This is a genomic window from Streptomyces sp. NPDC048606, assembly GCF_040650855.1.
GTDB lineage: Bacteria > Actinomycetota > Actinomycetes > Streptomycetales > Streptomycetaceae > Streptomyces.
In genome coordinates, this window is the sequence record NZ_JBEZIB010000039.1 from 1 (window position 1) to 88,653 (window position 88,653).

The 88,653-nt window shown below is 74.5% G+C and carries 77 protein-coding genes, 1 other RNA gene and 1 pseudogene; 34 read left to right on the top strand and 45 right to left on the bottom strand.

Features of this window, described 5'->3' with window-relative positions:
- Positions 1-385: 385 nt before the first annotated feature.
- From AB0D01_RS32525 to AB0D01_RS32550, 6 genes are all read right to left on the bottom strand, one after another.
- Positions 386-1,288 (bottom strand): ECF transporter S component, encoded by a 903-nt coding sequence (locus tag AB0D01_RS32525; protein ID WP_363061612.1) that lies wholly within the window; start codon positions 1,286-1,288, stop codon positions 386-388.
- Positions 1,285-3,399: an ATP-binding cassette domain-containing protein gene (locus tag AB0D01_RS32530; RefSeq protein ID WP_363061614.1), complete on the bottom strand. Its 2,115-nt coding sequence runs from the start codon at positions 3,397-3,399 to the stop codon at positions 1,285-1,287. The genes AB0D01_RS32525 and AB0D01_RS32530 overlap by 4 nt, the downstream gene beginning before the upstream one ends.
- The gene (locus tag AB0D01_RS32535) at positions 3,396-4,514 is read right to left on the bottom strand and encodes an energy-coupling factor transporter transmembrane protein EcfT (RefSeq protein ID WP_363061616.1); all 1,119 of its coding nucleotides are present in this window, start codon (positions 4,512-4,514) and stop codon (positions 3,396-3,398) included. The genes AB0D01_RS32530 and AB0D01_RS32535 overlap by 4 nt, the downstream gene beginning before the upstream one ends.
- Before the next feature lie 164 nt (positions 4,515-4,678).
- On the bottom strand, positions 4,679-5,362 hold the full coding sequence (locus tag AB0D01_RS32540; RefSeq protein ID WP_363061750.1) for an SCO2322 family protein: 684 nt from the start codon (positions 5,360-5,362) through the stop codon (positions 4,679-4,681).
- Between the two features lie 80 nt (positions 5,363-5,442).
- Positions 5,443-6,690, bottom strand: coding sequence for a prenyltransferase/squalene oxidase repeat-containing protein (locus AB0D01_RS32545; protein ID WP_363061618.1), 1,248 nt, complete (start codon positions 6,688-6,690; stop codon positions 5,443-5,445).
- A 480-nt stretch (positions 6,691-7,170) separates the two neighbouring features.
- Positions 7,171-8,346, bottom strand: a complete 1,176-nt coding sequence (locus tag AB0D01_RS32550; RefSeq protein ID WP_363061620.1) for an MBL fold metallo-hydrolase — start codon at positions 8,344-8,346, stop codon at positions 7,171-7,173.
- Positions 8,347-8,532: 186 nt separating this feature from the next.
- Between AB0D01_RS32550 and AB0D01_RS32555 the strand changes: the two genes are divergently transcribed.
- The 3 genes from AB0D01_RS32555 to AB0D01_RS32565 all read left to right on the top strand — a co-directional run bounded on the left by AB0D01_RS32555 (position 8,533) and on the right by AB0D01_RS32565 (position 10,831).
- Positions 8,533-9,984 carry an aldehyde dehydrogenase gene (locus AB0D01_RS32555; RefSeq protein ID WP_363061622.1) on the top strand — a complete coding sequence of 484 codons (1,452 nt, stop codon included), beginning with the start codon at positions 8,533-8,535 and terminating at the stop codon, positions 9,982-9,984.
- Positions 9,984-10,217: a ferredoxin gene (locus AB0D01_RS32560; protein WP_363061624.1), complete on the top strand. Its 234-nt coding sequence runs from the start codon at positions 9,984-9,986 to the stop codon at positions 10,215-10,217. The genes AB0D01_RS32555 and AB0D01_RS32560 overlap by 1 nt, the downstream gene beginning before the upstream one ends.
- Positions 10,218-10,297: 80 nt before the next feature.
- Positions 10,298-10,831, top strand: a complete 534-nt coding sequence (locus tag AB0D01_RS32565) for a hypothetical protein (RefSeq protein WP_363061626.1) — start codon at positions 10,298-10,300, stop codon at positions 10,829-10,831.
- A gap of 18 nt (positions 10,832-10,849) precedes the next feature.
- Here the strand turns inward: AB0D01_RS32565 and AB0D01_RS32570 are convergent, their stop codons facing one another.
- The 3 genes and pseudogenes from AB0D01_RS32570 to AB0D01_RS32580 all read right to left on the bottom strand — a co-directional run bounded on the left by AB0D01_RS32570 (position 10,850) and on the right by AB0D01_RS32580 (position 12,937).
- Positions 10,850-11,431: an SMI1/KNR4 family protein gene (locus tag AB0D01_RS32570; RefSeq protein ID WP_363061628.1), complete on the bottom strand. Its 582-nt coding sequence runs from the start codon at positions 11,429-11,431 to the stop codon at positions 10,850-10,852.
- Positions 11,432-11,464: 33 nt separating this feature from the next.
- Positions 11,465-12,222: pseudogene (locus AB0D01_RS32575) on the bottom strand (GntR family transcriptional regulator).
- Between the two features lie 79 nt (positions 12,223-12,301).
- Positions 12,302-12,937: a TetR family transcriptional regulator gene (locus AB0D01_RS32580; protein WP_363061630.1), complete on the bottom strand. Its 636-nt coding sequence runs from the start codon at positions 12,935-12,937 to the stop codon at positions 12,302-12,304.
- A gap of 227 nt (positions 12,938-13,164) precedes the next feature.
- Between AB0D01_RS32580 and AB0D01_RS32585 the strand changes: the two genes are divergently transcribed.
- The 5 genes from AB0D01_RS32585 (at position 13,165) to AB0D01_RS32605 (ending at position 17,799) form a co-directional block, all read left to right on the top strand.
- Positions 13,165-14,496: a glycosyltransferase family 4 protein gene (locus AB0D01_RS32585; protein ID WP_363061632.1), complete on the top strand. Its 1,332-nt coding sequence runs from the start codon at positions 13,165-13,167 to the stop codon at positions 14,494-14,496.
- A 142-nt stretch (positions 14,497-14,638) separates the two neighbouring features.
- Positions 14,639-15,373, top strand: a complete 735-nt coding sequence (locus tag AB0D01_RS32590) for a class I SAM-dependent methyltransferase (protein ID WP_363061634.1) — start codon at positions 14,639-14,641, stop codon at positions 15,371-15,373.
- Positions 15,370-16,461: a prenyltransferase gene (locus AB0D01_RS32595; protein ID WP_363061636.1), complete on the top strand. Its 1,092-nt coding sequence runs from the start codon at positions 15,370-15,372 to the stop codon at positions 16,459-16,461. Before AB0D01_RS32590 ends, AB0D01_RS32595 begins: the two co-directional genes overlap by 4 nt.
- Positions 16,462-16,672: 211 nt before the next feature.
- Positions 16,673-17,335 carry a hypothetical protein gene (locus AB0D01_RS32600; RefSeq protein ID WP_363061638.1) on the top strand — a complete coding sequence of 221 codons (663 nt, stop codon included), beginning with the start codon at positions 16,673-16,675 and terminating at the stop codon, positions 17,333-17,335.
- Positions 17,336-17,361: 26 nt separating this feature from the next.
- On the top strand, positions 17,362-17,799 hold the full coding sequence (locus tag AB0D01_RS32605) for a hypothetical protein (protein WP_363061639.1): 438 nt from the start codon (positions 17,362-17,364) through the stop codon (positions 17,797-17,799).
- On the opposite strand, the gene AB0D01_RS32610 is transcribed toward AB0D01_RS32605, so the two are convergent.
- The 5 genes from AB0D01_RS32610 to AB0D01_RS32630 all read right to left on the bottom strand — a co-directional run bounded on the left by AB0D01_RS32610 (position 17,796) and on the right by AB0D01_RS32630 (position 22,230).
- On the bottom strand, positions 17,796-18,806 hold the full coding sequence (locus AB0D01_RS32610; protein WP_363061641.1) for an LLM class F420-dependent oxidoreductase: 1,011 nt from the start codon (positions 18,804-18,806) through the stop codon (positions 17,796-17,798). The genes AB0D01_RS32605 and AB0D01_RS32610 overlap by 4 nt on opposite strands.
- A 166-nt stretch (positions 18,807-18,972) precedes the next feature.
- Positions 18,973-19,770 (bottom strand): DUF5336 domain-containing protein, encoded by a 798-nt coding sequence (locus AB0D01_RS32615; RefSeq protein ID WP_363061643.1) that lies wholly within the window; start codon positions 19,768-19,770, stop codon positions 18,973-18,975.
- Between the two features lie 149 nt (positions 19,771-19,919).
- Positions 19,920-20,936 carry an N-acetylmuramoyl-L-alanine amidase gene (locus AB0D01_RS32620; protein WP_363061645.1) on the bottom strand — a complete coding sequence of 339 codons (1,017 nt, stop codon included), beginning with the start codon at positions 20,934-20,936 and terminating at the stop codon, positions 19,920-19,922.
- 149 nt (positions 20,937-21,085) lie between these two features.
- Positions 21,086-21,736 (bottom strand): class I SAM-dependent methyltransferase, encoded by a 651-nt coding sequence (locus tag AB0D01_RS32625; RefSeq protein WP_363061752.1) that lies wholly within the window; start codon positions 21,734-21,736, stop codon positions 21,086-21,088.
- An 89-nt stretch (positions 21,737-21,825) separates the two neighbouring features.
- Positions 21,826-22,230: a hypothetical protein gene (locus AB0D01_RS32630; RefSeq protein WP_363061647.1), complete on the bottom strand. Its 405-nt coding sequence runs from the start codon at positions 22,228-22,230 to the stop codon at positions 21,826-21,828.
- A 156-nt stretch (positions 22,231-22,386) separates the two neighbouring features.
- On the opposite strand from AB0D01_RS32630, the gene AB0D01_RS32635 reads away from it, so the two are divergent.
- Together AB0D01_RS32635 and AB0D01_RS32640 are read left to right on the top strand one after the other, a co-directional pair.
- Positions 22,387-24,519, top strand: coding sequence for an acyl-CoA dehydrogenase family protein (locus tag AB0D01_RS32635; RefSeq protein WP_363061649.1), 2,133 nt, complete (start codon positions 22,387-22,389; stop codon positions 24,517-24,519).
- A gap of 12 nt (positions 24,520-24,531) precedes the next feature.
- Positions 24,532-25,719 (top strand): lipid-transfer protein, encoded by a 1,188-nt coding sequence (locus tag AB0D01_RS32640; RefSeq protein ID WP_363061651.1) that lies wholly within the window; start codon positions 24,532-24,534, stop codon positions 25,717-25,719.
- A gap of 65 nt (positions 25,720-25,784) precedes the next feature.
- On the opposite strand, the gene AB0D01_RS32645 is transcribed toward AB0D01_RS32640, so the two are convergent.
- Entirely contained in the window at positions 25,785-27,110 is a 1,326-nt protein-coding gene (locus AB0D01_RS32645) for an amidohydrolase family protein (RefSeq protein WP_363061653.1), read from the bottom strand.
- Positions 27,111-27,377: 267 nt separating this feature from the next.
- Here AB0D01_RS32645 and AB0D01_RS32650 point away from each other — a divergent pair, with 267 nt between their 5' ends.
- Complete coding sequence (locus AB0D01_RS32650) at positions 27,378-28,619, top strand: cytochrome P450 (RefSeq protein WP_363061754.1); 1,242 nt, start codon at positions 27,378-27,380, stop codon at positions 28,617-28,619.
- 50 nt (positions 28,620-28,669) lie between these two features.
- Here the strand turns inward: AB0D01_RS32650 and AB0D01_RS32655 are convergent, their stop codons facing one another.
- Positions 28,670-29,089 carry a DNA-binding response regulator gene (locus tag AB0D01_RS32655; protein ID WP_363061655.1) on the bottom strand — a complete coding sequence of 140 codons (420 nt, stop codon included), beginning with the start codon at positions 29,087-29,089 and terminating at the stop codon, positions 28,670-28,672.
- Positions 29,090-29,387: 298 nt separating this feature from the next.
- On the opposite strand from AB0D01_RS32655, the gene AB0D01_RS32660 reads away from it, so the two are divergent.
- The 3 genes from AB0D01_RS32660 to AB0D01_RS32670 are packed head-to-tail and all read left to right on the top strand — an operon-like array spanning position 29,388 to position 32,321.
- Positions 29,388-30,242 carry a MaoC/PaaZ C-terminal domain-containing protein gene (locus AB0D01_RS32660; protein WP_363061657.1) on the top strand — a complete coding sequence of 285 codons (855 nt, stop codon included), beginning with the start codon at positions 29,388-29,390 and terminating at the stop codon, positions 30,240-30,242.
- 34 nt (positions 30,243-30,276) lie between these two features.
- Positions 30,277-31,353 carry a Zn-dependent alcohol dehydrogenase gene (locus AB0D01_RS32665; protein ID WP_363061659.1) on the top strand — a complete coding sequence of 359 codons (1,077 nt, stop codon included), beginning with the start codon at positions 30,277-30,279 and terminating at the stop codon, positions 31,351-31,353.
- 23 nt (positions 31,354-31,376) lie between these two features.
- Entirely contained in the window at positions 31,377-32,321 is a 945-nt protein-coding gene (locus AB0D01_RS32670; RefSeq protein WP_363061661.1) for a 3-oxoacyl-ACP reductase, read from the top strand.
- A 58-nt stretch (positions 32,322-32,379) separates the two neighbouring features.
- Here the strand turns inward: AB0D01_RS32670 and AB0D01_RS32675 are convergent, their stop codons facing one another.
- Positions 32,380-33,474, bottom strand: a complete 1,095-nt coding sequence (locus AB0D01_RS32675) for a hypothetical protein (RefSeq protein ID WP_363061663.1) — start codon at positions 33,472-33,474, stop codon at positions 32,380-32,382.
- A gap of 304 nt (positions 33,475-33,778) precedes the next feature.
- Here AB0D01_RS32675 and AB0D01_RS32680 point away from each other — a divergent pair, with 304 nt between their 5' ends.
- Genes AB0D01_RS32680 through AB0D01_RS32690 form a run of 3 tightly spaced genes read left to right on the top strand, consistent with a single transcriptional unit; the run spans position 33,779 to position 36,704 of the window.
- Positions 33,779-34,636: a Nif3-like dinuclear metal center hexameric protein gene (locus AB0D01_RS32680; RefSeq protein WP_363061665.1), complete on the top strand. Its 858-nt coding sequence runs from the start codon at positions 33,779-33,781 to the stop codon at positions 34,634-34,636.
- Entirely contained in the window at positions 34,633-35,376 is a 744-nt protein-coding gene (locus tag AB0D01_RS32685) for a C4-type zinc ribbon domain-containing protein (RefSeq protein ID WP_363061756.1), read from the top strand. Before AB0D01_RS32680 ends, AB0D01_RS32685 begins: the two co-directional genes overlap by 4 nt.
- The gene (locus AB0D01_RS32690) at positions 35,376-36,704 is read left to right on the top strand and encodes a bifunctional RNase H/acid phosphatase (RefSeq protein ID WP_363061667.1); all 1,329 of its coding nucleotides are present in this window, start codon (positions 35,376-35,378) and stop codon (positions 36,702-36,704) included. Before AB0D01_RS32685 ends, AB0D01_RS32690 begins: the two co-directional genes overlap by 1 nt.
- A gap of 44 nt (positions 36,705-36,748) precedes the next feature.
- Here AB0D01_RS32690 and AB0D01_RS32695 read toward each other — a convergent pair whose 3' ends face one another.
- Both AB0D01_RS32695 and rnpB read right to left on the bottom strand, forming a co-directional pair.
- On the bottom strand, positions 36,749-36,949 hold the full coding sequence (locus AB0D01_RS32695; RefSeq protein ID WP_363061669.1) for a hypothetical protein: 201 nt from the start codon (positions 36,947-36,949) through the stop codon (positions 36,749-36,751).
- Between the two features lie 71 nt (positions 36,950-37,020).
- Positions 37,021-37,422, bottom strand: an RNA gene (gene rnpB / locus AB0D01_RS32700) — RNase P RNA component class A.
- A 77-nt stretch (positions 37,423-37,499) separates the two neighbouring features.
- On the opposite strand from rnpB, the gene AB0D01_RS32705 reads away from it, so the two are divergent.
- Both AB0D01_RS32705 and AB0D01_RS32710 read left to right on the top strand, forming a co-directional pair.
- Entirely contained in the window at positions 37,500-38,243 is a 744-nt protein-coding gene (locus tag AB0D01_RS32705; protein WP_363061671.1) for a MerR family transcriptional regulator, read from the top strand.
- The gene (locus AB0D01_RS32710) at positions 38,240-39,076 is read left to right on the top strand and encodes a hypothetical protein (protein WP_363061673.1); all 837 of its coding nucleotides are present in this window, start codon (positions 38,240-38,242) and stop codon (positions 39,074-39,076) included. The genes AB0D01_RS32705 and AB0D01_RS32710 overlap by 4 nt, the downstream gene beginning before the upstream one ends.
- Positions 39,077-39,082: 6 nt before the next feature.
- Here AB0D01_RS32710 and AB0D01_RS32715 read toward each other — a convergent pair whose 3' ends face one another.
- Positions 39,083-40,525, bottom strand: coding sequence for an RNB domain-containing ribonuclease (locus tag AB0D01_RS32715; RefSeq protein WP_363061675.1), 1,443 nt, complete (start codon positions 40,523-40,525; stop codon positions 39,083-39,085).
- 167 nt (positions 40,526-40,692) lie between these two features.
- On the opposite strand from AB0D01_RS32715, the gene yaaA reads away from it, so the two are divergent.
- The gene (yaaA, locus tag AB0D01_RS32720; protein WP_363061677.1) at positions 40,693-41,496 is read left to right on the top strand and encodes a peroxide stress protein YaaA; all 804 of its coding nucleotides are present in this window, start codon (positions 40,693-40,695) and stop codon (positions 41,494-41,496) included.
- Positions 41,497-41,615: 119 nt separating this feature from the next.
- Here yaaA and AB0D01_RS32725 read toward each other — a convergent pair whose 3' ends face one another.
- Both AB0D01_RS32725 and AB0D01_RS32730 read right to left on the bottom strand, forming a co-directional pair.
- Positions 41,616-42,365: a bifunctional DNA primase/polymerase gene (locus tag AB0D01_RS32725; RefSeq protein ID WP_363061678.1), complete on the bottom strand. Its 750-nt coding sequence runs from the start codon at positions 42,363-42,365 to the stop codon at positions 41,616-41,618.
- Positions 42,366-42,538: 173 nt separating this feature from the next.
- Positions 42,539-43,162, bottom strand: a complete 624-nt coding sequence (locus tag AB0D01_RS32730; RefSeq protein ID WP_363061680.1) for a TetR/AcrR family transcriptional regulator — start codon at positions 43,160-43,162, stop codon at positions 42,539-42,541.
- 38 nt (positions 43,163-43,200) lie between these two features.
- Between AB0D01_RS32730 and ddaH the strand changes: the two genes are divergently transcribed.
- Positions 43,201-44,148, top strand: coding sequence for a dimethylargininase (ddaH, locus tag AB0D01_RS32735; RefSeq protein WP_363061758.1), 948 nt, complete (start codon positions 43,201-43,203; stop codon positions 44,146-44,148).
- A gap of 10 nt (positions 44,149-44,158) precedes the next feature.
- Here ddaH and AB0D01_RS32740 read toward each other — a convergent pair whose 3' ends face one another.
- Positions 44,159-45,175, bottom strand: a complete 1,017-nt coding sequence (locus tag AB0D01_RS32740; protein ID WP_363061682.1) for a small ribosomal subunit Rsm22 family protein — start codon at positions 45,173-45,175, stop codon at positions 44,159-44,161.
- 9 nt (positions 45,176-45,184) lie between these two features.
- A complete protein-coding gene (locus AB0D01_RS32745; protein WP_363061684.1) occupies positions 45,185-46,531 on the bottom strand; it encodes a Bcr/CflA family multidrug efflux MFS transporter in 1,347 nt (448 codons plus the stop codon).
- Positions 46,532-46,639: 108 nt separating this feature from the next.
- Here AB0D01_RS32745 and AB0D01_RS32750 point away from each other — a divergent pair, with 108 nt between their 5' ends.
- The gene (locus AB0D01_RS32750) at positions 46,640-47,401 is read left to right on the top strand and encodes an SDR family oxidoreductase (protein ID WP_363061686.1); all 762 of its coding nucleotides are present in this window, start codon (positions 46,640-46,642) and stop codon (positions 47,399-47,401) included.
- A gap of 13 nt (positions 47,402-47,414) precedes the next feature.
- Here AB0D01_RS32750 and efeU read toward each other — a convergent pair whose 3' ends face one another.
- The 6 genes from efeU to AB0D01_RS32780 form a co-directional block, all read right to left on the bottom strand.
- Positions 47,415-48,278: an iron uptake transporter permease EfeU gene (efeU, locus tag AB0D01_RS32755; protein ID WP_363061688.1), complete on the bottom strand. Its 864-nt coding sequence runs from the start codon at positions 48,276-48,278 to the stop codon at positions 47,415-47,417.
- A 23-nt stretch (positions 48,279-48,301) separates the two neighbouring features.
- On the bottom strand, positions 48,302-49,567 hold the full coding sequence (gene efeB, locus AB0D01_RS32760) for an iron uptake transporter deferrochelatase/peroxidase subunit (protein ID WP_363061690.1): 1,266 nt from the start codon (positions 49,565-49,567) through the stop codon (positions 48,302-48,304).
- A gap of 32 nt (positions 49,568-49,599) precedes the next feature.
- Positions 49,600-50,751: an iron uptake system protein EfeO gene (efeO, locus tag AB0D01_RS32765; RefSeq protein WP_363061692.1), complete on the bottom strand. Its 1,152-nt coding sequence runs from the start codon at positions 50,749-50,751 to the stop codon at positions 49,600-49,602.
- 175 nt (positions 50,752-50,926) lie between these two features.
- Positions 50,927-51,790 (bottom strand): heme ABC transporter ATP-binding protein, encoded by an 864-nt coding sequence (locus AB0D01_RS32770; protein WP_363061760.1) that lies wholly within the window; start codon positions 51,788-51,790, stop codon positions 50,927-50,929.
- 143 nt (positions 51,791-51,933) lie between these two features.
- Positions 51,934-53,172 (bottom strand): iron ABC transporter permease, encoded by a 1,239-nt coding sequence (locus AB0D01_RS32775; RefSeq protein WP_363061694.1) that lies wholly within the window; start codon positions 53,170-53,172, stop codon positions 51,934-51,936.
- Between the two features lies 1 nt (position 53,173).
- Positions 53,174-54,193 carry an ABC transporter substrate-binding protein gene (locus AB0D01_RS32780; protein WP_363061696.1) on the bottom strand — a complete coding sequence of 340 codons (1,020 nt, stop codon included), beginning with the start codon at positions 54,191-54,193 and terminating at the stop codon, positions 53,174-53,176.
- 138 nt (positions 54,194-54,331) lie between these two features.
- Between AB0D01_RS32780 and AB0D01_RS32785 the strand changes: the two genes are divergently transcribed.
- The 3 genes from AB0D01_RS32785 (at position 54,332) to AB0D01_RS32795 (ending at position 58,123) form a co-directional block, all read left to right on the top strand.
- Positions 54,332-55,792, top strand: coding sequence for an HtaA domain-containing protein (locus AB0D01_RS32785; RefSeq protein WP_363061698.1), 1,461 nt, complete (start codon positions 54,332-54,334; stop codon positions 55,790-55,792).
- Positions 55,793-55,872: 80 nt separating this feature from the next.
- Positions 55,873-57,399 carry an HtaA domain-containing protein gene (locus AB0D01_RS32790; RefSeq protein ID WP_363061700.1) on the top strand — a complete coding sequence of 509 codons (1,527 nt, stop codon included), beginning with the start codon at positions 55,873-55,875 and terminating at the stop codon, positions 57,397-57,399.
- Positions 57,400-57,472: 73 nt separating this feature from the next.
- Complete coding sequence (locus AB0D01_RS32795; protein ID WP_363061702.1) at positions 57,473-58,123, top strand: PhzF family phenazine biosynthesis protein; 651 nt, start codon at positions 57,473-57,475, stop codon at positions 58,121-58,123.
- A gap of 113 nt (positions 58,124-58,236) precedes the next feature.
- Here the strand turns inward: AB0D01_RS32795 and AB0D01_RS32800 are convergent, their stop codons facing one another.
- Together AB0D01_RS32800 and map are read right to left on the bottom strand one after the other, a co-directional pair.
- Positions 58,237-58,884 carry a biliverdin-producing heme oxygenase gene (locus AB0D01_RS32800; RefSeq protein ID WP_363061704.1) on the bottom strand — a complete coding sequence of 216 codons (648 nt, stop codon included), beginning with the start codon at positions 58,882-58,884 and terminating at the stop codon, positions 58,237-58,239.
- Between the two features lie 140 nt (positions 58,885-59,024).
- Complete coding sequence (gene map, locus AB0D01_RS32805; protein ID WP_363061706.1) at positions 59,025-59,882, bottom strand: type I methionyl aminopeptidase; 858 nt, start codon at positions 59,880-59,882, stop codon at positions 59,025-59,027.
- 72 nt (positions 59,883-59,954) lie between these two features.
- On the opposite strand from map, the gene AB0D01_RS32810 reads away from it, so the two are divergent.
- Positions 59,955-60,191 (top strand): hypothetical protein, encoded by a 237-nt coding sequence (locus AB0D01_RS32810; RefSeq protein ID WP_363061762.1) that lies wholly within the window; start codon positions 59,955-59,957, stop codon positions 60,189-60,191.
- A gap of 38 nt (positions 60,192-60,229) precedes the next feature.
- Here the strand turns inward: AB0D01_RS32810 and AB0D01_RS32815 are convergent, their stop codons facing one another.
- Positions 60,230-60,835, bottom strand: a complete 606-nt coding sequence (locus AB0D01_RS32815; protein ID WP_363061708.1) for a hypothetical protein — start codon at positions 60,833-60,835, stop codon at positions 60,230-60,232.
- 103 nt (positions 60,836-60,938) lie between these two features.
- On the opposite strand from AB0D01_RS32815, the gene npdG reads away from it, so the two are divergent.
- A complete protein-coding gene (npdG, locus tag AB0D01_RS32820) occupies positions 60,939-61,643 on the top strand; it encodes an NADPH-dependent F420 reductase (protein WP_363061710.1) in 705 nt (234 codons plus the stop codon).
- Between the two features lie 115 nt (positions 61,644-61,758).
- The gene (locus AB0D01_RS32825; RefSeq protein WP_363061712.1) at positions 61,759-61,941 is read left to right on the top strand and encodes a hypothetical protein; all 183 of its coding nucleotides are present in this window, start codon (positions 61,759-61,761) and stop codon (positions 61,939-61,941) included.
- 87 nt (positions 61,942-62,028) lie between these two features.
- Here the strand turns inward: AB0D01_RS32825 and AB0D01_RS32830 are convergent, their stop codons facing one another.
- Positions 62,029-62,829 carry a site-2 protease family protein gene (locus AB0D01_RS32830; RefSeq protein ID WP_363061714.1) on the bottom strand — a complete coding sequence of 267 codons (801 nt, stop codon included), beginning with the start codon at positions 62,827-62,829 and terminating at the stop codon, positions 62,029-62,031.
- Positions 62,830-62,902: 73 nt separating this feature from the next.
- Here AB0D01_RS32830 and AB0D01_RS32835 point away from each other — a divergent pair, with 73 nt between their 5' ends.
- Entirely contained in the window at positions 62,903-66,625 is a 3,723-nt protein-coding gene (locus AB0D01_RS32835; RefSeq protein WP_363061716.1) for a BTAD domain-containing putative transcriptional regulator, read from the top strand.
- Positions 66,626-66,648: 23 nt separating this feature from the next.
- On the opposite strand, the gene AB0D01_RS32840 is transcribed toward AB0D01_RS32835, so the two are convergent.
- The 3 genes from AB0D01_RS32840 to panB form a co-directional block, all read right to left on the bottom strand.
- Entirely contained in the window at positions 66,649-67,509 is an 861-nt protein-coding gene (locus AB0D01_RS32840; RefSeq protein ID WP_363061718.1) for an ABC transporter permease, read from the bottom strand.
- Positions 67,506-68,501: an ATP-binding cassette domain-containing protein gene (locus AB0D01_RS32845; RefSeq protein WP_363061720.1), complete on the bottom strand. Its 996-nt coding sequence runs from the start codon at positions 68,499-68,501 to the stop codon at positions 67,506-67,508. The genes AB0D01_RS32840 and AB0D01_RS32845 overlap by 4 nt, the downstream gene beginning before the upstream one ends.
- Positions 68,502-68,678: 177 nt before the next feature.
- Entirely contained in the window at positions 68,679-69,560 is an 882-nt protein-coding gene (gene panB, locus AB0D01_RS32850; protein WP_363061722.1) for a 3-methyl-2-oxobutanoate hydroxymethyltransferase, read from the bottom strand.
- Between the two features lie 285 nt (positions 69,561-69,845).
- Here panB and AB0D01_RS32855 point away from each other — a divergent pair, with 285 nt between their 5' ends.
- Positions 69,846-70,874, top strand: coding sequence for an endonuclease/exonuclease/phosphatase family protein (locus tag AB0D01_RS32855; protein WP_363061724.1), 1,029 nt, complete (start codon positions 69,846-69,848; stop codon positions 70,872-70,874).
- A 37-nt stretch (positions 70,875-70,911) separates the two neighbouring features.
- Here AB0D01_RS32855 and AB0D01_RS32860 read toward each other — a convergent pair whose 3' ends face one another.
- Complete coding sequence (locus AB0D01_RS32860) at positions 70,912-72,666, bottom strand: NAD+ synthase (RefSeq protein ID WP_363061726.1); 1,755 nt, start codon at positions 72,664-72,666, stop codon at positions 70,912-70,914.
- A 63-nt stretch (positions 72,667-72,729) separates the two neighbouring features.
- Complete coding sequence (locus AB0D01_RS32865; protein WP_363061728.1) at positions 72,730-74,034, bottom strand: DUF4190 domain-containing protein; 1,305 nt, start codon at positions 74,032-74,034, stop codon at positions 72,730-72,732.
- 242 nt (positions 74,035-74,276) lie between these two features.
- Here AB0D01_RS32865 and AB0D01_RS32870 point away from each other — a divergent pair, with 242 nt between their 5' ends.
- Both AB0D01_RS32870 and AB0D01_RS32875 read left to right on the top strand, forming a co-directional pair.
- Positions 74,277-74,966, top strand: coding sequence for a DUF998 domain-containing protein (locus AB0D01_RS32870; RefSeq protein ID WP_363061730.1), 690 nt, complete (start codon positions 74,277-74,279; stop codon positions 74,964-74,966).
- Positions 74,963-75,895: an alpha/beta hydrolase gene (locus AB0D01_RS32875; RefSeq protein WP_363061732.1), complete on the top strand. Its 933-nt coding sequence runs from the start codon at positions 74,963-74,965 to the stop codon at positions 75,893-75,895. The genes AB0D01_RS32870 and AB0D01_RS32875 overlap by 4 nt, the downstream gene beginning before the upstream one ends.
- 43 nt (positions 75,896-75,938) lie before the next feature.
- On the opposite strand, the gene AB0D01_RS32880 is transcribed toward AB0D01_RS32875, so the two are convergent.
- From AB0D01_RS32880 to AB0D01_RS32890, 3 genes are all read right to left on the bottom strand, one after another.
- Entirely contained in the window at positions 75,939-76,640 is a 702-nt protein-coding gene (locus AB0D01_RS32880; RefSeq protein WP_363061734.1) for a DUF305 domain-containing protein, read from the bottom strand.
- Positions 76,641-76,678: 38 nt separating this feature from the next.
- Entirely contained in the window at positions 76,679-77,341 is a 663-nt protein-coding gene (locus tag AB0D01_RS32885) for a DUF3105 domain-containing protein (protein ID WP_363061736.1), read from the bottom strand.
- A gap of 80 nt (positions 77,342-77,421) precedes the next feature.
- A complete protein-coding gene (locus AB0D01_RS32890) occupies positions 77,422-77,823 on the bottom strand; it encodes a hypothetical protein (protein WP_363061738.1) in 402 nt (133 codons plus the stop codon).
- Positions 77,824-77,997: 174 nt separating this feature from the next.
- Here AB0D01_RS32890 and AB0D01_RS32895 point away from each other — a divergent pair, with 174 nt between their 5' ends.
- The gene (locus AB0D01_RS32895) at positions 77,998-79,359 is read left to right on the top strand and encodes a glutamine synthetase family protein (RefSeq protein ID WP_363061740.1); all 1,362 of its coding nucleotides are present in this window, start codon (positions 77,998-78,000) and stop codon (positions 79,357-79,359) included.
- Positions 79,360-79,419: 60 nt separating this feature from the next.
- On the opposite strand, the gene AB0D01_RS32900 is transcribed toward AB0D01_RS32895, so the two are convergent.
- The 3 genes from AB0D01_RS32900 to AB0D01_RS32910 all read right to left on the bottom strand — a co-directional run bounded on the left by AB0D01_RS32900 (position 79,420) and on the right by AB0D01_RS32910 (position 84,919).
- Positions 79,420-80,130: a hypothetical protein gene (locus AB0D01_RS32900; protein ID WP_363061742.1), complete on the bottom strand. Its 711-nt coding sequence runs from the start codon at positions 80,128-80,130 to the stop codon at positions 79,420-79,422.
- Between the two features lie 55 nt (positions 80,131-80,185).
- A complete protein-coding gene (locus tag AB0D01_RS32905; RefSeq protein ID WP_363061744.1) occupies positions 80,186-82,249 on the bottom strand; it encodes a PIG-L family deacetylase in 2,064 nt (687 codons plus the stop codon).
- A 255-nt stretch (positions 82,250-82,504) separates the two neighbouring features.
- A complete protein-coding gene (locus AB0D01_RS32910) occupies positions 82,505-84,919 on the bottom strand; it encodes a PIG-L family deacetylase (RefSeq protein WP_363061746.1) in 2,415 nt (804 codons plus the stop codon).
- Positions 84,920-85,562: 643 nt separating this feature from the next.
- Here AB0D01_RS32910 and AB0D01_RS32915 point away from each other — a divergent pair.
- Positions 85,563-88,562, top strand: a complete 3,000-nt coding sequence (locus AB0D01_RS32915) for a bifunctional [glutamine synthetase] adenylyltransferase/[glutamine synthetase]-adenylyl-L-tyrosine phosphorylase (RefSeq protein WP_363061748.1) — start codon at positions 85,563-85,565, stop codon at positions 88,560-88,562.
- The last annotated feature ends 91 nt before the right edge of the window (positions 88,563-88,653 follow it).

An 88,653-nucleotide genomic window follows, 5' to 3' on the forward strand; every position in this document is an offset into this window, starting at 1 on the left:
GAGGGTCTTCTTCGAAGCGGCGATGCGGCGGATGACGGCGTTGGACACGGAGGGACCTTCCGAAGGGGACAAGGACGGTCGCGGGCATGCCGAGGGCATGCGTGAACCACTCACGCCAGGGAGAGGGGAACGTCGGTGGCGGGGAAAGCGACCCCGCCGCCTTGCGACTCATCCAGTTCTACCGACCCCCCGACCCGCCGGCAACGACCCCGTCTACTACCCCACCCCCACACACCGGGCCCGGCGGCCCCACCCCCACCGGAGGGTCGTTCCCGCAGGTGGGGGGCGGTTGTCGGGCCGACGTAAGGGACCTTCAGGGCCTACGATCCCGCTTCGTATGTGACGTGGGTCCTGTGGGGCGGGTCACCGGCCACGCCCCCGGATCTCACCGAACGTCACCACCCGTACCCCCCTCCCGGGGGTGGTCCGGCGCCGGTTCCGCGCCGGAATCGAAGGAGACGGGCGCGTCGAACGCCGCCTTCCGCGTGGCGCGCCGCAGCGCCTTCAGCAGGGTGGGGCCGAGCGTCAGGGTCAAGACCACGGTCAGCGCGGCCCGCCCCAGGTCCCAGCCCAGCGAGGTCGCCAGGCAGTACGCGACGAAGCGCGCCAGGTTCTCCGCCACCGGGTCCCCGGGGTGGAAGGAGATCCCCTGCCCCATGCCCTGGAGGATCACCCACCCCTGGAGGTTCATGATCGTGCCGTACGCGAACGAGCCCACGAACCCGTACGCCGCGAGCATCGCCCGCTCGGCCCGCCCCCGGATCCGCTCCGGCCCGGGCAGCAGCCCGGCGCCCAGCGAGAACCACCCCAGGGCCAGCATCTGGAAGGGCATCCACGGCCCCACCCCGCCCGTCAGCAGGGCGGAGGCGAACATCGTGACGGAGCCCAGCACGAAGCCGAAGCCCGGACCCAGGACACGACCGCTCAGCACCATCAGGAAGAACATGGGCTCCAGCCCGGCGGTGCCGGCGCCCAGCGGTCTGAGCGCCGCGCCCACCGCCGCGAGCACGCCCAGCATGGCCACGGCCTTGGCGTCCATGCCCTGATCGGCGATGGTCGCCACGACCACGGCCACCAGGAGCGGCAGCAGGGCCGCGAAGAGCCAGGGGGCGTCCGCCGAGTGGGCCAGGCCCGACTGGCGGTCCGCGAGCAGGGGCCAGCCGAAGGCGGCGACGCCGATCAGGGTGACGAGGACCAGGGCCGCGGCGGCGCGGGGACCGATCCGTACCGGGCGGGTGGTGCGGCCCGCGCCGGAGCCGGGGCCGGTCGCGGGGGTCGCGGGGGTCACGGCGCCTCCACCGCGGCGAGGGCCGCGGCCACCCCGGAGACGGTGAGCCAGTGTCCGGGAGCGAGGATCTTGGCCACCTGCGGGGCGAAGGCGGGCGAGGACACGACGACCTCGGCCGTCGGACCGTCCGCGACGATCTCGCCGCCCGCCAGGATGACCACCCGGTGGGCCAGCTCGGCCGCCAGCTCCACGTCGTGCGTGGCCAGCACGATGGCGTGCCCCTCGGCCGCCAGCGCGCGCAGCAGCTCGACCAGCCGGGCCTTGGCGGCGTAGTCCAGCCCGCGGGTCGGCTCGTCGAGCAACAGCAGGGCGGGCCGACCGGTGAGGACCAGGGCCAGGGCCAGGGTCAACCGCTGGCCCTCGGACAGGTCCCGGGGGTGGGTGTCGTCCGGGACGTCCGGCAGCAGCGCGCCGACCAGGGCGCGGCAGGTGCCGGGGTCGGCGCCCGCGTCGGAGTCGGCGGCGGCGCACTCGGCGGCGACGGTGTCGGCGTAGAGGAGGTCGCGGGGCTCCTGCGGGACCAGGCCCACGCGGCGCACCATCTCCGCGGGCGCGGTGCGGTGCGGGACGAGGCCGCCGACGGTGACCCGGCCGGAGGCGGGGGCGACCGTGCCGACCAGGGTGGCGAGGAGGGTGGACTTCCCGGCGCCGTTGCGGCCCATCAGGGCGACGGTCTCGCCCGGGGCGACGGCGAGGTCGACGGCCCGGAGCACCTCGGCGCGGCCGCGCCGGACGTGGAGGGCGGTGACGCTCGCCGCGGCGGCGGAGCGGTCGCCGGCGTCGGCGGCCCCGTCGGGGTGGCCCGGGGAGGGCTCCGCCCGGCGCCGCAGCCGGGCCGGCAGAGCGGCGAGCAGCCGGGCCGACAGGCCGGTGCGGGCGCCGCCGGGCGGGGCCTCGGGCTCGGATCGGGGCGTTCGTCCCGGTGCGTCGAGCGGCGGCTCGGACCGGGCCCCGGCGCCCGGAGCCGGGAGGTCGAGGGCGAGGGCGGCGGCGGGGGACGCGCCGGACGCGGCGACGGGCCCGGGCCCCGCACCGGGGCCCGGAGCGGCCGGGTCGGGGGCCGGGGAGGCGCCCCGCGCGGCGGACGCCCGCGCGGGGTCGGGCCCCGCTACGGGGCTGGTACCGCCGGCGGGCCCCGCTACGGATCCGGAACCCGCTACGGGGTCGGGCCCCGCTACGGGTCCGGAACCCGCAACGGGTGCGGAACCCGCTACGGCGTCGGACCCCGCTACGGACCCGGAACCCGATGCGGACCCCGCCGGCGGTACCGGCACCGGCCCCGGTGCCGCGGTGGCTTCCGCCAGACGGGCGCGCAGGGGCTCGGAGCGGCGGCGGGCGTCGCGGACGGACAGCGGCAGCGGGCACCAGCCGGCCAGCCGGCCCAGCGAGACCACCGGAGGGTGCACGGGGGAGACGGCCATGATCTCCGCCGGGGTGCCGAGCACCGGCGCGGCCCCCGGGGAGGGCAGCAGCAGCACGCGGTCGGCGTACTGCACCACCCGCTCCAGGCGGTGCTCCGCCATCAGCACGGTCGTGCCCAGGTCGTGGACCAGGCGTTGGAGGACCGCGAGGACCTCCTCCGCCGCCGCCGGGTCCAGGGCGGACGTCGGCTCGTCCAGGACGAGGACCTTCGGATGCGGGGTCAGCACCGAGCCGATCGCCACCCGCTGCTGCTGGCCGCCGGACAGGGTGGCGATGGGACGGTCGCGGAGCTCGTTCAGGCCCAGCAGGTCCAGGGTCTCCTCCACCCGGCGCCGCATCACCGCGGCCGGCAGCCCCAGGGACTCCATGCCGTACGCCAGCTCGTCCTCCACCACGTCCGTCACGAAGTGCGCCGGCGGGTCCTGGCCCACCGTGCCCACCACGTCGGCCAACTCGCGCGGCCGGTGCGTGCGCGTGTCACGGCCCGCGACCGTCACCCGCCCGCTCAGCCGCCCGCCCGTGAAGTGCGGGACCAGCCCCGACACCGCGCCGAGCAGGGTCGACTTGCCGACCCCGGACGGGCCGACGAGCAACGTCAGCTCCCCCTCGGGGAGGGTGAAGTCCGCGTCGCGCAGCGATGGGCGCGCGGCGCCGTCGTAGGTCACCGACACCTGCTCGAAGCGGATCACCGGTCAAGCTCCTTGGAAGACGAGGGCGGTACGGGGGCCACGAAGGCCGGCAACAGGCCGATCAGGATCGCCGCCGCCGGCCACAGCGGCAGCGTCGGCGCGACCAGCGGCACCACGCCCGGTCGCAGCCCCTCCGGGTCCACCGACGCGGCCCGGATCAGCAGGGCGGCGACCGCCGCCCCGGAACCGGCGACCAGCCAGGCCCGCACGCCCCACCGGTCCGGCCGGTAGCGGGTGCGCAGGCTGCGCCGCCCCCCGAGCCGCAGTCCGGCGAGGGCCAGCACCAGGCCGATGCCGAGCACGGGCAGCCCGTAGCCGGCGCCCTCGGCGGCGAGCAGCCCGTAGGTGCCGGCGCACATGCCGAGGAGCCCGCCGAGGGTGAGGACCGTGGTGGTGTGCCGTACGGCGGGAGGGACGTGCGCGGTGCGCCCGTAGCCGCGCGCGTCCATCGACGCCGCGACGGCCACCGACCGCTCCAGGGCCCCCTCCAGCACCGGAAGGCCGATCTGGAGGACGGCCCCGACCCCGCCGGTGGGGCGTCCGCGCAGCCGGCGCGCGGTCCGCAGCCGCACCACGTCGGCGACCATGTTCGGCGCGAACGTCATGGCGACGACCACCGCCACGCCCGCCTCGTACAGTGCGGCCGGCAGGGACTTCAGCAGGCGCGCCGGATTGGCGAGCGCGTTGGCGGCGCCCACGCAGATCAGCAGGGTGGCCAGCTTCGCTCCGTCGTAGAAGGCGAAGACGAGCTGTTCGGCGGTGACCCGCCCGCCGAAGCGGATGCCCTGCGCCCAGGCGGGCAGCGGGACCTCCGGCAGGGTGAAGAGGGTGTGCGTGCCGGGGATGGGGGAGCCGAGCACCATGGAGAACAGCAGCCGCAGCCCGATGACGAACAGGCCGAGCTTGACGAACGCCCCGTAGGAGCGGGCCCACGGCGCGTCCGTGCGGCGGGCGGCGACCACGTACCCGGCGACGCCGACGATCAGCCCGAGCAGCAGCGGATTGGTGGTCCGGGAGGCGGCGGTGGCCAGGCCCAGGGCCCACAGCCACCAGGCCCCCGCGTGCAGGGCGTTGCCGCGCCGGGCCTGCGGGGCCCGCAGGCGCCCTTCCCGCACGGGCCTTTCGTACGTCGCCCCGCGCGCCCCCCGACCGGCCCCGCCCGCGCCGTCCCCGGCCGGGGACGGTCCGTCGGGTGCGGGGCCGTGCGTGCGGACCGTTCGCGCGCGGCCGGAGCGCGGGAGGTCGCCGTCCGCGCGGGCGGGCCCGCCGGAGGGAGCCGTCACCGTCGGCGGCGGCGGGACTGCCAGACGCCGGCCGCGGCCAGGGCGGCCACGGCCGCGACGCCCACGACCAGGCCGGCCGACGGACCCGAGGAGTCCTCGGCGTCGGCGGCCCCGGTCGACGTGGACGGGGACGCGGAGCCGGCCTCGGGCGCGGGGGCGGAGGCCGAAGGCGGGGCCGCGTCGGCCGCCCCGTCACCGGTGTCGGCGATCGGCTCGCCGCAGCCCGCCTTCGGGTATCCGGTGATCCCGCACAGCAGCGCCGCGCCGTTGTACCGCAGCGGCTTCGCCACCTCGGCCAGGGCCTCGGCGGCCGTGGCCTGCGGGGCGACCTGGGCGCAGGCGGTGCGCGGGGCGTCCTGCGGGGGCTTCTCCCCGCCGGGGGCGTCCGCGGGCAGCCCGAAGTCGATGACCACGCCGACGCGCTTGCGGCCGTCGACCGGCGCGGTGTCCGCGCAGGCCGCCGCGAAATCGGCGGCGGCGCGCGGCCGGGCCGCCTCGGCCCCCGCGTCCTTGCTCACGGCGAAGCGGAAGCCGAGGACGGAGCCGTCGGCCGGTCGGGCGGTCGACGGGCCCTGCGTGGCGTACGCCCACTGGCCGTCCTTGGCGTCCCAGAACGACCAGTAGCGGTAGCTCGCCGCCAGGGCGGGGGAGGCCGCGAACAGGGTCAGCAGCAGGCCCAGGACGGACAGGAGCGCGAGGACGGCCGGTATGGCCGGTGTGGCCGGGGCGGGAGCCGCCCCGGCAGCGCCGCGGCGGCTGCTCACAGCTGGTTCTTCTTCCGGCGACCGCTCAGCAGGATGCCGATGCCCATGCCGGCGGCGGCGCCCGCGCCGACGATCCACCAGACGTTCTGGTTGTCGGAGCCCTGCTTCTTCTCGCTCTCGACCTCGGTGGGTTCGGCGTCGGCCTTCTGCGGGGCGGGGCCCGTGGCGTTCAGCGCGGAGACCAGGTCGGTGGAGCCGAAGGCCTTGGGGTCGGTGCCGGTCGCGTGCGCGACGAGGACGAGGGTGCCCAGCGCCGCAGGGTTGCCCTGCGCCCACTGCGCCGAGTTGCCCTTGAGCCACTCCAGGGCGCCCGCCGCGGACTGGCGGTGCCCGGCGGCCGCGAGGGCGAGCACGGCATCGGCGGTGTTGCCGGTGTCGGCGGTCGGCTGGTCCGCGCCCGGGGTGACGGCCGTCAGGTGGCCGTCCTTCCTGAGGGCCTCGGCCAGGTAGCCGGCCGCGCCCTGGGCCGCGCCCGCCACGTCGCCGGCGGTCGCCGGGCAGGTCAGGGCGGCGGCCGGGGTGTCGGTGGCGGCGGGCACGACGACCGCGCCCTTGCCGAGGCCGGCCAGCGCGGCGGCGGCCGTGGCGTCGGCGTTGGCGGCGAGCTTGCCGTCGGCCGGCTGGTAGCCGAAGGCGCCGCGGTCGGAGGCCGGCTCCGCGGCGCAGCCGAGCTGGAAGGAGAGCAGGCCGTCGTAGGCGGACTTGCCGGCCTTCGACTTCACCTCGGCGGGCTTCTCGCCCGCGACGGCGAGCGCGCTGGTGACGATCGCGGTGGAGTTGCCCTCGCTGGGGGAGCCGGGGACGTAGGACCAGCCGCCGTCCTCGTTCTGGACGGACTTCAGCCAGTCCACGCCCTTCTTGACGGCGGCGTCCTTGCCGCCGAGGGCCTTGAGGGCCTGCACGGCGATGGCGGTGGCGTTGGTGTCGAGCATCGTCGTCGCCTCGCAGGCCTTGGCGGCGTCGGCGCGGAACGAGGCGAAGCCGCCGTTCGCGCACTGCTGCCCCGTCAGCCAGTCGACGGCCTGCGGGGCGGGCTTCAGGCCGAGCGTCTGCTGGGCCAGCAGCGCGATGGACTGGCGCCACACGCCGTCGTACGTCGGGTCGGCCTTGCCGAACAGGCCGGAGGGGACGACGGGCGGGGCCGACGGGGACGGCGGCGGGGTGTCGGCGAGGGCTGCGGGGGCGGCACCCACGCAGAGCACGGCGGAGGCGGCGAGCGTGGCGGCGCTGCGGCGGACGTTCATGGTGGGGCGGGTGCCTCTCGTGCTGGGGAACGGGAGGCAGGCACGCGCAGGCACCGGGCTCCGGCTCCGTTTACCTCGACGGTGCCGGCCGCCGGCGGTTCCGGCGGCACGAGCCGCGCACCTCCGGTCGGGGCGTTCCGGCTGCCGTCCCGCGCGGGGCGGGCCGGGTCACGGTTGCGGGTCAGCGCCGGATTCGCGCCGGCTTTCCCCCGCCCGGAAGGATGGACGACGGCCTCACTCTACCGGCCCGTAGCCCACGGGCCGGGTGGCGCCGGGCGGCGGCGCCCCTTACCGCGGCGGCGCGGTCGACGGCCGTACGGCGCCCCGTGCCGGGTCCGCGCCCCGGTCGTACGCCGCCCCCGCGCCCGCCCCCGTGCCCGGTCCGCGCCCGTGCCCGGGGCCGGCCCGGGTCCGCGTCGTGTCGCCGGGCGCGGTGGTGGTCCGCGGCGCCGGTCCGCCGGGCGGGCGGACCGGCGGCGGTCACAGCGCCCGGTAGGCGACGGGGTCGCCGCCCGGTACCGCCTCGGCCCGACCCTGCTTCACCAGCCGCCGCAGATGGGCTTCCGCTTCCGAGACGGCGATGGTGCGGGAGCCGTAGGGGATCTGCTCCCAGGGGCGGTTCCACTCCATGCGTTCCGCGAGCGCCCAGGGGGTCAGCGGGGTGGCGGCCAGCAACCGCCACAGCCCGGTCAGTCGTTCCTCGTGGTGCTCCAGCAGCTCCCGCACGCGGGCGGGCGCGTCGGTGAAGGCGTGCTGGTGCGCCGGGAGCACCTCGGCGGGTTCCAGGCGGCCGACGCGTTCGAGGGAGTCGAGGTAGTCGCCGAGGGGGTCGGTGACCCGGTCGCCGGAGGGGTCCTCGTACAGGCCGATGTGGGGGGAGATCCCGGGCAGCAGGTGGTCCCCGGAGAACAGGCGGCCGTTGCCGGGGAGGTTCGCGGGGTGGGCCTCCTCCAGGTGCAGGCAGACGTGGCCGGGGGTGTGGCCGGGGGTCCAGATCGCGCGCAGCCGGCGGCCGGCGAGCGGCAGCAGTTCGGCGGGGACGATCTCCCGGTCGGGGACGGCCGCGCGCAGCCCGGGCAGGGTCCGCAGCCGGCCGCTCGCCCGGGCGGCCCGCAGCGGGGCGACGTGTTCCTCGGGGGCCCCGGCGGCGGCCAGCTTCTCGCTCATGTAGTCGAACCAGACGCCGGGCTCGGCGGATCGGGTGCGTACGACGACCTCGGTGTCGGCGGCGTGCATGGCGATCCACGCGCCCGAGGCCTCTCGGACCCGCCCGGACAGGCCGTGGTGGTCGGGGTGGTGGTGGGTGATGACGACGCCGTGCACGTCGGCCACGGCGAGGCCGAGGGCGCCGAGCCCGGAGGCGAGGGCGTCCCAGGAGTCGGGGTCGTCCCAGCCGGTGTCGATGAGGACCGGTCCGAGGTCGGTGTCGAGGACGTGGACGAGGGTGTGGCCGAGCGGGTTGTCGGGGATCGGGACCCTGATGCCCCACACCCCGCCGCCGTGGTCGATGACTCCGTGGTCGACGACCCCGTGGTCGAGGACCCGGGGCGGGTCGGCCGGCGCCTCGCCCGCCCCGGCCGTCGCGGTGCCGTCCCCTGCGATGCCGTCCGTCGCGGTGCCGTCTCCCGAGGTGCCGTTCGAAGTGTCCTTGGGCATGAGACCCCCTGCCGCCCTCTGCGCGGGCAATCAGAACATGTTCCAGTGGTAGCCCAAGTCGACCATCTTCCCGCCCTCCTGACCAGTCGGCAGATCTTCCGGGCTGTTCCGTCCTGGCCGTGGACTCCTCCAACTAGAACTGGTATCAGTTTTCGAAACGCGAACCGGCCCCAGGAGGCAGCGGCGATGACCGAGCTCGTGGAACACGGACAACTGTTCATCGGCGGGGAATGGACCGATCCGCTGGGCACCGACACCATCCGGATCGTCTCCCCCCACACCGAGCAGGTCATCGGCTCCGTCCCGCACGCCGCCGAGGCCGACGTGGACCGCGCCGTCGCCGCCGCCCGCAAGGCCTTCGACGAGGGCCCCTGGCCGCGCACCACCCTGGAGGAGCGCATCGCGGTCGTCTCCCGCATCAAGGACGCCATCGCCGTCCGCCACGAGGAGATCGCCCGCTCCATCAGCTCCCAGAACGGGTCCCCGTACTCCTGGAGCGTCCTCGCCCAGGCCCTCGGCGCGATGATGGTCTACGACTCCGCCCTCAAGGTCGCCGCCGCGTACCCCTACGAGGAACGCCGCCAGGGCGCGCTCGGCCCGATCCTGGTGCGCCGCGAGCCCGTCGGGGTCGTGGCCGCCGTCATCCCGTGGAACGTCCCGCAGTTCGTGGCCGCCGCGAAGCTCGCGCCCGCGCTGCTCACCGGCTGTTCGGTGATCCTCAAGCCCTCGCCCGAGGCGCCGCTGGACTCCTACATCCTGGCCGACATCGCGCGGGAGGCCGGGCTGCCCGAGGGGGTGCTGTCGATCCTGCCCGCCGACCGGGAGGTCAGCGAGTACCTGGTCGGGCACCCGGGCGTCGACAAGGTCGCCTTCACCGGCTCGGTGCCGGCCGGTCGGCGCGTCATGGAGGTCGCCGCCCGCAACCTGACCCGGGTCACCCTGGAGCTGGGCGGCAAGTCCGCCGCCGTGATCCTGCCCGACGCCGACCTCGACGCCGCCGTCGCGGGCATCGTCCCGGCCGCCTGGATGAACAACGGCCAGGCCTGCGTGGCGCAGACCCGGATCCTCGCCCCGCGCGGGCGCTACGAGGAGATCGCCGACGCCCTCGTGGCGGCGGCCGGGGCCCTCGTCGTCGGCGACCCGCTCGACCCCGCGACCCAGCTCGGCCCGCTCGTCGCGCGCCGCCAGCAACAGCGCTCCCTCGACTACATCCGCATCGGCCAGGAGGAGGGCGCCAAGGTCCTCACCGGCGGCGGCCGTCCCAAGGGCCTGGAACGAGGCTGGTACGTCGAGCCCACCCTCTTCGGCGAGGTCCACAACTCGATGCGGATCGCCCGCGAGGAGATCTTCGGCCCCGTCGTCTGCCTGATCCCCTACGGGGGCGAGGAGGAGGCCCTGCGGGTGGCCAACGACTCGGAGTTCGGCCTCAGCGGCAGCGTCTGGACGGCGGACGTCGAGCACGGCGTCGACTTCGCGCGCGGCGTCCGCACCGGCACCTTCAACGTCAACACCTTCAGCCTGGACATGCTCGGCCCCTTCGGCGGCTACAAGAACAGCGGCGTGGGAAGGGAGTTCGGGCCCGAGGGGCTGAGCGAGTACCTGGAGCACAAGATGATCCACCTGCCGGCGGGTGCGTGATGGGGGACCGCTGGCAGGTCGAGGTGGACCGCGGGGTCTGCATCGGCTCCGGCTTCTGCGTGAACCACGCCCCGGACGGCTTCAGCCTCGACTCGGCCCGCCAGTCCCACCCGCGCACCCCCCAGACCGACGCCAACGAACCCACCCTGACGGCGGCCGAGGGCTGCCCGGTCGAGGCCATCCTCATCACCGTGGCCGCGACGGGCGAACCGGTGTTCCCGCCCGAGGACTAGAGCGCTCGGGCGACCGCATACGCTGACCTCCGCCGTCGCGGGCCGCGCCGCGGCCCGGCGGCGGAGGACGGGAGCACGGCGTGAACGTGGTCAGGTCGGCACTCGCGGCCGCGGGCGTGGTCATGGCCCTGGGCGCCGTCGTGGCGTTCGGGACCACCCTGGTGTCCGCCCCGACGCCGCGGGACCCGATGGGCTGGGTCCCGGTGGAGTCGGCGGTGGAGGTCCCCGCCCGTACCGGGAAGGACGCCGCGCGCGACGTGGTCCTCGCGGAGCTGACCGCCGCCACCGCCGCCGCCGGGGTCGGCGGCGGCGCACCGGATCCCGTGCCGCAGGGCGCCACGGCCGACTGCGTGGCGTCCTGGACGGGCGTCGGCTCCGCCGACGAGGCCGGGACGGCCGCGCTCGAAGCGGCGCTGGAACAGCGGGGCTGGCGGGTCACGGCGCGCCGCGAGGGCCCCGTACCGGGGACCCGGCTCGACAGCGGCCCCTGGAGCCTGGAGCTGGGCAACGGCGGCCTGCTGGACACCCTCTCCCTCCTGGCCCGACGCCACGACCCCGCCTGCGACGAGGCCTACCGCCGCGACGCCGCCACCCGCGCCCCCCACGAGGGCTGAGCGCGCGCGTCGGCGCGGCTACGGGAACCAGTCGCGGCCCTCGGCCCAGTGGGTCGCCCAGCCCGTGAAGCCGGGGGTGCCGGGCATCACGGCGTCGGGCGACTCGGGGCCGAAGGGCATCGCGCCCTCGCCGGCGATCTGCCAGACGTGGCCGCGCTGCGGGCCGGTGACGATCAGGTGCCAGTACATGCCGCAGCCGTCGGTGCCCAGCAGCAGCGAGCCGTGGTCGAACACGGGGTCCGTCCGGGCCTCGAACTCCTCCACCGACAGCGTCGCCCCGTCCTCCTCCGCCTCCCACAGCCAGGCCGCCGTGAGCGGGAAGGGCTCGGCCAACCGGCGCTCGGGCCGGCCCCGGCCCCAGTCCGACGGCGTGTCCGCGAGGGGCAGCAGCCCGTAGTGGGGCGGACCGTCGGGCAGCCCGTCGCAGACCTCCGCCACGCACGTGCGGTAGGGCTCCGGCAGCACGACGCCGTGCTCCGCCTCGAAGGCCCGCACCGCCTCCCACCCGGCCGCGGGCGAGGCCCCGGGCCTCGCGGCGAACAAGGCCCGAAGGGCGGCCAACTCGACGGGATCGCAGGTCTCGGTGTTCACGCGGCCCATGATGCAAGACCCGCCCGACCCGCGGGGGACGGCCTAGGCGTCGAAGTCGTACTCCAGCACGTAGGAAGCGGAGTCCAGGGTCATCTCGTTGACCTCCACGGCCCGGCCGTCCCGGGTGAAGGCGGTGCGGACGATCCGGATGACGGGCGTGCCCATGGACAGGGCCAGACGTTCGGCCTCGTCCGCCGAGGGCATCCGGGAGCGGATCTCCTCGCGGAAGCGGACGGGCTCGTGGCCCAGCTCCGCGAGCCGTGCGTACGTGCCGCCGGGGCCCGTGTCGGGCGTGGTGACGGCGGAGTCGGCGACGATGTCCGAGGGCAGGTACGAGGTCGCGAAGAGCACCGGCTTGCCGTCGAGGACGAAGCGGCGGCCGCGTACCCAGACCCGGGCGCCGGCGGGGACGCCGAGGGCGTCGGCCACGCGCTCGTCGGCCTCCTCCTCCCGTACGTCGACCTGGTCGACGAGGAGCTCGCGCTCCTCGGTGTCGGTGGACCAGACGGACCGCCCCGAGCCCCACCGCTCCTGAGCGAGCCGTTGGATTCCGCGCCGCCGCAGGGGCCTGAAGGCCCGGACGAAGACGCCGGCGCCCTTGCGGGCCTCCGCGAGCCCTTCGTTCCGGAGCACCCCGAGCGCCTGGCGGGCGGTCATCCGCGCGACCTCGTACCGGGCCATGAGCTCGTTCTCACCGGGCAGCCGATCGCCGGGCCGTACTCCCCCGACGTGATGGATGCCTTCAACGCATCGGCGATCCGCCGGTACTTCGGCTGCCGGGAGCCGTCCTCGCCGGTCATGGAACCGATCGCTCCTTCTCGGGGCCGCGGAGTGCCTGGTGTTCCGCCCGGGGCCCGGGTGGGGGTGGCGGGGGTGGGATCAGGACTTTTCCGGGGACGTCAGGTCGATCAGGCGGCAGACCGTTTCGATGTCGATCTTGACCTGGGCGATCGAGGCGCGGCCCGAGAGCCAGGTGATCAGGGCGGAGTGCCAGGTGTGCTCGATGACGCGGACCGCCGAGAGCTGCTGCGCCGTCGGCGGGGCGTCCAGGCCCATCGCGTCGAGGACGATCGCCGTGGTCAGCCGCGAGACCGTGTCCACCTCGGGGCTCACGCTGCGGTCCGCGAAGGTCAGGGCGCGGACCATGGCGTCCGCCAGGTGCGGTTCCCGTTGCAGGGCGCGGAAGGCCCGCATCAGGGTCTCCGCGACCCGCTCCGCCGGGTCCTCCGCCGCCGGGGGGCGCTTGCGCAGCGTCGTGTGCATGTGCTGGAGCTGGTCCTGCATGGTGGCCACCAGCAGGTGCACCTTCGAGGGGAAGTACCGGTACAGCGTGCCGAGCGCGACGCCGGCGGCCTCCGCGACCTCCCGCATCTGGACGGCGTCGAAGCCGCCCCGGCTGGCCAGCTGCGCGCTGGCGTGCAGGATCCGGCGGCGGCGTGCCTCCTGGCGTTCCGTCAGGGGAGGGGACGCCGGTGTGGTCGCCGGTTTCGTGACGGCCTTCGCTTCCGCTGTCATGTGTCCCGTTCCTGGCGTTCCGTGTCGTTGCGGCGGCTGATTCCGGGATGGTTCGGGGGTCAGCATGTCAGGCGTGCGAGCCGTGGCGCGAATCACCTGCTCCGCCTCTTACGGTGTGGTTTCCGGCCGGTAGATTCAATGGTCTTCGACGGATCAAGTCTGAAACTTGTTCTACATTATCCGAGCGGTTACGCTCCGGCGAAAGTGCAGGGAGAAGGGGGCCGAGAGTGACCGCTGAGGCCATGGTGACGAGCCCTTTCGAGGGATCCGCCACCGACGGCGACCGCCCGTTGCGCATCGCACTCCTCACCTATAAGGGGAACCCGTTCTGCGGCGGTCAGGGCGTCTACGTCCGCCACCTCTCGCGCGAGCTCGTGAAGCTGGGCCACTCCGTCGAGGTGATCGGCGCACAGCCCTACCCGGTCCTCGACACCGGCGCCACGCTCACCGAACTGCCGAGCCTGGACCTGTACCGCAGCCCCGACCCGTTCCGCACGCCCAAGCGCGACGAGTACCGGGACTGGATCGACGCCCTGGAAGTCGCGACGATGTGGACCGGCGGCTTCCCCGAGCCGCTGACGTTCTCGCTGCGCGCCCGCCGCCACCTGCGCGCCCGCGCGGGCGAGTTCGACGTCATCCACGACAACCAGACCCTCGGCTACGGCCTGTTGGCCGACCTCGGCGCCCCCCTGGTGACGACCGTCCACCACCCGATCACCGTGGACCGCAGGCTCGACCTCGCGGCCGCCAAGGACCGCAAGAAGCGCGCCTCCGTGCGCCGTTGGTACGCCTTCACCCGCATGCAGGGCCGCGTCGCCCGACGCCTGGACTCCGTGCTGACCGTCTCCGGATCCTCCCGGCAGGAGATCGCCGAACACCTCGGCGTCCCCGACCGGCGCATCCACGTCGTGCACATCGGCGCCGACACCGACCTGTGGTCGCCCGACGCCTCCGTCGCCGAGGTCCCCGGGCGGATCGTGACGACCTCCAGCGCCGACGTGCCGCTCAAGGGCCTGGTGCACCTCGTCGAGGCCCTCGCGAAGCTGCGCACCGAACGCCCCGACGCCCACCTCGTCGTCGTCGGCAAGCGCGCCGAGAGCGGACCGGTCGCCCGCGCGATCGAGAAGTACGACCTCCAAGGCGCGGTCCGCTTCGTCAAGGGCGTCACCGACGCCGAACTGGTCGACCTCGTGCGCGGCGCCCAGGTCGCCTGCGTGCCCTCCCTCTACGAGGGCTTCTCGCTCCCGGCCGCCGAGGCCATGGCCACCGGCACCCCGCTGGTCGCCACCACCGGCGGGGCCATCCCCGAGGTGACCGGCCCCGACGGAGAGACCTGCCTGGCCGTGCCGCCCGGCGACGCGGGGGCCCTGGCCGGGGCCCTGGGCCGACTGCTCGGGGACGCCGCACTGCGCGCCCGCCTCGGGGCGGCCGGTCGCGAACGCGTCCTGGCCCGCTTCACCTGGGCCAAGGCCGCCGAAGGCACCGTCCGGCACTACCGCGCCGCCATCGAGCGGCAGCGGGCCTCGGACGCCGGGCGCGACCGCCGATCCACCCGGTGACCTTCGCGGTGACCACGTCGGCGACCTCGCGTCCCGACCGTCCCCTCCGTCCCGCCCGCCTCTCCGGCCTCTCCAGCCCCTCCCGTCATTCCCGCACCATCCGCATCACCCTTCACCCCCGCGACAGCGAAGGCAGGCCCCCGTGCTGACCGTCGATTTCTCCAGGTTCCCGCTCGCCGCAGGCGACCGCGTGCTCGATCTGGGCTGCGGCGCAGGCCGGCACGCCTTCGAGTGCTACCGGCGCGGCGCCCAGGTGGTCGCCGTGGACCGCAACGGCGAGGAGATCCGCGAGGTCGCCAAGTGGTTCGCCGCCATGAAGGAGGCGGGCGAGGCGCCCGCCGGCGCCACCGCGACGGCCATGGAGGGCGACGCCCTCGCGCTGCCCTTCCCCGACGACTCCTTCGACGTCGTCATCATCTCCGAGGTGATGGAGCACATCCCCGACGACAAGGGCGTGCTCGCCGAGATGGTCCGCGTCCTCAAGCCCGGCGGCCGCATCGCGATCACCGTCCCGCGCTACGGCCCGGAGAAGATCTGCTGGACCCTCTCCGACGCCTACCACGAGGTCGAGGGCGGCCACATCCGCATCTACAAGGCCGACGAACTGCTCGGCAAGATGGAGGCCGCCGGCCTCAAGCCGTACGGCACCCACCACGCGCACGGACTGCACTCCCCGTACTGGTGGCTCAAGTGCGCCTTCGGCGTCGACAACGACCAGGCCCTGCCCGTGAAGGCGTACCACAAGCTCCTGGTCTGGGACATCATGAAGAAGCCCCTGGTCACCCGCCTCGCCGAGCAGGCCCTCAACCCCGTCATCGGCAAGAGCTTCGTGGCCTACGCGACCAAGCCGCACCTCCCCGTCGGCGCGGCCCAGTGAGCTCGCCCGGGCGCACCGCACCCGAACACCTCGTCCTGGAAGGCGTCCTGACCGCCGAACAGGCCGCCCTGACCGTCGCCGGGATCCTCGACGTCCAGCGGTCCGACGGGGCCATCCCCTGGTTCCGCGGCCACCACCTGGACCCGTGGGACCACACCGAGGCCGCCATGGCCCTCGACGCCGCCGGCGAACACGAGGCGGCCGAGCGCGCCTACGACTGGCTGGCCCGCCACCAGAACCGGGACGGCTCCTGGTACGCTGCCTACGCCGACCGGCCCGAGGGCGTCGACACCGACACCCCGCAGGACGCGAGCCGCGAGTCGAACTTCGTCGCGTACATAGCCGTCGGCGTCTGGCACCACTACCTGGCCACCGGCGACGACCCCTTCCTGGACCGGATGTGGCCGGCGGTCGTGGCCGCCGTCGAGTTCGTCCTCGCGCTCCAGCAGCCGGGCGGTGAGATCGGCTGGAAGCGGGAGGCGGACGGCACGCCCGTCACGGACGCCCTGCTGACCGGCTCCTCCTCCATCCACCAGGCGCTGCGCTGCGCCCTGGCCATCGCCGAACACCGCGGCGAGCCCCAGCCGGACTGGGAACTGGCGACGGGCGCGCTGGCGCACGCCATCCGCCGGCATCCCGAACGGTTCCTGGACAAGTCCCGCTACTCCATGGACTGGTACTACCCGGTGCTGGCCGGCGCGCTGACCGGACCCGAGGCGCGGGAGCGCATCGCCGGGCGGTGGGAGGAGTTCGTCGTCGCCGACCTCGGCGTGCGGTGCGTGCTGCCGAACCCGTGGGTGACGGGCGGGGAGTCCTGCGAACTGGCCCTCGCGCTGTGGGCGACGGGGGAGTCGGACCGGGCACTGGAGATCCTCCGGTCGATCGGGCACCTGCGCGCCGACAACGGCATGTACTGGACGGGCTACGTCTTCGAGGACCGGGCGGTGTGGCCCGTGGAACAGACGACCTGGACGGCGGGTTCCCTGCTGCTGGCCGTGGCGGCCCTCGGCGGGGACGAGGCCACCGGCCAGGTCTTCGGCGGCCTCGAACTGCCGACGGGCCTGGAGCCGGGCTGCTGCCGGCCCTGAGCCGGTCCGGGCGGCGGTGACGCGACCGCCCCGACCCGGGCCGCCCCGCGCGGCCCCGGCGGCCCGGGCCGGTCAGGGGCCCGGGGCGCCGGGGCGCACGGGGCGTACGGGGCGGCCCTGACGGCCGCGCCGCCCGAACGGCCGCGCCCGGTGGCGGGCCCGGTGCGGCGGGGCGAGGCTGCGGGGGACGCCCCCGTCCCCGGAGGAAACCGTGTCCACACCCAGAACCTCCCGACTGCGCCGCGCCCTGACGGCCCTTCTCGTGTCCACGGCGCTGCTCGCCGGCGCCACCGCCTGCGGCAGCGACGCGGCCTCCGGCGGCGGCGGTACGACCGCCGCGGCCCGCGGCGAGGAGATCTCCTCGGCCTCCGTCGCGGAGCTGGCCGCGCTCGCGGCGGCCGAGCCCGCCGCCGCCGAGGAGGACGCCGTCGCCGCGGCCACCCCCTCGCCCAGTACGAGCGCCGAACGGCAGAAGTTCGCCAAGACGCGCTTCGTCGCCAACGCCGGACTCGCGGCCGGGGCGACGTACCAGTGGATCGTCAAGCCGTACCGCGAGGGCAAGTTCAAGAAGGGCGCGAGCGGGCGCACGTTCGCGCTCATCAAGGCCGGTCTCGCGGGTGCCTTCGCCTACAACCGGCTGAAGGCCGCCACCGAGAACGCCAAGGGCGACCCGCTGCTGTCGAAGGCCGTGGCGCCGCTGACGGCGGGCATCGAGTCCCTCAAGGGGCTGGCGACCAAGCTCCGCAAGGGGCAGGCGGGCGACGCCGACATCGACGCCTTCAACAACGTCATCAACGGGGTGAAGGAGGCGGGCAAGAACGCCGGCGCCGCCGTCACCGACAAGGTCCCGAGCCTGTCCCAGCTGGGCGGATAGCCCGGCGGGCTGTTTGAATGACCGGCGTGATCGAGTTCCTGTGCCTGGCCGCCCTCGCCGCCGCCACCGGCTGGCTGGTGCGCCGCAAGCAGCGTCAGCGGGTGGCCGCCGGACCCCCGGCCGGGATCCCCGGCATGGCCCGGCGGCCCGCGGGCGAGGGCCGCTGGCGCGCCGGCACCCTCCACGGCGACCAGGGCGCCCCCGAAGACGGGGGCGCCCTCGCGCGGTGGGAGCCCCGGCGCGGCCCCGCCGTCGCCCTGGCCGGGGCCCGCGCCACCGGCGTACGGGTGCCCACCGTCCGGGAGGGCGTCAGCATCAACCCGGGCTCGCGGATCGTGGCCTGCGTCCTCGAAGGCGGCGACACGATGGAGATCGCCGTGATGCCGCTGGACGTCTCCGGGCTCCTGGAGGTCGTCCCCCGGGCCGACCCGGAGCCGCCGGAGGTTCCGGAAGGGACGGCCTAGGAGTTCAGTTCGGCCAGCACCCGCAGGGTGTGCGGGTCCGGGGCGGTGACGAGCAGGTCCGTGACGGGGCCCTTGCGCCACAGCTCCAGCCGTTCCGCGATCCGTTCACGGGGCCCGACCAGGGAGATCTCGTCGGCGAAGGCGTCCGGGACGGCGAGGACCGCCTCCTCCTTGCGGCCGGCGAGGAACAGTTCCTGGATCCGCCGGGCCTCCTCCTCCCAGCCCATGCGCCCCATCAGGTCGGCGTGGAAGTTGCGGGCCGCGTGCCCCATGCCGCCGATGTAGAAGCCGAGCATCGCCTTGACCGGGAGCAGCCCCTCGGCGACGTCGTCGCAGACCCTGGCCCGCGCCATCGGGGCGATCATGAACCCCTCGGGCAGGTCGCTCAGCGAGGCCAGGTAGACGTCCGTGCGGGTGGGGGACCAGTACAGCGGCAGCCAGCCGTCCGCGATGCGGGTGGTCTGCGCGATGTTCTTCGGGCCCTCCGCACCGAGGAGGACGGGCAGGTCCGCGCGCAGCGGGTGGGTGATGGGCTTGAGGGCCTTGCCGATGCCGGTTCCGTCGGCGCCGCGGTACGGATGCCGGTGGAAGCGGCCGTCCAGGGCGACGGGGGCCTCGCGGCGCAGCACCTGGCGGATGACGTCGACGTACTCGCGGGTGGCGGTGAGCGGGCTCGCGGGGAAGGGGCGCCCGTACCAGCCCTCGACCACCTGGGGTCCCGACAGGCCCAGGCCCAGCGTCATCCGGCCGCCGGAGAGGTGGTCCAGGGTGAGGGCGTGCATGGCGGTGGCGGTGGGGGTGCGGGCGGCCATCTGCGCGATGGCGGTGCCCAGGCGGATCCGGGAGGTGTGGGCGGCGATCCAGGTGAGCGGGGTGAAGGCGTCGGAGCCCCAGGCCTCGGCGGTCCACACCGAGTCGTAGCCGAGCCGTTCGGCCTCGGTGGCGAGGTCGAGGTGGTTCCGGGCGGGGCCGCGTCCCCAGTAGCCGAGTGCGAGTCCGAGCCTCATGGAAGTCCCCCAGCGGTAGCAGCGGTGTCCGGCGCGAGCGGGATCCGACACCCGGGGCAAGGGATACGGGATCTGACGGACCATCAGGCCGCGCGTCAGGTGACTGTAGGGCAACGGCCCCCCGCCCGGAAGGGCGGGGGGCCGTCGGTGGGGCCGGGGCGCGGGTTCAGCCGCGCTGGATGCCCGAGGTGTCGTTCAGGACCCCGCGCCGGCCGTCCTGGGTCTGCGCGATCAGCGTGGACGGGCCGCGCTGGTCGACGGCCAGGTACCAGGTGCCGGGGGCCAGCTCCGCGATCGGGGTGGGGGAGCCGTCCTCGCCGAAGAGGGGACGGGCCACCGGGACGGCGAACCAGAACGGCGCGAAGTCCGCCGGAGCGGGCGCCGGGGTGTCCTGCGGGCCGGGGGCGGGGGTGCCGCCGTAGGGCGGGACCGGCTGCGGGGTGGAGCCGTAGCCCGGCTGCTGCTGGGCGCCGGGGTAGCCGTACCCGCTGCCGGGCTGCTGCTGGCCGCCGTAGGGCGGGACGGCGGCGGGCCGCGACTCGGGGACGAGCGGGCCGGCGAGCGCCGGGACCTTCGATCCGGCGATCGCCACGCCGGCGAGGGCCAGCGTGGACAGGAAGGCGATGATCGCGCCGGCGCCCAGGTCGGCCTTGGCGGGGCTGGTGATCAGCGACCACAGGGAGGACCAGGCCGCCGAGACGGCCAGTACGGTCCCCCACGCCGCGAGCGGCAGGCCGGCGAGCTTGCGGCCCTCGGGCAGGAAGCGGCCGGCCAGCAGCAGGCCCGCCGCGATGAACCCGATCAGGAAGATGCTGGGCAGGGCCAGGCCGTAGACGTCGGTGTCCCACACGCTCGGGAGGTCCAGGCCGGTGGCTGAGTAGTAATCGAGGAACGAGGCGATGAACAGCAGCACCGCTGCTCCGATCACCACGCCGTCGCCTCGAGTGAGGGAGCGGATGTTCACGTCTCAGGTGTCCTTCTCGGTCTCGGTCGTCTCGTGGTGCCGCGGTCGCAGACCAGGGCTGGAGCGTGGCGGGCCACCATGGTACGGAGGTTTCCCGCGGCCGAGAGGACCGGGGCGGTGGGCCGCCCCGGCGCGATGCCCCCGGGGGGCTACCCGCCCAGGAATCCGACGATGCCGTCGGCGATGCCCTGCGCGGCCTTCTGGCGCCACTCCGGACTCGTCAGCCGTTCCGCGTCCTTGGCGTCACGCATGTTGCCGCATTCGACGAACACCTTGGGCCGAGTCGAGAGATTGAGGCCTCCCAGATCGTCACGGACGACCAAACCCGTGCCCGAACCGAGGTAGTTGGCCGGTCCCGATCCGGTCGTGCGCGCGAAGTTCGCGCCGATCTTCTCGCCGAGCTCCCGGGAGGGGGCCACGATCGCGGCGGTGTCCGCGGCGCCGCCCTTGACCCGGGCGGGCAGGATGACGTGGTAGCCGCGGTTGCCCGCGGAGGTGCCGTCGGCGTGGACGGAGACGACGGCGTCGGCGACCGCGGCATTGCCGATCCGGGCCCGCTCGTCGATGCAGGGGCCGAAGGCGCGCTCGCCCTCGTGGGTGAGGACCACCTTGACGCCCCGCGCCTCCAGGATCGCCTTCATCCGGCGCGAGACGTCCAGGGAGAACTCCGCCTCCTTGTACCCGGAGGCTGTGGTGGTGCCCGTGGTGTCGCATTCCTTGCGGGTGGTGCCGATGTCGACCTTGCGGTTGATCTCGGTGGTGTGCTGGAAGTTGTTGGTGTTGTGCCCGGGGTCGATGACCACGGTCCGGCCGGCCAGGGGGCCCTTGGCCGGGGCCGGCGTGCCCGCCGGACCCGACGGGGCGGCGGGGGAGCCCGTCGCGGTCGTCGCGGTCGTCGTGGGCGAGGCGGAGCCCGGGGCGCCCGTCCGGGCCTTCGCGTCGGCGCCCGGGGAGCTCGCGTGCGAGGCCGTCACCGGCAGGGTCCGCGGCTGTTCCGGGCCGGAGCCCGACCCGGAGAGCGCCTGGCTCACCATCCAGCCCGCCAGACAGGTGGGGGCGAGGGCCGCCGCGGCCACCACGAGGGTGGAGCGGCGCGCGTACCAGGGCCGGTCCGGGCTGATCGAGGAGGCGGACTCGGGCTGCGGGGGGCTGTCGTCGTAGCGCACCTCGCGATGCTAGAACGGCCCCCCGACGCCCGTCCGGACCGTGGGCCGTTCGAGGGCGTGGTGTGACTGTCCGCTTGTATGACGCCCGTCCGGGTGGCGGCCCGGCGGTCCGGCGGGCCGCCCCGGCGGCGTCCGCGCGCGGACACCCCTCAGATGCCGGAGCCCGTACGCCGCAGGACGCGCAGCGAATCGGTCACCGAGACCTCCTCGAACGCGCCGGAGGCCAGGGCGCGCAGGTAGATCCGGTACGGGGCCTGTCCGCCGTCGGCCGGGTCGGGGAACACGTCGTGGATCACCAGGGTCCCGCCCACCGCGAGGTGCGGCGCCCAGCCCTCGTAGTCGCCGTTCGCGTGCTCGTCGGTGTGGCCCCCGTCGATGAAGACGAAGCCGAGCGGGCCGCCCCAGACCGCGGCCACCTGCGGGGAGCGACCCACCAGGGCGACGACGTGCTCCTCCAGGCCGGCCCGGTGCAGGGTCCGGCGGAAGGTCGGCAGGGTGTCCATCAGCCCGACCTCCGGGTCCACCACGGTCGGGTCGTGGTACTCCCAACCCGGCTGCTGCTCCTCGCTGCCCCGGTGGTGGTCGACGGTCAGGGCGGCCACCCCGGCCTCGCGGGCCGCGTCGGCCAGCAGGATCGTGGAGCGCCCGCAGTACGTGCCGACCTCCAGCAGGGGCAGGCCGAGCGCGCCGGCCTCGGCGGCGGCCGCGTACAGGGCGAGGCCCTCCCGTACGGGCATGAACCCCTTGGCCGCCTCGAAGGCGCTGAGGGTCTCCGGCTTGGGGGTGGCGGTGGCGGCCATGGTGCCTCCGGGTGCGTCGTGGGCGGTGCGGCGCCCCATGCTGCCCTACCCATCGGTAGCCGTCCACGGCGGGGCGGCCCGCGGGCGGCTCAGGGGCGGTAGCGGCGCGGGGCGCTCGTACCGCAGGCCAGGCACACCCACCAGTCCCGCACGAAGCCGTCGGTGTCCGGGCGGGGCGCGGTGGCGACCTCGCACTCCTCCTCTCCGCAGAACGGGCAGCCGCCTCCCGCGGGGTCCAGGCGCCGCATCGCCACCATCGCGCCGTCGCCCGGCCGCAGATGGCCCACCCCGCCGCAGGCCGGGCAGGTCCACCACCGCTCCGGCCTCGGCGCGGGCGGGGCCCCGCCCCACCGGTTGCGGGTGCGGTGGACCGGCCGCTCGCGCACCCCGTGCCCGCAGTCGGGGCAGGGGAGGCCCTCCACGGCCTCCACGGCCTCCGTGTTCTCGGTGTTCTCCGCGTTCCCTGCGTTCTCCGTGTTCCGCACGGTGGTCACCCCCTCGTTCCGTCGGGGTCCGGGAACCCCGGTGCAGCCCATCGCACGCGGGCGCGCGGCGCAAGGGCCCGACCGGAGCGGGCCGGGGCGGGGCGGGAGGAGAAACACCCCGAACTGACCTTCCGTCAGATTGGAACGTGTTCTAGTCTGCCGCGCATGGGCATCGGAATCACGCAAGAGCAGCGGGAGTTGGCCGAGGCCGTGCGCGGCTGGGTGGCGCGCACGGTGCCGCCCGAGGAGGTGCGCGGGCTCCTCGACGGCCCGCCCCGCGCCGGCGCCCGGCCCGCCTGGTGGGACGCGTTGGCGGCGGCCGGGCTGCTGGAGCCCCACCTGGAGGGCGGGACGCTGCTGGACCTGGCCGTCGTGGTGGAGGAGGCCGCCCGGGGGGCGCTGCCCGGACCGTTCCTGCCGAGCGCGCTGGCCTCCGTACTCCTGGACCGGGCGGGGGCCGAGCCCCTCGACGGGCGGATCGGCGCCGTCGCGCTGGATCCCGGCACCCTCACCGCCACCACCGCCCCGGACGGCGGACACGTCCTCGACGGGCTCGCACCCCCCGTCCTCGGCGCCGGCGAGGCGGAACTCGTCCTGCTCGCCGCCGAGACCGCCCGCGGCACCCGCTGGTTCGCGGTCGACGCCGCCGCGCTGGACGTCCGCACCCACGAGAGCGCCGACCCGACCCGCCCCACCGCCGAGGTGCGGGCGCGCGCGGTCACCGTCGGCCCCGACCGCCTGCTGGAGCTGGACGAGGCCCTCGTCCGGGACCTCGCCTGCGTCCTGTTCGCCGCCGACGCCTGCGGCACCGCCGCCTGGGCGGTGCGCACGGCCGCCGAGTACGCGAAAACACGTGAACAGTTCGGTCGACCGATCGGGCGCTTCCAGGGCGTCAAGCACCTGTGCGCCGACATGCTGGTCCGCCTGGAACAGGCCCGCGCACTGGCCTGGGACGCCGCCGGCAGCGCCCACGAGAGCCCCGAGACCCGCTCCCTGGTCGCCGCCCTCGCCGCGGGCACCGCCCTCGACGCCGCCTGGTCCTGCGCCAAGGACTGCATCCAGATCCTCGGCGGCATCGGCTTCACCTGGGAGCACGACGCCCACATCCACCTGCGCCGCGCCCTCGTCGCCCGACAGCTCCTGGGCCCCGGCGACGAGCACCGCGTGCGCGCCGTACGCCTCGCCGCCGCCGGAGCCCGCCGCGCACTGCGCCTCGAACTGCCCGAGGCCGCCGAGGTCCACCGGGAGGGCGCCCGCGCCGCCGCGCACGCCGCCCGCGGCCTCGACCCGGCCGCCGCCCGCAAGGCCCTCGCCCCCACCGGCTACGCCGCCCCCCACCTCCCGCCCCCCTACGGGCGCGGCGCCGGCCCCCTCGAACAGCTCGTCGTGCAAAGGGAGATGGAGGCGGCCGGCGTCAGGATCTCCGAACTCGGCATCGCCACCTGGATCCTGCCCTCGCTCATCGCCTACGGCACCGACGCCCAGCGCGAGGCCTGGGTCCTGCCCACGCTGCGCGGGGACGCCACCTGGTGCCAGCTCTTCTCCGAGCCGGGCGCCGGCTCCGACCTGGCCTCCCTGCGCACCCGGGCGGAACAGACCGAGGACGGCTCCTGGAAGGTCAACGGGCAGAAGGTGTGGACGAGTTCGGCCCACACCGCCGACTTCGGGATCCTCCTCGCCCGCACCGACCCGACCGCGCCCAAGCACAAGGGCCTCGGCTACTTCGTCGTCGACATGCGCCACACCCCCGGCATCGACGTCCGCCCCCTCAAGGAGATCACCGGCGAGGCCCTCTTCAACGAGGTGTTCCTCGACGACGTCCTCCTGCCCGCCGACGCCCTCGTCGGCGCCCCCGACGGCGGCTGGCGCGTCGCCCGCAACACCCTCGGCAACGAGCGGGTCCACATGGCCGACCAGATGACCTTCGACACCGGGCTGGAGGCCCTCCTCGCCCGCTCCGCCGACCTCGACGGCTCCCACCGCGCCCGGATCGGGGCACTGGCCGCCGAGGCCCACGCCCTGGCCTGCATCGGGCTGCGCACCACGCTCCAGCAGGTGTCCGGGCTGGAGCCCGGCGCGGGGGCCTCCGTACGCAAGCTCGTGCAGACCCCCCACCAGCAGCGGACCGCCGAACTCGCCCTCGAACTGCTGGGCCCGCGGGGCGCGGTGCGGGAGGGCGCGGGGGAGCGGGCGGTGCACGGCGTGCTCATGTCCCGCTGCCTGACCATCGCCGGGGGCACCACGCAGGTCCAGCTCAACGTCGTCGCCGAGCGGATGCTCGGCCTTCCCAGGGACTAGGAGCGGTCAGCCATGAAGTCGTACATCGTGGGCGTCGGCATGACGAGGTTCGAGAAGCCGGAATCCCGGGACTGGCAGTACTGGGACATGGTCAAGGAGGCGGGCACGGCCGCCCTCGCCGACGCGGGCGTGGACTACGGGCTCGTCGAGCAGGTGCCCGTGGGCCACTGCTTCCAGGCCTCCACCGCGGGCCAGCGGGCCGCGTACGAACTGGGCCTGACGGGCGTGCCCGTCTACAACGTCAACAACAACTGCGCGACCGGCTCCACCGCCCTGATGATGGCCCGGCAGTTCGTCGAGGGCGGGATCAGCGACTGCGTGCTCGCCCTCGGCTTCGAGAAGATGAAGCGCGGGGCGCTCGGGGGCGGCGCGGACGGCGGCGACTTCAAGACCTCCCCCGTCGCCCGCCACTACGGAATCATGGCCGCGGCCCACGGCTTCGAGATGTCCCCGCCCACCGCGCAGATCTTCGGCAACGCCGCCCGCGAGCACATGGAGCGGTACGGGACCACCCCGGCGCAGCTCGCGGCGGTCGGGGCCAAGAACCACCGGCACTCCGCGAACAACCCGAACGCGCAGTTCCAGGACGTGTACACGGTCGAGGAGGTCCTCGCGGCCAAGTCCATCCACGACCCGCTGACCAAACTCCAGTGCTCGCCCACCTCCGACGGGGCGGCGGCCGCCCTCGTCGTCTCCGAGCGGTTCCTCGTACGGCACGGGCTGCACGATCGGGCCGTCGAGATCGTCGCCCAGGCCATGACCACCGACACCGGGGAGAGCTTCGGCGGCTCCTGCATCGACGTCGTCGGCAAACCCATGACGGCCGCGGCGGCCCGCCGGGTCTACGAGCGCTCGGGACTCGGCATCGAGGACGTCGACGTCATCGAGCTGCACGACTGCTTCTCCGTCAACGAACTGCTGACCTACGAGGCCCTCGGCATGTGCGCCGACGGGGCCTCGGGCGCGCTCGTCGAGAGCGGGGCCACCACCTACGGCGGCCGCTGGGTGGTCAACCCCTCCGGCGGGCTCATCTCCAAGGGACACCCGCTCGGCGCGACCGGCCTGGCCCAGGCGGCGGAACTGGTGTGGCAGCTGCGCGGCGAGGTCGGACCCCGGCAGGTGCCGGGCGCCGGGGTGGGCCTCGCCCACAACATCGGGCTGGGCGGCGCGGCCGTGGTCACGATGCTGCGCCGCGGCTGACGGGGCCCGCCCGCCACCCCGCCGGAGCCGGCGGGGTCGCGGAGCCGGCGGGGTGGCGGGGTCGCTCAGGCGGTTCGGACGCGGGCGAGGCCCGGCATCAGCCGCAGGGCGTTGTCCCGGTTGACGCCGCGCCGCTGCTCCACCGTGAAGGCGGGGTCGGCGGCCAGGGCGGGCACCGCGAGGTCCGTGACCACGCCGGCCGGGCAGGCGGGCCAGTCGCTGCCGAACAGGATCCGGTCGGGGGAGACCACCGCCATCAGCGTGCCCGCGGGGGAGAGCGGGCCGGCGGTGTCGTAGTAGAAGCGGCGCAGGTGGTCCCGTACGGCCGCCGGGTCGACCGGGGGGTCGAAGGCGTGGGCGAAGGCCTCCATCCGGGTCGCGATCTGCGGCAGGAACCCGCCGCCGTGGGGGAGGATCACCGACAGGTTCGGGAAGCGGTCCAGGGTCCGGGTACGGATCATGTTGGCGGCGGCCCGCGTGGTGTCCAGCAGGAAGTCGCAGAGGAAGTTCGGCACCCCGGGCACGGTGGCCCCGGGCCCCCCGAGAGCTCCGCCGAGCACGCCGGGCCCGCCGGGCCCTCCCGGCCCGCCGGCTTCACCCGGCCTTCCCGGCCCGCCCTGCCCGCCCGGGGCTCCTCCCGGTCGGCTCCCCGGCCCTCCCGGTCCGCCCGGTCCGCCCGGTCCGCCCGGCCTTCCGGGCCCGCCGGTTCCGCCGGTTCCGCCCGGCCCTCCGGGCCCCGCGTGCGTCCCCGGGCCGCCCGGGGCCCCCGGGGCTCCTCCCGGTCGGCCGGCCGGCGGGGGTGGGGTCGGGAGGTTGTGGGGGTGGGTGTCCACCACCGCCGACCGCTCGTCCAGTTCGGCGAAGATCCCGTCGTACGAGGGGTCCCCGAGGTAGACGCCGCCGTGGTTCGCCGTCACGTTCACCCCGACCGCGCCCAGCTCGTCCAACCCGTACCGCAGCGCCCACGAGGAGACCCCGGGGTCCTCCAGGAACAGCGGCGCGTGGAAGGCGAACCGCCCCGGATGCGCCTCGACCACCTCCGCGGCCGCCTCCAGGGTGACCCTGATCGCCTCCCGCAGCTGCGCCGGGTCCGCGTACCGCGCCGGCAGCATCGGCTTGAGCACGGCGGTGGCGATCCCCGCCCCGTCCATCACCGCCAGGGCGCTCGACGCGTCCCAGGACGCCCACGGGGGCAGCGCCCGCGGGTGGACCAACCCCTCCCGCTCGGCCCACGTCCGCCAGGCCGGGGCGCAGAAGTGGTGGTGGACGTCGATCACCGCCCCGCTGCCGTCGTCACCCCCGACCGCCCCGGCGACCCCGGCCGCTTCGAGGGGGGCGGCCGGTCGGGCCGCCCCACCGGTGGTGACACCGCTCGCACCGTAATCCGGCATGCGCGCATTCCTTTTCGTCGGGCCGCCGTCGGAGATTTCCTTCGCGGAAAGGAGGGAATCCCCGCCACCCTAGGACGGCCCCCCGCCGCACCACCCGCCCGGGAATTCCCCCGAGGGAGCTTTCGCCTCCGAACGGGTCAATGCGGTTTCGTCCCTCTCCCACCCCGGGAAAGGTGGCGACGGTTCGATTCCGCATGACCTGGAGGCGCGCACGTGACGACTGAACGGGCAGTGGCGGTGAGCGACGATCCCGCGCTCCGCGAGGCGATGGCGGCGGCGACGACGAGCCCACCCGAATTCCGTACGTGCCCCTATCCGGTCTACCGGACCCTGCGCGAGCAGGCCCCCGTGGTCCGCCTCACCCCCGGCCACGGCGTGGACACGTACCTCATCACGGGGTACGAGGAAGCCCACGCCGCCTTCGCCGATCCGCGGATCGGCAAGGACATGCACGAGGCCATCGACCTCTACCACGCCCTGTTCGGCGACGCCTGCGAGGCCCTCGACGACAACCTCCTCTTCGCGGACCCGCCCCGGCACACCCGGCTGCGCCAGATCGCCAAGAACGCCTTCACCCCGCGCCACGTCAAGGAGCTGCGCCCGCACATCCAGGAACTCGCCCAGGAGTTCCTGGACCGCTGCCCGACCGACGAGCCCGTCGACCTGATGAGCTCCTTCGCCCTGCCGCTGCCCGTCATGGTCATCTGCGAGCTGCTGGGCATCGTCGGTCAGGAACGCGTCGAGGTCCTGCAATGGTTCTCCGTCGTGACGCGGTCCCGTTTCAGCCGGGAACTGAAGGCCGATCTCGCCGAGGCCGAGCACTGGCTGTGGGATTACTTCAAGCGCCACATCGAGCTCACCCGTGAGCGGCCCACGGACGATTTCCTGAGCCTGCTCGTGGAATCGGAACACGAGGACGGCCCGCTCACCGACGAGGAACTCGTCTCGATGATGTGGGTGCTGCTCTTCGCGGGCCACAAGACGACCACCCTGCAGATCGGGAACTGCGTCTACAACCTGCTCACCCACCCGGAACAGCTCCGGGCGATCCAGGAGGACCGGGAACTCCTCCCGCAGGCCATCGAGGAACTCCTGCGGTTCGAGGGCTCCGTGGAGACCTCCACCTTCCGGTACGCGCTGGAGGACCTGGAGATCGGCGGGACCACCATCCCGAAGGGGGCGCTCGTGCAGATCGCGATCGCCGCCGCGAACCGGGACCCGGAGAAGTTCCCCGCGCCGGACACCCTCGACGTGACGCGCGAGCACCTCCAGAGCACCCACCTCGGATTCGGCTACGGCTCCCACTACTGCCTGGGCGCCCCGCTGGCCCGCCTGGAGCTGGAGATCTGCCTGACGGCCCTGCTCGACCGCTTCCCGGACATGGTCCTGGCCCTGCCGTCGTCGCAGGAGGGGGACTGGCTCAAGGGCCCCTTCCCCGCCTTCCGGGGGCTGGAGAAGCTCCCGGTGGTGCTGGACCCGTCGCGGACCGTGGACGACTGGACGCTCTGACCGGGCCCGGTCGCCGCGCCGGTCCGAGTCCTACGGGAGCCCTCCGCCTTCTACGGGAGCCCTCCGCCGATCTCCGGCGGAGGGCTCCCGTGCGTACGGCGCGCGGGTCCGGTCAACGCGGGGTCCACCACCGTCTCGCCCATGGAGGCCCGCCGCAGGCAGTCGGCCAGTTCCTCCACCGGGCCGTCCCGCAGCACCAGCCCCGAGGCGCCCGCCGCCGAGGCCTCCTCCCACAGGCCCGGCCGGGCCCAGCCGGCCATGACCAGCACCCGGCACTCCGGCTCCTCGGCCAGCAGCCCCGCCACCGCCTCCGGTTCCTCCACCAGGGCCACCTCCGGCCTGGCCAGGGTCGACGCGATCACCTCGATGTCCGGCTGGAGCCCGAGGCGCAGCGCCAGCGCCGGGTTCGGCGGCACCAGCAGCACGCGCAGGGATCGGGAGGTCCGGTGCGTCACGGGCATTTCGTCCATGCCGGCAGGCTAGCCGGCGGAGGCCCGCCCGTCCCGCAACGCGCCACGGCCGACAGTGATCTGACGTGCGGTCAGGAGTCTTCCCAACTGCTGGGGGGTGCGTTATACATGGCCTTCGGTCGGCCCTAGAACGCGTTCTAGAACCGACCCCGTGGACGACCTCGGCGCGGCCGACGGTGCGGACGACCGCGCCGGGGTCTTCCCAGGACCGTGCCCGCGACCCGCGGGCCCGCTCCGTACGCGGTCCGGTTCCACCGACCCGGGTTCCACCGAGTTCCAGACAGGGAGCAGCGTCCTCATGCCGATCGATGCCGCCAAGGCCCTCGCCGCCGAACCCCGCCAGGGAGAGATCGGCTGGGACCACAAGGACATCCAGCTCTACCACCTCGGCCTCGGCGCGGGCCTGCCCGCGACCGACCCCGACGAGCTGCGCTACACCCTGGAGTCCAAGCTCCACGTGCTCCCCAGCTTCGCGACCGTCGCCGGCGCCGGCATGGCCATGATGGGCGGGCTCGCCGCCCCCGGCATCGACGTCAACCTCGCCGCCGTCCTGCACGGCGGGCACACCATCGCGCTGCACCGGCCGATCCCCGTCCGGGGGCGGGCCACCACCACCTCCAAGGTCGCCGCCGTGTACGACAAGGGCAAGGCGGCCGTGATCGTGCTGCGCTCCGAGGTCGCGGACGCCGACGGGCCGCTGTGGACCTCCGACGCGCAGATCTTCGTCCGGGGGGAGGGCGGCTTCGGCGGCGAGCGCGGACCGTCCGCCCGCGAGGAACTGCCCGAACGCGCCCCGGACCGGATCGAGGAGCGGCGCATCCGCGACGAGCAGGCCCTCCTCTACCGCCTCTCCGGCGACTGGAACCCCCTGCACGCCGATCCCGAGTTCGCCAAGCTCGCCGGCTTCGACCGGCCCATCCTGCACGGCCTGTGCTCGTACGGGATGACCCTCAAGGCCGTCGTCGACACCGTCCTGGACGGGGACGTCTCCCGGGTCCGCTCCTACCGCACGCGCTTCGCCGGGATCGTCTTCCCCGGCGAGACGCTCCGGATGCGGATGTGGCGGGAGCCCGGCCGCGTCCTGGTCTCGGTCACCGCCGTCGAACGCGACGACGCGCCGGTCCTCGCGGACACCGTCGTCGCACACGCGTAACGCCCGCCGCCCGACCACCCCAAGGAGCCGCACCGTGCGCGCAGCACTGCAGAGCGAGATAGGTCAGGACAAGCTGGAGGTCGTCGAGGACATGGAGGCCGTGGGCTTCGGCCCCGGCAAGGTCAGGATCCGGGTCAGGGCCACCGGCCTGTGCCACTCCGACCTCTCCGCGATGAGCGGCGTACTGCCGCAGCCCGCCCCCTTCATCCCGGGCCACGAGGGCTCCGGGGAGATCGTGGACGTGGGCGACGGGGTCACCGGCCACGCCATCGGCGACCGGGTCCTCGTCTGCTGGCTGCCGCCCTGCGGCCACTGTCCCGCCTGCCGGCGCGGCCAGGGCCACCTGTGCCTGGAGGCCTTCGGGAACGTCGCCACCCCCAACTTCCGTCGCGCGTCGAGCGACATCTTCGGCTTCGCGGGCACGGGCACCTTCGCCGAGGAGATGGTCGTACCGGCGTCCTGCGCCATTCCGATCCCCGACGACCTCCCGTACGACATCGCCGCCCTGATCGGCTGCGGGGTCACCACCGGACTGGGCGCCGCCATCAACACCGCGAAGGTGGAGGCCGGCTCCTCGGTCGCGGTCATCGGCTGCGGCGGCGTCGGGATCTCCGTCATCCAGGGCGCCAAGGTGCAGGGCGCGGCCCAGATCGTCGCCGTCGACCCCGTCGCCTCCCGGCGCGAGGCGGCGCTGCGCTTCGGGGCCACCGAGGCGGTCGCGCCGGACGCGTTCGGCGACGCCAAGAACCGGATCACCGCCGGCGAGGGCTTCGACTACGTCTTCGAGGTCGTCGGGAAGTCCGCGACCACGCAGACCGCGTACGAGATGACCCGGCGCGGCGGGTCCGTGGTCGTGGTGGGCGCGGGCGCCCTCGACGACAACTACTCGATCAACATGTTCTCGCTGTTCTTCGACGAGAAGAAGATCCTGCCGTCCATGTACGGCGGCGGGGACGTGCTCCGCTCCTACGAGCGCACCATCGCCCTGTGGCGGGCCGGCCGGGTGGACCTCGCCGGCCTGATCACCCACCGGGTCTCGCTCGCCGAGATCAACGACGCCCTCGACCAGATGCGTACGGGCACGGCCCTGCGCACCTGCATCGAACTCTGACCGCTTCGAGAGGAACGCCGAGCATGTCACTGCCACTTGAGGGGCTCAGCGCCATCGTGACCGGAGCCGGTCGCGGTCTCGGCCGGGCGGAGGCGATCGAACTCGCCCGGCTGGGCGCGAGCGTGGTCGTCAACGACTTCGGCCAGAGCGGCCGTGACGGCTCGGGGGAGGCCTCGGCCGCCCCGGCCGAGGCCGTCGCCGAGGAGATCCGCGCGGCGGGCGGGCAGGCGGTGGCCCACCTGGGCGACGTGGCCGACTTCGAGCAGGCGCGGGAACTGGTCGCCCTGGCCGTGGACCGCTTCGGGAAGCTGGACGTCCTCGTGAACAACGCGGGGATCCTGCGCGACCGGATGGTCTTCTCGATGTCGGAGGACGAGTGGGACTCGGTGATCCGGGTCCACCTCAAGGGTCACTTCAACACCACGCACTTCGCCTCCGCGCACTGGCGGGAACGGTCCAAGGCGGCGGGCGGCCCGGTCTACGGCCGGATCGTGAACACCTCCTCGGAGGCCTTCCTCGGAGGTTCCGCGGGCCAGCCCAACTACGCGGCGGCCAAGGGCGGCATCGTCGGCCTGACCACCTCGACCGCCCTGGCCCTGGCCAAGTACGGGGTCACGGCCAACGCGATCTGCCCGCGCGCCCGCACCCGGATGACCGAGGACGTCTTCGCGGGGTTCCAGGTCCCCGAGGAGGGCCGGCTCGACGCCCTCGCCCCCGAGCACGTGGCCCCGCTGGTCGGCTACCTGGCCTCGCCGGCCTCGGCCAAGGCCAACGGGCAGCTGTTCGTGGTCCACGGCGGGATCGTGGTGGTGATGGAGCGTCCCAGGGTGGCGGCCAAGTTCGACACCACGAAGGAGGCGTTCTCGTACCAGGAGCTGGACGAGGTGCTCAGCGCCCACTACGACGGCCGCCCCCCGAACGAGACCTTCGCGGCGGCCGAGGTCCTGGGCCTCAGGCACGGCGGCTGAACCCCGCCCCGCCCGCCCCCCCGCCCGGCCCCCGGCCCGTTCCGGTCCGCGACCCCGCTCAGCCCAGCGGTGCCTGCTGCAACGGGACCGGGCGGACCGGGTCGGGGGCCGGGGGTTCCGGGCGGACCGGCGCGGGCGGCGCCGCGGGCGGCGCAGCGGGCCGGCTCAGGCCCACGAGCCCGCAGGGCACGTCCGGGGTGGAGTACGGGAGGTGCAGGCGGCCCTCCGCGCTCCACAGCCCGGTGCCGAGCCAGCCGACCGGCGCGCCGAGCCGGAAGACGTACCGGTCGGCGGGGCTCCACAGGGCGAGCCCGGACGCCCCCACGCGCAGGGCGACCCCGCAGGTCTCCGGCATGAGCACCTGGCCCGGCTGGACGGCGAAGGGGTGCGCGTCCTCGATGCGCAGGCACTCGGGGAAGCGCACCGGGCGGGCGCTGCCGAGGACGCCCCAGCCGAGCCGGTCCTCACCCGGGGCGTTCGAGCGGATCATCAGCAGTCCGCTGTCGGGGTCGGCCAGCAGCAGGCGGTCGTCGCTGTCCTCGGCGATCTGGAGCAGCGGGGTGACCTCGCCGCCCCGGTCCAGGTCCACGGCCACGGCCTTCGTGCGGCCCCCGTGCTCGTGGTCCAGCGCCAGCAGACGGCCCGTACGGTCCAGCCAGACCCCGCCGGAGCAGCGGCCGGGCAGGGTGGCGACCGGTTCGGGGCCGGCGCCGGAGGGGCCGCCGGCGACCCGCCAGACGGTGCTCCCCCCGTCCTCCACCGTCAGGGCGTGGGCCCCGCTCCCGTCGGGGGACGGCGGCAGCAGGCGGACCCGCAGTCCCTCGCGCGCCCCGATCCCGCCGAGCGGGCGTTCCCCGGTGCGCGGGCCGCCCGCCGCGCCGCCCGAGGGGTACAGCAGGGCGAAGGCGTGCCGGTCGGCCACCCGGCGGTGGATCAGCACCCGACCGTCCGCGAGCGGCAGCACCTCGCTGTCCGACTCCTCCGGCTGCGCCGAGGGCAGCGGCACCGCGTACGGCTCCGGCCCGCCGAGCGTCCAGCGCTCGGGGTAGCGCGCGTCGCCGACCCCGGCCAGCCGCGCGGCGTAGGCCCCGTCGGCGGCGATCGTGAACGGGGCGGTGGTCGTCGTCTCGATCTCGGTGGCACAGACAGTCATCCGGGCCGTCACCTCCGGGGAGGAAGCTAGTTTTCGCCCTTCCCGCCGAACAACACGACCTCACAGGCTTCACACGTAAGGGTGGCCACGCGGCGGTTCGGCTGTGGGGGAGCGCGCGATTGTGCTGTTGCATATCGGGGCGTTTGGGATGTGGCCCCGGTCGGGGCCGCCCCGCTCGCACGGTCGTTCGCCCGTCCGCTCCCGGATCCGGGCCGCGGGACCGGGGCGCGGTGGCCGGCCGGGGCCGACCGGGGGCCGGCCGGGGGGCAGGCCGGGCGGTCGCCACGGACGGTAGCCTTGGCCTGTGCCCCGTCTCAATGAAGTGATCGCAGCGCTGGACGCCCTCTGGCCCCCCTCGCGGGCCGAGCAGTGGGACGCCGTCGGCACCGTCTGCGGCGACCCCGACGCCGAGGTCTCCCGCGTGCTGTTCGCCGTGGACCCCGTCCAGGACGTCGTCGACGAGGCCGTGAAGCTGGGCGCCGACCTGGTCGTCACCCACCACCCCCTCTACCTGCGCGGCACCACCACCGTGGAGGCGGGCACCTTCAAGGGCCGCGTCGTGCACACGCTGATCAAGAACGACATCGCGCTGCACGTCGCCCACACCAACGCCGACACGGCCGACCCGGGTGTCTCCGACGCCCTCGCCGGCGCCCTCGACCTGCGGGTGGTCGGCCCCCTCGTGCCCGACCCCACCGACCCGGCGGGCCGCCGGGGCCTCGGCCGGATCTGCGAGCTGGACCACCCCGAGACCCTGCGCGAGTTCGCCGCCCGCGCCGCCGCCCGGCTGCCGCGCACCGCGCAGGGCATCCGCGCGGCCGGCGACCCCGACGCCCTGATCCGTACGGTCGCGGTGAGCGGCGGCTCCGGCGACAGCCTCTTCGAGCGGGTCCGTGCCGCCGGCGTGGACGCGTTCCTCACCGCGGACCTGCGCCACCACCCGGTGTCCGAGGCCCGCGAGCAGAGCCCGCTCGCCCTCGTCGACGCCGCCCACTGGGCCACGGAATGGCCCTGGTGCGAGCAGGCCGCCGCCCAGCTCGACGCGATCTCCGAGCGCCACGGCTGGGGTCTGCGGACCCACGTCTCGCGCACGGTCACCGACCCCTGGACGGCGCACGCGCCGTCCGTCACTCCCCCTTCTCACTCAGGAGCCCCCAACTGAACGCCGAGCCCGCCGACCAGATCCGACTCCTCGACGTCCAGGCCCTGGACGTCCGGCTGTCTCAGCTCGCCCACAAGCGCAAGTCGCTGCCGGAGCACGCCGAGGTCGACTCCCTGACCAAGGACCTCTCCCAGCAGCGCGACCTCCTCGTCGCCGCCCAGACCCAGGCCAGCGACGCGGCCCGCGAGCAGACCAAGGCGGAGCAGGACGTCGACCAGGTGCGTCAGCGCGCGGCCCGCGACCAGCAGCGCCTGGACACCGGCGTGGGCATCTCGGCCCGGGACCTGGCGAACCTCCAGAGCGAGGTCGTCTCCCTCGCCAAGCGGCAGGGCGACCTGGAGGACGTGGTCCTGGAGGTCATGGAGCGCCTTGAGTCCGCCCAGGAGCGGGTCACCGAGCTGACCGGGCGCGTCTCCGCGCTGGAGGCCAAGCTCGCCGACGCCACCTCCCGCCGCGACGCCGCGACCGGCGAACTCGACGCCGAGGCCGCGAAGATCGCCAAGGACCGCGAGGTCATCGTCGCGTCCATGCCCGCCGACCTGATGGGCCTGTACGAGAAGATCCGCGCCAAGCAGGGCGGCGTCGGCGCCGCGCGCCTGTACCAGCGCCGCTGCGAGGGCTGCCGCCTGGAGCTCGACATGGCCGAGGTCAACGAGATCAAGGGCGCCGCCGTCAACCAGGTCGTCCGCCACGAGAACTGCGGCCGCATCCTGGTCCGCGCGGCGGACTCGGGCATCTGATGCCCCGCTTCGTCGTAGAGGCGGACGGCGGCTCCCGGGGCAACCCGGGGCCCGCCGGCTACGGCGCGGTCGTCCTCGACCCGGCCACGGGCGAGACGCTCGCGGAGCGCGCCGAGTTCATCGGCGTCGCGACGAACAACGTCGCCGAGTACAAGGGTCTGATCGCCGGGCTCACGGCCGCCCGCGAACTGGCGGCGGACGCCGTCGTCCAGGTCCGCATGGACTCCAAGCTGGTCGTCGAGCAGATGTCGGGCCGCTGGAAGATCAAGCACCCGGACATGAAGCCGCTCGCGGCCGAGGCCGCGAAGATCCTCCCGCGCGCGCAGGTCACCTACGAGTGGATCCCGCGCGAGCGCAACAAGCACGCCGACCGGCTCGCCAACGAGGCGATGGACGCGGGCCGCCAGGGCCGGCAGTGGGAGCCGTCGGCCTCCTCGGCCGCGCTCGCCGCCGGACCGCCGGCCCCCGCCGGGCCGCCCGGGGACGCCGCGGCCGGGGCCGCCGCCGTCCGCGCCGCCCTCGCGGGTCGCGGGGCCGACGCGCGGGCCGCCCGCGGCCTCGCCGCCGAACCGGCCGCCGCGGACACCCTGTTCACCGGCGCGGCCGTCCTCACGGAGACCGCGGCGCCCGCCGCCGTGCCCGCCTCCGACGCGGCCTCCGGCGCGCCCGCCCCGGCCGGCGGCACCGGCTGGGGTCCCGACATGGGGGCGCCCGCCACGTTCGTGCTGCTGCGGCACGGCGAGACCGCCCTCACCCCGCAGAAGCGCTTCTCCGGCAGCGGGGGCACCGACCCGGAGCTGTCCCCGGCCGGCCGCCGCCAGGCCGCCGCCGTCGCCGAGGCCCTGGCCGCACGGGGCACCGTGCAGGCCGTCGTCACCTCCCCGCTGCGCCGCTGCCGGGAGACCGCCCAGGCCGTCGCGGACCGGCTCGGACTGCCGGTCACCGTCGAAGAGGGCCTGCGCGAGACGGACTTCGGCGCCTGGGAGGGACTGACCTTCGCCGAGGTACGGGAACGCTTCCCCGACGACCTCCAGGCGTGGCTGGACTCCCCGAAGGCGGCCCCCACGGGCGGCGGCGAGAGCTTCGCCGCCGTCACCCGCCGGGTCGGCGCCACCCGCGACCGCCTGGTCGCCGCGCACGCGGGCCGCACGGTCCTGCTGGTCACGCACGTGACCCCGGTCAAGACCCTGGTCCGCCTCGCCCTCGGCGCCCCGCCGGAGTCCCTGTTCAAGATGGAGCTCTCGGCCGCCTCCCTGTCGGCGGTGGCCTACTACGCCGACGGCAACGCCTCGCTGCGCCTCCTCAACGACACGTCCCACCTGCGCTGATCGCGCGGCCCGGGGTACCGCGCCCCGGGCCGCGCGGGCACGTCTCACTCGTCGCCGCCGCTGTCGCGGCCACCCCCGCCCAGGCCCCGGCGGCGCGACTTCGCCGCGCCGCGCGCCACGGAGCCCACGGCCAGGGTGATCCGCGCGACGACGCGGACCCAGCGCGGTCCCCCGCGCTCCGCCCACACCACGCACGCCGTGCCGCCGACCGCGAGCGCCAACAGGAACCCCAACAGAACGCCCATGTCCCACCTCGGTATCGGGCCCGTGATGCACGAGTGCCCCGGACCGAGCGAGTCGATCCGGGGCGGTACGGCAGACGAGCCGGCCTGTACGCCGGGTTCTGTCACCCGGTGACCTCGCGGTCGCCGGGGAGACGGCCATCCATCTAGGACCGGCGTTGCCACCGGCCTCGTGCGGTCTACCCGCGAACTCGGGCGGGCAGCCCTCGATCGTCCGCGCAGACCCGTCCGGGGACGGATCCTCTTGACCTTGCTCCGGGTGGGGTTTACCTAGCCGCCTGAGTCACCTCAGGCGCTGGTGGTCTCTTACACCACCGTTTCACCCTTACCGAGGACCGAGGTCCCCGGCGGTCTGTTTTCTGTGGCACTGTCCCGCGGGTCACCCCGGGTGGGCGTTACCCACCACCCTGCCCTGTGGAGCCCGGACGTTCCTCGGCGGGATCCGGGGACCCCGACGCGGCCGCCCGGCCGACTCGTCTGTCGTGCCGACCATGCTACCCGGCCCTCCGAGGCGGCTTGACCTTGACGCAGCGGCAGGGTTTCTACTGGGCGCATGCGGATCGGAGAGATCGCCGCGCTGGTCGGGCTCACCACCCGGGCCATCCGGCACTACCACCATGTCGGGCTGCTCCCGGAACCGGAGCGGCGCCCCAACGGATACCGGGCCTACGGCGTGCGCGACGCCGTCCTGTTGGCCCGGGTGCGCCGGCTGACCGAGCTGGGCCTGAGCCTCGACGAGGTGCGCGACGTGCTCGCCGAGGACGCGGGGCGCGACCTGGCCGACGTACTGGAGGAACTCGACGCCGACCTCGCCCGGCAGCAGGCCGAGCTGGCCGAACGCCGACGCCGGCTCGCCGTGCTGCTCGCCGCCGGGCCCGGGGAGGGCGAACCCGTCTCTCCCGCGCTCGCCGCCCTGTTCGCCCAGGCCCCGCCCACCGACTCGCCGTCCGCCGCGAAGGACCGCGAGCACCTGACGCTCCTCGACGCCACCGGCGCCGCCGGCGAGGAGCTCTACGCCCTGCTGGGACCCCTCGCCGCCGACCCCGCCGTCCTCGCGCTCTACGAACGGCTCGACGCGCTGGCCGACGCCCCCGTCGACGACCCCCGCATCGGCCCGCTGGCGGCCGAACTGGTGGCCGCCGTCCCCGCCGAACTCATCGCCGCGCTCCGCACGGACACCGGCCCGCCGGTGGCCGCCGAGGGGTTCAAGGAGGCGCTGCTCGCCGACTACGCCCCCGCCCAGGCGCGGGTCGTCGCCCTGGTGATGGAGGCGTTCACGACCGGGGGCCCGGCGTGAGCACCCTGCGCGCGGCCCGCTGGGCGGCAGCCGCCGTGATCCCGGGCGAACTGGCCCTCGTCCTGTGCCTGGCCGCCGGTATCGAGCCGCCCGGCCGGGTGGTCGTCGTCGCCGAGGCACTGGTGCTCGGCGTGCTGCTGCTGGAGGCCTGGACCCTGCGGTCCCTGTACGCCGCCGCCCGCGCCCGGGGCGCCGCTCCGCCCGCCGCCCGCGCCGAGGCGGTACGGGCCGTGGTGCCGGTGGCGGTACGCCGCCTGCTGGCGCACGAGCTGCGGGCCGGCGCCTCCCTCGGCCGCTGGGTGCTGCGCCGCCGCCCGCACGGGGTGCGGCCCGGGGACCTCGCCGCCGCCTACACCGGACCGCAGACCGCCATGATGTACGGGTTCGTGTTCGTGTCGCTGATCGAGACGGTCGCCCTGGCCGTGCTGATCCCCTGGCCCGCCGTCCACCGCGTGGTGCTCGTCCTCGACGTGTACGGGGTGGTGCTGCTCCTCGCCCTGCACGCCGCCTGCGTGACCCGCCCGCACGTGCTGCGGCCCGACGGGACGCTGCGCGTGCGCTACGGCGCCCTGTTCGACCTGACCGTCCCGCCGCAGGCGGTGGCCTCGGTCCGGGTGGACCGCCGCTACCCGGAGGGACGCCTGGTCACCCTGTCCGAGGACGGGGTGCTCGACCTGATCGTGGGCAGCCAGACGACGGTGACCCTGGAGCTCACCGGGCCGCTGGAGTTCCGCAGGCCGCTCGGCGCCCGCGCCGAGGCCCGTACGATCCGCTTCCACGCGGACGACCCCCGCGCACTGGTCGACGCGCTGCGCGCGAGCGCGGCCCGCTGAGGCCTGTCAGACCGTGGCGAAAAGGATCTTCGCGGTGCCCGGGTCGGCGTGGGTCAGCCGGACCCGGACGCGGTCGCCGAGCGGGAGGTCGGCCCCGGCGGACTCGACGCGGCCGACCACCGCCGGCTCCTCCAGGTGGACGGTGCCGACGCGGGGCTCGTGCTCCTTGACCTCGATGACCGTCGCCTCGAAGGTCTCGCCGACGTGGTCCCGCAACAGGGCCGCCTCGACGAGGTCCACGCACTCCCGCTCCACCGTGTTGGCCAGCCGGGTCCCCTCGGCCATCTCGCGCGGCAGCGCCTCCAACGCCGACGTCACCCACGACGGGGGCGCGGTCCCCGCCACCGCCGCCAGGCACAGTTCGCCGGTGTGGCGGTCGACGAGCCGCCGCAGCGGGGCCGTGCAGTGCGCGTACGGGGCCGCGACCGCCGCGTGCAGCGCCGGGTCCGGGAGCCGGCCGTCGGTGAACACGGTGTACCCGGCGCCGCGCAGCAGGGCGGTGCACTCCTGGAGGAACGCGGCGTGCGCCGGCAGCCGGGGGTCCAGGGAGCGCACGAGGGCCGCGTACGGGACGTGGTGCGGCCAGTCGATCCGCAGGGCCTTCGCCGCCCGCCGCAGTCGGCCCACCGCGCCGTCGGGGGCGGCGGGCAGGGTGCGCAGCACGCCGGTGCCCGAGGCGAGCATGAGGTCGGCGGCGGCCATCCCGGTCATCAGGGAGATCTGCGCGTTCCAGCCGTCGGCGGGGAGCGGGGCCCGGTAGGCCAGGGTGTAGTGGCCGTCCCGTTCGACGACCTCCTGCTCGGGGACGTCCAGGGAGACGCCGCCGCGTTCGGCCTCCAGGGCCTCGCGCAGGGTGCCGACGTCCTTGAGGAGGGCCAGGGGTTCCTCGGCGGTACCGGTGTCGATGGCCTTCTGGACGCCCTCGTAGTCGAGCCGGGCCCGGCTGCGCACCAGGGCCCGGCGGACGTCGGCGACCTCGACGCGGCCGTCCGCGTCGAGGTCGAGCCGCCACAGGAGCGCGGGACGGGTGCGGTCCGGGAGCAGGCTGGCCGCGTCCTCCGAGAGCACGGTCGGGTGCAGGGGCACCTTCCCGTCGGGGAAGTAGAGGGTGGTGACCCGCCGGTGCGCCTCGCGGTCGAGGGGGCCGCCGGGGGTGACGAACGCGGCGACGTCGGCGATGGCGTAGTGCACGCGGTAGCCGCCGCCGGGCCGCACGGCCAGGTGCATGGCCTGGTCGAGGTCGACGGAGCCCGGCGGGTCGATGGTGAACAGGGGCAGGTCGGTGGCGTCCGCGGAGGGCGTTCGGGGAGCGGCCGCCGCCCGCTCCGCCTCGGCGAGGACCTCCGGCGGGAAGTCGAGCGGTACGCCCAGGCGCGTGCGCAGGTCACGCAGCGCGGACCGCAGGGCAGCGCCTTCTGCGCCGGTCATGTGCATGTGGCGGCGTGGCATGGGTCGAGCGTAGGCCGTCCCCGGGCGATTCGCCGGGAAGGTCCCCCGGTGCCCGGTGGGGAGGGCTGCGGCGCGGTGGGCGGCCGGCGGGGCGCGGCACGCCGTCTACCCTGGCTACGGGGCCGCACCCCTCGCTCCGTGTACCGCCGCGTTGAAGGAGAACCACCGTGCTCGTGCTGCTGCCGCCCTCCGAGGGAAAGGCCGCCGGCGGCTCCGGCGCACCGCTGGAGCTCGACTCCCTGTCCCTGCCGGGTCTGACGGACGCGCGCGCGACCGTCCTCGCGGAACTCGTCGAGCTGTGCGGGGCCGACGAGACGAAGGCGCGCGAGGTGCTGGGCATCGGCGAGGGCCTGCGCGCGGAGGTCGCGAAGAACGCGGCGCTGCGGACCGCTCCCGCCCGCGCCGCCGGGGAGATCTACACCGGTGTGCTCTACGACGCCCTGGACCTGGCGGGGCTGCCCGCGCCGGCGCGGGCCGCGGCCGACCGTTCGCTGATGGTCTTCTCCGGGCTGTGGGGCGCGGTGCGCGTGACGGACCGGATCCCCTCGTACCGGCTCTCGATGGGGGTCAAGCTGCCGGCGCTCGGCGCGCTGGGCGCGTACTGGCGGGGCCCGATGGCCGAGGTGATGCCCGAGGCGGCGGGCGACGGGCTGGTGCTGGACCTGCGGTCCTCGGCGTACGGGGCGGCGTGGAAGCCGAAGGGCGAGGTCGCCGGGCGGACGGCCACGGTGCGGGTGCTGCACGCGCAGATCGTGGACGGGGTGGAGAAGCGCTCGGTGGTGAGCCACTTCAACAAGGCCACGAAGGGCCGTCTGGTACGGGACCTGCTGCTCGCCGGGGCCGTGCCGCGCACCCCGGAGGAGCTGGTGACGGCCCTGCGGGACCTGGGCTACCTGGTGGAGGCCGAGGCCCCGGCGGGCAGGGGCGTCAAGCCGTGGTCCCTCGACGTGGTGGTGTCGCAGATCCACTGAGGTCCGGGGCCCGGGCCCCGCGCCTGCGGGGCCGGAGCCTGGGCCCGGAGCTCGGGCCCCGGACTTCCCGGTCCCGGGGCCGGGTGGGCCGCCGGGGATCCCCGCCCCCGGCAGCCGGGTCAGCGGCCCAGGGGCCAGGCGACCGCCGCCGGGGTCTGGGTCGTGCTGCCCGCGTACCGGGCGCAGGCGTCGGTGAGGGTTTCCAGCAGGGTCAGCGGGTCCGGGAGGGCGTGGCGCATGTCGCGCAGCCAGCTCACCGCGAAGTCGCCCGGCAGCATCGCCGGGGGGAGCAGGACGTAGCTGCCGCGGCAGTGCCAGCGCAGGCCGGGGTGTTCGTCCATCGTCTCGGGGTGGCAGTCCAGTTCGCAGGGCCACCACTCGTCCTCGTCCTCGGGGGTGCCCCGGGTCGCGGTGAAGAAGAGCATCCGGGCCTGGTCGCCCGTACCGCCGGACTCGGCGACGGGTCCGACCTCGATCCCGGCGGCCAGCAGGCGTTCCAGCGCGGCGCGGCCGGCTTCCAGCGGGACGTCCAGGACGTCGTGGACCATGCCGGTCGCGGTGATGAAGTTGGCCTGGGGCTGGTTGCGCGCCCAGCGTTCGATCTGCGCGCGGTCGGTGGTCGACTGCGTCTGCCAGGCGAAGGAGACGGGGTGGCGCGCGGGGGTGGGGCAGCCGATGCGGTCGCACGAACATCGGTAGCCGGCGGGATGGGCCGCGGGGGAGATCGGGAGGCCGGCGGCGGCCACCTCAAGGAGGAGGGCCTCGCGCAGCCCGGCGGGGTCTTCGGCGACGGGTTTCGAGCGGCGGCGCAGCCACTGGGAAATCCTGCTCTGCTCGCCGCGTTTGACGCGGCCGGACTCAGACCCCATCTATCCCCTCACCTCACCGTTGCCCCGGCAGACGATTCCATGGTCCCACCATCCTGAGCCCCGGGTGACCGCACCCCCCAATCGGGGTACCCGATTCCGGATCGCCACATAACCGAAGAACTCGGCCATATGTTCTCGGCCACCCGGGGGTCACCCGCCGTCTTCCCGCCGTCTCATCGGGACTCGGTGACTTTTCCCACCCCGCTCAGGCCGGCCAGGACGCCGTCCACGAGCGCGTCCGCGAACGCGTGGGTCAGCGGACCGGTCCGCAGCAGCCACCGGTACGTCAGGGGGCCCACCAGCATCTCCACCACCAGACGCAGATCCGCGTCCGCCGCGAGGAGGCCGGCGTCCCGCGCCGTGCGCAGACGGGCCTCGTAGAGCGCGAGCTGCGGCTCCAGCAGCCGTTCGGTGAACCGTGCCCCGAGCTCCGGGTCGGTGGCCCCGGCGGCGGTCAGGGCGCGCGCGGGGGCGGCGTACTTCTCGTCGGCGAACTCGTCCACGGTGGCCCGCATCACGGTCTTCAGGTCGGCGGCGAGGTCCCCGGTGTCGGGGAAGCCCGTCCAGCCGCCGTCGGTCTCGGCGTCCCCGGCCAGCGCCAGCGAGGCGTCGAGCAGCACGGCCGCCTTCGAGGGCCACCACCGGTAGATGGTCTGCTTGCCCACGCCCGCGCGGGCGGCGATCGCCTCGATGGTCAGCTTGTTGTAGCCGACCTCCCCGACCAGGGCGAGGGCGGCGTCGAGGATGGCGCGGCGGGACCGGTCGCTGCGGCGGGTGGCGTCGGGAGACTTGTTCATGTGACCAGTATCGGTGCGAGACGTATCGTCTTCCAGCCATTCCCCAAACCACCCGATCAGTTCACTGCGCGGTCAGGCCCCAGGAGAGACGATTCTCTCCACACCCTCGCGGGCGTCGCGGCCGCGACGCCCGCGACACCCGTGAAAGTCGTGAGGAGCCTTCTTTGCGCAGAGACGCCACACCCCGGCGCTACCTGATGTGCCCACCGGCACACTTCCGGGTCACGTACTCCATCAACCCGTGGATGGACCCCACGAAACCGGTGGACCTGCCCCTCGCACTCGCCCAGTGGGAAGACCTCCGGGACCGCTACCGGGCCCTCGGCCACACCGTAGAGACCCTCGTGCCCGACCCCGAACTCCCCGACATGGTCTTCGCCGCGAACGGCGCCCTCGTCGTCGACGGCAAGGTCCTCGGCGCCCGCTTCGCCTACCCCGAACGGACCGCCGAGGCCGAGATCCACCTCGACTGGTTCCGGGCCCACGGCTTCACCGACATCCACGAGCCCTCGCACGTCAACGAGGGCGAGGGGGACTTCGCCGTCACCGCCGGATACATCCTGGCCGGCCGCGGCTTCCGCTCCAGCCCGCTCTCCCACGACGAGGCGCAGGAGTTCTTCGGCCGCCCCGTCATCGGCCTCGACCTGGTGGACCCGCGCTACTACCACCTGGACACGGCGCTGTGCGTGCTCGACGGCGACGAGATCATGTACCACCCCGAGGCCTTCTCGCCGGGCAGCCGGGCGGTCCTGCGCCGCCTCTTCCCGGACGCCCTCCTGGTGGACGCGGCCGACGCCGCCGCCTTCGGGCTCAACTCCGTCTCCGACGGCCTGCACGTGGTGATGCCACAGGCCGCGACCGGACTGGCGGCGCCCCTGCGCGAGCGCGGGTTCGAGCCCGTGCCCATGGACCTGGGCGAACTGCTCAAGGGCGGCGGCAGCGTGAAGTGCTGCACCCAGGAACTGCGCCCGGCGCGGACCGCCTAGCGGGTGCCCGCTACGGGGCCGGGGGCCACTCCCGGCCCCACTCGGTGTCCCGGGCCGCCTTGTAGAGGTCGCCGTGCCGCTTGGTCACGGTGGCCCGGGACAGCCCCGCGCCCGGCCCCTCCTGGGGACCGCACAGGTCGAGCAGGACGAGCCCCTTGCGGATCTGCGGCCTGCGCGTGATCCGGGAGGCGGCCGGGGACACCGGGAAGCGGCTCGCGGCGACGTAGGCGAACTTCTCGTCCTCGTACGCCAGCGAACCGCCCTTGACCTGCCGGTGCAGGGAGGAACGACTGACCCGCGCCGAGAAGTGGCACCAGTCCTGGCCCACCTCGATCGGGCAGGTCCCGTCGTGCGGGCACGGCGCGGCGATCTGCATCCCCGCCTCCACGAGCTGTTCGCGCGCCTCCCGGACGCGCAGGTAGCCCTCGGGCGTGCCCGGCTCGATCAGCACCACGGCGCCGCCGGCGCGGGCCGCCTCGGCGACCACCGCCCGGCGGGCCTCGGGGGTCAGCTCGCCGAGCACGTACGAGACCGTCACCAGGTCGGCGTCGGGCAGGCTCAGCCCCGCGCCGATGACGGCCCGCCGCCACTCGGCCGCGCGCAGCGCCCCGGACGACGAGCGCCCGGCCAGCTCCCTGCCGAGGGCCAGCGCCGGCTCGGCCCAGTCCAGCACCGTGGTGGTGCGGGGCCCGTCCCAGGTGGCGTCCACGGCCCAGGTCGCGGCGCCGGTGCCGCCGCCCACGTCCACGTGCGAACCCGGCGTCCAGTCCGGCGCGGCGGCGGCCAGGCCGTCCAGGGCGCGGCACACCGCCTCGAAGGTGGCCGGCATCCGGTACGCGGCGTACGCGGCGACGTCGGAGCGGTCGCGCAGCACGGGGGCGTCGGTGGGCGTCGTACCGCGGTAGTTGGCGATGAGCCGTTCGACGGCGGCCGAGGCCTGCTTCTTCGGGAGCCCTTCGAGCAGCCCCGCGAGGGCGCTGCGCAGGGTGTCGGCGCTGGTGGGGACGGAGGGGGAGGCGGCGTTCACCCGCGAAGTTTACGGCGCCGAGCCGGCCCCGACGTCGGTCGTCGCCTCGCGGGGCCGCCACGGGCGGCACATCAGCAGGAAGCAGCCCACCGCCAACAGCGAGCAGGTCAGCTGGACCAGCGCCATCGGCACCGCCGTGTCCTCGCCCGCGATCCCGACCAGCGGCGAGGCGACGGCCCCGACCAGGAAGGAGGAGGTGCCCAGCAGGGCGGACGCCGATCCGGCGGCGTGCGGGGTGCGCATGAGGGCCTGCGCGTTGGTGTTCGGCAGGACCAGACCCATCGCGGACATCAGCACGAACAGCGCCGAGGCCACCGGGAGGAGGCCGACCTCGCCGAAGACGCCGGTGGACATCAGCAGCAGCGCCACCGAGGCGACGAGGATCACCGCGAGACCGGTGGCCAGGGCCTTGTCCAGGCTGACGCGGCCGACCAGCAGCTTGCCGTTGATCTGCCCGACGATGATCAGCCCGACGGAATTGACGCCGAACAGCAGGCTGAAGGCCTGCGGGGAGGCCCCGTAGATCTCCTGCACCACGAAGGGCGAGGCGGCTATGTAGGAGAAGAGCACGGCGAAGGCGAAGCCGCCCGCCAGGGTGTACCCGGCGAACACCCGGTCGCCGAGCAGGCCGCGCATGGTCCGCAGGGCCGCGCCCACGCCGCCGGTGTGCCGCCGCTCGGGCGGCAGCGTCTCGCCGAGGCTGCGCCACACCAGCAGCGTCAGGGCGAGGCCGACGGCGGTCAGGACCACGAAGACGCCGCGCCAGTCGGCGAAGCGCAGGACCTGGCCGCCGATCAGCGGGGCGACGATCGGGGCGGCCCCGGATATCAACATCAGGGTGGAGAAGAACCGGGCCATCTCGACGCCGTCGTACAGGTCGCGGACGACGGCCCGGGCGATGACGATCGCGGCGGCACCCGCGAGGCCCTGGAGCAGGCGGAAGGCGATCAGCAGCTCGGCGGTCGGGGCCAGGGCGCAGATCGCGGTGGCCAGGACGTAGACGACCATGCCCGCCAGCAGCGGACGGCGCCGGCCCCACTTGTCGCTCATCGGGCCGATGACGAGCTGTCCCAGCGCCATGCCGGCGAGGCAGGCGGTCAGGGTGAGCTGGATCGTGGCGGCCGGGCTGTTCAGGGCGGTGGTCACCTCCGGCAGCGCCGGCAGGTACATGTCCATGGACAGCGGGGGGAGGGCGGTGAGCCCGCCCAGCACGAACGTGACGAGCAGTCCGGTGCGGCGTGCCGCCTTCACGGGGCCGGCGGGATCCGCGCCCGCGCGCGGCCCGGCCGTGGGGGAGGGGGGCGGTTCGGGCGCCGAACCCTGCGCGGGGGCCGTCGAGGGGCCTCTCTCCGACATGCGGTACTCCAGTCTTCTCATACGGTCACACGACCCCTGACCGACCCATGTTCTCAGCTGTCGGAACGTCCGGGGCCGGACGGCCGCCGTCCCGTACTGTGCGGAACCGTGAACGCACCTCGGAAGAAGATCGCTGTAGTGACCGGCGCGGGCTCCGGCATCGGCCGCTCCGTGGCCCTCGCCCTGGCCGGCGCCGGCTGGTCCGTGGCCGTCGCCGGACGCCGCCCCGAGCCCCTGGAGGAGACGGCCGCCGCCGCCCCCGCCGGCGCGGACGTCCTGCCCGTACGGGCCGACGTGAGCGATCCCGACGACGTGGCCGCCCTCTTCGCCACCGTGCGGGAGCGCCACGGACGCCTCGACCTGCTCTTCAACAACGCCGGCACCTTCGGCCCCGCCGGGGTCGCCCTGGAGGACATCACCCCCGAGGCCTGGCGCCAGGTGGTCGACGTCAACCTGACCGGCGCCTTCCTCTGCGCCCAGGCCGCCTTCCGGACCATGAAGGCCCAGGACCCCCAGGGCGGCCGCATCATCAACAACGGCTCCATCTCGGCGCACGTACCGCGCCCGAACTCCATCGCCTACACCGCGACCAAGCACGCCATGACCGGCCTGACCAAGTCGCTGTCGCTCGACGGGCGCCCGTACCGCATCGCCTGCGGGCAGATCGACATCGGCAACGCCGCCACCGAGATGACCGAGCGCATGCAGAGCGGGATCCTCCAGGCCAACGGGCAACTGGCCGTCGAGCCCGTCATGGACGCCGCCGACGTGGCCCGGACCGTGCTGCACATGGCGGAGCTGCCGCTGGAGGCGAACGTCCAGTTCGCCACCGTCATGGCGACCGCGATGCCCTACATCGGGCGCGGCTGAGCGCGGCAGGTCCTCAGCCCCGTCCCTCGGGCGCCGAGCCCGCCCCGGCCGCCGTCGGGGCGGCCGTCGCGGGGCGGGCACCGGTCGGCCGCAGGAACAGGGTCAGGACCACGACCAGGTACGCCGACCACACCACCAGCTGGAGGACCGTCGGGTTCGGCTGGAAGTTGAAGACGCCCTTCAACAGGACCCCGTACCAGCTGTCCGGCGGGATCACCTCGCTGATGTCGAAGGCCCTGTCGTTCAGGCCCCCGAGGAACGCCGCCTCCTGGAGGTCGTGGACCCCGTACGCGAGGACGCCCGCCGCCACGACCACCAGCATCGCGCCGGTCCACGTGAAGAACCTCGACAGGTTGATCCTGAGCGCGCCCCGGTAGAACAGCCAGCCCAGCACGATCGCCGTGGCGATGCCCAGCAGCACCCCGATCAGCGGCGCCGAGGAGCCCTCGCCGCTCGCCCGGACCGAGGCCCACACGAACAGGGCGGTCTCCAGCCCCTCGCGGCCCACGGCCAGGAAGGCGGTGGCCACGAGCGCGCCGGTGCCCATCGCCAGGGCGGCGTCGAGCCGGCCGTGCAGCTCGGCCCGCAGGTTCCGGGCGGTGCGCTTCATCCAGAAGACCATCCACGTCACCAGGGCGACGGAGACGATCGACAGGGTGCCGCCGAGCAGCTCCTGCGCCTGGAAGGTCAGCTCCTGCGTGCCGAACTCCAGCATCGCGCCGAAGGCCAGCGAGAGCGCGCAGGCGATCCCGACGCCGATCCACACCGGGCGCAGCGCGGCCCGGTTGTCCGTCTTCACCAGGTAGGCGACGAGGATGCAGACGACCAGACTGGCTTCCAGGCCCTCGCGCAGGCCGATCAGATAGTTGCCGAACACGGCGGTTTCCTCTCCGGCGGGGACTACGCGAACAGCGTCCGGCCCCACCAGTCGTCCTTGTCGCGGACGCCCGGCGGGACGGCGAAGACGGCCGAACCCACGTGCTGGATGTATTCGTTGAGGACGTCGGACTTGGCCAGCTGCCGCTGGATCGGCACGAAGCCCGTGCGGACGTCCCGCTGGTAGGCCAGGAAGAACAGGCCCGCGTCGAGCCGGCCCAGACCGTCCGTGCCGTCGGTGAAGGAGTAGCCGCGGCGCAGGATCTGCGCGCCGTTGTTGGTGTCCGGGTGCGCGAGCCGTACGTGCGCCTCGGGCTTCATCGCCTTCAGGAAGGGCTCGTCGCGCTCCTTGGACCGGCCCACCGGGGCGCCCTCGCCCTTGTCGCGGCCGATGATGTCCTCCTGCTCCCGCAGCGAGGTGCGGTCCCAGGTCTCGATGTGCATCCGGATGCGCCGGGCGACCAGGTACGAGCCGCCGGTCAGCCAGGCGTCGCCGTCGCCCGCGCCCACCCACACGTGCTTGTCCAGGGCCGCCCGGTCGGTGCCCGAGATGTTCCGGGTGCCGTCCTTGAAGCCCATCATGTTGCGCGGGGTCTGTTCCTCGGGGGTGGTCGAGGAGGTCTTGCCGAAGCCGAGCTGCGACCAGCGCACCGCGACCCTGCCGAAGCCGATGCGGGCGAGCTGACGGATGGCGTGCACCGCGACCTGGGGGTCGTCGGCGCAGGCCTGGACGCACAGGTCGCCGCCCGAGCGGGCCGGGTCGAGGTTGTCGCCGGGGAACAGCTCCAGGTCCACCAGCGCCTGCGGGCGCCGGCCCTCCAACCCGAAGCGGTCCTTGGCGAACAGGCCCGGGCCGAAGCCGACGGTCAGGGTGAGCCGGGACGCCTTCAGGCCCAGCGCCTCGCCCGTGTCGTCCGGAGGGGCCTGTGGCAGGCCGCCGAAGCCGCCCTCGCCGACGGGCAGTCCGGCCGTCATCCGCCGGGCCGCCTCCGTCCATTCCTTGAGCAGGAGCACCAGCTCCGCGCGGTCCTTGGTCGTCACGTCGAAGGCCGCGAAGTGCAGCCGGTCCTGGACGGCGCTGGCGATGCCGGCCTGGTGCTCCCCGTGGAAGGGCACCGCGGCGCCGGCGCCGGCCGCGGACTCCATCGGCGTACGGCCGCCGAGGGCGGCGACGGCCCCGCCGGCCGCGGCGGCGCCGAGCGCGAACCCGGCCCCGCCCCAGCCGAGGACGGCCCGCCGGGACGGGGCGGGGGCGCCGCCGTCCGGACCTTCGGGTCGTGGGTCGGTCATCGTGTCCTCCTGCCTCGTGCCTGTCGCCCGGACTACTTGGCGACCGCCGCCGCGAGCTTCGAGAGCGGCTCGGCGAGGGAGTTGACCCCGTCCGAGAGCTCCTTGCGCTCGCTCTCGCCGACCTTGTCGTAGGAGGTGAACTCGTAGCCGTTCTTGTCGGCGCGGTACTTGTCGAGCAGGGCGTTCAGGGCGGCGAACCGGGCGTCGAGCTGCGCGGTCAGGGCCGGGTCGTTCTTCTCGGCGGTCGGCTTCAGCAGCTCGTACGACTTCTGGGCGCCCTCGACGTTGGCCTTGAAGTCGACCAGGTCGGTGTGGGAGTAGCGCTCCTCCTCGCCCGTCACCTTGCCGGTGGCGACCTCGTCGAGCAGCTCCTTGGCGCCGTTGGCCATGGAGGTCGGGGTGATCTCCGCGGTGCCGACCCGCTTCTGCCAGTCGGTGAGGTCGGCCATCAGGGTGTCGGCGAGCTTCTTGTCGTTGTCGTCGATCCTGTTGTCCTGGAACAGGGACTTCTCCAGGCGGTGCCAGCCGGTCCAGTCCTTCGCCGGGTCCTGGCCGGCCTCCAGGCCGTCCTCGCGGACGTCGACCTTCGGGTCGATGTCGCCGAAGGACTCGGCGACGGGCTCGGTGCGCTCCCAGCCGATGCGGGAGGGGGCGTACGCCTTCCGGGCGGCCTCCAGGTCGCCGGCCTTGACGGCGTCGGCGAAGACCTGGGCCTTCGGCAGCGTCTCGTCGGCCTGCTCCTGCACGTACTTGCGGTAGGCGGCGACGGCCGCGTCCAGCTCGGGGGAGCGCTTCTCGGTGCCGCCCGCGCCGGTGGCCTTCACCTTGGTGCGGATGCCGTCGCCCTTCATGCCGGGCTTGCAGGCGAGGGCGTAGTCGCCCGCTTTGATCTCGGCGGTGATGGTGACCCGGGTGCCGGGGCCGATGTTCTCGCGCTCGGCGACGATGCGGTCGTCCGGGAAGAGGACGTACAGCTCGGTGACCTTGGAGCCCTTGTTCTCGACGTCGATCTCGACCTTGCCGGCCGGGAACTCGGTCGGGGAGACCTCGCACGCGGTGTCCGTCGCGGTCACGCGGATCGCGCCCGAACCGTCCTTGGCGCCCTTCTCCGCGCAGCCGGTGACAGCGGTGAGTGCGGCCACCGCGGCGACCGCGGTGAGGACGGTGAGGCGGGCGGGTCGCATGGGGGCTCCTGGCGGGGGTCAAGACGAGTGGGGGGCTGGTGAGGCGGACCTAACTTAACCGAGGCTTACCTCACCGGAGCCGTGTCGTCCAGTGATTCGACTCTCATGTTTCGGCCCCGGACACGAGCCCGTCACGGGCCTTCCACGACCCCTTCAAACGGAGGTCAAGCACGGGTCAAACCGCGTCAGGATTTCGTATGGCGGAAGTGTTCCCGTCCGGCGGTACGCGGAGCGGAACGACCAGCGGGGCCCCGGTCCGCGGGTGCGGAAAGACCTCGACGGGCTGGCGGTAGACCCGGCTGAGGAGGGCGTCCTCGAAGACCTCCGACGGGGGCCCGGCCACCGCGATCCGACCGTCGTGCAGCACGGCCGCCCGGTCCGCGTACGCCGCCGCCAGCCCGAGGTCGTGCAGGACCACCACCACCGCGTCGCCCGCCGCCGCCCGCTCCCGGCAGATCCGCAGCACCAACTCCTGGTGGCGCAGGTCCAGGGCCGCCGTCGGCTCGTCCAGCAACAGCAGCGGCGCCCCCTGGGCCAGGACCCGGGCCAGGGCCACCCGGGCGCGCTCGCCGCCGGAGAGGGCGGAGAAGGGCCGCTCGGCGAACCGGGTGACCTCGGTGGCGGCCATCGCCCGGGCCACCGCCTCCTCGTCCCGCTCCGCCGACGGGGTGCCGGCCCAGGGCGCGCGGCCCATGCGGACCACGTCGGCCACGGGGAAGGGGAACGCCAGGGCGGCCGACTGGGGCAGGACCGCACGGCGCAGCGCCAGTTCGGGGGCCGTCCAGTCGCCCACCGGGCGCCCGTCGATCCGTACGGTGCCCGCGGCGGCCGGCAGGTCGGCGGCGAGCGCGGCGAGCAGGGTGGACTTCCCGGCGCCGTTCGGCCCGACCAGGGCCAGCACCTCGCCCGCGCGGGCGACCAGGTCGACGCCGCCGAGCACCTCGCGCTCCCCGAGCCGCACGCGCAACCCCTCGACCTCGGCGAGGGCGGCCCCCCGCGCGGGGCGCTCGGGCGCGCGGCGCGGACGGCGCCGCCGCAGGGCCGACAGGAGGCCCGACAGCGGGGGGAACCCGGTACGGGCGCCGTCGGAGGTGTCGCCTCCGGTGGCGGTGGCGGTGGCGGTGGCGGTGTTGGTGTCGGCTTCGGCGGCAGTGGCAGTGGTGGTGCCGGTCGTACGGGGGGTCACGCCCACCCTCCTTGCTTGCGGCGGGTGCGGCGCAGCAGCCAGAAGAAGAACGGGCTGCCGATCAGGGCGGTCAGCACACCGAGGGGCAACTCGGCGGGCTGGGCCAGCGTCCGGGCGGCGAGGTCGCCCGCCATCAGCACCACGGCCCCGGCGAGGGCGCTGCCCGGCACCAGGAAGCGGTGACCCGGCCCGTTCGCCATCCGCAGCAGGTGCGGCACCAACAGGCCGACGAAGGTGATGACCCCGGCGACGGCCACGGCGGCCGCCGTCAGCAGCGCCACGACCAGGATCAGGGCCAGCCGCAGCCGTTCCACGTCGATCCCGAGGTGGCGGGCGGGGCGTTCGCCGAGCGCGAGGAGGTCCAGCCGGCGTGCGTAGAAGGGGGCGACGAGGAGGCCGGCGAGGGCGCACGGCAAGACCGCGAGGACCTTCGGCCAGGTGGCCTGGGCGAGGGAGCCGAGCTGCCAGAAGGTGATCTGGTTGACCTGCCCGCTGTCGGCGAAGAAGACGAACATGCCGATCAGGGCGCCCGCGAAGGCGTTGACGGCGATGCCGGTGAGGATGAGGGTGACCACCTCGGTCTTCCCGCCGTTGCGCGAGAGCAGGTAGACGGAGCAGACGGTGACCAGCCCCGCGACGAACGCGCAGGCGGTGATCGTCCAGTTCCCGAGGAAGGTCAGGCCCAGTCCGATGGCGGCGACCGCGCCGACGGCCGCGCCCGCCGAGATGCCGATCACGCCGGGCTCGGCGAGCGGGTTGCCGAAGACCCCCTGCATCAGGGCTCCCGCACAGCCGAGGGAGGCGCCGACCAGCAGGGCGAGGACGACGCGGGGGAGGCGTACGTTCCACAGCACGCTCTCCCCGACCCGGTCGAGGGGGGCGCCGCCGAGGCCCGCCCGGTGCAGGGCGGACGCGAGGACGTCCGCGGTCGGGATCCGGTAGGCGCCGATGCCGGCGGAGAGCAGGGCGAGCAGGAGCAGGGCGGCGACCAGGCCCCCGGTCAGCAGGACCGCCGTGCGGCGGCCCGGCGCGCGGGGCCCGTCCGCCGGGCCGGGCCGCGGTGCCGGCGCGGGGACGACCGCCGGGGCCGCTGCCGCCAGGGGGTCGGGCGCCCGCGGCGGGGTCGGGTTCGCCGGCGGCGCGTCGGTCCCGGTCCCGCCGCTCGCCCCGCCGGTCGTGCCGGTCCCGCCGTGCGTCCCGGCTCCGGCTGCCGGGAGGTCGTGGGGGAGGGTCATCTCACGCGCCCTTGCCGTGGAGCTGGCCGACGAGGGAGGAGAGCACCTGGTCGGTGCGGGGGCCGTAGTTGAGCAGGACCCCGTCGTCCACGGTGATCACCCGACGGTCCATGCCGGCCGGGGTCTGGGCGACACCGGGGATCTTGACCAACCCGTCGACGCCGCCCACCGATTCGAGGCCCTTGGTCATGACGAGGATCGCGTCCGGGGCGGCGGCGGCCAGCGCCTCGCTCGTGATCGGGGTGAAGTCCTTGCCGAGGCCGGACTCCTTGCCGGTGTCGATCGCGCCCGCCGCCTCCAGCAGCGAGGCCGCGCCCGAGTCGGAGCCGCCCAGCAGGTAGACCGAGGCCGTGCCGCGCAGGTAGAGGAAGGCCACGCGGGGCTTCTCGGCCGACGCCGCGGGAACCTTCGCGCGCGCGGCGGCGATCCGGTCGGCGGTGCGCTGCTTGAGCTGTGCGCCGGCGTCCTGGACGCCCAGCGCGGCCGCCACCGCGTCGATCCGCCTCGGGACGTCGTCCAGCGCCTTCGCGGGGGCGACGACCAGCACCGGGACGCCGGCGTCGCGGATCTGCCGCACGGCTTCGGCGGGACCCGTGGTGGTCTCGGCGAGCACCAGCGTCGGCCGCAGCGACAGGACGCTCTCGGCGGAGACGTCGTGTCCGCGGGTCACCACCGGCAGGGAGGCGGCCTGTTCGAAGGTGGCGGTGATGTCGCGGGCGACGACCTGCCCGCCGAGTCCGAGGGTCTGGACGATCTCGTTCAGGCTGCCGGTCAGCGGCACGATCCGCTCCGCCGAGGCGACGGTGACCCGGCTGCCGTCGGCCGAGTCCACCGTCACGGGCAGCGCCGGTCGGGGCGTCGTCGAGAGGGGCTCGATCCGGTCCGGGACGGTGGCGGCCGGGGAGTGCCCGGGGGAGCCCGCGGCCTCGGTCGGGCCCCCGCAGCCGGTCACGGCGAGAGCCAGTGCCGCGAGGGCAACGGCGAAGCGCGGTAGGCGATGTGACGCGGCGGGCGTAGACACGAAGGCACCGTCCTGATCGTCCCGGCCGGGAGCCGGCGGGTGGCTGGGCGAGGTTCTGCGGGCACGGGGGTTCCCCGTCAGACCGCGAATAGCTTAGGTTAGCCTAACCTTGCTCGCCAGACCTTGGAGGGGACCTTCATGTCCGCAAGACCCGCCCGCGCGCTCGCCGTCGCCCTCTTGGCGGCCCTGCTCGGGGCCCTGTTGCCGGCCGCCACCGCGCACGCGGCGGGCCGCACCGTTCAGGGCGGGCGGTTGGACTGGGGCATCAAATCCTCCTTCCAGAATTACGTCACGGGTCCGATCGCGAAAGGCTCTTTCCAGCTGAGGAACGGCGCGGCCACCGTCGGCGGCAGCCTGTTCCGCTTCCACTCCGCGAACGGTTCCTACGACCCCGCCACCGGCGAGTTCAGCGCCTCCTTCAGCGGCGGCGTCAGCTTCCAGGGCCACCGCAAGCCCAACGGGGTCGACGAGCTGGACATGACCGTCAGTCGACCGACCGTCAAGATCGCCGGCGGCCGCGGCACCCTCTACCTCGACGTGTCCAGCAAGGCCAAGGACACCGGCGCGGTCAGCAACGAGTCCCAGGTCCCCTTCGCCACGCTCGGACTCGGCGGGATCGACATGCGGGGCGCCGGCAGCCCGCTGGTCCTCACCAACGTCCCGGCGACCCTCACCGAACAGGGCGCCAAGGCCTTCGCCGGCTACTACGCCGCCGGAGCGCAGCTCGACCCGGTCTCGCTGTCGGCCGACATCAAGGAAGCGGCGCCCGCGCAGCCGGCCGCGTCCGCCACCCCCACCGCGTCCCCCACCCCCACCGCGGGAGCGACCCCGCAGGCCCAGGGTGCCTTCACCGACGCCGCCGTCGACTGGGGCGTGCGCCGCACCTTCCGCGAGTACGTCACCGGCTCCGTCGGCCAGGGCAAGTGGACCCTGGCCGAGGGCGCCCAGGACGGCGGCGCGCTGTTCCGCTTCCCGCAGGGCAAGGGCACCTGGGACGGGACGAAGGGGACGCTCGACGCCGCCTTCGCCGGCTCTGTCCGCTTCACCGGCGCCCACCTGGACCTGACCCTCGGCAAGGTCACCGTCAAGGTCGAGAACGGCAAGGGCGTGCTCAGCGCCGAGGTGACCACCGGATCCGAGACCAAGGGCGCGGTCGCGCTCGTCGAGTTCGACGCCAAGGGGATCAAGACCGAGGGCGCGCTCGCCACCCTCACCGAAGCGCCGGCCACCCTCACCGAAGGCGGCTCCCAGGCCTTCAACTCCATGTACAAGGCCGGCACCGAGATGGACCCCGTCTCGCTCGCGGTCGCCCTGGACGGAGCGGCGCGGCTCCCCGCCCTGCCGGACCTCGGCTCCACCGCCTCCCCGACGCCCGACGCCCCCGCCGCGTCGCCGTCCACCGCCCCCGTCCCGGCGCCCGCCGCCGCGCGGGGGGAGTCCTCGAACTTCGCGCTGTACGTCGCCCTGGGCGCGGCCGTCCTGCTGCTCGCCGGCGGGGCCGTCCTCCTGGCGCTGCGCAGGCGCCGCACCGCCGCGGCCGGTTCCGCCGCCCCCGGTTCCGGGGCGGGTTCCGACACCGCGACCCCCGGGGCGTCGTAGGCCCGCGGCCCGCCCGCCGGCTCGCCCCCACCCCCACCCCCACCCCCTTCCTCTTCCCCCGTCCCTCCAGGAGTCCCCCGATGTCCTCGTCCGTCCGCCGCCCGGCCGTCCTCGCGGCCGCCGTGCTCACCGCCGCCGCCCTCGGCAGCGCCGCCCTCGTCCTGCCCGCCACGGCGGTCGGCTCCGCGCCGGCCGTCACCGGGGAGCAGGCGACGGCCCCCGTCAAGGTCCTCGGCGGCACCCTCGACTGGGGTGTGCTGGAGAGCCTGCGCACCTACGTCAAGAGCATCGGCTCGATCACCGTGCACGACGGCGCCACGGAGGTCCCCGGCGGCTTCCGCTTCGGCTCGGCCACGGGCGAGTACGACGAGGCCGGCGGCAACGTCCTGAAGGCGGCGTTCCGGGGCGCGGTCGTCTTCGACGGCACCGCGCACGGCTTCGTCGTCAAGATGGAGAACTTCCGCATCGACACCGGCACGAAGAAGCTGACGGCCGACGTCACCAAGAACGGCACCCTCAAGGAGAAGGTGCCGCTGGCGGACGTGGCCTTCACCGGGCCGCAGATGAGGGACCTCGCCACCACCCTCACCCCCGAGTTCGCCGCGGTCTTCGGCCGCGACACCTATGCCGGGAAGTCCGGAGACAAGCTGACGGCGGCCGTCACCCTGGAGGAGAGGACCTCCCCGTCCCCCTCCACCTCGACGTCCACCTCCGCCTCGCCCTCCCCCTCCACCACCTCGGGATCGCCGTCACCGCGCCCCTCCTCGTCCACGTCGACCTCCGCGTCCCCCAAGCCGACCGGCACCGGGACCGGGGCCCCCGCCGACGGCCCCCAGAAGGTGCTGAACGGCAAGCTCACCTGGGGCGTCATGAAGTCCTTCCGCGAGTACGTCGGTGAGAAGGGCACCACCGCGAGCGGCGGCGCCGTCAAGAGCGGCGACACGTACGCGTTCGCGTTCGGCGCGGGCGAACTGGACGTCAAGAACCAGAAGCTCAAGGCCTCCTTCCAGGGCTCCCTGCGCTTCGAGTTCAAGCTCCACGGCCTGGACATGACCTTCGAGAACATCCGGGTCGCCGGCGCCGGCAAGGCGGGCACCCTGACCCTCGACGTGAAGACGGACAAGGGCACCACCAAGGACATCCCCTTCGCCACGCTCGACCTGTCGAAGACGGACTACCGGACCAAGGACGGCCTGCTGGCGCTGAACGCGGTCCCCGCGTACTTCACCGAGCAGGGCTCGGCCGTCTTCGCCAACGACAACGCGGTCCTCGACAAGTACCGGCCGGGCAAGCCGATGGACCCGCTCGACCTGTCCGTGGCCGTGGACAAGGACGTCGTCCTGCCCACCACGGGCACCGGGACCGGCGGCAGCGGCTCCACGGGCGGCAGCGGCACCACCGGCGGTGCGGGCGGCTCCGCCGGGGGCGCCGGTACGGCCGGCGGCGGTTCGGCCGGTGGCTCGGCCGGCGGTTCGGCGGGCGGCAACCTCGCCGCGACCGGCGCCGAGGTCCCGGCCGGCGCCCTCCTCGGCGCCTCCGCCGTGATCGTGGCGGCCGGCGCGGGCGCGGTGTACGTGGCCCGCCGGCGCCGCCCGGCCCAGGACTGATCCGACCCGGCCGGACGCCCGCTCCCCGCAAGGGACTTCGGGAGCGGGGGCCGGGCCGTGCTTGAATGCCCCGGTGAACGATCTCGATGTGATCAAGGTCTTCTGCGCGGGTGACGGCCGGTACGGCAACCCGCTCGGAGTCGTCCGCGACGGCCGGACCTGCCCCGACGACGCGTCCCGACAGGCCCTGGCCGCCGAACTCGGCTACAGCGAGACGGTGTTCGTCGACGACCCCGAGCGCGGGGTCGTCGACATCCGTACGCCCGGCACGCGCATGTCCTTCGCGGGGCACCCGCTCGTCGGGGTCGCCTGGCTGCTCGACATCGAGGAGCTCCGGCCCCCGGCCGGATCCGTATGGGCGCGCGACGACGGGGAGTTCACCTGGATCACGGCCCGGGCGGAGTGGGTCACGGAGAAGCGCACCCACCAATACGCGTCCGTCGCCGAGGTCGAAGCGCTGCCCGCCCCGCCGCCCGGCGAGGGCTGGCTGTACGCCTGGGCCTGGGAGGACGAGGCCGCCGGCCGCGTCCGCGCCCGGGGTTTCCCGCGCCGCCCCGACGGGGTCATCACCGAGGACGAGGCCACCGGCTCCGCGGCGATCCTGCTGACGGCGCAGCTGAACCGGGCCCTCAACATCACCCAGGGCGCGGGCTCCCAGATCCTCACCGCCCCGGGGCCGGACGGCACCGTCGAGATCGGCGGCCGCGTCCGCTTCGCCTCGTAGGACCCCGAACGCGACCGAGGGCCGGTCGGGTGCCACGCGCACCCGACCGGCCCTCGGTCGTCCCTCCCGCGTCCGCGCGTCCGCTTGTCCGCACGGCCTCGCGTCCCGGCGCCTCAGGCGCTGAGCGGGAACTCCTCGCCCAGCTCGCGGAAGACCGCGCCGTTGAAGTCGAAGGCGCGCTTGCACTCGTCGATGATGCGCTGCTTCTCCAGGTCGTCCGCGGCGATGGCGTCGAGCAGCTCGCGGTAGGTCCGCTTGAAGGCGGCCGGGTTGGAGATGTCCTCGAAGACGTAGAAGCGCACGCCGTCGCCCTTGCGGCTGAAGCCCCAGGTCCGCTCGGCCTTGTCGCGGATGATCTGCCCGCCGGAGAGGTCGCCCAGGTAGCGGGTGTAGTGGTGGGCGACGTACCCGCCCGGCCAGGACGCGGCGCACTCGGCGACCCGCTCCGCGTACGCCCGCGTCGCGGGCAGGGCGGTGACGGACGCGCGCCAGTCGGGCCCGCGCAGGTGCTCCAGGTCCCGCTCGATCTCGGCGACGCGCATCAGCTCGGGCTGGATGAAGGGACCCGCCACCGGGTCCTCGCGCAGGGCCTCGGCCCCGTCCTCCAGCGCCCGGTACACGAACCAGAGCTGCTCGGTGTAGCGGGTGTAGGCCTCGACGCCGAGCCTGCCGCCGAGCAGGTCGCTCATGAAGGTAGAGGTCTCGGCTTCGGTGTGCTGCTCGTGCGAGGCGACACGGATGACCGTGGAGAAGGCGTCCAAGACGGACCTCCGAAGGAAGGGGAATCGGGCGTGGCGACACCGCCGCCACGCCCGATCTTCCTACTTAGGCATACCTAAGTCAATGTGTTCCCGACGTCCTGTCGGTAAAAAAAGTGTGCCGCCCGATCGGCGACCGCGCCTCACGGCAGGGTGAGCACCTCCGCGCCGCTGTCGGTCACCACGAGCGTGTGCTCGAACTGGGCCGTCCGCTTGCGGTCCTTCGTGACCACCGTCCAGCCGTCCTCCCACATGTCGTACTCGTGGGTGCCCAGCGTCAGCATCGGCTCGATGGTGAACGTCATCCCGGGCTCGATAACCGTGGTCGCGTGCGGGCTGTCGTAGTGCGGGATGATCAGGCCGGAGTGGAAGGACGAGTTGATCCCGTGCCCGGTGAAGTCCCGGACCACGCCGTAGCCGAAGCGCTTCGCGTACGACTCGATGACCCGGCCGATCACGTTGATCTGGCGGCCCGGCTTGACCGCCTTGATGGCCCGGTTGAGGGCCTCGCGGGTGCGCTCGACGAGCAGCCGCGACTCCTCGTCCACGTCACCGCACAGGTACGTGGCGTTGTTGTCGCCGTGCACCCCGCCGATGTACGCGGTCACGTCGAGGTTCACGATGTCGCCGTCCCTCAGGACGGTCGAGTCGGGGATGCCGTGGCAGATGACCTCGTTGAGCGAGGAACACAGGGACTTGGGGAAGCCCCGGTAGCCCAACGTCGAGGGGTAGGCGCCGTGATCGCACATGTACTCGTGCGCGACCCGGTCCAACTCGTCCGTGGTCACCCCCGGAGCGATGTGCTTTGCGGCCTCCTCCATCGCCTGGGCGGCGATCCGGCCGGCGATGCGCATCGCCTCGATCGTCTCGGCCGACTGCACCTCCGGTCCGGTGTACGGGGTGGGCGCGGGCTTGCCCACGTACTCGGGACGGCGGATGTTTCCGGGAACGGAACGGACGGGAGAGAGCTCGCCTGGTACGAGCAGCGACTGGCCGGACATGCAAGCGAGTGTATCGACCGGGGATGGGGCAGCATGGCGGCACAGAGCGGTATCGAGAGGAGCCCGACGACGATGGCCCTGTTCAAGAAGCGCCAGGTGGGCAAAGCAGGCGAGTGGTACTACTGCCTGGTCCACCAGAAGGTCGAGGAAGGGCCCGAGTGCCCGGCGAAGGACCGTTTCGGCCCGTACTCCACCCCGGAGGAGGCGGCCCACGCCATGGAGACCGCGCAGGAGCGCAACCTCGAATGGCAGACCGACCCGAAGTGGAACGACAAGTCCCGCGAGGAGGACGGGGGCGGCACCGCGTAGCCGGTCCCGCCGGCCCGGCGGGCGGGGGCCCGGGCGACCTACCAGGGACTGGGCGGCGGGGCGGCCAACCGGTCCGCCAGCCGCGCCAGTCGGTCCCGGAACCTTCCCCGCCCCCGCCGCGCCGGCGGGGTGTTCTCCCCGGCCGCCGCGCTGACCAGGTGCTGCACCGTGTCCAGGTCCAGCTCCGCGGTGTCCGCGGGCGCCGACAGCACCTCGTGCGCCAACGACCCCAGATCCGGGTCCCCGCCGTCCAGGGACAGGACGGTCGCCCCCGCGCGCCGGGCGTCGCACACCCGCTCCAGGAGGCCCTCCCCGGGCCGCTCGGGCGCCACCACCAGCAGCGTGTGCCCGCGCCGGGCCGCCCACAGCCTCCCCAGCCCCACCGACAGGTGCGGGGGCTCGCCCGGCCGCACCCGGTGGCGCACCAGCGTCGGAGCCAGCTCCGGCAGTCCCGACCAGGCGGCCTCGTCCACCAGGTGCGCCGCCAGGTGCCAGGGCTCGTACCGTTCGGTGCCCACCAGCAGCAGGTTCCCGCCCGCCGGCACCACCGAACCGCGCAGCGCCCCGGCGAACCGCCGGGCCTCCTGCGGCCACCCGGTACCGGCGAGCACCTCCCGCAACAACGCGACCCTCACGGCGTCCATGACGGCATCCTGCCGCATCCCGGGCGCCGGGGAGGCCGCCGCGCGCACCACCGGCCCCGCAACCCCCTTCGACCTTGGGCTACCCGGCAGTACCCTCGCCCCCATGACTTCATCGGACAGCACGCAGAAGCCCCCGGCCAAGGACCCCTGGGACCTCCCCGACGTATCCGGCCTGGTCGTGGGCGTCCTCGGCGGCACCGGCGACCAGGGCCGCGGCCTCGCCTACCGCCTCGCCCGCGCCGGCCAGAAGGTGATCATCGGATCCCGCGCCGCCGACCGGGCCCGGGCCGCCGCCGGCGAGCTCGGCCTCGGCGTGGAGGGCGCCGACAACGCCGAGTGCGCGCGGCGCAGCGACATCGTGATCATCGCCGTGCCGTGGGAGGGCCACGCCAAGACCCTCGAAGCCCTGCGCGAGGACCTCGCCGGCAAGCTCGTCGTCGACTGCGTCAACCCGCTCGGCTTCGACAAGCAGGGCGCCTACGCCCTGCGGGTCGAGGAGGGCAGCGCCGCCCAGCAGGCCGCCGCCCTCCTTCCGGACTCCCGCGTCACCGCCGCCTTCCACCACCTCTCGGCCGTCCTCCTCCAGGACGAGTCCGTCGAGGAGATCGACACCGACGTCATGGTCCTCGGCGAGTCCCGCGCCGACACCGACCTGGTCCAGGCCCTCGCCGCCCGCATCCCCGGCATGCGCGGCGTCTTCTCGGGCCGACTGCGCAACGCCCACCAGGTCGAGGCGATGGTCGCCAACCTGATCTCCACCAACCGCCGCTACAAGGCCCACGCGGGCCTGCGCCTCACGGACGTCTGAGCGGGCCCGGGACGGCCTCGGAGCCCCGCGGGCCGGGCGGGGCCCGGACGCCGCGGGGCATGGGGGACACTGGAGGGGCTCGACCCCGTCTTGTGTTGCCGAGGAGCTGTTCGGGATGCCCCGCCTTGCCGTGTTCGCCGTTGTCGTCTGCGCCCTCGCCGTGGCCGCGGCCGTGGTCGCCTTCGTGGAGGGGAGCTTCCTCGGGATCGTGTGGGTGCTGCTGGCGGGACTGACGTCCAACATGGCCTGGTACTACATCCGCAAGGAGAAGGCCCGCAAGCGACGCACCGCCGCCTGACGGGGCCGCCCGCCGGGGCCTGCTGACGGGGCCTGCTGACGGGCGCGCCCGCCGGGGCAGCCCGACGGGGCCGCCCGCCGGGGTCGCTCAGTCCGCCGGGGCGGCGCAGAAGCCGTACGAGTCCTGCCAGAAGCGGTACAGGTCGCGTCCGCAGTACGTGTCCAGGTCCGACACGCCCAGCCCGCGCAGCACGCCCCGCACCGCCTCGAAGAAGAACGCGTTGACCTCGGGGATCCACAGCAGCGCGAACACCCCGATCAGCGCGAACGGGGCCAGCGGCGCCAGCTCGCGGCGCACCCGGTGCGAGAGCCACGGCTCGATGACCCCGTACCCGTCCAGCCCCGGCACCGGCAGGAAGTTCAAGATCGCCGCCGAGACCTGGAGCAGCGCCAGGAAGGCCAACGCGAAGACGAACGGCACCGGCACCCCGTCCAGGGCGTCCAGCCAGAACGGCGCCGTGCACACGATCGCGAACGCCACGTTCGTCAGCGGACCCGCCGCCGAGATCAGGCTGTGCTTCCAACGACGGTCGATCCGGTCGCGCTCGATGTACACCGCGCCGCCCGGCAGGCCCAGCCCGCCCAGGATCACGAAGACCACCGGCAGCACGATGCTCAGCAGCGGGTGCGTGTACTTCAGCGGGTTCAGCGTCAGGTAGCCCTTCGCGCCGACCGTGATGTCGCCGCCGTGCAGCGCCGTCCGCGCGTGCGCGTACTCGTGCAGGCACAACGAGACGATCCACGCCGACGTGACGAACAGGAACACGGCCAGGCCCGGACTCGTCGCGTAGCCGGTCCACACCGCCCAGCCGGTGACCGCCATGACGGCGACGACGCCGAGGAAGACGGAACTGATCTGCCGCTCGCCGCGGCTCCCCTGGTGACCCATGCGGCGAAACCTATCCCGGGCGCCCCGACGCCGGGGGGCCGGGGCGGGGCCCGGAGCCGGGGACAATGGGGCGGTGCGTTACGCGATCCTCGGCACCACCCGGGCCTTCCGCGACGACGGCGGAGCCGTCGCCGTCGGCGGCGCGCGCCTGCGGGCGCTGCTGACCGCGCTCGCGCTGCGCCCCGGCCGCCCCGTCCCCGCCGCGCGGCTGGTCGCCGAGGTCTGGGACGCCGACCCGCCGGCCGACGCCCACGCCGCCCTCCAGGCCCTGGTCGCGCGGCTGCGCCGGACGCTGGGGCACGCGGCGGTGCGTTCCGCGCAGGGCGGCTACCTGCTGGACGCCCGGCGCGAGGACGTCGACCTGTACCGCTTCGAAGCCCTCGTCCGGGCCGCCGCCGACGCCCCGGACCCGGCCGGGGCGGCGGCCCTGTACGAGGAGGCCCTGGCCCTGTGGCAGGGGCCCGCGCTGGCCTCCCTCCCCGACCCGACGCCCGAGTCCACCCGCTGGGAGGCCGTACGCAGGGACGCGCGCCGGGGTCGCCTCGGCGCGGCCCTGGCCCTGGGCCGGGCGGAGACGGCCCTGCCCGAGCTGACCGAACTGTGCGCCCGGCACCCCCTCGACGAGTCCTTGCAGGTGCTGCGCCTGCGGGCCCTGCGTGCGGTGGGCCGCCCGGCGGAGGCGCTGGCCGGCTACGAGGAGGTCCGCCGCGACCTGGCGGCCCGCCTCGGCACCGACCCGGGCCCCGCCCTGCGCGCCCTGCACACCGAACTCCTCACCCCCGACGAGCCGGCCCCCCCGGCCGCCCCCGGAGCCCCGGTCGGAGTCGGGCGCCCCGTTCCGCCCGGCTCGGGCCCCGGCGAAGGCGTGCGTCCCGGCCCGGTCGGCCCCGCGGGCCCCGGCGAAGCCGGACATTCCGCCCCGGGCGCGGCCGGCGGCGCGTCCCCGGCAGGCCCCGGGACCCCGGGCGCAGCCGCCCCGGCCCCGTCCGTGCCGGGCACGCCGGACGCATCCGAGCCCGGCGTACTCGCGCCCCCGCACCCGGTCGGTGGGACACCCACGGCAGCCCCCGGAGCCCCGGGCGGAGCCGGGCGCCCCGTTCCGCCCGGCTCGGGCGCGGGCGGAGGCGTGCGTCCCGGCCCGGTCGGCCCGGCGGGCCCCGGCGAAGCCGGACGTCCCGCACCGGCCCCGGACGCGGCGGGCTCCGAGGTTCCCGGCCCGGTCGGGCCCGCGGCCCCCGGTGGGGTTTTCGGCGCGGAGGCCGGTGGGACCGGGCGGACCGCCGGAGGCAACCTGCGGGCGCGGCTGACGACCTTCGTCGGGCGCGAGGAAGACATCCGGGCCATCGGTGACGACCTCGCCCGCGCCCGCCTCGTCACCCTCCTCGGGCCCGGCGGCGCCGGCAAGACCCGGCTGTCCCAGGAGGCCGCCGAGGCCCACGCCGGCCACGCCTGGCCCGACGGGGTGTGGTTCGTCGAACTGGCGCCCGTGGACGACCCCGAGGACGTGGCCGAGGCCGCGCTCGCCGCGCTCGGCGCCCGCCGCACCACCCTGCGCGGCGCCGGCGCCGAGGAACTGCGCGCCCTCACCGACCGCACCGGCGACGACCCGCTCGACCGGCTCGCCGAGCACTGCGCCCGCCGTGAGCTCCTGCTGCTCCTGGACAACTGCGAGCACGTCATCGGCGCCGCCGCCGAGCTCGCGGAACGCCTCCTCACCCACTGCCCCGGCGTCCAGGTCCTCGCCACCAGCCGGGAACCCCTCGGCGTGCCGGGGGAGTTCCTGCGCCCCGTCGAGCCCCTGCCGCCGGCCCCCGCGCACCGCCTCTTCGCCGACCGGGCCGCCGCCGCCCGCCCCGGCTACGACCCCGCCCGGGACCCGGCCGCCGTCGCCGAGATCTGCCGGCGCCTGGACGGGCTCCCGCTGGCGATCGAGCTGGCCGCCGCCCGGCTGCGGCTGCTCACCCCGCGCCAGATCGCCGACCGCCTCGACGACCGCTTCCGCCTGCTCACCGGCGGCGCCCGCACCCTGCTGCCCCGCCAGCAGACCCTGCGCGCCGTCGTCGACTGGTCCTGGGACCTCCTCGACGCCCCCGAACGCACCGTCCTGCGCCGCCTGTCCGTCTTCGCCGGCGGCTGCGACCTGACCGCAGCCGAGGACGTCTGCGCCGACCCCGCCTACGAGGTCGCCGACATCCTCGGCTCCCTCGTCGACAAGTCCCTCGTCGTCGCCGAACCGGCCCCCAACGGCATGCGCTACCGCCTCCTGGAGACCGTCGCCGAGTACGCCGCCGAGCGCCTCGCCGAGATCGACGGCGACCGCGCCGCCACCGAACGCCGCCACCTCGTCCACTACCGCGAACTCGCCCGTACCGGCGAGCCCCTGCTGCGCTCCCGCGCCCAGCGGGAGACCGCCGAGCGGCTCTCCACCGAGTACGAGAACCTGCGCACCGCCCTGCGCCGGGCGGTCGCCGCCGGCGAGGCCCAGGAGGTGCTGTGCCTCGTCCACTCCCTGGTCTGGTACTGGCACATGCACGACCTGCGCTCCGAGTCCCGGCACTGGTCCAACGCCGCCGCCGCGCTCGGCCCCGATCCCTTCGCGCCCCCGGTGATCCCCGCCGAACCCGTCCACACCCGGATCGTCGACGCGCCCCCGCCCTACGACGGCGAACTCCTCACCGAGGGCTGGCGCGGCATCCGGATGATCCGGCTCGCCGCCCGGGACCAGAACAGCGCCGGCTGGAACTCCCCGGACATCCGCGCCGAGGTCGAGGGCATGGTGGCCGCCTACCGGCCCGGCCTGCCGCAGACCTGCCGGGCCCCGTCCGGCCTGTGGATCTACGCCGTCATGATCGCCGGCGATCCGGAACTGCTCCGCACGGCGGTGGACGGGAACGTCGCCGTCGCCCGCGAGCTGGGCCTGCGGTGGGAGCTGGCCTCCGCCCTGCAACTGCGCGCCAACGTCTTCGCCAACCGCGCCGACTGGTCGGGGGACGCCGTCCGCGACGCCGACGAGAGCCTGGCCCTCTTCCGCGAGCTGGGCGACGACTGGGGCTGCGCCGAGGCCCTCGCCGCCCGCGCCGAGTCCCGGGAACGGCGCGGCGACCACGCCCTCGCCGCACAGGACTACCTCGACGCGATCGAACACGCCGCACGCCTCGGCGCCAAGGCCCAGGTGGCCGTGATGCGGGTGCGGATGGCCGGCACCCTGATGGAGACCGGTCGGGCGGACCTCGCGGAGGAGATCCTCACCGAGGTCCTCGCCGACTCCGAGCACTACGGCAACGAGGCCATGCCCGCCTGCCGCATGTTCCTCGCCGACATCCTCGGCCGGGACGGCCGCTTCGACGAGGCCCGCGCCCAGATCAAGGCGCTGCGCGAGGAGTTCGCCTTCGGGGCGTACGCGATCTTCGACGTGTTCCTGCTCGCCACCGTCGGCCGGCTCGACAACCGGCAGGGGCGCCACGAGGACGCGCTGACGCTCGTCCGCGGGGCCGTGGGCACCTCCATGGACCCCCTGGCCCTGATGGTCGCGCCGCAGTTGCCGGCCGTGTTCCTGCTGACGGCCGCCGTCGCCCTCGCCGCCCCCGACGGCCCCCGCCGCGAGGAGGACGCCGCGCGGCTCCTGGGCGCCTACCGCGCCCTCCTGCCCGCCGGGCACGCTCCGATCAGCACCGAACGCGAGGACGCCGCCTTCGTCGAGGAGCACGCGCGGGCGGCCCTCGGCGCCGCCGCCTACGCGCGCGCGTACGCCGAGGGCGGCGGCCTCTCCCCGGGGGAGGCCGCCGCCCTCGTGTGATCCGGCGCTCCGGCCGGGCCGCGTCAGGTCTTCTGACGGAACTTGCGGACCGCCAGCGGCATGGTGACCAGCGTGATCGCCAGCGACCAGCCGAGCGTGAGCCAGACGGAGTTGCCGAGCGGGGCGTCGTTGATCAGTCCGCGGGCCGCGTCGGCCAGGTTGGACAGCGGGTTGTAGTCCGTGAAGGCCTGGAGCCAACCCGGCATGGTCGACGGCGGCGCGAAGATCGAGCTGCCGAACTGCAGCGGCATCAGCACGAGCATCGCCATGCCCTGGACGGCCTGCGCGGTCTTCATGGTCAGACCCAGCAGGATGAAGATCCACATCAGCGAGGCGCCGAAGACGGCCGACAGACCGATGGCGAGGAACAGGTCCAGGACCGAGGACTTGATGGACAGGCCCAGGATGAAGCCCACGCCCAGGAGGATCGTGATGGCGACCATCATCCGGCCGAGCTCGACCACGATCTTCGCGATGAGGACCGAGGAGCGGGCGATCGGCATGGACCGGAAGCGGTCCATCACGCCCTTCTTGAAGTCGTCGTTGACGCCGGTGCCGACGCCCATCGCGATGTTCATGCCCATCATCGCCATCAGGCCCGGGACGACGTAGTTGACGTACTCGCCCTGGTTGCCCTTGCCGGAGATCGCGCCGCCGAAGACGAACACGAACAGCAGCGTGAAGATGATCGGCATGAACAGGACGTCGAACATCGACTCCGGGTCCTGCTTGATCTGGAGCAGGTTGCGCCGGGCCAGGGCGCCGATGTGGCGCAGGTTGCCCCGCAGCCCGATCCGGCCCTCGTCCGCGACCGGGGTGCGGACGGCGGAACCGGCCGCGGCGGTCGTGGTGTCGTCGCGGCTCGTCGTGGTGGCGGAGCTCATGCCGCGACCTCCTCGGTGATGGCGGGCTTCTGGCCGGTGATCGACAGGAACACCTCGTCCAGGCTGGGCAGGTAGGTGCCGAGGTCGGCGATGGCGTGACCGCGGGCGGCCAGCAGGCCGACCACCGCGGTCAGCTGCTCGTCGCTGAGGATCGGTACGAGGAGCACGCCCTCGTCCGGGACGGCCTGGGAGCCGGACACGCCGTCCAGACCGGCCTCGGCCAGCGCGCGGGCCATGCCGGGCAGGTCGGCCGACTCCACGGGACGGATCCGCAGGGTCCGGCCGCCGACGCGGGCCTTCAGCTCGTCGACCTTGCCCTTGGCGATGACCTTGCCCCGGTCGATGACCGTCAGCTCGCTCGCGAGCTGCTCGGCCTCCTCCATGTACTGGGTGGTGAGCAGGACGGTGGCGCCCTCGGCGACCATCCGCTGCACCTCGTCCCACACCTCGTTGCGGGTGCGGGGGTCCAGGCCGGTGGTCGGCTCGTCCAGGTACAGCACGGCGGGACGGCCGATCATCGAGGCGGCCAGGTCGAGCCGGCGCCGCATGCCGCCCGAGTAGTGCATCGCGGCCTTCTTCGCCGCCTCGGTGAGCGAGAACCGCTCCAGCAGCTCGTCGGCGCGCGAGCGGGCCTCCTTGCGGGACAGGTCCAGCAGGCGGCCGATCATGTAGAGGTTCTCCCAGCCGGAGAGCTTCTCGTCGACCGAGGCGTACTGGCCGGTCAGGCCGATGGTGCGGCGCAGCTGCCGGGGCTGGCGGACCACGTCGAAGCCGGCGACCGTGGCCGTGCCGGCGTCGGGAACGATCAGGGTGGAGAGGCAGCGCACCAGCGTGGTCTTGCCGGCGCCGTTGGGGCCGAGGACCCCGAGCACCGTTCCCTCACGGACATCCAGGTCGACCCCGTCCAGGGCCTTGGTCTCGCCGTAGTGCTTGACCAGCCCCCGTACTTCCACGGCGTGGGGGTTCTTGTCGATTCGCGTCATGTCCACCATGGGACCAGCCGCCACTGACAAACCACCGACAGCGGACCGACAGGCGACCGACGGCCCGCCGACACGTACGTGCCGCCGGGCCGCGGGAAGGGCCGGTCAGGGCGCCGGGAGGAGCCGGGAGGAGCCGGGAGGGGCCCGGTGAGCCCGGCCGGGAGGTTCCGGCCGGGCCCCTTCGGATCAGTGGAAGGCGTGCTCTTCCTGCGGGAACGTTCCGCCGACCACGTCCTCGGCGAACGCCTTCGCCGCGTCCGTCATCGTCGCGCGGAGGTTCGCGTACTGCTTCACGAACCGCGGCAGCTTCCCGCCGGTCAGGCCCATCATGTCGGTCCACACCAGGACCTGCGCGTCACACTCCGAGCCGGCGCCGATGCCGACCGTCGGGATGTGCAGGGACCGGGTGACCTCGGCGGCCAGCTCGGCCGGCACCAGCTCCAGCACGACCGCGAACGCGCCCGCGTCCTGCGCGGCCTTCGCGTCGCGCAGCAGCCGGTGCGCGGCCTCGTCGCCGCGGCCCTGCACCCGGTAGCCCATGGCGTTCACGGACTGCGGGGTCAGACCCAGGTGGGACATGACCGGGATGCCGGACTGGACGATCAGCTCGGTCTGGGCGAGCGAACGCTCCCCGCCCTCCAGCTTGACCGCGCCCACCCCGGCCTCCTTGACCAGGCGCGTCGCGCTGCGCAGCGCCTGTACGGGGCCTTCCTGGTACGAGCCGAACGGCAGGTCGCCGACGACCAGGGCGCGACCGGTGCCCCGTACGACGGCCGCCGACAGCAGCGTCATCTCGTCCATCGTCACGGGGACGGTGGTCTCGTAGCCGAGGTGACAGTTGCCCATCGAGTCGCCGACGAGGATGACCGGGATGCCGGCCTCGTCGAAGACGGACGCGGTCATCGCGTCGTAGGCCGTGAGCATGGGCCACTTCTCGCCGCGCTCCTTGGCGAGGGTGAGGTCGCGGACGGTGACCCGCCGGGTGCCGGCCCCTCCGTACAGGGTGGGGGCGGCGGCTTCGCGGGCAGGCGAAACGGCATGCGTCATTGCAACTGCTCCTTGTGTCATCTCGAGGCGCCCTCACGGCGTCCCCGGACTCACTCCCCATGGTGGCACCCGTCCGGCCGTGGACGGTAGTGGCGCGGGCCCGGCACGATGACCCGTACGTCACACTCCCGGCCCCCACCGGGGGCGCGCGACCCAATGTGCGCGTTTCGTGACAAGCGGAACCTTGGCCGCACGGCCGTTCGTCCTCGGGAAGGTACGGCCGCACAGGACGGCGCGGAAGGCTCCGTACATCGCCTAGGGTCAAGGGGCGGGGACGGAGCGCGAGCACGGCAGCGAGGACATGGCATGGCACAGGCGTATGTGACGGAGACGGGGAACGGCGGCTCCGAGCCGGAGCCCTCCGGGTCCGGTCTGCGGCACCGACTGGCCGAGCTGCGCCGTGACCCGGGCATCTGGCGGCGCGGGATCGTGACCGCCGCGATCGCGGCGCTGATCTCGCTCGTCATGATCTTCCACGCGGAACTGCCCAACGACGTCGGCAACCTCGGCAGCCTCATCGAGACCTTCCTGCCCTGGCTGGGGCTGGCCGTCCCGGTGCTGCTGGCCATCGCGGTGGTCCGCAAGTCCGCGACCGCGCTGATCGCGATACTGCTGACCGCCGTCGTCTGGGCGAACCTCTTCGGCGGGCTGGTCACCGACAAGTCCGGTCGCGGCGGCAACCTGATGATCGCCACCCACAACGTCGACGCCGACAACCCCGACCCGCGCGGGACCGCCGAGTCCGTCGCCAAGTCCGGGGCGGACGTGCTGGCCCTGACCGAGCTGAAGGCCGGCGCCGTCCCGATCTACGAGAAGGCGCTGGAGGAGACGTACAAGTACCACGCCGTCGAGGGCACCGTCGGGGTGTGGAGCAAGTACCCGCTGACCTCCAGCCGCTCCGTGGACATCCGCCTGGGCTGGACCCGCGCGATGCGCACCACCGTGGCCGGCCCCTTCGGCGACCTCGGCGTCTACGTCGCCCACCTGCCCTCGGTCCGGGTCAAGCTCAACGCCGGCTTCACCGCCAACCAGCGCGACAACAGCGCCGACGCGCTGGGCGCGGCGCTGGCCTCCGAACCGCTGAAGAACGTCGTCCTGATGGGCGACCTCAACGGCACCATGAACGACCGCGCCCTGTCGGAGGTCACCTCGCAGATGCGCTCCACGCAGGGCGCCGCGGGCGACGGCTTCGGCTTCAGCTGGCCGGCCCAGTTCCCGATGGCCCGCATCGACCAGATCCTGGTGCGCGGGGTGAAGCCCGAGGCCTCCTGGACCCTGCCGCGCACGGGCAGCGACCACCTTCCGGTCGCCGCCCGCGTCACGATCCGCCCGTAGGCCCGTAGGCCCGTAGGCCCGCAGGTCGCGGCGGGGCCTACGCCTGCTCGCGCCAGCCGTTGGTGATGGGCAGGCGGCGGTCCTTGCCGAAGCCCTTCGCGGAGATCTTGGTGCCCGGCGGGTACTGGCGGCGCTTGTACTCCGCCGTGTCCACCATCCGCACGGTCCTCGCCACCAGGGCGCGGTCGTAGCCGGCCGCGACGATCGCCTCCAGTCCTTGATCGCGGTCCACGTACAGCTCCAGGATCGCGTCGAGCACCGGGTAGTCCGGCAGCGAGTCCGTGTCGACCTGGTCGGGGCGCAGCTCGGCGCTGGGGGGCTTCACGATCGAGTTCTCGGGGATCGGCGGGGTCTCGCCGCGTTCGACGGCGGCCCGGTTGCGGTGGCGCGCGAGCCGGAACACGTCCGTCTTGTAGACGTCCTTGATCGGACCGTAGGCGCCGACCGAGTCGCCGTAGAGCGTGGAGTAGCCGACGGCCAGCTCGGACTTGTTGCCCGGGGCCAGCACGATGTGGCCCTCCTGGTTCGACAGGGCCATCAGCATCGTGCCGCGCAGGCGGGACTGGAGGTTCTCCTCCGCCAGACCGGTGAGGCCCAGGGCGCCCATGTAGGCGTCGAACATCGGCTCGATGGAGACGGTCCGGAAGTTGAGACCGGTGCGTCGCGCGAGGTCGGCCGCGTCGCCCCGGGAGTGCTCCGAGGAGTACTTCGAGGGCATCGACACGCCGTACACGTTCTGCGCGCCGATCGCGTCGCAGGCGATGGCCGCGACGAGCGCCGAGTCGATGCCGCCCGACAGTCCGATCAGGACGGAACGGAAGCCGTTCTTGCGGACGTACGCGCGCAGGCCCACGACCAGCGCGTCGTAGACCTCCTCGTCGTCGTCGAGGCGGTCGGCGTAGCCGCCCGTGACCACCGGTTCGTACGGCTCGACCGGCTCCTCGGTGAGGACGACGCGGTCGATGCGCAGGCCGTCGTCCACGACGCCCTCGGGGGCGTCCGGGCGGGCGGCGGGCAGATCGAGGTCCAGCAGCACGCAGCCCTCGGAGAACTGCGGCGCGCGGGCGACCACCTCGCCGGAGGCGTCCACCACGATCGAGTCCCCGTCGAAGACGAGCTCGTCCTGGCCGCCCATCATCGCCAGGTAGGCGAGGGTGCAGCCGGCCTCCTGGGCGCGCTTGCGGACCAGCTCCAGGCGGAGGTCGTCCTTGTTGCGCTCGTAGGGCGAGGCGTTGATCGACAGCAGCAGGCCCGCCCCGGCCGAACGGGTGGCGGGCACGCGCCCGCCCTCCTGCCAGAGGTCCTCGCAGACGGCGAGCGCGACGTCGACGCCCCGCACCCGGATCACCGGCTGGGTGTCGCCCGGCACGAAGTACCGGAACTCGTCGAACACCCCGTAGTTGGGCAGGTGGTGCTTGGCGAAGCGCAGGACGACCTCGCCGCGGTGCAGGACGGCCGCGGCGTTCTCCGGGGACCCGGCCGGACGCCCGAGGCGGGGCGTGGCCCGCTCGGTGCGGTCCAGGTAGCCGACGACGACCGGCAGCTCGCCGAGGCCCTCCGCCGCGAGGCGCGCCGCGAGGGCGCGCAGGGCCGTGCGGGAGGCCTCGACGAAGGACGACCGCAGGGCGAGGTCCTCGACGGGGTATCCGGTCAGCACCATCTCCGGGAAGGCGACCAGGTGGGCGCCCTGCTCGGCGGAGTGCCGGGTCCAGTGGACGATCGAGTCGGAGTTGGCGGCGATGTCGCCGACGTGCGAGTCGATCTGATTCAGAGCCAGACGTAGTTGAGGCACGCCCCCAGTGTAATCGTCTTTCTGACGCGATGTCCTGGGTGCGGGGTCACGGGCCCCGCCGGTTCAGCGGGGCCCGTCGACGGGACCGGCGTACTTCACCGGGTGCAGCAGGACGTTCGGGGAGAGCTCGACGCGGATCTGTCGGGTGCCGGGCGGGAGCTCGTAGGCGGCCGTGCCGGTCGCGGAGCCGCCCGGCTCGACGTTGCCGGAGATCCGCTTCGGCATCTTCCCGTCGATCACCAGCCGGCAGGGGCGGCCCTGCTCGTCGGTGACGGCGGGCATCGCGTAGGAGAAGGCGTGGGCCCGTTCCCGGTTGTTGGTGACGGTGAAGGTCAGCTGGACGGCGTTCTTCACCTCGATGTACTCGCTGGTCGTCTTGTACGGGCGCGGCTGCGCGACGCTGACCTTGAAGCCGGTCGGGTAGGCGTACTCCGTGCCGAACGCGAGCGGGGTGGTGGCCCCGGGGCCCGTCGGGGCCGTGCTCGGGGCGGTGCCGAGGCCGGAGTCCCACTCGTCCTCGTACTCGTCGTCGTGGGCGTCGGGCTCGGGCCAGTCGTACTCGCCGCTGATGGGGTCGTCGTACCGCTCGATCTCGTCGACGATCCTGACGGTGAGGAAGAAGCCGCCGACCGAGACGGCGAGGCTCAGCACGCCGAGGACCACGCCCGTGACGGCCATCGCCTTGCGCGGGGCGCCGCGGACGGCCCGGACCAGGCCGGCGATGGCGATGCCGAGGCCGGTGAGGCCCGTGAGGGTGCCGAGCCAGAAGACGAACGGGACGATGCTCAGCAGCACGCCGATGATGCCGAGGACCAGCCCGGCGACGGCCAGGCCGTTCCCGGGCTCGGGGGCGGTGGCGTAGCCGGGGTATCCGGGATAGCCGGGGTATCCGGGGTATCCGGCGTGGCCCGGGTGTCCCGGGTGACCGGGGTGGGGCGGGCCGGGAGGGCCGGCGGGCGCCGTCGGCGCCCCGTACGGGGCCGGCGCGGCGAACGCGCCGGCGGCCGGGGGAGCGGCGGGGCCCGGGGCGGTCGGGGCGGCGACGGAGTCGATCGGGGCGAACCCCGAGGGCGCGGCGGCCGGCGGGGCGAAGGGGTTGGCCTCGGCGGGCGCGGCGGGCGCGACCGGCGCGACCGGCGCGACCGGCGCGGGGGGCGCCGGGGGCGCGGGCGGCGGGGTCTTCTCCAGTGAGGTCGGCGTCAGGGCCTGCGTCGGCGTCGGGGCCTGCGGGGTCTTCTCCAGGGAGGGCCCGGACGGTCCCGTCGGCTCCGACGGTCCCGCCGGCGACCCGGTCTCGGGTATCGGCGTTCCGGCGGGTTCGGTCGGCGGGCCGGCCGGGTTGCCGGGCGGGTCGGTGGGCGTGCTCATACCTGGCGGCGTCCTTGAGGTGGTGCGGCATGCGGAGGGTCCGGGCGTGCGTCAGCCTGCCACGGCGCCCGGGGCCGTCCAACCCCGTGGCCCGGTCGGCCCCGCCGCGCGGAAGGAATGGGGCGGTATGTCCCGGTCCCGCCCCGCCCGGGCAACGTCTGCGGGTCCTCGTACGTCTACTGGAGAGTAGGGCCCGCGGCAGAGCGTGGGCCCGCCCCCGAGCTTTTAGGATAAGTCGCACTATGCGTACAAAAGGGAACGCGTGGCCCGTCGCCACCCTGATCGGCCTCGGTGCGGCCGCCTATACCGCGTGGGTCCTCGAAGTCGTCCTCTCGACCGGCCTCAACCCCATCGAGACGTACGTCAGCGAACTGGCCGCCCAGGACCAGCCGATGGGCGGCCTCTTCCGCGCCACCGACTTCACCGCCGGGATGCTCGCCTTCCTCGGCGCGCTCCTCGCCCTGGCCCGACTGACCCGCCACCCCGAATCCCGCAGGACCTGGGCCGTCATCGGCTGGGCCGGCATCGCCCTCTTCGGCGCGGCCACCGCCGCCGACGCCTGGCTCCCGCTCAGCTGCGCGCCCACCGTGGACCCCGAATGCGCCGCCCGCGAGACCGCCGGCCTCGTCCCCGCCACCCATCAGGCCCACGCCGTCAGCAGCAGCCTCGCCATGACCGGCGCCCTCACCGGCATAGTGGCCCTGACCGTCGCCGCCCGCCGCTACGGCTGGTTCGCGCCGCTCGCCCGCTACGGCCCCGCCCTCGTCGCCCTCGAACTCCTCGCCACCGTCTGGACCCTGACGGCCATCGCGATGTTCACCGCCGGGCGCGGCACCTGGGCCCTCGGCGCGGGCCAGCGGCTCCAGGTGCTCCTCGTGGCCCTGTGGCTGGGGCTGCTCGCCTGGTCCGTGCACAAGGAGCGGCGCACGTGACCCAGCCTCCCCGCGCCGCCGCCGCGCCCCCCGCTCCCCGCTTCGTCGTGGTGGACGGGATCCCGCTGCACGTCCTCGTCGAGGGGCCCTCGCCACGGGCCGCCCCCCGCACCCCGACCGGGCCGCCCGTGGTGCTCAGCGCCGGGCTGGCCATGGCCTGGTTCGACTGGGACGCGGTCGCGGCCGAACTCGTCGCCCGGGGCCGTACCGTGATCCGCTTCGACCGCCCCGGACACGGCCTCAGCGCCCCCGCCGTCCGGCCGCCGGGCGCCGTCGCCGAGGCCCACCGGATCGCCGCCCTGCTGGACGCCCTCGGCCTGCCCCCGACCCGCCCCGTCACCGTCGTCGGGCACTCCATCGCCGGATTCCACGCCGAGGCCTTCGCCCGCCTGCACCCCGCGCGCACCGCCGCCCTGGTGCTGCTCGACTCCAGCGTGGAGGAGAGCCCCCGTACGCCGCTGCCCACCGGGATCCGTACCGCCGCCGCCCGCGCCCTCGGTCGCGCCGCGAGCGCCCTCGGACTCCCGGCCGCGCTCGGGCCCGCCGCCCGTGAGGCCGCCGTACGCGCCGGCCGGGCGGGCCGCGCCGCGGATCCGGCCGCGCGGGACCTCGTACGCCGCTGCTACCGCACCGGCCGGGTCTGGCGCGGGGCCCTGCTGGAGAACGCCCGCTACCCCGACACGGCCGAGGAGCTGCTCGCGCTGGCCGCGCGGCACCCGCTGACCGCCCCCGCCACCGTCCTCGCCGCCCACGACGGTCGCCACGGGCGCGCCGGGCGACGCTGGCTCGAACGGCAGGCCGCCCTCGCCGACCGGCTCGGAGCCCGCTTCGAGGTCGCCGAACCGGCCGGCCACCTCGTCATGCTGGACCGCCCGCACCAGGTGGCGCGGGCGGTCCTCGCGGCCGACGCGGGCGACCGCCTCCCGTAGGAGGACGGCCGACCCCGCGCCGGTGCACCCGTACGGGTGCGGATCACGAGCGCGGGGCGGCCCCGCGCTCGCGCAACATGTCGGCCATCAGCCTCAACTCCGACTGCTGCGCCTCGACCATGCCCCGGGCGAGATCCCGCTCGACCGGGGTGCGGCACTGCCGGGCACACCCCTCGGCCATGGCCACGCCGCCCTTGTGGTGGTCGGTCATCAGCTGGAGGTAGAGCACCTCGGCGTCCCGGCCGTCGGCGGCGGCGAGCCGTGACAGCTCCTCCTTGGTGGCCATGCCCGGCATGAGGGCACCGGGCTTGGCTGCGGGGTGACCGCCGCCGCCGCCGCCGGCGCTCCCGCCGTGACCGCCGTGGCCCTCGCCCGCCCCGGCCCCCTCCGGCGCGGCCATCCACGCCATCGGCGGCTCGTCCGCCACCACCTTCGGCAGCCCCCACAGGTCCAACCAGCCCAGCATCATGCCGCGCTGGTTGGCCTGCGTGTTGGCGATGTCGTAGGCCAGGCTGCGGACGGCCTCGTCCCGGGTGCGGTCGCGGACCACGAAGGACATCTCCACCGCCTGCTGGTGGTGGACCGACATGTCCCGGGCGAAGCCCGCGTCGGGGGAGTACGTCCCCGGGGTGCGGGCCGGCCCGTCCGCGCCGCCGGAACCGTTCGCGGCGGCGACCGTGGCCCCCACCGCGAACAGCGCCGCCAGCACCACCGCCGTGCCCGCGACCCAGTACGTACGCGGCACGCGCCGCCCGCCCTCCGCCTCCGCCGCCCGTGGCGCGGTCACTTGTCGGCCAGGCCGTTGGTGCAGGCCGCGCCCGGCTCGGGGGTCTGCGGGCCCTGCACGTACTTGGTGAAGAACTGCGCCACCCGCGGGTCGGCCGCGCTGTCGACGGTGACCTGCTTGCCCCACGCGCTGAGCATGATCGCCCCGGTCTGCTCCTTGACCGGGCTCATCAGCGTGTACGGGGTCTTGCCGACCTTCTCGGCGAGCTTGTCGACCTCCGCCTTGGGGGCCTTGTCGCTGTACGTCACCCACACGGCGCCGTGCTCCAGCGAGTGCACGGCGTTCACCTCCGGGATCGGGTTCTGGTAGACGTCGCCGTTGCAGTTCATCCAGCGGGGGTGGTGGTCGCCCCCGACCGGCGGGTTCATCTCGTACTTCACGGGAGTCTGCACGTGGTTGCGGCCCAGCTTGGCCGCGTCCCACGTCTGCTCCCCGGTCACGGGCGACTTGCGGGCCGCGACCGCGTCCTGTTCCTTCTTCTTCTCGTCCTGCTTCTGGTCGATCAGCACCCACGCGCCGAAGCCGACGAGGCCGGCGACGATCGCCGTCGACACGCTGATCGCCACGATCTTGTTGCGCCGTTCGCGTGCCTGGTCGGCGCGGCGCATCTCGGCTATGCGGCTCTGACGGGAGTGCTGCTCGGGGGTCCTGCTGGCCATGTGCCCTGGTTCCTTCTGCTGAGGGGGGTGTGGGGTGGAGCCGGTGGAGCGCCTGCCGGTGTGCCGGGGCGCCGGAACCATCAGGTCCGCAGCACTTGCAGGGCGTGCAGGTCGGGGGCGCGCGCCAGGGTGCCGTGCGGCCGGACCGGGCCCGCGCCCGCCGGACGTACGCCGGGGGCCGGCCCCGTGCGCTCCGCCACGGCGACGGCGGGCGGCGGGGCGGGCAGCACCGCCGGGGTCACGTGCGCGAGGCCGCGGCAGCCCGGGTGGTCGTACGGGGCCACACAGGCCGCGTGCGCCCCGCCCGGCACGGCGTGGGCCGCGTGCGCCCCCGCGGGACGCTCCGGCCCCACCGGGCCCGCCGGCCGCGCGCACAGCACGGACGCGCAGGCCACCGCGGCGAGGGCGAGGAGCAGCAGGAAGGCAGCGGGACGCGCGGAAGGCCGCCGCCCCCCGTCCCGCGTGTGCTCCCGGCCCCCCATGGGCGCAGATGGTAATGCTCATGACGGGTCGGAGGTCAGTGCGGGGGTGCCGGCACCTTTCGGGGGTGCGTAATGTGGCGGAAACCACCACTGGCGATACTGGGCCGGCCCGACTGTGCCCCCGACCCGCCGGGGCGGTGGTGCACAGGCCGTCTGAACTGCGAGGATGAAGGCATGGACAAGCAGCAGGAATTCGTCCTCCGGACGCTCGAGGAGCGCGACATCCGCTTCGTGCGCCTGTGGTTCACCGACGTACTGGGCTTCCTCAAGTCCGTCGCGGTCGCCCCCGCCGAGCTGGAGCAGGCCTTCGACGAGGGCATCGGCTTCGACGGCTCCGCGATCGAGGGCTTCGCCCGGGTCTACGAGTCCGACATGATCGCCAAGCCGGACCCGAGCACGTTCCAGATACTGCCGTGGCGCGCCGAGGCCCCCGGGACCGCCCGGATGTTCTGCGACATCCTGATGCCGGACGGCTCCCCGTCCTTCGCGGACCCCCGCTTCGTCCTCAAGCGCATCCTGGCCAAGACCTCCGACCTGGGCTTCACCTTCTACACCCACCCGGAGATCGAGTTCTTCCTGCTGAAGGACAAGCCGCTCGACGGCTCCCGCCCGGTGCCCGCCGACAACTCCGGCTACTTCGACCACACTCCGCAGAACGTCGGCATGGACTTCCGCCGCCAGGCGATCACCATGCTCGAATCCATGGGCATCTCGGTCGAGTTCAGCCACCACGAGGGCGCCCCGGGCCAGCAGGAGATCGACCTGCGCTACGCCGACGCCCTCTCGACGGCCGACAACATCATGACCTTCCGCCTGGTCATGAAGCAGGTCGCCCTCGAACAGGGCGTCCAGGCCACCTTCATGCCCAAGCCCTTCTCCGAGTACCCGGGCTCCGGCATGCACACCCACCTCTCCCTCTTCGAGGGCGACCGCAACGCCTTCTACGAGTCGGGCGCCGAGTACCAGCTCTCGAAGGTCGGTCGATCCTTCATCGCGGGCCTGCTGAAGCACGCCGCCGAAACGGCCGCCGTGACCAACCAGTGGGTCAACTCCTACAAGCGGATCTGGGGCGGCTCCTCGCGCACCGCCGGCTCGGGCGGCGAGGCCCCCTCGTACATCTGCTGGGGCCACAACAACCGCTCGGCCCTGATCCGGGTCCCGATGTACAAGCCGGGCAAGATGGGCTCCTCGCGCATCGAGGTCCGCTCGATCGACTCGGGAGCCAACCCCTACCTCACCTACGCGGTCCTCCTGGCGGCGGGCCTCAAGGGCATCGAGGAGGGCTACGAACTCCCGGCCGGCGCCGACGACGACGTCTGGGCCCTGTCCGACGCCGAACGCCGCGCCATGGGCATCGAACCCCTCCCGCAGAACCTCGGCGAGGCCATCGCCCTGATGGAACGCAGCGAACTGGTCGCGGAGACCCTCGGCGAGCACGTCTTCGACTTCTTCCTGCGCAACAAGAAGCAGGAGTGGGAGGAATACCGCTCGGAGGTCACGGCCTTCGAGCTGCGCAAGAACCTGCCGGTGCTGTAGCGGGCGGGTCAGAGGCGGTACCCCGGGCCGACGGCGGGCAGCCGTCGGCCCGCGGGCGTTTCAGGGCGTGGCGCAGGTGAGGGTGATCTGTGCGCTGCGGGCCGTCATGTTCGCGGACGGGACGTGCAGGGTCACGAACACGCTGGGCGAGACGCCGTTCACCGAGGGCGGGAAGGTGACGACCTTCAGGAGGGAGACGCTTTCGATGCCGGGGGCGAAGGTGGCCGTTCCCGCGTCGATGGGGTCGCTGCTGGAGGCGTACGTCCAGTGGTAGCGGACCTCGCCCTTGCCGGTGCCGCTGATCTTGCCGTCGAATTCGGCCCTGGTCGGCTTGGAGCAGTCGACCACGGTGCCCGGCTTGGTGAGCGAGAGGACCTCGACCTTCGTCACCCGGACCTTGCCCTGCTTGCCGCCGCCCTGCTGGTCGCGGGGCGGGGTGAGGCAGGTGACGCGTTCGCCCTTCGCGGTGACGACGTACTGGCCGTGGCGGACGTCCCGCCGGTCGAGGGTGCCCTCCGCGCCGACCCGGGTGCGCTGGTCGGTGCGCGGTCCCTTGATCGTGACCGACTGGTTCGGGGCGAAGCCCTCCAGGACGAGGGTGTACGGGCCGCTCCCGCCCTCTCCGGTCGCCACCAGCTCGCACGAGGCGGTCGGCAGAGCCGGGGCCGTGGGGGCCGTCGGGGCCGCCGGGGCGGCGAAGGCCGGGGTGAGGGTGAGCGCCGGGACGAGGAGCGTGGCGGCGAGGAGCGGGAGGTGGCGGTGCCGGTTCATCGTGCTGCCCTCCGGGATGGGCGGCCCCCGAGGCTCCTCCCAGGATATCGGCGGGTCAGGCGGGCGGCGGGAAGACGGCCGGGTGCCAGGTGGGGTGGGGTGCGGGGGCCGTGGCGTGGAGGCGGGCGTCGAGGCCGAGGACGGCCGTCGTGGTGACGCCGGCGCGGTCCTGGACGGCGGCGGGGGCGCCCGCGTAGAGCATGCGCGACTCCGTCCAGGCGGGCGGGCCGCCCAGGGCGGTGGCGCCGATGGTGCCGGTGTCCGCGCGACCGGTCAGCAGGCGGCCCGCGACGCCGACCGCGCCGTACCCGGCCCGGCCACCCGACTCGGTGACCGCGGACAGCCGCGGGGCGCCCGGGCCGGCCGTGGCGAGGGCGCTGCGCACCACTCCCGAGTCGGGGCGCCGGAAGTAGAGGCGTACGCCCGCGCCGTCCGGGGCGGCGGTGAGCGGGACGGTGGTGGCGGGCAGGCCAGTCGGGAACGGGCCGGTGAGGGGGGCGCCGGGGGCGGGCTGCGTCCAGGCCAGGACCGAGCCGGTGGTGGCGGCGTAGACGTGGCGCCGGCCGGCCGTGTCCACCGCGGTGACGGGGTCGCTCTGGAGGTCCTCGCCGCCCAGGCGCTGCCAGTCGGTGAAGGCCCCCGACGGCTGCTCGGCGCGGGCGCGCAGGGTGCGCCGGGTGTCGCGGACGTAGACGGTGAGGCGGCCGCGGTCGTCGACGGCGGCGGCGGGCGCGCTGATCGCGGAGGTGCCCGGCTCGTCGCCCGGTTCGGGGGTGCCGAGCGAGGTCCACGCCCCGAAGGGGCCGTCGGGCGCGGTCTGGACGGCGTGGACGACCTCGCGCCGGTAGTCGGCGGGGCGGGGGCCGAGCGTGGTGCGGGTGGCGAGGACGGCGACGCGGCCGTCGGGGAGGCGTACGGCGCAGGCGCCCGGGTCGATGCCGGTGCCGGGCAGCAGGGCCGGGCCGGTCCAGGTCCCGGAGGGGTCGCGGTTCCAGACGGCCATCCGTCCGTCCAGCGCGGCGAACGCCCAGAGCCGGCCGGGGGCGCCCTCCGTCAGCCAGGCGGTGGTGTCGGCGCGGGCGTAGCGCAGCGACTGGGCCCAGTTGCGGCCGGTGGGGCTGCCGGCCACCTTGCGGTCGCCGCAGCCGGAGGGGCTCCCGCAGTGGTCGTCGCGGTCCTGCCAGGCGTAGGTGCGCAGGTAGTCGGTCTTGGTCTCGGCGGTCTGCGGGTCCAGGGAGTGGGGCAGGGCGCCGTTGTGGTAGCCGAGGTAGCTCTGCACCGAGAAGTGCGGCCGGTCCGTGACGCGTTGCGCGTAGAGGGCGGTGGCGGCCTGGACGAAGCGGGCGCCGTACATGTGGTCCTGGTGGTCGGTGTACTTGCCGCTGTCTGCGTACCGGCCGGGCGTGGGGTCCTGCATCCGTATCGTCGTCGGGCGGTAGCGCTCCAGGATCCCGGCTATCGACTCCGTCACCTGGTCCTTGGTGTACGAGAACGGCTCCTTGACGGGGGTGCCCGAGGTCAGTTGGGCCCCCAGGGCGGGTATGGAGCCGTTCCACAGCCCGCGCAGGCTGTCGGGGTTGTCGCCGGCCGGGCTGCGGGCCTCGCGCAGTTGCAGCCAGACCAGGTGGACCTGCGGTCGGGCGAGGAGGACGTCGAGTTCGGCCCGGCCGCCGCCGGCGGTCGGTATGACCGTACGGCTCCACGGGCTGGAGCGGTCGCCGGTGGCCATCTTGGCGTAGGCGGCGCGTATGCCGTTCTGCCGGGCCTCCGCGTAGTGGGCGCGGTCGGCGGGCTGTTCGGGGTCACGGGCCTCGCCGCCGCGGGCCTCGTTGCGGCCGTCGGCCTCGCCGGAGGTCAGGTAGGCGGTGGTGACGCGGGTGTCGGACAGCAGGGAGCGGCTGAGGTCGGGGTTCATGAAGAACAGGTCGTCGTCGGGGTGCGCGACGACCTGGACGACGGTGCCGGCCGTGACGCTGGCGGGCAGCGCGCGGGCGGGCGTCCGGGCCGTGCCGTCGGCCGCGGTCTGTTGGCCGGAGGCCACGGCGAGTACGCCCGAGGCGCCCACGGTGAGCATGGGCACCACGGCGGCGAGGAGGAAGCGGCGGCGGGTGAGTGGCATCGGGTCACGCCTCGGGGTCGTTCCGGACGGGCTGGAAGAACCGCTGTGCAGTCATGGAGAGGCCGAATCGGGGAACTTGGTTCACCGTTTCCGTCGATGACGCGCGCTTTTCCGGAGACGACCGGTCGTGATCATGCCCTGTCGGTGGCGGGTGCGTGCATGTGCCCGGAATGTGGACGTGGTTGAGGGGCCCGCGCGCCAGGACGCGTTCCGGGGAGGGGTGTTGCGGGGTGGGGTGGGGCGGGGCCGGCTGTCCTAGCGGGGCGCGTTGCGCGGGCCCACCGGCTGCCACGGCGCCAGGTGCGCGTTCGGCGCGTCGGTCGAGGAGGTCACGTAGAGCCGGGCGTCGAGGCCGACGACGGCGAGGCTGACCATGTTCCTGCCGGTCATGGTGCTGGACGGGGCCCCGACGAACATGAGGGGCGAACGCTCCCACGGGCGGTCCGGTCCGAGGTCCGACCCGAGTCGGCCGCCGGCGGAACGTCCGGCCAGCAGGTTCCCGCTCGCGGTGACCGAGCCGAAGCCCTGGAGGCCGCCGAGGTCGGTCAGGCCGTGGGTGGTCGGCCCCGGGCCGCCCTGTCCGTGCGCGCCGCCCTGTCCGTCCGGGCCCGCCCGGTCCTCGATGGTCATCAGGGCCGTGCGGACGTTGCCCGAGCCGGGCTTGCGGAACCACAGCCGCACCCCGCCCTCGCGGCCCTCGGCCGTCAGCGGGAGGGTGGTGTCCGGCAGGCCGGTGGGGGTGGCGGGGCCGAGCGGGGCGCCGGGCGCGGGCTGGGCCCAGCCGAGGACCGTCTTCGTGGTCGCCGCGAACACCATGCGCCGCCCGGCGCCGTCGGTGGCGGTGGTCGGGGTGCCGTGCACGTCGGAGCCGCCGAGGCTCTCCCACGGGCCCCAGCCGCCGTCCTCCCGCTGCACGCGTCCGCGCAGGGTGTTGGCGCCGTCGCGCACGTACACGGCCGGGCGGCCGGTGCCGTCGAGGGAGACGGCGGGGGCGCTGATGTCGGAGGTCCACTCCTCGTCGGAGGCCTCGGGGGTGCCGAGCGACTCCCACGCGCCGAACTCCTCGGAGCCGGGGGCGCGCTGGACGGAGAGGACCACCTCGCGCCGGTAGTCGGCGGGGTGTTCGCCGAGGGTGGTGCGGGTGCCGAAGGCGGCGGTGCGGCCGTCCTTCAGGGTGACGGTGGAGATGCCCTGGTCCATGCCGGTGCCGGGGAGCAGGCGCGGGCCGCTCCAGCGGCCGAGGAGGCCGGTCCGGTGCCAGAGCGCGACCTGGCCGTCGAGGACCTTGAACGCCCACAGGCCCTGGTCCTTGTCGGAGGTGAGCCAGGAGGTGCCGGTGCCGCGCGCGTAGTTGACCGTACTGGTCCAGCCGTTGCCGGAGGGGCGCTCGGCCACCTTGAGGTCGCCGCAGCCGGCTTCGCTGCCGCAGTGGTTCTCGCGGTCGAGCCAGGCGTAGGTGTCCAGGATGTCCAGCTTCTCCTTGGCCTCGCCCGGGTCGAGGGCGCTGGGCAGGGAGCCGTTGAAGTAGCCGACGTAGTTCTGCGTCGCGAAGTGCGGGCGGTCCTCGACCTCGCGGGCGTAGACGGCGGCGGCCGCCTGGGCGAAGCGGGCGCCGTAGAAGTGGTCCTGGTGGTCGGTGTAGCGGCGGGTGTCGGCGGTGCGGCCGGGGGTGGGGTCCTGCATCCGTATCGTCGTCGGCCGGTAGCGCGCGAGGATCCCGGCGAGGGTGCGCACGACCTGGTCCTTGGTGTACGTGAACGGCTGCCCGACCGGGGTGCCGGACGCGAGCATCGACTCCAGGTGCGGGACGCGGCCGTCCCACAGGCCGTGCAGGCTGTCGGGGACGTCCTGGTAGACGTGGCCCGCCTCGCGCATCTGCAGCCAGACGAGGTTGACCTCGGGTTTGGCCACGAGGACGTCGAGCTCGGCGTGGCCGCCGCCGGCGGTCGGTATGACCGTACGGGTCCAGCGGCTGCCGCGGTCGCCGGTGGCCATCTTGGCGTAGGCCGCGCGTATGCCGTTCTGGCGGGCCTCGGCGTAGGCCGGCTTGTCGGGGCGGGCGCCGGCTTCCCGGCCGGTGCCCGCGTTGATGCCGTCGGCCTCGCCGGAGGTGAGGTAGACCGAGGTGACGGGGTGGCCGGTGGCCAGGGAATAGCGCAGGTCCGGGTTCATGAAGTACAGGTCGTCGTCGGGGTGGGCGACGATCTGGAGCACCCGGCCGGGGTCGGGGGCGTCGACGGCTCCGGCGGTGGTGGCGCGCGAGTCCGCGGTGGTGGGCGTGCCGAGGGCGGCGAGGGCCTCGTTGCCGCGCAGTACCAACATGAACGCGGCGGCGCCGGCGGCGGCGAGGGCCACCGCCTTGACGGTACGGGCCCGGCGGTGCGCGCCCCGGTGGGCGGCGACGGGGTCCGTGGGGGCGGGGGTGGGCGCGGGTGCGTCGCCGTCCGGGTCGGCGGTACGGGGACCCGCCGGCGGGTGGGTGGCCCGCCGCGCGGGGACGCGCGGCGCACCCCCGGCCTCGGCGCCGGCCCGTCGGGGGCCGGGGACCAGCGGGGGTCCGTCCGTCGCGGCCGACCGTCCGGCGGTGCGGGTGCGGGCGCCGGCGGATCCGGTTGCGGGGGCGGCGGTCCCGGGCGTGGTGGGGCCGGGGGCGGGGGGTCCGTCGGACATGGGGCTCCTCGCGGCCGGTCGGGCGGGGACCGGGCCCCTGACACATCGATCTATAAGTAATCAGATAATCCGACAAGGCGCCGCATGATGTGCGCCACGACACCCCGATCCCGGCGGACCCGCCCGGACCGACCGAGCCGGCGATCGCCGCGGCCCGGCCCGCAACCACCCCGCGCACACGGCCCGTCGACCCCCACGGCCCCTCCGCGACCCACCCCGGGGGCGCCGCCCCGCACCCCCGACCCACCCGCCGCACGTGCCCGACACCACACCCCGACCCCGCGCCCGCGCGCCTCGCGCCGTGCGGGATCCGCACCCCGCGCCGCCGCGCCGGCGTCGCGTCCCGTGCCGCGCCACAGCGCCGGCCCCGCGGCCCGCGCCCCCGCGTCCACGTGTCCGGGCGACCGCCGGCGTCGCCCGCCGCCACACTCCGCGCCCCGCGCCGCCCCCGCACCTCCGCGACCGCCGGTCGCCGCACCTCCGCGACCGCCGGTCGCCGCACCTCCGCGACCGCCGCCGCCCCCGCGCCAGCGCCGCCGCGACCGGCCGCGGCAACCCCCGGAGATCGCCCGGCCGGGACCCAGGCCATAGGCTCCCTGTGAAGCAGACGGCCACGGCAGCGACGTACGCGGGAGGCGGCGGGATGACAGTCCCGGGACGCAGGAGCAGTACCTTCACCCGGCTGCTGCGCAGCGGGTTCACCGACCCCTCCGCCGCGGCCCGGCTCCTCGAAGCCGACGCCCTCGCCTCCGTGCGCGCCGACCCCGTGCTCCTCGACGCCCTCGGCGCCACCGCCGATCCGGACCTCGCCCTGCGGGGACTCGTCCGCCTCGCCGAGGCGCAGAGCGACGAGGACCGCCCCCGCCTCCTCGACACCCTGGTCAGCGCCAAGCCCCTGCGCGACCGCCTCCTCGGCGTCCTCGGCGCCTCCGAGGCGCTCGCCGACCACCTCGCCCGCCACCCCCTCGACTGGCAGGCCCTGGTCACCTACGAGGCATCCGACCTGCACCCCGGCCTCGCCGAGTTCGAACGCGGGCTGGCCGACGCCCACGACCCCGTCCACCTGCGCGTCGCCTACCGGCGCTGCCTGCTGTCCATCGCCGCCCGCGACGTCTGCGGCACGATCGACATCGCCCAGAGCGCCGCCGAGCTCGCCGACCTCGCCACCGCCACCCTGCGCGCCGCCCTGCGCATCGCGAGCGCCGCCGCCCCCGAGGACGCGGCCCGCTGCCGGCTCGCCGTCATCGCGATGGGCAAGTGCGGCGGCAACGAACTCAACTACGTCTCCGACGTCGACGTGATCTTCGTCGGCGAGGCCGTCGCCGGGCCCGGAGGCGACGTCGACGAGCCCCGGGCGCTCCAGGCCGCCACCCGCCTCGCCTCCCACCTCATGCGGATCTGCTCCGACACCACCGTCGAGGGCACCATCTGGCCCGTCGACGCCAACCTCCGCCCCGAGGGCCGCAACGGCCCCCTGGTGCGCACCCTCTCCTCCCACCTCGCCTACTACCAACGCTGGGCCAAGACCTGGGAGTTCCAGGCCCTCCTGAAGGCCCGGGCCGTCGCCGGCGACGCCGAACTCGGAGCCCAGTACATCGAGGCCATAAGTCCCCTCGTGTGGCAGGCCGCCGAACGCGAGAACTTCGTCGCCGACGTCCAGAAGATGCGCCGCCGCGTCGTCGACAACATCCCCGCCGACCGGGTCGACCGCGAGCTCAAACTCGGCCCCGGCGGCCTGCGCGACGTCGAGTTCGCCGTCCAGCTGCTCCAACTCGTCCACGGCCGCGGTGACGCCACCCTGCACTCCGGGACCACCCTCGACGCCCTGCACGCCCTCGCCGCCGGCGGCTACGTCGGCCGCGCCGACGCCGCCCAACTCCACGACGCGTACCGCTTCCTGCGCACCATGGAGCACCGCATCCAGCTCTACCGGCTGCGCCGCACCCACCTCGTCCCCGAGGACGAGAACGACCTGCGCCGCCTGGGCCGCTCCATGGGCCTGCGCACCGAACCCGTCGCCGAACTGGGCAAGGCCTGGCGCCGGCACGCCTCCGTCGTCCGCAGGCTGCACGAGAAGCTCTTCTACCGGCCCCTGCTGGACGCCGTCGCCCAACTCGGCCCCGGCGAGGCCCGGCTCTCCTCGCGCGCCGCCGGCCAACGCCTCGAAGCCCTCGGCTACGCCGACCCCGTCTCCGCCCTGCGCCACCTGGAGGCCCTCGCCTCCGGCGTCAGCCGCAAGGCGGCGATCCAGCGCACCCTGCTGCCCGTCCTCCTCGGCTGGTTCGCCGACTCCGCCGACCCGGACGCCGGACTGCTGAACTTCCGCAAGGTCTCCGACGCCCTCGGCAAGACCCCCTGGTACCTGCGCCTGCTGCGCGACGAGGGGGCCGCCGCCGAGAACCTCGCCCGCGTCCTGTCCGCCGGCCGCCTCGCCCCCGACCTGCTGATGCGCGCCCCCGAGGCCGTCGCCCTGCTCGGCGACCCCGAAGGGCTCCAGCCCCGTACGCACGAGGCCCTCACCCAGGAGGTCCTCGCCGCCGTCGGCCGCGCCGACACCGCCGAGGCCGCCGTCGCCGCCGCCCGCGGGGTCCGGCGCCGCGAACTTTTCCGCACCGCCGCCGCCGACATCATCAGCTCCTACGGAACCGAGGACAGCCCGGCCGAGACCGACCCCGGGGCCCTCGTCGACCGCGTCGGCCGCGCCGTCTCCGACCTCACCGCCGCCACCGTCGCCGGCGCCCTGCGCGCCGCCGTCGGCGGGAACTGGGGCGAGACCCTCCCCACCCGCTTCGCCGTCATCGGCGTCGGCCGCTTCGGCGGACACGAACTCGGCTACGGCTCCGACGCCGACGTCCTGTTCGTCCACGAACCCCGCGAGGGCGTCGACGAACAGGAGGCCGCCAAGGCCGCCCAGGCCGTGATCGCCGAGATGCGCAGGCTCCTCCAACTCCCCACCGCGGACCCGCCGCTGCTTATCGACGCCGACCTGCGCCCCGAAGGCCGCTCCGGCCCCCTCGTGCGCACGCTGGCCTCCTACGCCGCCTACTACCGCCGCTGGTCCCTGACCTGGGAGAGCCAGGCGCTCCTGCGGGCCGAACCGGTCGCCGGCGACGAGGACCTCGGACGTCGCTTCATCGAGCTGATCGACCCCCTGCGCTACCCCATGGAGGGGCTCGGGGACGACGCCGTGCGCGAGATCCGCCGGCTCAAGGCCCGGATGGAGTCCGAACGCCTGCCGCGCGGCGCCGACCCGACCCTGCACGCCAAACTCGGCCGGGGCGGGCTCAGCGACGTCGAGTGGACCGTCCAGCTCCTGCAGATGCGGCACGCCTGGGCCGAGCCGGGCCTGCGCACCACCCGCACCCGCGAGGCCCTGGCCGCCGCCCACGCGGCCGGGCTGATCCCGACGGAGGAGGCCCAGATCCTCGACGAGGCCTGGGTCCTCGCCACCCGCGTCCGCAACGCCGTCATGCTGGTCCGCGGGCGCGCGGGCGACAGCTTCCCCTCCGACGTCCGCGAACTGGCCGCCGTCGGCCGCTACCTGGGCTACGCGGAGGGCACCGTCGGCGAGATGCTGGACGACTACCGCCGCACGACGCGCCGCGCCCGCGCGGTGGTCGACGAGCTCTTCTACGGGGCCTAGGGCCTGTCGTCAAACTCCTGTCGTCGCCCGGAGGGCGGCCCTGCGGCGTCTGGTGCGTGCTCTCGGCGTGCCGGGCGGAAGCACGTGTACC

Coding starts and splice junctions, on each gene's coding strand:
- efeO (WP_363061692.1), bottom strand. CDS start 50,751: ATGCGACCCGCCCGCCTCACCGTCCTCACCGCGGTCGCCGCGGTGGCC.
- AB0D01_RS32815 (WP_363061708.1), bottom strand. CDS start 60,835: ATGGACGCCGTGAGGGTCGCGTTGTTGCGGGAGGTGCTCGCCGGTACC.
- AB0D01_RS32890 (WP_363061738.1), bottom strand. CDS start 77,823: ATGGGGGGCCGGGAGCACACGCGGGACGGGGGGCGGCGGCCTTCCGCG.
- map (WP_363061706.1), bottom strand. CDS start 59,882: ATGTCCGGCCAGTCGCTGCTCGTACCAGGCGAGCTCTCTCCCGTCCGT.
- AB0D01_RS32670 (WP_363061661.1), top strand. CDS start 31,377: ATGTCACTGCCACTTGAGGGGCTCAGCGCCATCGTGACCGGAGCCGGT.
- npdG (WP_363061710.1), top strand. CDS start 60,939: ATGACTTCATCGGACAGCACGCAGAAGCCCCCGGCCAAGGACCCCTGG.
- AB0D01_RS32705 (WP_363061671.1), top strand. CDS start 37,500: ATGCGGATCGGAGAGATCGCCGCGCTGGTCGGGCTCACCACCCGGGCC.
- AB0D01_RS32845 (WP_363061720.1), bottom strand. CDS start 68,501: ATGGTGGACATGACGCGAATCGACAAGAACCCCCACGCCGTGGAAGTA.
- AB0D01_RS32895 (WP_363061740.1), top strand. CDS start 77,998: ATGGACAAGCAGCAGGAATTCGTCCTCCGGACGCTCGAGGAGCGCGAC.
- AB0D01_RS32730 (WP_363061680.1), bottom strand. CDS start 43,162: ATGAACAAGTCTCCCGACGCCACCCGCCGCAGCGACCGGTCCCGCCGC.
- AB0D01_RS32695 (WP_363061669.1), bottom strand. CDS start 36,949: ATGGGCGTTCTGTTGGGGTTCCTGTTGGCGCTCGCGGTCGGCGGCACG.
- AB0D01_RS32775 (WP_363061694.1), bottom strand. CDS start 53,172: ATGACCCTCCCCCACGACCTCCCGGCAGCCGGAGCCGGGACGCACGGC.
- AB0D01_RS32570 (WP_363061628.1), bottom strand. CDS start 11,431: ATGGGCCGCGTGAACACCGAGACCTGCGATCCCGTCGAGTTGGCCGCC.
- AB0D01_RS32745 (WP_363061684.1), bottom strand. CDS start 46,531: ATGTCGGAGAGAGGCCCCTCGACGGCCCCCGCGCAGGGTTCGGCGCCC.
- AB0D01_RS32910 (WP_363061746.1), bottom strand. CDS start 84,919: ATGTCCGACGGACCCCCCGCCCCCGGCCCCACCACGCCCGGGACCGCC.
- AB0D01_RS32610 (WP_363061641.1), bottom strand. CDS start 18,806: ATGAGGCTCGGACTCGCACTCGGCTACTGGGGACGCGGCCCCGCCCGG.
- AB0D01_RS32790 (WP_363061700.1), top strand. CDS start 55,873: ATGTCCTCGTCCGTCCGCCGCCCGGCCGTCCTCGCGGCCGCCGTGCTC.
- AB0D01_RS32645 (WP_363061653.1), bottom strand. CDS start 27,110: ATGCCGGATTACGGTGCGAGCGGTGTCACCACCGGTGGGGCGGCCCGA.
- AB0D01_RS32580 (WP_363061630.1), bottom strand. CDS start 12,937: ATGACAGCGGAAGCGAAGGCCGTCACGAAACCGGCGACCACACCGGCG.
- AB0D01_RS32690 (WP_363061667.1), top strand. CDS start 35,376: ATGCCCCGCTTCGTCGTAGAGGCGGACGGCGGCTCCCGGGGCAACCCG.
- AB0D01_RS32840 (WP_363061718.1), bottom strand. CDS start 67,509: ATGAGCTCCGCCACCACGACGAGCCGCGACGACACCACGACCGCCGCG.
- AB0D01_RS32855 (WP_363061724.1), top strand. CDS start 69,846: ATGGCACAGGCGTATGTGACGGAGACGGGGAACGGCGGCTCCGAGCCG.
- AB0D01_RS32545 (WP_363061618.1), bottom strand. CDS start 6,690: ATGAACGTCCGCCGCAGCGCCGCCACGCTCGCCGCCTCCGCCGTGCTC.
- AB0D01_RS32655 (WP_363061655.1), bottom strand. CDS start 29,089: ATGGACGAAATGCCCGTGACGCACCGGACCTCCCGATCCCTGCGCGTG.
- AB0D01_RS32810 (WP_363061762.1), top strand. CDS start 59,955: ATGGCCCTGTTCAAGAAGCGCCAGGTGGGCAAAGCAGGCGAGTGGTAC.
- AB0D01_RS32660 (WP_363061657.1), top strand. CDS start 29,388: ATGCCGATCGATGCCGCCAAGGCCCTCGCCGCCGAACCCCGCCAGGGA.
- AB0D01_RS32915 (WP_363061748.1), top strand. CDS start 85,563: ATGACAGTCCCGGGACGCAGGAGCAGTACCTTCACCCGGCTGCTGCGC.
- efeB (WP_363061690.1), bottom strand. CDS start 49,567: ATGACCGACCCACGACCCGAAGGTCCGGACGGCGGCGCCCCCGCCCCG.
- AB0D01_RS32725 (WP_363061678.1), bottom strand. CDS start 42,365: ATGGGGTCTGAGTCCGGCCGCGTCAAACGCGGCGAGCAGAGCAGGATT.
- AB0D01_RS32550 (WP_363061620.1), bottom strand. CDS start 8,346: ATGCCCAAGGACACTTCGAACGGCACCTCGGGAGACGGCACCGCGACG.
- AB0D01_RS32560 (WP_363061624.1), top strand. CDS start 9,984: ATGGGGGACCGCTGGCAGGTCGAGGTGGACCGCGGGGTCTGCATCGGC.
- AB0D01_RS32640 (WP_363061651.1), top strand. CDS start 24,532: ATGAAGTCGTACATCGTGGGCGTCGGCATGACGAGGTTCGAGAAGCCG.
- AB0D01_RS32865 (WP_363061728.1), bottom strand. CDS start 74,034: ATGAGCACGCCCACCGACCCGCCCGGCAACCCGGCCGGCCCGCCGACC.
- panB (WP_363061722.1), bottom strand. CDS start 69,560: ATGACACAAGGAGCAGTTGCAATGACGCATGCCGTTTCGCCTGCCCGC.
- AB0D01_RS32830 (WP_363061714.1), bottom strand. CDS start 62,829: ATGGGTCACCAGGGGAGCCGCGGCGAGCGGCAGATCAGTTCCGTCTTC.
- AB0D01_RS32825 (WP_363061712.1), top strand. CDS start 61,759: ATGCCCCGCCTTGCCGTGTTCGCCGTTGTCGTCTGCGCCCTCGCCGTG.
- AB0D01_RS32625 (WP_363061752.1), bottom strand. CDS start 21,736: ATGGCCGCCACCGCCACCCCCAAGCCGGAGACCCTCAGCGCCTTCGAG.
- AB0D01_RS32885 (WP_363061736.1), bottom strand. CDS start 77,341: ATGGCCAGCAGGACCCCCGAGCAGCACTCCCGTCAGAGCCGCATAGCC.
- AB0D01_RS32905 (WP_363061744.1), bottom strand. CDS start 82,249: ATGCCACTCACCCGCCGCCGCTTCCTCCTCGCCGCCGTGGTGCCCATG.
- AB0D01_RS32715 (WP_363061675.1), bottom strand. CDS start 40,525: ATGCCACGCCGCCACATGCACATGACCGGCGCAGAAGGCGCTGCCCTG.
- AB0D01_RS32675 (WP_363061663.1), bottom strand. CDS start 33,474: ATGACTGTCTGTGCCACCGAGATCGAGACGACGACCACCGCCCCGTTC.
- AB0D01_RS32870 (WP_363061730.1), top strand. CDS start 74,277: ATGCGTACAAAAGGGAACGCGTGGCCCGTCGCCACCCTGATCGGCCTC.
- AB0D01_RS32635 (WP_363061649.1), top strand. CDS start 22,387: ATGGGCATCGGAATCACGCAAGAGCAGCGGGAGTTGGCCGAGGCCGTG.
- AB0D01_RS32900 (WP_363061742.1), bottom strand. CDS start 80,130: ATGAACCGGCACCGCCACCTCCCGCTCCTCGCCGCCACGCTCCTCGTC.
- AB0D01_RS32650 (WP_363061754.1), top strand. CDS start 27,378: ATGGCGGCGGCGACGACGAGCCCACCCGAATTCCGTACGTGCCCCTAT.
- AB0D01_RS32555 (WP_363061622.1), top strand. CDS start 8,533: ATGACCGAGCTCGTGGAACACGGACAACTGTTCATCGGCGGGGAATGG.
- AB0D01_RS32785 (WP_363061698.1), top strand. CDS start 54,332: ATGTCCGCAAGACCCGCCCGCGCGCTCGCCGTCGCCCTCTTGGCGGCC.